Source organism: Priestia sp. P5 (assembly GCF_029522155.1).
Lineage (GTDB): Bacteria > Bacillota > Bacilli > Bacillales > Bacillaceae_H > Priestia > Priestia megaterium_E.
Map to the genome: position 1 here is coordinate 173,015 of NZ_JAKWFJ010000002.1, position 115,343 is coordinate 288,357.

A 115,343-nucleotide genomic window follows, 5' to 3' on the forward strand; every position below is an offset into this window, starting at 1 on the left:
AATATGTCAAAACAAAAAGAAGAGTTGAATAGTATCTATGCAGAACTAGTTGGTTTAACCAAACTCTCTTATGCTACATTTCAGAGACTTTGTGATGAAGCAAATACGTTGTTTCAGTTTAATCAAACGATCGATTATGAATATGGCCTCGTTAAAATTTCCGAAAAAGCAAATGTGTATGTTCATAAACTGGATAATTTGGCATGGTGTGAAGTGGATGATGAAGATCACTGGGCAAGAGCAACTACTATTGTTTATCCGATTATTAAAGCTCGAGAAGGTATTCCACATACAGTTAAGAGAAATATACTCCTAAACCCCGGACCGGCAACTACAACAGATACCGTCAAATATGCTCAAATAGTGGAAGACATTTGCCCGAGAGAAAAACAATTTGGAGAGACAATGGAATTTATCTCTGCTGAACTAACAAAATTTGTTGGGAATCCAGAGAAGTATACTACGGTATTATTCGGCGGATCTGGAACGGCTGCAGTGGAATCGATTTTAAGTTCAGTAATTGATAACAGTACGGTTGTTATTATCAATAATGGTCCATACGGTGAAAGAATGTGTAAAATCGCTGAAATTTATGGACTGAATTATTTAGAATATAAAAGCTCCGCCGAGCAGGCTATTGATATGAACGACTTAGAAATTTTTATAAAAAAGATTTCAACGAACGTTTCTTATCTGGCGCTTGTTCACTGTGAAACTTCCACGGGGCTTCTTAATGATATTGAACAAATTGGGGAATTTTGTGCAGTGAAAAATATCGAAATGATTGTGGATGCAATGAGTTCGTATGCAGCTGTTCCAATTGACATGCAAAAAATGAATATAAGCTATCTGGCCGCAAGTGCAAATAAGAACCTTCAAGGAATGGCAGGCGTGTCGTTTGTTATAGCAAATAAAGACCGGTTAGAAAAAACGGAGCAAATAAAGCCTCGTAACCTTTATCTTCATTTATATGATCAGTATCGATATTTCCAAATGAATAAACAAATGCGTTTTACTCCTCCTGTTCAGACTATGTACGCCTTAAAGCAGGCAATTATAGAAACTCAGTGGGAAGGAATTGAGAAACGATATGAACGCTACTCAAAATCATGGACTACTTTAACGGATGGAATTACTCGGCTTGGGTTAACCTATTTGGTTCCTGAAACACATCATTCTAAAATTATTACCTCTATCATCGAGCCTTCCAATAGAAAGTATAATTTTGATATTATGCATGATTTTTTTTATAAACAGGGATTCACCATTTATCCTGGTAAAATTGATAAATTAGAAACGTTTCGAATAGCAAATATTGGTGATATCACATATAGAGATATAGAAAGATTTCTTCACCTTCTTGAACAATATCTTAAAGCTTTAAAAGGAGAGTGAGAAAAAGTTGAATCAAAAATTAGCTGTAGCAGTTATGGTGGTAAATCAAGATCATCACGTGCTTCTAGTCAAGAACCATAGACGGGGATGGGAATTTCCAGGCGGTTTTGTTGAAGCAGGTGAATCAATAAAAGATGCGGGGATACGAGAAGTTAAAGAAGAATCTGGAATTGTTATTGAAGTGACCAACTTTCTAGGAGTAGAACAAGATGTTAAACGATCTACTACTGTTATTTTATTAAAGGGAAAAGCGATTAGCGGAAAAATTTCTGTCTCCAATGAAACACAGGATGTGGGATATTTTACGTTAGAAGAAGCAAAAAATATAATTAAATTAGATAACTTTAAGGATCGAATGGCTAGATGTCTAAAAGAGACTGAAACACCATTTTTCTATGTTTTAAAAGACACGGGCTCCTTTTACGTATAGGCGGAAGGTTTCTATGTTGTGCTAGAAATGAAGCCTGAACGCGATTAAATAAAAAACGCTCATCGTCATGCGTGACGATGAGCGTTTTTTTATCAGTAAAAGTATGGTTGTTTATTCAGCCGTGGCAATTTCTTCTTCTACATCATGGTCTTCTAAATTAGCACTTAAAAATTCACTTGTTTCCGATAAATTGAGATTTAATTTCGTTTTTTTGCAGATTTGAATTGTAACATCCTGAACGGAGACATCTAAAACATGCCCCCCTTCTTTTTTATCTTCATCAATAAAGTGCAGGTGGTAGCCGGGAACACCGATGCCTGAAGAATATTCTGGCGTGTAAAAACCTGCTAGTGTTCCATTTACATCTGAAGATGTAAATGTAGGCTGATCAGCAGCCGCATCTACCATAGAAGGATAGGGCTTTTCTTGCTTTGCAACCGTGCGAGTTTTTACTTCTTTAAACTTGCCGTCAATGCGAACTGCATAGAATAAATTCGGGCTAGGAATAAGCTCATTCATTAAGGTTTCTAGTTGTTCACGATTCATTTCCTTTTTTACACGATAAGAGATATCTTCATAAAAGGTTGTCATAATGGCAAAAGGTGTTTTTGCATCTTCACTAATAGGTGCAGCTTTACCATCAGCAATATGATAAAATTCTCCGTCAAAGGCAATCATTTCACCATCCAATTGATTAAAGGTACCAATGCCGAAATCCCCTTTCTTAGCTAAATCCTTGTATGTGACAACACCGTCAAATACTCCGTCTAATAAAGCGATCATAGTGGAAGTTTGGTGAATCGTTAATTTTTCTTTATTGCTCATTCTTTACTCAGTCCTTTCAGTTAATTTGATCTGGCAGTAGCTGTGTATTTAATTTTTCATTATCTTTATAATCTACAGGAACATCGATGATAACGGGGCCCTGTTCACGAAAAGCGCTTGCTAGAGTGTCCGAAAATTCTTCTGGTGAGTTAACTCTAAATCCTTTGGCACCAAAACTTTCAGCAAGCGTAACAAAGTCTACACTGCCAAACTCTACTGCAGATTTTCGGCCATATTTAATCTGCTGTTGAAAGCCAACCATATCGTAGGTTTGATCGTTCCAGATAATGTGAACAATTGGTAAGTTTAACCGAACGGCTGTCTCGAGCTCCATAGCTGAAAATAAAAACCCGCCGTCTCCAGACATGGACAGAACTTTTTTATGGGGGCGAACGAGTGCAGCTGAAATAGCCCAAGGCAAAGCAACACCTAGTGTCTGCATGCCGTTGCTGAATAGTAAATGCTGAGGTTCATAGGAACGAAAATAACGAGCCATCCATATGTAATGCGAACCAACGTCACATGTGATGGTAGTATCATCTTCAACAAAGTTCTGCAGAGCTTCAATTAATTGTAGGGGATGAAGGTGAGTGTCATTAGAAAACTCGTACTGATCGTCAGGTTGTTCAAGTTTGCTTTTTAGCGTTTTTAAAAAAGAAGCACTTTCTTTTGAACGTATTAAATGTGGGAGTTTATCCGCTAATATGTCAATTGTGCTTGGAATATCCCCTACTAACTCAATTTCCGGCTGATAATGGTGGTCAGCTTGTGCTTGTAAATCATCTAAATGAATAATGCTTCTTTGACTTTCTGAGTTCCAAAGAGAAGGAGGGTATTCAACTGGGTCATATCCGATTGTTAAGACGACGTCAGCATGCTTCAATAACACGTCTCCAGGCTGATTGCGAAAAAGGCCTACTCGCCCAAAAAAGTGAGTTTCAAGCTCTCGTGAAACAGCTCCCGCACCTTGGAACGTTTCCACCACAGGAAGGTCATGTTCTGCTATAAGCTGACGGATTGATTCCACTGCTTTAGATCTACTTGCTCTCATACCTAAAAGCAAGACAGGTAGTTTTGCTGTGCGAATAGTGTGTATAGCTTGGGCAACAGCGTCTAAATTAGCAGTCCCAATCGTAGGAGCTTTTAAAACGGATAGAGTGGAAGCTGGTGTTTCGCTATCCATTACATCCTGCGGCAAGCTGACAAAAGATGCTCCTGAAGGAGAAGAAACAGCTTTGCGAAAGGCGTCTGTTATCACTTCTGGAACGTTTGCAGCGTCTTCTACCTCAACGCTGAATTTGGCGATAGATTTGAATAGTCCTTCATTATCCATTGATTGATGTGTCTTTTTTAATCGATCTGCTCTTGGAACGGCTCCTGCTAGGGCTACCACTGGATCACCTTCAGAAGTAGCAGTGACAAGGCCAGTGGCTAAGTTAGCGGCACCTGGACCCGATGTGACAAGGCAAACGCCCGGCGTACCTGTCAGTCTTCCCATAGCAGCTGCCATAAACGCAGCATTTTGTTCATGGCGGCAAACAATTACTTCTGGTCCTTTTTCTTTCAAAACATCAAATACGCCATCAATTTTGGCTCCTGGAATGCCAAAAATATAAGGCACATTCTGACTTGCCAAACTTTCTACTAGTAAGTCAGCGCCTTTTTTTGTTTCGGTAGTATCAGCATTACTCATCATGCATTCTCTCCTTTATGTTTCTTAGATAGGTTTTAAGGCCTACTGATTGAGTACCCAATTTGTATGACAACTAATCAAAGGAAAGGAGAAGGTTTTAATTTTCTAAATAAAAAACTTCCCTATTAATTAGGGAAGCAGAGATGTACCTATTGCGAATAAAACATATCTGTTTTATTTGTAGGTTTATGGTACTTGAGGGATAGCAAGTGAAAATTCTACGCGGCTCTTATTTGGTATGGTTAAAAAGCTTTTGGTAACTAACAATTTTTTGATCTAGCTTTTGACTTAATTTTAAAATCTCACCCTGAGAATAGCTGCTTGTTTTCTTAGCTAATTGGTAAATATCTGATTGTAAGGCTCGAATTTCTTTTTCTAACTGAGGTTGCTTCATTGAAATCCTCTCCAAGTCAGAATACTTCTATCTTCTATGTTTTATCTTTTATCTAATAGTATGAAATTCCTTCATATTTGTAAAATGTTTTTTGTTTTGAAAAATATGACATAGGTGAAGAGCTGCTGACAAGCTTTGTCGAACACTTTTTTTTACTTGTTTTCAACAAGTATGATATACTGAGACTAGGAAAAATGACAATCTGGAGCGCACGTTCAGTTATTCTTAACAAGCGAATGAATTCTTAGCTTTGACAAGTTTAGCTTGTAAGGTGAAGAAATTCATCACATAATCTTATTAGATCTGAACCTTGTTAGCCCGGATGAGGATTTGTCGAAAACGATTCACTAGAAAAAACCTTCGAGACCGCCAACTCGGAGGTTTTTTTATTTTTGTGTATGGGAAGGGAAAAAAAGACATAGACTAATAAAGAAAAAGGTCCCGCACCCATAATCGGCCGTAGTTGATTACACCTTGTCCATTTCTGCAAGGAAGCTGTCTTTTTACTATAGGGAAGTGCCGCCAAACACCATTCCCTAAAGACAATCAGCACATGAGCCTTATGGATGAAGAACCTTTTAGACGATACTTATCGGTGATTACTTATTTTACTACTGGAAAAATAGCAAAATAAGAGCGACTATGGCTCCTAAAAGCTCGACGTAAGCCGTTAGGAGCTGAACATTCTCAGCATCTAGGAAAAATGACTTGAGGATTCGTCTCAGACTATCCACCACCTTTTTCTTCCTTGCGTGAGTTCCCAAGGGAAAGAAAGGGGACGACAGTGCTTCTTTATTTTAACAAAAGTAGGAAATGATAAGTAGATTTATTTAAAGTGTAAATTAAAAAAGCATGTAGAATACATGCTTTTTTAATTTGGATAAATTTCTTTTATGCGTCCGACTTGTCCATCTGTTAAACGAACTTTGATGCCGTGCGGGTGGAAGCTTGAATTGGTCAGAATGTCTTTGACCGTTCCGTGTGTAAGTTTTCCAGAACGCTGATCTGCTTTTAAAACAATGTCGACTTCAATTCCAGGAGCTACGTCTTTTCTATTTTGTCCGTTCATTATACACCTGTTCTCTTTCGCTGATTATTCGTTTTTTTTGTTTGTTGACTCGTCAGCTTTTTGGTTGCTTGATTCGTGCTGCTATTTTGAGCTTTACTTGAAGATTGATTTTTCTTATTAGCAAGCTGCTGTTTGATAGCATCTTGAAGACTAATTTTCTTTTTAAGTTGTTCTGTCATATGGGTTCCTCCTGAATACGTACATCGTCTGAAAAAACAAAGAAAGTAAGGGAATGAAAAAGCTGACTATCTAGTCAGCTTTTTTTAATTAGAAACAGTGACTTCTTCTACTGGCTGCATAAGTACAGCTTCTTTATCAGGATACGTTTTTTCAATATGATGTTCTCCCCAAGAGCATAATGAATCAAGAATGCTTTTTAAAGACCATCCGTAATCTGTTAAAGAGTATTCCACTCGAGGCGGCATTTCGTTGTACATTTTTCTAACAATGATGCCGTCTGCTTCAAGTTCGCGAAGCTGCTGCGTTAATACTTTTTGTGTAACGCGCGGCATAATTCTTTTTAATTCTCCAGGGCGCTTTGTCCCTTTAATTAAGTGGCAAAGAATAACGACTTTCCACTTGCCTCCAATGACTTCTAGTGCCGCTTCCACTGGAATATTATATTTTTTCACGTTAACAACTCTCCTTGTTCTAGAGATAACGGTCAAATGCATGTTTTCGCACTTTTTCTGATGTTTATCATATCACTATAGAGCAAAATTTTCTAGGTGTAAGCATTTTTTTAGAATACCCAATAGTTCATGACTTTAGTATTTACGCTTATTGTAACCTCCAGGTACCTATATCACTTGAAAGTGCGTACTTTTTCTTTGGTTTTACATCGCTCATAATAACAATTGTTGATGGCGAGTTAGCGAATATATGAAAGGTACCTAAGCTAATCAGCCGTAAGAGAAGTTATTATGAAGAAGTTATTATAACGAACAGGAGGCGTTAAGAAGTGAACACACTTTCACAAACACAACAAAGTAAAAAAAGCGGTGCTTTGCCGCTATTAGCGCTAGCTATTAGCGCCTTTGGAATCGGGACTACAGAGTTTGTTCCAGTAGGTTTATTATCATCGCTTGCAGATGATTTAAATATTTCCATTACACTAGCAGGGTTATTAATTTCAGGATACGCAATGGGAGTTGCATTTGGAGCTCCCGTATTAACAGCTTTAACAAGTAAAATGAGCAGAAAATCACTGTTGATGCTATTAATGGTTATTTTTATCGTAGGAAACTCAGTAGCAGCTTTATCAACAAGCTTTGGGCTGCTGCTTATAGCACGAATTATTACTGCATTTTCACACGGAATTTTCTTTTCCATCGGTGCGACTATCGCTGCTGATTTGGTGCCGGAAGATAAGCGAGCAAGTGCCATTGCCTTAATGTTTACAGGTTTAACAGTTGCAACTGTTACAGGCGTTCCGCTTGGTACATTTATCGGACAAGCTTTCGGCTGGAGAGCAACATTTTGGGGAGTAGCGTTACTTGGGGTTATTGCTATTATTGCAAGTGCTCTTTTAGTGCCTAAAAACTTAAAAGAAGCGCCCCCGGCAAAGTTTAGTGATCAATTGAAAATTTTGAAAAACGGGCCGCTTTTACTATCGTTTGCTATTACTGCCTTAGGATATGGCGGAACGTTTGTAGCTTATACGTATTTAGCACCTATTCTTGAAAAACTAACAGGATATGCACCAAGCGCGGTTAGTATCTTACTGCTGGTATACGGTGTAGCGGTAGCCATCGGAAATACAATCGGAGGAAAAGCTGCGAATAAAAACCCGTTAAAAGCATTATTTTGGATGTTTCTAATTCAAGCAGTTATCCTAGTTATTTTATCGTTTACTGCATCGTTTAAAGTAGCGGGAACGATTACGATTTTTGCCATGGGCTTATTGGCATTTATGAACGTACCTGGACTGCAAGTGCTGGTCGTGAACTTAGCTGAAAAGTATGTTCCTTCAGCAGTGAACGTAGCCTCTGCGCTTAATATTGCTGCATTTAACGTTGGAATTGCTATTGGTTCTTTTGTAGGGGGCCTGATTGTTGATTCAATTGGTCTTGTTCATACTCCTTGGATTGGAGGAGTTATGGTTTTAGGAGCGGTCTTATTAACAGCATGGAGCCGCTCAATAGAAGCAAAAGCAAAATAAAACAAGAGATCATCGCCTTTTGCGATGATCTCTTATCTATAAAAGGAGAGGAAGCAAATGACTACATTTCAACATCATAAGGCGTATCGCCGTATGTACAAGGAGAATGAGTTAACGTTAGGTTTGCATATCCCGCTTGAAAATTATCAGTATGCCACGCCTACGATGGAGAAACAAGTAGAGCTCACGCAGCTTGCAGAACAATATGGATTTACAAGCTTATGGTTCCGCGATGTCCTTCTTCAAGATCCATCATTTGGCGATCCAGCAACGGGTCAAATTTATGATATGCTTATTTATTTGACTTACCTTGCCAGTCAAACAAAAGAAATTGCTCTTAGTACATCTGCTATTGTGCTGCCTTTGCGTCATCCGCTTCGCATAGCTAAAGAAATGGCAACCATTGATCAGCTTTTTCCTGAGCGGTTGATCATGGGCGTATCTTCTGGAGACCGTCAAGCAGATTTTCGAGGACTAGGTATTTCTCATGAAGAAAGAGGAAAGCGATTTGTAGAGGCTTTTCATTATTTAGAAGAAGCGTTAAATCAAGATTTTCCATCTATCCAGTCTACTTTGGGTTCTGTTCAAGGAGCAAATGTCGTTCCTAAGCCAACGAAACGTATTCCGACGATGATTACTGGATACAGTCAGCAAAATATGGAGTGGTTTGCCCAGTATGGAGACGGCTGGATGTATTATCCTCGTCATCCTCATTTTCAAGCAGAGGCCATTAAAGAATGGAGAGAACTGGTTGGCATCTATCATCCAGGCGTTTTTAAACCTTTTACGCAACCTATGCATCTAGATTTGGCAGAAGATCCAAATGAAATGCCAACGCCAATTCGTTTAGGATTTCGAGCAGGGCGCAATGCATTAGTTGAGCTTCTTTCTATTTATAAAGAAATAGGAGTTAATCATCTTTTTTTTGCTCTTTTTGATAGTAAGCGTCCGGCTGAAGAAGTTATACATGAGCTTGGCGAAGAAGTGCTTCCGCATTTTCCGGCTCACCTGTAGCTAAAAGTACTTTAGTTGAAGATCCGAACGGGTTAGATTCTTAATGGAGAATCTAACTCGTTCGGATTTTTTATTGATAGGATGAATGTAGATTTATTTTATGTATGTAGTTGCTTCTAGCGGTTGATTGGAGGATAAGACGAAGACTCCTGTGGGAAAAGCGGAATAGGTGAGACCCCGCAGAAGTTTAGCGACGAGGAGGCTCACCGGACGCTCGCGGAAAGCGAAGTCTTGCACGGAAATCAACCGTGATGGAACAAGCGAGCGATATGAGCTCATGTATCCCATTTTTTCGTCTTTAGATTGAATTCATTTAGTTATATCCCAACCTCTTTTTATATAGATTTCAAGTTATAGGATATATAAGAAATATGTATTAGAGTTATTGATCCTATGTTCTTTATAATAAAATTATCCATTATCTCCTTGGATGATATAAAGTCGAAAGGAGAAACACGATGAGTGTTGCATTTCTATTTCCAGGACAAGGTGCACAATATGCTGGTATGCTTCATGATATAAAAAATAAATGGGGATTAGCGACTACGTTTGAAGAAGCAAGTGAGGCATTAAATCAAGACGTATTCTCGTTAGATTCGTCAGAAAAATTGAAATATAATAAAAATGTTCAGATATGTCTTTTTATTGCAGGAGTAGCTGCGGCTAGGTCGTTTAGAAACAAAGGATACTCGCCAGACGTAGTAGGGGGGCATTCAATAGGGGCGTTTGGAGCAGCAGTTGCATCTGAAGTGTTATCTTTTAAAGAAGCTCTTCTTCTTGTGAAAAAAAGAGGGGAACTGATGGAGAATGCTTATCCTGATGGTTATGGTATGGGGGTTGTAATGGGACTCCGCGAGCATCAGCTTCTCTCTATTGTACATGAACTATCAACTGATTCAGCTCCTGTGTACGTAGCGAATCTAAATGCTCCTGATCAAATAACGATTTCTGGCACCTTAAAAGCAATCGAGAAAGTTCTTGAAAAAGCATCTAAAAAAGGGGCTAGAAAAACTAAAATGCTTCATGTAACGGTGCCTTCTCACTGTCCTCTTATGGAAGAAGTTTCGAATGAATTACGAAAAACAATAACTGAAGTGAAAGGAAAAGACCCAATCGTTCCTTTTATAGGTAATTGTAAAGCTCGGAAATTATGGAAAGCTGCTGATGTTAAGGAAGACTTGGCAGCAAGTGTTGCCCTGCCCGTTCGTTGGCATGATACGACGGAAGTTATGTATGAAATGGGCACAAGATTATATATTGAAATGGCTCCAGGAAGAGTACTAACCGATTTGGCTGCTAAGAGCTTCCCTGAAGCAAGGGCTATTTCGGCAGGCGAATCTACGATAAAAACTTTGCTGATTTTAATGGAAAAAGAAAAAATGTAAGCGCATCAATTTAGAAATGTCAGAAAGGAGCTAGAACATGAGTGGCACAAAAAAAACTTCAAAATCATGGACAACTCGCCGAGATCAAAAAGCAGCTCGCCTTGCGAAAATAGACCATCTTCTTAAAGGAAAGTTATTGGGTAATGAACACATTATTGAAGCGTTAGAATTGCTTATATCACCCGGAGATAAAGTAGTGCTTGAAGGAGACAATCAAAAGCAAGCATCTTTTTTATCAAAGGCGCTGAATGAAGTAAGCGCTGATAAAGTAAACGGCCTTCATATGATTATGTCTAGTATTTCACGTCCGGAACACCTCGACATATTTGAAAAAGGAATTGCTGAAAAAATTGATTTTTCGTACGCCGGTGCTCAAAGCCTTCGCGTGTCTCAAATGATTGAAGATGAGACGTTGAAAATGGGAGAAATTCATACATATCTAGAGCTTTACGGACGCCTTTTCATTGATTTAATTCCGAACATTGCCTTAGTAGCTGCTGACAAAGCGGACGCACAAGGTAATTTATATACAGGAGCAAATACGGAAGAAACACCCACCATTATCGAAGCAACGGCGTTTAAGGATGGAATTGTTATTGTGCAGGTAAATGAACTTGTTGAAGAACTTCCGCGAGTTGATATTCCGGCTTCTTGGATTGATTGTATCGTCGTGGCGGATCAGCCTTATCAATTGGAAGCTTTATTTACGCGAGATCCTCGTCATATTACAGAGCTTCAGATTTTAATGGGTATGATGACAATTCGGGGAATCTATGAACGCCACAGCGTACAATCATTAAATCATGGCATTGGCTTTAATACCGCTGCAATTGAGCTTTTGCTGCCTACTTATGGAGAAAAGTTAGGACTGAAAGGTAAAATATGCAAGCATTGGGCTCTAAATCCTCACCCTACGTTAATTCCGGCTATTGAAAGCGGATGGATCGAGAGCGTGCACTGCTTTGGGGGAGAAGTAGGAATGGAACAATACACAGCAGCGCGTCCAGATGTGTTTTTTACAGGACGCGACGGCAGTCTGCGCTCAAACCGTGCGATGTGTCAAGTGGCTGGTCAATATGCGGTAGATGCTTTTGTAGGATCAACTTTGCAAATAGATGGAGAAGGAAATTCTTCTACCGTCACATCTGGACGTTTGTCAGGGTTTGGCGGAGCGCCTAATATGGGGCATGACCCTAGAGGCCGCCGACATTCTACCCCTGCTTGGCTGGATATGATAAACGAGCAGCACGAACTAGCAAGAGGCAAAAAGCTAGTTGTTCAAATGGTTGAAACCTTTCAATCAGGAAATGAGCCTGTTTTTGTGGAGTCTTTGGATGCGATAAAGGTAGCGAAACAAGCAGGCTTAGCCACTGCTCCTGTCATGATTTACGGGGATGATGTGACACATGTCGTGACTGAAGAAGGAATTGCTTATTTATATAAAGCACAAAGCTTGGAAGAAAGAAAAGCAGCGCTTGAAGCAGTAGCGGGTGTAACGCCTATAGGGTTACTGCACAACCAAAATAAAGTGGAAAGAATGCGAAGAGATGGCTTAGTGGCTTTTCCGGAAGATTTACAGATTCGCCGTACGGAAGCAAAGCGTTCGCTGTTAGCGGCGAAAAGTGTAGAAGATTTAGTAGAATGGTCAGATGGTTTATATAATCCGCCTGCTAAATTTAGGAGCTGGTAAAAAATATGCGTATTCAAGAAGAGCCAAAAACAACTGTGTTTTCTTCATGCCTGATAGCTAAAATGGCAGTTACCGCTTTGGTTGATGAAGCGGTACTTACACCTAAGCCGGGGCTTGTAGATGCAGCAACAACTGGATCTCATCAAGATATGAATATTGAGACGCTGTTAACTTCTGCTTATGCTTTACAACCGACCTTTTTACAGATTGCATTATACAGTCAAGGAAAGCAGCCAAGTCAGATGCTAAGGGAAGAAATTGCTCAAATTGGACGCGAGGGCGAACAAATTATGTACGCGGCTACGAATGGTGTTAATACACACAAAGGAGCCATTTGGGCATTAGGTCTACTTGCTTCTGCAACAGCAGTTTGCGGCGTTCAAGCATCACCTGCATCCATCACAGAAGCTGCAGGACAAATTGCTCGTTATGCAGATCGTTTTTGTCCTCTGCATTCATCTAATGGACTTCGTGTAAAGAAACAGTATGGCGCAAAAGGAGCACCTGGAGAGGCGAAGCAAGGGTTTCCCCACGTGATTCATATAGGCTTGCCTGCTTTACAGAAAGCTCGCAAGCTAGGCATACATGAAACATCAGCAAGGATTGATACTTTAGTAACATTAATTGCCAACCTTGATGATACGTGTATTTTGCATCGTGCTGGTCCGGTTGTGTTAGAGGAGGTTAAAATGGCGGCATCCAATGTGTTAGAAGCTGGAGGGGTATCTACATCAATGGGAAAACAGCGGCTAGAAGCGTTAGATCATATACTTCTATCATCTAACGCTTCTCCAGGCGGAAGTGCAGATTTGCTGGCTGCTGTATTATTTTTAGATCGAATATCTCTTTTTAAAGAATCGTAAACGTCTGCAGGGAGGAGTGGCTAATGGAAACGTTATTGTTTAAATATAAAGCCGATCGAAAGTTAACTCAGCGCGCACATGTAGGTGTTGTTGGTTCAGGGGATTTAGAAATTTTATTGGTTCCTTCGGATGAAGAACATGCTCACGTATCAGTACGAACAGGAAGTGACGGGTTTAGTGAAACCTGGAAAGCCGTATTAGACAGGTTCTTTAGCGTTCATACCATTCAAGCGAAAATTGTAATTAATGATTTCGGTGCTACACCTGGTGTAGTCGCCTTGCGTCTTGCACAAGCTTTGGAGGTGAGTGAAAATGGGAGTGAATAATCAAAGCTTTATTGAGTTAAATGGAAGAGAACGAGCGCAGGCAATCTTAGATCAAGGAACATTCTATGAGATGCTTGGCCCTTTTGACGGAATCGAATCGCCTCATTTACCTAAGCAAAATATTGTTCCTCAAAGCGACGACGGTGTCATTATAGCAGGTGGGCTGATAGCAGGAGAGCCAGCCGTTGTCATTTCAATAGAAGGAAGATTTCAAGGGGGAGGCATTGGTGAAGTATCGGGAGCTAAAATTGCAGGAGCTTTAGAACTAGCCCTTAATAATCACAAAAAAGGTGTTCCTGTTAGACCTGTTTTTCTATTCGATACAGGAGGAGTAAGGCTCCAAGAAGCGAATTATGGACTTTTGTCGATATCTGAAATTGGCTCAGCTGTGGTTGCTTTGCGCGAGCATACACCTGTTGTCGGAGTTATTTCAGGAAATGTAGGCTGCTTTGGAGGAATGTCCATCACTGCTTCACTCTTTAGTTATCTCATTATGACAAAAGAAGCAAGGTTTGGCCTTAACGGCCCTGAAGTGATCGAACAAGAAGCAGGGGTTGAAGAGTTTGACGCAAGAGACCGAAGCTTAATCTGGAAAACGATTGGCGGTATTCAACGCTACGAAACCGGGTTTGCAGATGCCTTAGCACAGGATGATGTCACTGCTATTCAACGAGCGGTTCAAGAGACGTTTCAGAAGAAAGAAAAAGTAACTAGTAAAACAAAACAAGTAGATTTTTACAGACATTTGCTTAGTAAGGTTGATCCTTCAGAAAAACTGGCTTCTGATCAGTTTCAAGAATTGTATAAAGCAACAAAAAATGAACCTATCCCTTCAACAGTCTCTTACTCACTGAATGAAGTTCCAGGTAACATGCCCAACAGCCGCGGTCGCGTGTGGATCAACGCCTTAATAAATGATGAAGAAGCAGATTTTGAAATTCCTTCCGTTCTTTATAAAGACGCATTGCTAGGAAGAGAAAAGGTCCGATATATATCGGTTGTACCTAATCCTTATAATCGTTTCTTACGTGCACGAAAAGGGGAAGTAGGACTAGATGAAGGCTGGGCAATTGCCAAGCACGTTCGTGAAGTAATAAAAGAAGATCGAAATCAATCTCCGCGCCCTATAATCGCCATTGTGGACGTACCGAGTCAAGCGTATGGCTATCATGAAGAACTTCTAGGTATTCACTATGCTTGCGGTGCTGCTGCTGATGCTTATGCAGCAGCGCGCTTAGCAGGTCATCCGGTTATTACGCTAATTGTCGGAAAAGCAATTTCAGGAGCATTTCTGGCTCATGGATACCAATCAAATCGAATTGTGGCTTTAAAAGACGAAGGAGTGAATGTTCACGCCATGTCCAAACAGTCGGCAGCGCGCATTACTAAAAGAAGTATAAAAGAACTTGAAGAAGCTTCAAAGAAAGTTCCGTCCATGGCTTATGATATTGAATCATTTGCCTCACTTGGCGCTTTATATGAGCTGGTTAGCGGTATTCAAGCAGAGCAGCCCACAGATCGCGACGTTCAAACGATTCAAGATATTTTGACTGGAGCGGTAGAAGATGTACGCCGTGAAGGTGTGTACGATTTAAGCAGCCGGCTATACAGTGAGCAAGCAAGGAAGGAAGGGCGTAAAGCTTCTTTAGTAGTAAGAGGTGAGTTGGAAAGACAATGGAATATATAGCTCATGATTTGCTTCAGTTAAAAGAGGAAGCAAAGCTTATCGGTTATACACCCATCCCCGATTGGGTGGAGCATTCTTTAGCGAAGGCTCCGTTTGTAGTTGTAAGGCGGGCTGTTCACCGAGATAGCCTGATACCTGTTGGAGTAAGAGGAGAAAGAAGAAATCAGCGTTTTGGAGCATTTGTATCTGAGCAGGCCGTTAAACGAAGAATTAGGCCGGAAGATCTCGTTTCTATTTTTCAAAACGGCCACTTTAGAAACATGCCAGCCATAGGTGCTTTAAAAGAAGTCGCTATTATTTTAAAAGATTTTGCGTGGGGACCAACTGGCAGTGTGGGATTCGAATTTGCAAGTGGTGTCGAAGTTGTTACAACAACTAGTGATTTGGATATACTTATCCGACTTTCTTTTTATTTGTCGGTAGAACAAGCGCAACTGATAGTTAATCAGTTAAAAGAGTGTCCAGTTTCTGTAGATGTACAGGTAGAAACAGAAAAAGGAGCATTTTCTCTGGTGGAATATGCAAGGGGAGAAAAGACCCTGCTTCTGCGTACTATATATGGACCTTCCTTAGTAAAACTGAATCAATTAGTATAAAAGACGGAAGAGGTATGTGCACCTTTTCCGTCTTTTCTATCAATACCAGCTTTTTTCCTTGCTTAACAAGCGTTTTGCTTCAAAAAAGAATATTTGAATGAACTTTTTGGTGTTAATGCGAATCGGCAAAATTTTAGAATCTCCCTGCAATTCTTTCATTTTTTTACGAACGGCTGTAAAGTCAAAAAACTTAGAAGCATAATTTTCAAACTTTGGATTTGAAAAATCTGTTAATCCAATAGAAGCAAAGTGGTTTAGTGAGTGAGTAACTGCTCGTCTTATTCGCTGTTCACAAGCTTTGGTTTCACGGTTAATTTCAATAGAAGACGCGTGAGCTCCTAATTTTTTCTCCGCCACATTCACAAAAATATTTTTTAGAGAAGGAAAATGTTTTTCCACACTTTCTCTTTGGTCATAAGTGTATAGAAACTGTAAAATATCCAGTAAATCTTTTGCCCCATTTTCTCCTACAATACCTAATTCGGCTAATAAGAATTTTCCTACATCGTATAGATGGGCTTGTTTCGTTATTGGCTGGCTTGAAGGGGGAGCGTGATGAGCTGTCGCTAAACTATTCAATGAGGTCTTAATATCATCGATTGATTTCTCAAGAGAGATTCGTTCCATTACTTTTCGAATAACCGTTAAAATTTCAATTCGATTGATTGGTTTTGTAATATAGTATTCAATTCCTAATGAATAGGCCTCTCCTATCAATTCTTTGGATTCTACCTGTGAAATCATAATCATTTTTCCGTTAAATGAATCTTTTAAATGACGGATCGTTTCGATTCCGTCCCGTCCTGGCATAAGTAAATCGATAAATAAAATATCAATTTGCTTTAAATTTAACATAGAAGCATCTAGAAAGCTTCCGTCGACGACTTCTTCTACAACTTCTCCTAAATCCTCATCTTCAATCAGCTGACTAAGTGTTGAACGAATAGCTGAATCGTCATCTGTAATACAAAATCGCATAAACTCATCCTTTCTGAATTAGATTACGAAGGGGGATTTGAATGATAAACGTCATTCCGCTGTCTTCTTGTGTAGCTTTAATCGTACCTTCAAGTTCTTGAACAATATCTTTTACATAAGAAAGACCAATGCCAGTAGAGGGGTTTCCAAATTGATCGTATTTTGAGGTGAAACCAGGTTCGAAAATAGCTTTTTCGTACTTCAAAGGCACGCCAGGACCGTTGTCTTGTACATGAAATTCTACATGTTCAGCTTGTCTATGTACCGATAAAACAATCCTTCCTTCATCTTTAATCGCTTCCACTGCGTTGGCTACCAAGTTATTAATGATCGATAAAATGGTATAAACGTGGTAGCTGAAATGTTCCCCGTTTACAGAAGAAAAAAAGGTAATTTGCTTGTGAAGAGAATCGGCATATTTTTTGTTGATGCGTACGATCAGCTCGATTAATTCCTCTGCTTTCATATAATTTTGGAAACTTTCATTTGAAATTGTTTTAGATAAGCCCGCAAAAATACGCTGGTTGTCTTTTTTTACTTCGTGAATATCCCCGGCAATCCGAAGCGCTTTTTTACTGAGCGTTTGGTTTAGCACAGAATGATCTTTTTCCTGCTGATTTAATATACGGTATAAATCGTACGAAGCTTTTGTAATCGCTTCTGTATTATGAAGGGTCTTTTTTAAATGAACGGTTTCTTCATAAAGGCTTGTGATAAGCATTAGCATGTGCTCATTTTGCTTGCGAATTTGACGTTCTCGTGACTGTGATTCATAAATCGTCATCATATTAAAAAAGCTAAGTACAATGAAGCTGTGAGCAAAAGCAATAACGGCCATGTCAGATAATGAATCGACATGGATTGTTGTGTGCAACACTATATACTGCGCAGTTAGTTCCACTACATCAGCAGCAATTTCAATGATGAGTCCAATCAATCCAATTACAATAGCACTATAGTTCATGCGGCTTACCTTAAATACAAAAAATAAAAGTGCATACGTAAAGTAGAAGAAAAACGTAGGGTAATGCGTATGTGCAGAAGCCGCAAATTGAAAATGATCGAGCATAATATAATCGAGAATGATGCGAAAGAGAACAACGCTTAAAGCGGTAAACAAGCCCCCGGCTAAAACGGTTTTCCGTTTTAAAAGCAGCAGAAAAAAGAAAAATGTAGGAGCTCCAAATGTAATTCGAAATGTTTCATTTAACGGATAAAATTTTAACTCTCCCGCCAGCGGGACAGTAATGAGCATGAGCAATAAAATGTACGGATCTTTTCGAATGAAAGATTTAAAATTCAGATAATTTCACCTCCTGAAGTGATTCGTGAATTAGTATACATTGTGACAGCGTTCAGCACAATGGAGAAGAGTGCCAAAGATCAAAATATAATTTTAAAAAGTTTTGTAGGTTTTTGTATGCTCTCGTAGGTTGCATTGTACATTAAAAATGAAAATGAAATCGCACTTTATGAAAGCGCTTTAAAATAAAAAGTTAATTAAGTGATGAGGTGATTTTAATGAAAAGAGAAATTGAACAGGAAATGTCTTACTTACAGCTCACTGCAAAAGACCGGTTACATGAGTGGGTGCAACAAATAAAAGAATTTTCGTCAGAAGGAAAAACGGCTGATTACATTCCGGCGCTGAAAGATATGGACTCGTCTCAATTAGGTATTTGTTTGATTGGTGCTGACGGAACAGTTATCCAATCTGGAGATTATGAAGCGGTATTCACTCTTCAAAGCATTTCTAAAGTTATTAGCTTTATAGCAGCCTGCTTATGCTGCGGCATTCCTTATGTGCTAGAGAGAGTGGATGTAGAGCCAACTGGAGATGCATTTAATTCTATTATAAGACTGGAAATGCATAAACCAGGAAAGCCGTTCAATCCTATGATTAACGCCGGTGCTTTAACGGTTTCATCTCTTTTATCTGGGGAGACGGCAAAAGAAAAATTAAACTATTTGTTTGATGTGATAACGATGCTTACCGGTAAAACACCACTCATTAATGAAACGGTCTTTGAATCAGAATGGCAAACGTCTCATCGAAATCGTGCGCTTGCCTACTATTTAAAAGAAACGAACTACTTGCAAGGAGAAGTAGAAGAAGTTCTAGAGGTTTACTTAACGCAGTGCTCAATTGAAGTAACGACTGAAGATATTGCGCTGATTGGATTAATTCTGTCATTAGACGGATACCATCCAGTGTTTCAAAAACAAGTAATTCCAAAAGAAGTAGCTAAATTAACAAAAGCACTCATGCTTACATGCGGTATGTATAATGCTTCAGGAAAGTTTGCCGCATTTGTTGGTATGCCAGCTAAAAGCGGTGTATCGGGAGGAATCATGTCATTGGTGCCACCTAATACGAAAAAACAGTCTCCATTTCCAGGCGGATGCGGTATCGGAATATACAGTCCAGCTATTGATGAGTACGGGAATAGCGTAAAAGGCGTTACGCTGCTAAAAAAAATCGCAAAAGAATGGGATTTGAGTATTTTTTAGTCTATTTACGTACTCTTCATTCGCTTCAATAATATAAACACCAAGAGAAAAAACTTTCATGTTTTGCATTTGTTCTACCAAATTTTTTAATGAGGTGATAGGCATGCAACAAGCAGTCGAAAGTGTGATTAGCGTCGTCAATGATTTTTTTTGGTCGAATTTATTGATTATTTTACTTGTATCAATTGGTCTTTATTTTACGGTTCGCTCTCGTTTTTTGCAGTTTCGCATGTTGAAAGAAATGGTACTTGTTTTGAAAGAAGGAAGAGCGGCTAAAGATGGGGGGATCTCCCCGTTTCAAGCTTTTTGCATAAGCATGGCAGCTCGGGTAGGAACGGGAAATATTACCGGGATAGCGATTGCTATTGCACTTGGTGGCCCGGGTGCTGTATTTTGGATGTGGATTATTGCCATTATCGGTTCAGTATCAAGTTTTGTAGAAAGTACACTCGCTCAAATTTATAAAGTAAAAGGATCAAACGGGTTTCGAGGAGGACCCGCTTATTATATGGAAAAAGGGTTAAATAAAAGGTGGATGGGTGGTCTATTTGCTGTACTCATTACACTATCATTTGGCCTGGTGTTTAACGCTGTGCAGTCTAACACGATTACGCTCGCATTTGAGAACTCTTTTGGAACGAGCCGCTTGTTGGTTGGAATTATTATGACGGTTATATTTGCGGTAATTATTTTTGGCGGGATCAAACGCATCGCCAAGATATCGGAATACATCGTGGTCGTATTAGCCGTTTTATACATTGGAATGGCTCTGTTCATTATCTTTAAAAATATTGATCAAATGCCTGCGGTTCTATCTCTAATTGTGAAAAATGCATTTGGGTTTGAACAGGCGCTTGGGGGATCAATTGGTGCAACGTTAATCAACGGAGTAAAGCGCGGACTGTTTTCAAATGAAGCAGGAATGGGAAGTGCTCCCAACGCCGCGGCAACTGCGGTAACGAGTCATCCAGTTAAACAAGGTCTTATCCAAGCATTTGGTGTCTTGACAGATACACTCGTAATTTGTACAAGCACAGCATTTATCGTTCTCTTATCCCCCGCCTATAAGCAGGGACTAAGCGGCATTGAATTAACGCAGGCTTCTCTTAGTACCCATATCGGCTCTTGGGCATCAGGGTTTTTAGCTATCATGGTATTTCTATTTGCTTTTAGTACGTTAATTGGGAATTATTATTATGGAGAAACGAATATTGAATTTTTAAATTCAAATAAGGTGTGGCTTTGGTCTTATCGTGTAGGTGTTTTAGCGATGGTTATTTTTGGATCAGTCGCTCAGCTTCAGCTTGTATGGAATTTGGCAGACCTATTTATGGGGATGATGGTAGTCGTGAACTTGATTGCTATTTTTTTATTATCGAAAGTGGCATTTTCCGCCTTGCATGACTATACTGAGCAGAAAAAGGAAGGGAAAAATCCAGTCTTTTATAGAGATGCGTTAGAGAACAATCAAAATATCGAATGTTGGGAAAGAGAATCTACTCCACCCCCTTCTGAAAAAGAGAATATTATCTAAAAAAAGTTCAGCCAATTGGCTGAACTTTTTTTATGCGTTTTTCTTTAATTCAGTTTGCGGAGTGCCTTTAGAAAACAATGTTTCTTTCACGCCGTTAGCTGCTGCTTTCGTTTTTGCCGAAAAGATTGGATTTAAAATAACAACTACCAGTAAGTTAGATAACAATCCCCAGAACCCTTCATAAAGACCAAATGAATTTCCTGTGGCATGGACGGTAAACGTTACAACCAGCCCTACTATTAATCCAGCAATCGTACTTTCTTTCGATTGATTTCTCCAAAACAGGCTGATAACGATAGCCGGGAAGATTTGTACCATACCGGATACCCCTAGTAACTGTAGGGAAACAAGTGCTTGAGGGAATAATAAACCGAATAAAAGTGCCAGTCCAATAACAACGAAAACCATAGAACGAGTAACCATTGTTAATGTTTTACCCTGTACATTTGGATTAATTAAATCTCTGAATATATTATTTGCAAATAAGTTAGACGCTCCGATAGCCATGATAGAACATGGAATTAATGAAGCAAGAGCAATCGTTGCATAAGCTAACCCTTGGCCAATGCCGCCATATGAATATTGAATTAAGGTTAATAATGCTAATCTAGGATCCGTTGTATCTTGAGGCAATACTTGATAAGCAATAAATCCTAAGAAGATGACTAGAATTAAAACAATATTGTAAAGCGGTAAGAAAATAGCATTTTTACGAAGCGAATCTGCACTTTTAGCAGTGAAAACACCTGTAGCGGCGTGGGCCCACATGAATAAAGCTAAAGCAGATACGAGTGATGCTGTAATAAACCATGGAATGCCTTTAGGTCCTTGTGTTGGGACCGTTAATAGCTGAGGCGCATCCTTTGCAACATTGTCGATCATGTTGCCCCAGCTTCCAAAATGCATAATTGGCAGAGAAACAACCATAAATAACATAATCGCCCATACTAAAATATCTTTAATAATTGCCGTATATGTGGGACCTTTAATTCCGCTGAAAAAGGTATAAAGAGCCACAAGAAAGAATGAAAGAATAACGACAGCTTTTACGTTAATGTAGCCAGTTCCTGCAACGCGAAGAGTATCTTGAATACCGCTAAGCTGAAGATCAATATATGGAATGAGCATCAATACACCTACTATAGCAATTAAAGAGGAGAGAAATTTACTGCTAAAACGTTCTCTGGCATAATCAGCAAGCGTAGTAAGTTTATGCTTTTTAGCAACAGTCCAAAGCTTTGGAAGAAAAAAGTATGAAATTAAAAAGGCCAAAACAGAGTAAGGAATGGCAAAAAATGCGATGCTTCCTCCCTGATAAGCTGTACTTGTAAGACCTAGAAAAGTATAAGCAGTATATAAATCTGCTCCTACCAAAAGCCAGACGAGCAGGCTTCCAAAACGTCTTCCACCTACAGCCCACTCTTCAACTGAGCTTCTAGATGATTTGTCACGTCCCGCTATAAAGCCAATTGCGATAACAACAAGAACAATTGCTGATGTGATTAAAAGTGCCGTTAAATTTCCTTGCATTATTCAATGTCCCCCCAAGATTTTTGTAAACGATAAATGATAAATGTACACACAGGCGTTAAGAAGACCCATAAAAATAACCATAAATGCAAAAGAGGTAATCCAAAAATAATTGGATGAATGTTATTTACAAAAGGTAAAAAAGCGAATTGAGCAATAAATGGAATGATGAATAAAATAAAAATTATGAATTTTCTGTTCAATTTTACTCCTCCTACTAAAAATTTATCTAACAATGTTCACTATGATAGCAAGTCTGACATGGTAAAGCAATAAGTTTTTTGAAAATTTCGTTATAATCTATGGAAATTTTTTTAGAAAAACAAAAAAGAGCTTATGATGAGAGTATATTTGAAATAATTATGAAAGAAAAAAAGGGGAATAATCTAAGCGAAGTTGCTCTTGAAGCAAAAAGAGAACGGAAAAGAAGAAATTTAGTTTTGACCGGGAAGTTTTTGTTATTTCGCTGAGATAAAGTATATTGCTATTGCATCATAAGAAAAGAATTTATATGTTCAAATAGAGATTCATGGAAAGAATAAAACAGAGCAAATAAAAAAACTAGACAATAAGTGCTTGTCTAGTTCCACCACTCTGTCAATGGTCCTTTGTCGCCATAAACAGGATCTGTTGTAGGAATAGGTACTTGTGCAATTTCATCAAATACGTGAGGGCGATCAGTTTGTTTTCCTGTTCGTAAATTGTAATCCATGCCCTCTGGATAAGCTCCAACCACTTTAAAATCAGCAGTTGACTGCAGACGCATATGCCCTGTTCCTGCAGGAAGTACGAGCACATCGCCAGCATGCACCACGATATTTTCCCCCATATGTCCACCTAGTTTTAAACGTGCAGATCCGCTAATTACACCTAGTGCTTCATGGGAATTGCTGTGGTAATGGTGAAAATCATGTATGCCGCCTACCCAGCTGTTTTTCCAGTTGTGAGAATTAAAAATGCTCTCCACTTTCTCTTTCTTACTAATAAATACGTGTTCATACAACAAAACTGGAAGACGAGGGTGATTTGGAATGGTTCCGTCGTCATCAAAATAAAGAACTTTTACATTTGCATAATTCATAAGCATCCCTCTAACAATCTTTTTTCGTAATTTTCCCTGTTTTTTGCTTGCGTAAACAGAGAAGTTTGCTCGAAGTACTTCATTTGTTGCGAAGTGCATGATATGTAGGTTTTAACGTTTTCCTAAAAGAAGTCTCCCACTTCAAGCGTAGCTAAGAGGTGGGCAATTCACTTTAGTATCTTTTCTTCATATTGTATATAAGTAAAGGGTCCAGTGCAAGAATTCTATGGATATATAGATGTTAATTCTTATTCTGTAAATGAATATTATATATTAGTATAACTTTTAGAAGGTAATCTGCTCGTGAAGTAAAAGAATCAAACAACAAGAAAGGTTAGGATTTTAGTTCTTTTTGTAATTAAAAAGAGATTTTTATAAGGTTTATTCTGAATTTTACGAATAATTTATTATCTTTATAAAAGTAATGTAAACGTTTTTGTGTATTGAGTAATAGAAATGAATGTTATATACTGATAAAAAATATATTCCTATATGTGACTGGCGCAACATGGATGACCATGGGGGAGCATATAGCGTATAAGCCGCGCGCCTGGGCAAACACTTGAGAAAATTTCGCAAGTGTTTTTTTTATTTTCCTAGGGAAGAGGAGTAGATTTGGATGAGCAATATGCAAAGGAAGATGGGAACATTTGCTTTAACCATGACAGGCATAGGTTCGATTATCGGTTCAGGATGGCTGTTTGGAGCATGGAAAGCAGCTCAAATTGCAGGACCCGCGGCTATTTTTTCATGGGTGATTGGAATGGTAGTTATTTTGACCATTGCCCTATCGTACGCTGAACTGGGTGCGATGTTTCCACAAGCAGGGGGGATGGTTAAATATCCTCAGTATTCACACGGATCATTTATTGGATTTTTGGCTGCTTGGGCTAACTGGATTTCAATCGCTTCAACGATAACAGTGGAGGCTATTGCATCTGTACAATATATGAGTACTTGGCCATGGAAATGGGCTCGCTGGACTCATGAATTAGTAGACAATGGCATTTTAACGTCCAAGGGGTTGGCAGTTGCGTCTCTGTTATTATTCATTTACTTTTTTGTGAACTATTGGACGGTAAATCTCTTTGCTAAAGCAAACTCATTTATTACGATTGTTAAATTAATTATTCCTGGTTTAACGGCAGGGGCTTTATTTTTTGCTGGTTTTCATAGTGGAAACTTTTCAAGTGAGCATGGGGTAGCACCTTACGGATGGGCCAGTGTTTTAACGGCAGTGGCAACATCAGGTATTGTGTTTGCATTTAATGGGTTTCAAAGTCCTGTAAATATGGCAGGAGAAGCAAAATCACCTAATAAATCGATTCCAATAGCTGTAATTGGTTCAATTTTTATTGCAGGAATTGTATACATTATATTGCAAATTGTTTTTATCGGAGCAGTAAGTCCGTCATCAATTGCTGATGGATGGAATCATTTGAATTTTAATTCTCCTTTTGCTGATTTAGCGATTGCGCTTGGAATTAACTGGCTAACAATTGTGTTATACGCAGATGCATTTGTTTCTCCTTCCGGCACAGGTGCTACATATACGGCAACTACTTCTAGAATGTTATACGGGATGCAGCAAAATGGATATTTGCCAAAGATCTTTGGTACGCTTCATCCACTTTACAATGTCCCGCGCCCAGCTATGTGGCTAAATTTAGCAGCTTGCTTTTTGTTTCTCTTTTTATTTAGAGGATGGGGTGTCTTAGCAGAAGTGATCTCAGTAGCGACGCTTATCTCTTATATTATGGGCCCTGTAGCACTGATAACATTAAGAAAAACGGGTTCACATTTTTACCGTCCATTTTATTTAAAAGGGGCATCAATTATTGCGCCATGCGGCTTCGTTTTTGCTTCCTTGACGCTTTACTGGGCAAGGTGGCCACTTACAGGTGAAGTGATCTTTATTATGGCAATTGGCCTGCCTGTTTATTTTTATTACCAAGCGAAAAATAAATGGGTGGGCTTTAAAAAAGAATTTTTAACCGGGGCTTGGATGCTTATCTATTTAGCGTGCATGATTTTTATTTCCTACATAGGAAGCGAAAAATTCGGAGGCAAAAATATTTTGCCTTTCGGATGGGATATGCTAGTGATTGCTTGCGTATCATTAGCTTTTTATTACTGGGGAATTAAAAGTGGCAAATCTAATCGATATATGAAAGAAGCTGAACAAATCAATCAAGAAAATTTTAAATCTAAATAAAAAAACACGAGCTGATGCTCGTGTTTTTTTATTTAGGTCAGTAGAGAATTTAGACTTAGTTTTTATCAAAATATTGTAAAAAATATAGATTTTAAGGTTTAAGTATTTATACAGAGGGAACCTTTATTTGGGATAAAGTTCTAAAAAAACAAAATAAAGGGGATTAGGCAGCTGTGAAAAAAATGAATGTTTTGGCTTTAGCTTTTGTACTTATGCTAGTATTAGCGGCTTGCAACAGTTCTAAGGAAACGGGAGGATCCACTTCGGCTAAAAATAAGACGATTGAAGCATCCATTGACAGCGCTTCTTATATTTTAGTAGATAGCGATGAAGGAGCTGCAAGTGAAGAAAAAGGGCTGTTGAAAGTTGATTTGAAAGTGAAAAATGTATCCAAAAACAGTATATCTTTATCGGATTATGACGGTGTGTATTTATACGAAGGAGATGAGCAATTGTCTCCAAAAACGGGAGTGAACAGTCGTGAGCTCGGACTAGAAAGCAGTGCATCTGACAAGATTGGCGCTGGAAAGCAAAAAAATTTAACGTTTGTCTTTGAAGTCAAAAAAGATAAAAAGTACAAAATTGGGCTTCAGCCAACATCATCTGATTATGATGAAGAAATTGACGAAGTGACATTAACACTGGATACGAAGAAATACGCGAAAAGCTATAATAAGCTGCAAGACCCAGAAAAAGCTCTGCAAGTTTATACAGAAGTCCTTTACTTAAATAAAGAAAACGTAGACTATGATAAATATGTAACGGCAGACAAAACAGCTGTCATAGAAGAACAGAAAAAAGCGTTTAATGAGGAATTAAAAGGTGCTTTTTCTAACAGTTTAACCGACAAAGCAAAAAAAGATTTTTTTAACATGTATAAAGATGTTTTGAAAGAAAAAGCAAGCGTGAAAACAAATGTGATTGCGAATGCAAATAATAAAGCCGTAGTAGAAGTGGAGTACACGACTCTTAATTTATCAGACTTATATTCATACGTATCGCAGCTTAAGAGAGCATATACAAATGAAACGAAAGATTACGATACAGAACACTCTGAAGAGTTTGCGGCTTCTAAATTCAAAGATATTGTAAATGAGTTAGAAACGAAAGAAGGAAGTCGTCCCCTACGAATTTTTATGGTGAAAGAAGATGGGAAATGGACTGTAAAGTCAAGTGACCTATACAGTGATTCTTTAGGTAAAACGTTTGGATCAAGCTATATTCGATAGACAAAAAAGAGAAGAATTTTTCTTCTCTTTTTTGTTTTCTGTAAATAAATCAACGAGTTTTTTGTAAAGCTAAATTCATCAAAATATGCTAGTATAGGTTCATTCATTCTTTTATTCTTATTATGATAGGCATCAATGGAGGTTCTTACTAATGAAAGCAAATTACTGTAAAGATACAAAGGCCGTTCGAACGAGCCGCATTTTTCCTAATGATATTAATAATCACAATACGTTATTTGGCGGAAAGTTAATGAGTGATATTGATATGATTGCGTCCATTTCAGCTTATCGTCACAGTCGTACAGAGTGTGTGACAGCTTCAGCAGACTCTATTCATTTTCTGCACCCTATTACGCCTCAGGATTCTGTATGTTTGGAGTCATACGTATCATGGACAGGTCGTTCATCCATGGAAGTATTTGTGAAAGTGATTAAAGAAAATTTAAAAACCGGGGAGCGTCAAATTGCAGCTACATCATTTTTAACTTTTGTGGCAATGGATGATGATGGAAAGCCCCGCGCAGTACCGGAGCTTATTCCAGAAACAGAAGAAGAAAAATACCTGTTTCAAACGGGGGCAGATCGCGCTGCCACGCGTAAACAAGTACGTAAAAAAAGCAATGAACTAGCCTCGGTATTGGATTTAGGACAACCTTGGTAACATAAAAGAGAGGCTGAAAAGTATTTTAGCTCAAATGAAAAACGAACCATTGATCAACATGTTTGATTAGTGGTTCGTTTTTTCTGGTTATGGTGAACGTAGGTTTCATCTGTTTCGTTCCTTCTAGCAGTTGATTGGAGGGCAAGACGAACACTACAGGGGGAAAAGCGGAAGCGACGAGGAGGCTCATCGGCCGCCCGCGGAAAGCGAAGTCTTGCACAGTAATCAACTGCGGTGTCACAAGCGGTCCGGCTTATGTATCCCATTTGTTTGTCTTTAGATTGGATTCATTTAGTCATGTCTTAACCTCTTTTTTATATTTGATGAATCTTCTCTCCTGAACGAGAGGAGGAAATAAAATTATATGAAATTTATTTTCGTTCATGGTAATATGAATTTAATATAATTTTCTAAAAAGTTTAAAAAGTACAACATTTATAAAGAAAGGTGTCGTGTCTAATGGTAACAGTAGAAGCAGCAGAAAGACAAAACAGCAGCACTGCCCTGCGCCGTGATGTGAAATTTCTCGGTCAATTGTTAGGGAAAGTTCTGGTTCACCAAGGTGGAGAAGAACTGCTCAACAAAGTAGAAAAAATACGCGAAGTGGCAAAATCACTTAGAGAAAACAAAGATGAAGTTATCTATAAAGAAATAAAAAATGAAATCGTTACTCTTGAACAGCCGATGCGCGAGCAGGTTATTCGGGCGTTTGCAGTTTATTTTCATTTAGTTAATATTGCAGAGCAAAATCATCGAATTCGTCGCAGACGGGAATATCAGCAGCAAGAAGATTCTATTATGCAGCCGGGCTCATTGGAAAGTGCCGTTGTTTCCCTTAAAAATAACGGCGTGGCGCCAGACCTAATTGCTAACTTGCTTCAAACTTTATCTCTAGAGCTCATCATCACTGCTCATCCAACAGAAGCCACTAGACGAAGTGTTCTTGATATTCATAAACGAATGGCTGAGCTTCTGAAAAACTTGGATAATCCAACGATAACAAAACGTGAACGTACGGAAATTGAAGAAAGACTGTTTAGCGAAGTATTAACTTTATGGCAAACAAATGAATTGCGAGATCGCAAGCCAACCGTAATGGATGAAGTATCGAATGGATTATATTATTTTGATGAAACGTTATTTGAAGTGCTTCCTCAACTTCATCAGGAGTTGGAAAATTCCTTGCAGGAGAATTACCCAGAAGAAAATTGGAAGGTGCCTAATATTCTTCGATTTGGTTCATGGATTGGCGGAGACCGAGATGGAAATCCAAACGTAACTCCCAAAGTAACGTGGCAAACGCTTGTCAAACAAAGGAAGTTAGCTATTCGTAAATATAAAGAGTCGCTTACTCAATTGAGACAAAGGTTAAGTCAGTCTACAAAAAGAGTTGCAGTTTCAGATAACCTTCTTGATTCTATTAATCAAGAAATATCGCTGCTCCCTGAGAAAAAGCGATGGAGAATCAAACACGAAGTATACCGCTGCAAGCTTACGATTATGCTTCATAAATTAAATTTAGTTGGAGAGTCAGAAGCAGGTTATCAAAGGTCGGAAGAACTTCTACATGATTTATTTCTAATCAAAGATAGCTTGCAAAAGCACCAGCCTCAGGATTATCAGTTAAAAAGCTTATGCAAATTAATTCGCCAAGTTGAGCTGTTTGGTTTTCATTTAGCAACGCTTGATATCCGTAATCACAGCGGAGAACATGAAGCGGCGATCAAAGAAATTTTCCATGCTGTTTCTTTAGCTGAAGATTATTCAGCGTTAACAGAAGAGAAAAAAGTTGAGCTGCTAGGGAAAGTTCTTCAAGATCCAAGACCTGTGATATCGTTTGTAGAGAATTACTCTAGAGAAACGCAGCAAGTAATTGAAGTATTTAACATGATTCATCGAGCACATAAAGAATTTGGAGAAAGATCTATTGAAGTCTACTTAATCAGCATGACCCAGTCTGCAAGTGACTTGTTAGAAGTCATGGTACTCGCCAAAGAAGCGGGCATTTACCGCCTTCATGCAGATGGCCGCATTGAAAGTAAGTTAAATATAGCTCCGCTGCTTGAAACGATTGATGATCTCACAGCGGGTCCTAAAATCATGGAACAGCTATTTCAATTAGATTTTTATCGTGAGCACTTAAGGAAACAGCAGGATTTGCAGGAAATTATGCTTGGCTACTCAGATGGAAGCAAAGATGGAGGAACGCTTACTGCTAATTGGAAGCTCTACAAAGCGCAGCAGGAAATTCATGATATGGCGAGGAAGTATCAAGTTCGTCTGAAGTTTTTCCATGGCCGAGGCGGCTCACTAGGCCGAGGCGGTGGACCGTTAAACCGAAGCATTTTATCTCAGCCTGTTGAGACGCTAGGAGACGGTGTGAAAATTACAGAGCAAGGAGAAGTTCTTTCTTCTAGATACTCTTTATATGACATTGCCTACCGAAGCCTTGAACAAGCGGTCTCAGCTCTTCTTACAGCGGCAGCAAATGTTTCTCAAGAAGCTGAACAATGTGATATTCGTACACATGAATGGGAAGAAACAATGGACGAGATTTCAACTGCTTCTTTACGTAAGTATCAAGAGCTTGTTTTCAAAGATCCAGACTTTTTAACGTACTTTAAACAAGCTACACCTCTTCCTGAGCTGGGGGCTTTAAATATTGGGTCACGTCCAATGAGTCGAAAAGGAAGTGATCGTTTTGAAGACTTGCGAGCAATTCCGTGGGTATTTGCATGGACGCAAAGTAGACAGCTGCTTCCAGCCTGGTACGCTGCAGGTACGGGCTTACAGCATTTAGTAGAGAAATCCGGAGATATACAGCTTCTTCAGCAAATGTATAAAGAATGGCCATTTTTCCGCTCGACCGTCGATAATCTGCAAATGGCCTTAACAAAAGCAGATTTAATGGCAGCAAAAGAATACACGGAAATGGTACAAGATCCGGTTATTTCAGAGCGGATTTTTACCGCCATTAAAAAAGAGTATAATCTCACAAAAGAAATGATTCTTCAAATCACAGGTCAAAAAGAATTAATGGATCATCTTCCTACAATTAAAGAATCTATTAAGTTACGAAATCCGTATGTGGATCCTCTAACATTCTTACAAGTTAAGGTCATTTCCAAGCTGCGTGAAGATGAGGCTGGAACGTTAAATGAAGAACTTTTAAAAGAAGCGTTATTAACGATTAACGGTATTGCAGCAGGGTTGCGTAACACAGGCTGATGATACCAAAAGACACCTCAAGAAAATAAAAGAGGTGTCTTTTGTTTATTATTCTCACATAAAGAACTGCCTTTCAGTTCCCTCTCTTTTAAAGAGAACTTCTGCCTGCGAAATAGGCATTGAGAAAAATCAATGATAGAATAGAGAAGGAATGGAAATATTCTACAAATGGGTGCGGGTGACGGGATAACTAGATTGAATATGGAGGACGAGGACAATGGTAAAGAATTCGCAAATCTTCATTGAAGCTGACTCCGAGAATTCTATATTTATTGGACTGGAATTTTGTGAGTATACACAAAAAATGAATCCTACTTGTTTGTCCAAACAGCATATAAATGTGTTTATTCATCCAGAAGAACTCACTGTGGAATTTAAGAAAACAAAAAGTGATAGAACTATCGACGATTTTCATCTGATGCATATCGTTCCGGTTCATTGCTTTAATTATTTATTATGTTCGATTTCGCAAGGTATTGTTACAGATGTTCAGCTGAAAGCGGTCGGTCATCAAGGAGAAACGTTGTTTGAAGAAAATCTTACATTGAAGTTTCATGAAAAAGCGACGGATTATGAAGAAACCCTCTCATTTTTCAAACATTTAAATCAAGAAATACAAAAGCATACGAAAAAATATACAGCCAGTTATATGAGCTCATAATAAAGCAAGCTGCGGTTTTTAAAACCGCAGCTTTTATTCGTTTAACCAAAAAAATTATGTTAGAGATGCTTACAAAGCAAGAGATTTTTCAATGGGAAATTGATAAAGTAAAAATAAGAGAAATCAGTGGACAGAAAAGCTTTTAGCGGCTGGCCGCTCTTTATTCAATATATAAGGGTTAGGTTTTAAGGTTAAAAAAATAGCGATGAATACGTATTGTCATTGTAGATGAAGTGCTAAGGTCGCTCTATCTGCAATCATGTAGAATCTTCGCGCGCTTATAGTCTGTTTTACGGAACGAAAAAGCTGCGGAATTAGAAGAACTCCTTCTATTTCTGCGGTTTTTTTTATAAACAAGAAACAAATTCACTTATCGTACGGAGGCGATGCAGATGATTAAAGATTTAGTATTGGCTAAGGAATGGCTGCCTGCAGCTTATTCCCATGATTTAACGGATCAGCCCTTGCAAGTAACGATTTTAGAAGAGCGGGTTGCGCTTTTTCGCACAACTAATGCCATTAAAGCGTTTAAAGATTTGTGCATCCATCGCGGTGCAGCGTTATCTCTTGGAAAAGTGGTAGATGATTGCATTGTGTGCCCTTATCACGGATGGAAATACGATGAAGCCGGGGCTTGTGTGAAAATTCCACAACAGCCGCCGGGAAGAGCTATTCCTTCAAAAGCAAAAGCACAGGTATATGATTGCGTTGAAAAGTACGGGATTATATGGGTGAAGATGAACAGCGAGGCAAGTGATACTCCTTTTCCTCAGTATGACGAATACCTTAACCCCGGATTTAAAACGGTTTTCGCCAACCCTCATACTCTGCAGGCAGCAGCTCCTCGTGTAGTAGAAAACTTTTTAGATGTAAGCCATTTGGCTTTTGTTCACGAAGGAAGCCTTGGACACTCGGACTACGCCGAAATTCCTGATTATAAGGTACATTGGAAAGATAACCGATACGTTTCTGATGAAATCGCTGTGTACGCAGATGCAGATGGTACGGGTAACTTTGCAACTATTTATTATACTTTTGAAATTCTTCGTCCTACCGTTGCAAGGTTGAAAAAAGTGAACTACGAAACGGGTGAAATCTTTTCGATGCTGTTTGCGGTTTTACCTGAAGAGGAAAGAAAGTCGACCGTGTTTGCATTGGTTTCTAGAAACTATTCGTTTGATGCACCTGATCAATATTTCCGTGATTTTCAGCAGCTTATTATTGAACAAGATACTAGCATTGTAGAAAGTCAAAAACCGGAAGAGCTGCCGCTTGACTTACAAGCAGAGCTTCATTTGAATCCGGACCGACTGAGTATTGCCTATAGAAGATGGCTCGGTGATTTAGGAGTGACCTTTGGAAGTGACATAGGAACAAGGTTAAAAAAAGCTGCTCAATAAAAAGAAGAAAGGAGTCTCCTTTCTTCTTTTTTATGTATGTTCACGGATAAGCTGCTGATAGCTATTAAAAAGGGTAGGGTATGTTAAGCGGCTTAATATGACGCAGGAAAGCGTAGCAGACGCTAGAATAGTAAAAACGATAAGCAGCTGGAATTTGACAGCTTGTATCGGATCTGCCCCTCCAATAATCTGGCCTGTCATCATACCCGGAAGTTGAACGAGTCCAATTGTTTTTTGACTTTCTACAGTAGGAATCATGCTAGCTTTGATTGCGGCATTTAAAATACTATGAATAGCTTGTTTAGGAGTGCCGCCAAGCGCCAGAATCAATTGAATTTCGTCTCGTCTTCTATTTACTTCAGCATCTAACCGATTTAAAAATAAATTGGCCAAAATCATCGAATTTCCAATAATCATACCGCTGACAGGAATGACATATCGCGGAGTAGCAGGGATGATATGTAGTCCGAGCATAACGCTTTGGGTCAGGATTTCTACAATAAAAAGAGTGACAAATACACGAAAAAAAGATTTAAATCCCTGCTTTTTTTTCTTTACAACATTTTGGGAAGCGACCGTCAGCATAAGGAATAGAATGAAAATCATAAAAGCAGGGTGATTCGCGTCAAAAATAAAGGATAAAACATATCCTATCACTAACAGCTGAACGGCTGCTCGAATACTGGCAATGATAATATCTTTTTCGAGCCCTATACGAAAAGATTTTGATAAAAAAAGAGCAATAAAAACAAAAACAATGGTAAAAATCAGTGAAAGTGAACTCATAGAAAGGCTCCTTCAATAAATTGTTTTGTTTCAGCTTTTACAGGAGCATGAAAAAAGGTCTCCGTCTTGGCTTTTTCTACAATCACTCCGTTCATTAAAAGCCAGACTTCCTCTCCTAAACGTTTCGCTTGATCTAAATTATGGGTAACCCAAATAATCGTTTTATTCTGCTCTTTATGTAAATGAGAAATAAGCTGCTCAATTTCATGAGCAGAAGTAGCATCCAAAGCGGAAGTGATTTCGTCTAAAAGTAAAAGGTCAGATCCGTTCGACAGCGTGCGCGCTAATGATAACCTTTGTCTTTGACCACCGGATAAATCTCTTGCATCCTGCTCTAACAAGTCAGGGGAAAGGCCGGTTAAGGCACAGAGTTCTTCAGGCATAATATTCTGTTTGCCATGCAGTTTTTGAACAAGCATCATATTATCTCGCACTGTTCCATCAATAACAGGAGCCGATTGAAAAGCGATGCCCACTTTTTTTCGTAAATCAGAAATATTCCATTTGCTAATGTCTTTACCGTATACTTCAATACTTCCTTCGTCAGGTGCAGAAAGTAAATTGCACATGGAAAGAAGGGTACTTTTTCCGGATCCTGATGGTCCTACCATCATGACAAGCGAGCCTTGGGCCACTGTACCCGATATGCCTTTTAAAACACTATGTTCTTTATCTTTAAATGTTTTATGAACGTCGGTAAATGTAATGGCAGGTATTGAATTGAACGTGTTCATAGTAACTCCTTTTTTATTCGTTTTGTTTATTGTAGCATAAGCGAAAGTATAAAAAGTTATTGGATGATATAAAAAAAGCTGTGAAAAATCACAGCTTTTAAACAGTTGTATTCACTTTTTGGCTGGCTTTTAAGGCATAATCTAAATCTTCAAGAAGATCGTCGATTGCTTCTGTTCCAACCGATAGACGAATGAGTTCTGGCGTCACGCCGGAAGCTTTTTGTTCATCTTCAGATAACTGTTGATGAGTGGTGCTTGCCGGGTGAATAATGAGTGACTTAGAGTCGCCGATATTGGCTAAATGAGAAAATAACTGAACCGAATCAATTAACTTAGCCGCAGCGTTTTTTCCTCCTCTTACGCCGAAGGTTAAAATTGCTCCTTGCCCTTTAGGCAAGTATTTTTGTGCCAAAGAATAGGAAGGGTGGGAAGGAAGCCCCGCATAATTTACCCAGTCTACTAATTCATGCTGCTCTAAAAATTTCGCTACCTTTAATGCGTTTTCGCTGTGACGCTCTAATCGCAGATGGAGTGTTTCTACCCCTTGAAGGAGTAAAAAGGAATTAAAAGGTGATAAAGCAGCTCCAATATCTCGTAAAAGCTGAACGCGCGCTTTTGTAATATAAGCAGCTTCACCGGCAGCTTCTGTGTATACGAGGCCATGGTAACTTGGATCTGGAGTTGTTAAGTCTGGAAATTTTCCGCTCGCTTCCCAATCAAATTTTCCACTGTCTACGATAACACCCCCAATTGCTGTTCCATGCCCTCCAAGAAACTTAGTAGCAGAATGAACGACAATATCTGCTCCGAAATCAATGGGACGAAGAAGGTAAGGGCTTGGAACCGTATTATCAATAATAAGAGGAATTCCATGTTCATGGGCAATGTCTGCAACTGCCTCAATGTCTAGCACGTTTCCCTGCGGGTTTCCAACGGATTCAGCATAAATTGCTTTTGTTTTGGAAGTGATTGCACTTCTGAAATTTTCTGGATTATCCGCGTTTACAAATTTGACGGTAATGCCCAGTTTGGGAAGCGTAGACGAAAAGAGGTTATATGTTCCCCCATATAAACTGCTTGCTGATACAATTTCATCTCCTGCAGAAGCGATATTTAAAATGGAAAAGGTAGTAGCTGATTGACCCGAAGCTACTCCAAGAGCACCTACTCCGCCTTCTAACTCAGCAATTCGCTGTTCAAAAACGTCCGTAGTAGGATTTACAATTCGAGTGTAGATATAGCCTTGTTCACTTAAATTAAATAAGGACGCAGCGTGTTCGGTATCTTTAAATCCAAATGAGCTTGTTTGATAAATAGGTACGGCACGCGAAAAAGTAGCGGGGTCAAGCTGTTGGCCAGAATGAATGGCTTGTGTTTCAGGGCGAAATGGTTTCTTAGCAGACATTGAAACTCCTCCTTAGATATAAAACTTATAAAAAACATAGGAATAATAAACTTTAATCATAATATACGAATTCTATTGAATGATGTCAAATAATAATTAGAATATTTAGAAATTATAAGTAAGATTAATACTGTAATTCAGCGTCAATATATCTCTTTAATTGTTAAAAATACCATAAAAAATATAAAATGTAAGAAAAATGTCAATTAATTTGTATAATTATGTTAGAATATTAGGTGTTTGAGAGTTTCTTAGAGAGAGACGATTTTGCTAGAAAACTTTAAAAAACAGCAAAAGACGGGTCTTAAGAGCTAATAACGAAACAAAATAAAAGGAGTTTGATTATGAGCACAGAAGTTAATGTATCTTCGGAAGTCCAAGAGAAAGGAAAGCCCTCTATTTTTGGTTTTATTACGAGTCCAGTTGGACAGTTTGAGAAAATGAAAAGCAACCCGGTCATTTTGGGACCTCTTTTACTTATCCTCATCTTAACAGCTGCAACAACGATTCTAGCCGTCTATACCCCTCAGGCACAAGAGGCATTACAGCAGCAAAAAGAAGCTGGGATTGAAGTGAATCCTATATTCAGCATGATCAGCGGAACGGTTGGAGGAGTAATTGCAATAGTTGCTACACTGGCATTCACGAGTTTAATTTTGTTTTTAGTTGCAAAGTTAGGGACTGGGAAAACAACATACCACCAAATGTTTAGTTTGAATTTGTTTGTTACGTTCATCACTGTAATCGGTCAGCTAATTAATACGGGCGTCGCTGCATTAGCGCACACTTCAGCGAATGTGACTTCGTTAAATGGACTAGTTGGTGCGAAAGGTGCTATGGGAGGAGTATTTACTTCCATTGAAATCTTTTCTATCTGGGGACTTATTCTGACAGCAGTAGGACTACAAAAAGTGGCAAATGTATCAAAAGCTGCTTCTATTATTACCGTAATTGTTTTATTCATCTTAGGAGCCGCTATTTCAGGAGTTGTAGGAGCTGCTTCAGAAGCGCTTAAAGGAGCAGGGTTGTAAATGAAAAAAGGAATAATTATTACAGCAGTAACAGTGGTTATTGTTGCGGTTATTGGAATTAATGTATATCGTGCACAAAGTGTAAGTGGTAAAGCAGTCAATGTTCAAATGACAAATCTAAAAGAAAAAAAGTTAAGAAATACAGTTATGGTTCCCGGTACGTTAAAGCTTGCTGATGAGCAGTACGTCTATTTCGACGCTGAAAAAGGCGAGGTTGAACGATTTCACGTAACAGAAGGATCTCGTGTACAGCAGGGAACCTCTCTTGTAACATACGAAAGCGATACGCTTGATTTAGAGCAAGAACAAAACAAGCTAGAAAAAAAATCCAGTCAGCTGCAAATTGACTCAGTAAGCAAACAGCTTTCTAATTTAAATAAAAAACAAAAAGAATTGGAAAAAGAAATGAGTAAGCAAGAAGCGAGAGATCAAATCGATACAGAGCGTACGCAGCTCAACCTCGATTTAGAAACGGCTAAAATTGATTTAGAACGAAACAAACTAGAAACCAAATCAAATGCTAAAAAAGAACGTAATTTAGAGGTAACGAGTGATATTAATGGGACGGTGCTAGAAGTAGATAAAGAAGCGGTTAATAACACAAGTGACGTTCAAAAACCGCTTATACATATTGGTAATACCGATGAATACTTAGCTACTGGCGTGCTGTCTGAGTATGATGCATTAAAAATTAAAACCGGTCAAGCTGTCAAAATTACATCAGATGTTTTGCCTGATAAAGAATGGGCAGGGAGCGTCAAACAAATTGACTATCTACCTCAGCAGCAGGCATCAGCAGAAGCCGGCAATGATGCGGCTAATCAATATCCAGTTGAAGTAAAAGTAGATGACCAGGATATCACGATGATTAAGCCGGGATTTAAGCTGCTGCTTGAAATTGAAACAAGCAGTAAAAAAGCTTCATCACTGCCGATAAAAGCAGTTGTAAATGAAGACGGAGAAAAATATGTATACGTAGTGAAAGATAAGAAGGCGGTTCGTAAGGAAGTAAAGATTGGAGAAACAACAAATAAATTTATTGAAATCAAAAGTGGCGTAACTTCTAAAGACAAAGTCATTACAAATCCTTCAAAGGACTTAACTGACGGTGCGGAAGTGACTGTTCAATGATTGAACTTGTAAATATTCATAAAAGTTATCATCTGGGCAAAGAGGAAGTGCCGATTTTAAAAGATATTAATTTGAAGATTTATGACGGTGAATTTGTTGCGATTATGGGACCTTCTGGCTCAGGTAAATCAACGCTAATGAACATTATCGGTTGTTTAGACCGCGCTTCTTCAGGCTCCTATTTATTAAATGAACAAGAAATCTCCACTTACAGTGATGAGCAGCTGGCAAAAGTAAGAAATATTCATATCGGTTTTGTTTTTCAGCAATTTCAGCTGTTGCCGCGTTTAACAGCGGTAGAAAACGTAGAGCTTCCAATGGTATACGCCGGCGTAACGCGTAAGGAAAGAAGAGCCAGAGCAGAAGCTGCGCTTGAAAAAGTAGGGCTGAGTGAACGGATGAAACATTTACCGAGCGAGCTATCAGGAGGGCAAAAGCAGCGCGTTGCTATTGCTCGTTCTATTGTTAACAATCCGACGCTTATTTTAGCAGATGAACCAACAGGAGCTCTAGATACAAAAACAAGTGCTGATATTATGGAGCAATTTTCTCAGCTTAATGCAGATGGTACAACGGTTGTAGTCATTACCCATGAACCTGAAGTGGCAGAATACACATCGCGTACAGTTATCGTTCGTGACGGTAAAGTGTTAAGTCATAGCGATAAGGAGAACGATAGCTTATGAGTTTAATAGAAAATATGCGTATGGCTCTCTCTTCGGTTCTTGCTCATAAAATGCGCTCTATTTTGACGATGCTTGGTATTATCATTGGCGTAGCGGCTGTTATTATCGTTGTAGCCATTGGTCAAGGCGGAGAACAAATGATTAAGTCGGAAATAACAGGAGCAAGCAATACAGTTGATGTATATTATCAGCCTCCTGAAGACGAGATGCAAGCTGATGACCTTTCAATGACGGGTGAGCCTATCTTTACAGAGGATGATATTAAAGCTCTTTCGACTATTCCCGGAGTGAAGAATGTGGTGGCTTCTAGCTCAATGGGAATGGGGGTAAGATATAGAGACAAGGAATCTGATACGACTGTTAATGCTATTAACGAAGGATATATTGAAGTTAATCAGCTGGAAGTTTCAAAAGGAAGAATGTTAGACAGCTCTGACTTTTTATCAGGTAATCGAGTAGGTGTTATCACAAGCGATATGAAAAAAGAGTTATTTGATAAAAAAGAAGCCCTTGGACAAGTAGTATGGGTTCAAGGACAGCCTATCAAAATTGTTGGTGTGACAAAAAAGCCAACGGGGTTTTTGGCATTTGAAATACCAACTATTTATATTCCAGATAATACGTATAAATCAAGCTTCGGTAAGCTTGACTACACAAACCTTAGCGTTCAAGCAAAAAGCTCTGATCAGCTAAAAAAAGTAGGCAATGACGCAACGGATTTGTTAAATAACTTGCATGATGCGGAAGATGCTTACCAAGTGCAGAACTTAGAAGAAATAGCAGATAGTATTGGAAATGTAACGCGCATTATGACCACAATTATTGGTTCAATTGCAGGAATTTCACTGCTTGTTGGAGGAATTGGCGTTATGAACATTATGCTGGTTTCTGTAACGGAACGCACAAGGGAAATTGGGATTCGTAAAGCACTAGGCGCATCCAAAAGACAAATTTTAACTCAGTTTTTGATTGAATCCATTACGCTCACGCTTATTGGTGGTTTGCTTGGCATTGGCCTCGGTGCAGGCGGGGCAGCTCTTGTTTCATTATTTGCTGGATGGCCATCATTAATTTCGTGGCAAGTAGTGCTCGGAGGAGTATTGTTCTCCATGACGATTGGTATTGTATTCGGTATGCTTCCTGCAAATAAAGCGGCGAAGCTAGATCCAATTGAAGCATTAAGGTATGAATAGAGACATTCATTTGCATGTTTTTATTTCAAACTGACGAAAAGCTTTCCAATCATTTTTGAAAAAGCGGACCATTATATGATCCGCTTTTTCTTATTTGTCACTTACTAATATTGATGCGGGCTACGTTGATAATATCGTGTATTTTTTCCACTAGATTAAGCATGAGAAATCCATTTCCTTCGGAGCTTTTTCGATATCCAAGAGGAAGCGTCCTTCTTACAAGTTGAGCATAGATTTCAGCTTCAATTAAAGAGCGTCCAAATTCTTTCTCACATAAATTAATTAATAGTGCTACAGCTCCTGCAACGTGGGGAGTTGCCATAGAAGTTCCTGAAAGCGTAGCGTACTTACCTTCTAAATAAGTAGAGATAATGTCAACACCAGGTGCGACCAAGTCTACTTCTTCATTAACATTGGTAAAAGGAGCTAAGTCTAGGTTGCTGTCTACGGCTCCTACTTGAATTACTTCGTTGTAACTTCCTGGGTACGAATATTCAAGTGTTTCTTCGCGGTCATCGCCTTCGTTTCCAGCTGCAACAACGACAGAAACATCTTTATTAACAGCATCTTGAACAGCTTTGTGCAGTTCTGGAACGTCTTGTGGTCCCCCGAGTGACATGGAAATAACTCGTGCTCGCTCATTGTTAGGACCGCGCCATTCGACGGCGTAGTTAATAGCGTCAATAATCCATTCGTAATTTCCCGATCCTTCACCGGTAAGTACTTTTAAGCTGAGAATTTTTGCTTTGGGTGCCACTCCTACTACCCCTTCATTGTTGAGCGCAGCAGCAATGGTACCAGATACGTGAGTACCATGCCCATTATTGTCTTCAAATATAGAAGAATCTCCATTATGATCGGAAGTGAAATTTCTTCCTCCGATAATACAATCTTTTAAGTCAGGATGATTTGTGTCAACACCAGTGTCGATAACTGCAATTACAATGCCTTCCCCTTGATTGCTTTGTTCCCAAATAGACGGCGCTTGAATTAAGGTTACTCCTTTAGGCGTTTCGTTTGTTGAGTCGATAATCGACTCAATTGTATAAGGAATTAATTTGACTTGTAACGGTTGTTGAGTCATAGTCATCCTCCTTAAAATGAATTCCATAAAAATGGAAGTTGTTTAATTATAAATTCCCAACTATTGCTATAAATTAAACGCTTTTTATGGGATTCCTTTCTTTTTGAATAAAAAGACTCATAAAAGATGTGAGAAGAGGAAAAAAGACCCTAAAGACAAGCCCTACAAAGATTTTTAATGTTATCTGTGTATTCGCTTTTAATGTTTATCTCACACTATAGAAGAAAGAAACTCCAAGAAAAATAACATAGGACCGGTGACTTTTGATATAATTACGAACGGTATGACATTCTCAAAATACATGATATTTATAAATATACATTAATTTGCAAATTACGAAGGGGCTGAGGATAGTGTCAACTTTAACGTCTCGATCCGTCATCAAATGCGGAAAGTATGAACTGAATTATGCGGACCGTACGCTTATTATGGGGATTTTAAACGTAAACCCGGATTCATTTTCAGATGGCGGAAAATACTACGATGTAGATAAAGCAGTTGCTCATGCTGAGGAAATGGTGAAGCACGGAGCAGACATCATTGATATCGGAGGAGAATCAACTCGTCCTGGTTATACAAGAATTAGCGATGAAGAAGAGATTAAACGGATTGTGCCCGTTATTTCTGAAGTGGCTAAGCGCGTAGAGGTGCCGATTTCTGTAGATACATACAAGTCGGAAGTGGCCAAGCATGCGCTAGAAGCAGGAGCACATATTATTAACGATATATGGGGCGCAAAGGCTGATCCCAAAATGGCTCAAGTTGCAGCTGACTATAATGTTCCTATTATTTTAATGCATAATCGCCATGAGCCCAATTATACAAATCTGATTACAGATATGATAAGTGATTTGGAAGAAAGCATATCAATTGCAAAAGCTGCAGGAGTTCGAGATGATCAGATTATTTTAGATCCAGGCGTTGGCTTTGGAAAAACGGCTGCGCATAATGTAGAAGCGATTCAGCATCTAGATCAGCTGACGAATATGGGCTATCCCGTGCTGCTTGCTACTTCTCGTAAAGGATTTATTGGACAAATAGTCGATGCTCCTCCTACGGAAAGAATGGAAGGAACTGCAGCTACTGTATATGCAGGGATTGCACAAGGAGTTCAAATGGTTCGAGTTCATGACGTATTAGAAATCAAACGTTTTGTAAAGATGGCAGATGTACTGGTAGGAAAACATACATTTCAGTTTTAATAATCATTTAAGCAGACGCGTAAGCGCTGCTTTTTTATTTTCCTTGATTTCTCCGGATAGAATACATGCTTTTAGATAAATTTAAGTAATATGAAGGTTGTAAAAATGGAGGTTGAAAATGAGGGCGGTAACGTATCAAGGACCTAATCAGGTAAAAGTAGCAGAAGTAGAAGATGCGAAGTTAGAGAAAAAAGATGACATTGTCATTAAAATAACGTCAACCGCTATTTGTGGTTCTGATTTGCACTTATATCAAGGAAACATGCCATTGCCTCACGGTTATATTATTGGTCATGAACCAATGGGAATTGTGGAAGAAGTAGGACCGGATGTTACAAAAGTAAAAAAAGGAGATCGCGTTATTATTCCATTTAACGTAGCGTGCGGACAGTGTGCGTACTGCAAGGATGATTTAACGAGCCAATGTGATAATTCTAATCCACATTATGATTCTGGCGGCTATTTTGGATATACTGAAAAGTTTGGAAATCATCCAGGAGGTCAAGCTGAATATTTAAAAGTGCCGTTTGGGAATTTCACACCGTTTGTGATTCCAGAATCGTGCGAATTAGAAGATGAATCGCTTCTTTTTTTATCAGATGTGCTTCCAACTGCTTATTGGAGTGTAGAGCATGCGGATGTTAAAAAAGGAGATACCGTTATCGTACTCGGCTGCGGGCCAGTGGGATTAATGGCTCAAAAATTTGCTTGGATGAAAGGTGCCAAACGGGTTATCGCAGTAGATCATGTTCCATACCGAATGCAGCATGCAAAGAAAATGAATGCCGTAGAAACCTTTGATTTTACAGAATACCCAGATATGGGGGAGCATTTAAAAGAAACCACAAAAGGCGGAGCTGATGTGGTGATTGACTGTGTAGGTATGGATGGCAAAAAGTCGCCTCTTGAATACATTGAACAAAAATTGAAACTTCAAGGTGGAACGCTCGGGCCTATTCAAATTGCGACAAAAGCCGTTCGTAAATGCGGAACCGTCCAAATCACCGGGGTATACGGAAGCAACTATAACAGTTTTCCGTTAGGAGCATTTTTTGCTCGAAATATAACTCTCAAAATGGGGCAAGCTCCTGTCATTCCAGTTATGCCGAAATTATATGATCAAATTGTAAAAGAAGAATTCGATCCAAAAGAAATCATTACTCATAAAGTCGCTTTAGAAGACGCAGCTAATGCTTACAAAATCTTTAATGGTCATCAAGATAACTGCATTAAAGTCATTTTAAAACCTTAAAATGCCATTTCTATTAGGTGAAGATTCCTGAGCAGTGAAGCTCGGGAATTTTTTATGTATATAAAGTGGCGGAGGAAAATAATGCACGATTGGATGGTTGATTTTACATAATTTAGCTTTATGATAGAAAGAGAAGATATAACGCTTTCATATTCTGATTAAATCGTGCTGCTTAAAATGAAATAAATAACGTCTTGGTATTCAGTTTTATTCAATCACCGAAATATGGAGGAGAGAATGAATGAAATTAGCATTACTTCTTGTCATTATTATCGGCGTTGCTGCCCTTGCAGGGACGATCAGTGCTGCAAAGAAAGTAGATGAAGATTACGGGAAATCTAAAAAGAAAAGTATAGTGAATTTATCTATTATTTACGGAGTCGTATTCATAGGATCAATCGTAGGAGTAGCATGGTATATTGCAGTGAGACCATAAATAAAGAGGTTGAGACATGACTAAATGAACCGAACCTAAAGACGAACAAATGAGATACATGAGTTGGACTGCTTATTACACCGCAGTTGATTTCCGTGCAAGGCTTCGCTTTCCGCGGGCGGCCGCTGAGCCTCCTCATCGCTTACGCTCCTTCGGGGTCTCACCTGTTCCGCTTTTCCCGCAGGAGTCTTCGCCTTGCCCTCCAATCAACTGCTAGAAAAAACGAAACAGATAAAACGATGTTCACCACAACAAAAAACGAACTATTAATCAAACATGTTGATTAATGGTTCGTTTTGCAATTGGGTTAAAATACTTTTGTCCCAGCCTCTTTATTTTGATTCCAAGGTTAATTCTCCGCTTGAAACAGCTATATCGATAGGGTATTTTCCATTTCCGTATTTTCCTTTTAATACATTCTCTGTTATCGTTGCATTGTTTAACTTGAAATTGTTGTTAATCTCACCGCTGCTTACTTTTCCATTCACTTTAAAACCAGCGCTTTTCGGAAGAACCAACACGGCATCTCCAGATCCTACATCTACAGAAACGGCCTCTTCTAGCTTTTTAAAATCCATATAGAGATCACCAGATCCAATGCGCGCCTGAAGTTTTCCTTTATAGTTTGTTCCTTTAATTTCCCCAGATCCTACAGCAAATTTAGCCGTTTGGCTTTCAACATTACTCAGCTGTAAATCTCCAGAATTGACATCCGTACGAAGAGAGGTGCTGCTCAAGTTTGAAATATTTGCATTTCCAGAGCCTACTTTAATCGAAACATCTTTCAGCTGAAGCGCTTGCTCAGGCTGTATAGCAATTTGAAGGTCCCCCGAACCTACGTTAAGCGCAAGGTTATGGTGATAATCTTTAGGAATGTAGATTGTTACTTTTGTGTTTGAAAAAATAGAAAGCCATTGAAAGGGACTTTTTTGATACGCGACAACTAGGGTGTCTCCATTTTGCTTTACATCTACTTTTCCTTTACCTTCTACTTTTGTTTTAATATCTTGACGATCTTGCGGAACGACCGTTGTACTAATGCTTGGAGAGTCGATTTGAATACGCTGAATATCACTTGATAATGCCGCTTCAGACTTGGACGTCTTGAATGAACTTAACGACCAGGAGGAAGGCGCAAACGCAGTAGAAAAGAGGACTGCCGTACCACCTATCACTAAAATAAAAGCCAATATTTTTTTCACGTTATAACCCGCTTTCTACATATAATTAAATTTGTTTTCTTCTACCATAAAGTGTAAATTGAAAACCGGTTAACTTCAACGAACAACAGGATTATTTTTTTCTACGTCTTAAGTCGTAAAAACGAAACATTTTTTGTGAGGAGTTAAATGAAAAGCGAAGTAGAGATTTAAACATACTCATTAAAGAATCAATTTCTTTGTTTCAAAAATAGGAAAATAATTGAGTTAAAAGGACGATTAAATTCAATTATTTTGTGTAATTTTCCGGTGGATAGTTCAAAAGAAGTGGTAAATAAATAGAATTTTCATACCAATTTTATTATTCCGAAAAACTTTTAAAGTGTTGATTATTAAAAAAATAAAGGGTAGAATTTGTTCATATCAATTGAATACAGCTAAGATTACGATCTTGTATATTATCAGTAATATGGTCTGATAGTCTCTACCTAGTAACCGTAAAAAACTAGACTACAAGAAAGTTTGGATATAAGCAGCAAAAAGAAGGGCGTATTATCATAGATACAGCCTTCTTTCAAAGCTCTTACTTTTCATACTTTCTGTTATTGTCAGAATTTATGAAAAGTAAGAGCTTTTTTTGTTTTTCAAATACACACCTGGGAGTGGCTTGCATGTACTTTTTATTAAATTTATTAGGCGTTTTTGTAGTAATGGGCGTCGTCTTCTTATGTTCTCCTAAAAAGAAAGAAATAAAGTGGCGTCCGATTGCTTCACTATTAGTCGTTGAAGTCCTCATTACTTGGTTTATGTTAGGAACTTCAATCGGAACATGGATCATTAATAAGATTGCTTCGTTCTTTACTTGGCTGATTTCCTGTGCCAACGATGGAATTGCCTTTGCGTTTCCATCCGTAATGGGAAATCAAACGGTTGACTTTTTCTTCAGTGCATTACTGCCTATCATCTTTGTCGTGACGTTCTTTGATATTTTATCTTACTTTGGTATTTTAACGTGGATTATTGATAAAGTAGGGTGGGTCATTTCGAAAGTTTCTCGCTTGCCTAAATTAGAAAGCTTTTTCGCTATCCAAATGATGTTCTTAGGAAATACGGAAGCATTAGCAGTTATTCGTAATCAGCTTTCTGTGTTAAAGGACAACCGTTTGCTTACGTTTGGAATTATGAGTATGAGCAGTATTAGCGGATCTATTATCGGTGCTTATTTAACGATGGTTCCCGCTACGTACGTGTTTACCGCAATTCCACTGAACTGTTTAAACGCGCTTATTTTAGTGAGCTTATTGAATCCAGTTCATGTTACAAAAGAAGAAGATATGATTTACGTACCGCCAAAGTCAGAGAAAAAAGACTTTTTCTCTACCATTTCAAACAGTATGTTAGTCGGAATGAACATGGTAATTGTTATTTTAGCGATGGTTATTGGATATGTAGCTCTTACATCTGCGCTTAACGGTATTTTAGGCGTTATTGTAGACGGCTTGACTGTACAAAAGATTTTCTCTTACATCTTTAGTCCATTTGCATTCTTACTAGGGCTAACGGGACATGATGCCATGTACGTAGCTCAGCTGATGGGTATCAAGCTAGCAACAAATGAATTCGTGGCGATGATGGATTTGAAGAAAAATCTAGATACACTTCCACCGCATACGATTGCAGTTGCTACGACATTCTTAACATCTTTTGCTAACTTCAGTACGGTGGGTATGATTTATGGTACGTATAATTCTACGTTATCAGAAGGTAAATCAACGATTATTGGAAAAAACGTATGGAAACTGCTTGTGAGCGGTATCGCTGTTTCTTTATTAAGTGCTATGATTGTTGGATTGTTTGTTTGGTAAAAAGTGAAAAAGCTGTGCTTTCGTCTTCGAAAGCACAGCTTTTTTCTTGTTGTATCATCTATTCATTTGAAGAAAAACGCTTATGAATATCAACAGTAAAAGGAAATCACACTATTCAAGAAAAATTCATTTTACTTTTGCAGAAAAACATTTTAAATCTAGTGAGCATTATGTTAAGATTACAAAAGGCTGTTTCATTTAAATTGAGAACGCCGCATAAATATGTAAGTAAATATGCATAGAAAACAAAGGTTTATTAATTTTTTTCTAGGTAATATCTCGTAATAAATAGGTTGAAAGGAAATGTCGTTAATATGATAGAAGGACAACAGCAAACAAATGAATTAAAAAAGACGATGAAAAGCAGACATTTGTTTATGATTTCGCTCGGCGGGGTTATCGGTACAGGTTTCTTTTTAGGAACAGGATACACGATTAGCCAAGCAGGAGCGATTGGAGCTATCCTTTCGTTTATCGTAGGTGGCTTCATTATGTACTTAACAATGCTTTGCTTAGGGGAACTTGCAGTAGCAATGCCAGTTTCTGGTTCGTTTCAGACATATACAACAAAATTTATTGGCCCTGGCGTTGGTTTTGCTTTTGGATGGTTATATTGGTTGGGCTGGGCTGTAACGGTTGCATTAGAATTTTTGTCAGCAGGTCAGCTTATGCAAAGATGGTTTCCTGATTCTCCTGTATGGATCTGGTGTGCTATATTTGCGCTTTTATTATTTTCATTAAATGCACTGTCAGCTAAAGCGTTTGGTGAAGCGGAGTTTTGGTTCGCCAGCATTAAAGTGTTAGCTATTATTTTATTTATCGTACTTGGTGGAGCTGCTATGTTTGGTTTTCTTCCATTAAGCAATGGAGACAGCGCGCCGCTTTTCTCTAACTATACGGCTCACGGCGTGTTCCCTCACGGAATTAGTGCCGTGTTGATTACGATGATTACAGTTAACTTCTCATTTCAAGGTACGGAGCTTATCGGTGTAGCTGCTGGGGAAAGTGAAAACCCAGACAAGACTGTACCAAGAGCAATTAAACAAACGGTATGGAGAACGCTTGTATTTTTTGTACTAGCTGTAGCTGTCTTAGCGGGGATGATTCCGCTTGAAAAAGCAGGCGTAGTTGAAAGTCCATTTGTTGTTGTATTCGACCAAATTGGTATTCCATATGCAGCAGATATTATGAACTTTGTTATCCTAACGGCACTGTTATCTGTAGCTAACTCAGGTCTTTATGCAGCAACGCGTATGCTGTATTCATTGTCAAAAGATAACATGGCAAGTTCAGCTTTCATGAAAGTAAATAAACGCGGTGTGCCGATGAACGCCTTGCTTTTAACATTAGGCATTGCGCTTTTATCTCTACTTTCAGGATTCTTTGCTCAAGAAACAGTATTTGTATGGCTTATTTCTGCAGCGGGTTTAGGTGCACAAATTGGCTGGATTACGATTGCTGCATCACTGCTTGCATTTAGAAAAAGATATATAAATCAAGGAGGGCAAATCGAGGATTTAAAATTCAAAGTCCCTCTTTACCCGGTATTACCTTTAATCGCATTAGTATTAAATACGATTGTACTTGGAAGCATGGCATTTGATGCAGAGCAGCGAATGGCACTGTACGTCGGTATTCCACTAGCGCTGCTGTTTTATGCTTATTATCATGCACGTGTAAAAAAGAAAGTTGATTTATCTATCAGCCGTCAAGAAGTGCAGCTTAAAGACGACAAAAAGGTAATTTTATAAAAATCAAAAAGACGCAAAAGCCCAGGTTTTTGCGTCTTTTTTTATATTTTATTTGTAAACTTAAATTAAAATTAAGTTGACAAATAAAAAGAGATTATTGCAAACTTAAAGCAGCGAACAGAGAAAGGAGGGTGAACATGAAAACGAGAACAATGGCGTATGTTTCTTTATTTGCTGCTTTAACGGCGATTGGTGCATTTATAAAAATTCCTATTCCCTACATACCGTTTACTCTTCAAATTGTTCCTGTCTATTTAGCCGGGGCGCTGTTAGGACCGCGTTTAGGTTTGTATAGTCAGCTATGCTACATAGGTATTGGGTTAATCGGTGTTCCGGTTTTTGCAGAAGGAGGAGGTTTAGGGTATATCTTCAAACCAACGTTTGGCTATTTAATTGGCTATGCTGCAGGGTCATTTATGAACGGCTACCTTATTCAAAAATATGACTTAAAGAAACCTTTTTCTATCTTTTTAGCCAACTTATCTACATTGGTTATTGTGTACGTATTCGGGTGCGTTTGGCTTTACGGAGCAATGAAATGGATAATTGAAAAGCCACTTTCACTGAGTGATACACTTCTTTTTGGAGCTGTTTTGCCAATGCCTGGAGATCTTTTATTGTGCATTTTATGTTCAGTGCTGATTCATCGAATGAAGCCTCAATTTAGCCGTTTATCATCAAAGCGGGCTAAAGCGGGGTAATGAAGACATAGAAAAAAGAGGAGGAAAGAAAGTGGGCAAAGCGTATTTTATTACGGGAACTGGAACAGATATTGGTAAAACGCTGGTGACAAGCATTTTGTATAAAGTACTTAGCCGTCTAGGAATAAAAACGACAATTTGTAAACCGTTTCAAACCGGCTACCAAGATGAAATCGGAGGTTATCCAGATATTCACTGGTTTGAAACAAGGCTCGGAGTAGCAAATACAGGTATTTATCAGTTAAAGCCAGAGACGTCTCCTCACTTGGCTATTAAACTGAGCAATAGGCAAGTAGAGCCTTCAATCGTCTTAAAGCGCATTAATGAATTAAAAAAGGCATTTGACGTAGTACTCGTGGAAGGAGCGGGAGGACTTGCCGTACCTTTAATTGAAGAGGAAACAACGTTTTATATGACAAAAGATTTGATCATAGATGCACAAATGCCGGTTATTGCTGTTGGAACAACGGAATTAGGAGCTATTCACGATGCGCTTTCTACCTTTTCATATGCAAGTGAGCATCATCTTAAAATCAACGGACTCATTTTTAATCGTTTTAATCACAGCAGTATCATTCATAAAGACAATGTTCGAACGATTGAAAAGCTGCTTCAAGTCTCTTCTTTAATGACTGTACCTGTATTTACTCATATCGATGAAGAGTTAGAAGCATATATTGAGAAATTGGTGAGGCAAAAAAGTGTGATTCAACATATTCAGGAGGTGTTTGACTGTGTCGTATCAAAAAGCTGAGCTGGAAAAATGGGATAAAGAATATGTATGGCATCCCTTTACACAAATGAAAGCTTACCGTGAATCGAATCCCCTTATCATTGAAAGAGGAGAGGGAAGCTATTTGTATGACGTAGCGGGAAACAAATATTTAGATGGATACGCTTCTCTATGGGTGAACGTGCATGGACATAATGATCCGGAATTAAATACAGCTTTACATATACAAGTGGAGAAATTAGCGCATTCTACGCTGCTTGGATCGGCAAACGTTCCATCCATTTTGTTAGCTAAAAAGCTAGCGGAAATTACTCCTGGCAGCTTATCGAAAGTATTCTATTCTGATACAGGCTCTGCCGCTGTTGAAATTGCGTTGAAAATTGCCTATCAATATTGGCAAAATCTCGACTCTGCAAAGTACAAAAACAAAAGTAAATTTATCTCATTGAATGAGGCATATCACGGAGATACAATCGGGGCAGTCAGTGTAGGAGGCATGGATTTATTTCATCGCATCTTTAAGCCTTTACTGTTTGAACGCATTCCCACACCTTCTCCTTACATCTACCGTATGGACGGGTTCGAAACCGAAGAGCAAGCTTCAGCTTACTGTATTCACCAGCTGGAGAAGCTCTTGCAGAACAACGGAGAAGAAGTAGCCGGCTTGATTATTGAACCGCTTGTGCAAGGAGCAGCGGGTATTATTACTCATCCTCCCGGTTTTTTAAAACAAGTAGAGCGTCTGTGCAAAGCGTACGGGGTATTGCTCATTTGTGATGAAGTAGCTGTCGGATTCGGGCGAACAGGAACGATGTTTGCATGTGAACAAGAAGACGTAGTACCAGACATTATGTGTGTAGGAAAAGGGATCACAGGAGGATATATGCCGCTTGCTGCTACGTTAACAAGCGAACAGATATTTAATGCTTTTTTAGCTCATCCAGATGAAAATAAAACGTTCTTTCATGGACATACGTATACGGGAAATCAATTGGCCTGTACAGTAGCGCTTAGAAATATTGAACTGATAGAAGAAAGAGAGTTAATCCGTAGTGTAAAAGAAAGGTCGAAAGTTTTTAAACGTTATCTATTAAAGCTTTATGAACTGCCTAACGTGGGAGACATTAGACAAAGAGGATTAATGGCAGGAATCGAGGTTGTCAAAGACCGCCAAACAAAGTCTATTTTTGAAGATAAAAAAGTGATGGGAGATATTATTTTAGCGGTTCGCCAAAAAGGTTTAATTATCAGAGAGCTAGGTCCTGTAATTACGATGATGCCTATTCTTTCAATGACGGACGAAGAATTAAAAACAATGGTTGAAATTGTATATGAATCAATTAAAGAAGTAATCGCACGCTATACAGTGAGTTAAATAAAAAGAGACTAAGACAAAAATATTTTATTTAATTGAAAAAAGATCCGAACGATTCATCGTTCGGATCTTTTTTCAATCAATAAATGTTTTTAATACTTGATAGTCGAAGTGATCGCACATGCTGATTTTCATCTTTTAATAGAAGAGTTTGTTCGAGCAAGTTTAAGTTTTGAATATAACCTTTGACCGTTTGAACAAAACCGTTGTTTTGATAGTTAATAGTTAGTAATTTATTCGTTTTTAATGCTTTTAAAATCATACCTGTTTTCTCCCTTCTTATATCGCAGTTGACGAAAAACTACAAAATAATGAAGAAGCATTGGAGGCTTGTATTATTTATAAAAATTACTCTATTTTTTATAAATGCTCTCCTGCTACTAATAGTAGAGAATGATGGTGAAAAACAGATGAAAGATAAAGAATAAGGTTTGATTTATTGTAATGAACTGACTTTTCCTTTACAAATACCTATTTCAAATTTCTTTTTAGTGATAAAATACTGTTAGTGAAATAACTACTTCTTTTCATTAAAGGGTAAGAACGGGTTATATTGATAGAGTTTTAGTTCTCTATTTCTAGTAATGAAATAAGAGATAGAGAAATAGACTAATAAAAATCAATCAAGGAGTTTTTGTATGGATCAGAGTTTTATTTTAAATCTTTTAGAAATTTTACTCATTAACATTGTACTGAGTGGCGATAACGCAGTCGTGATTGCTTTAGCTTGTCGGAATCTTCCGGACGAGCATCGAAACAAAGCGGTTGTTTTCGGTACATTAGGAGCGGTTGTATTACGTGTAGGGCTAACGTTTGTCGCTGTATATTTATTAACAATCCCATTTTTAAATTTCATCGGAGGCCTGCTGCTTCTATGGATTGCGATTAGTCTTTTAAAAGGGGAAGATGACGGAGATATTAAAGCAAATTCAACTCTAGCAGGTGCTATTAAAACAATTATTATAGCGGATCTTGTTATGAGTTTAGATAACGTAGTAGCGGTTGCGGGTGCGGCTAACGGCAATATTCTACTCATTATCCTTGGTCTTGTTATCAGCATTCCGTTAATCATTTGGGGAAGTCAGCTTTTAATGAAAATCATGGAAAAATTCCCGATTATCATCATTGCCGGAGCAGCGCTTCTTGGCTATACTGCTGGTGAAATGATCTTTAAAGACAAAGCGGTAGGACATGTATTAGAAGGATTAAATCCGCATTTGCATACGATTGTTCCTATTTTGTTAGCTATTTTAGTTGTTGTTGTTGGGAAACTTAGCGGACGTTCTAAAAAAGAAACGCATTAATTCTAAAAAAGAGGTTGGGACAAAAGTATTTAAGAAGAAGTGAAAAACGAACCACTAATCAACATGTTTGATTAGTGGTTCGTTTTTTTTTTGTTGTGGTGAACGTAGGCTTAATTTGTTTAGATCCTTCTAACAGTTGATTGGAGGACAAGGCGAAGACTCCTGCGGGAAAAGCGGAAGGGATGAGACCCCGCAGGAGCGCAACCGACGAGGAGGCTCAGCGGCCGCCCGCGGAAAGCGAAGCCTTGCATGGAAATCAACTGCGGTGTCACAAGCGGTTCAGCTCATGTATTCCATTTATTCGTCTTTAGATTGGATTCATTTCGCTATGTCTCAACCTCTTTTTTTTATTACTTAGCTAATGGAGGTGCGGAATTAACGTCTTGTATCGTCTCTACAGGAGGATGAAATTCATTTTCCATTTTTGATACAACTACAGTTGCTACACCATTTCCAATTAAGTTTGTAATGGCACGAGCTTCCGACATGAAGCGGTCTACCCCAATTAACAGCGCGATTCCTTCAACTGGAATCATCGGGAATGCAGCAAGCGTAGCGGCTAGTGTAATAAATCCAGAGCCAGTAACTCCGGCAGCTCCTTTAGACGTTAGCATTAAAATACCAAGTAGCGTAATCTCTTGCATTAACGACAGGTCGACTCCATACGCTTGAGCGATAAAGATAGCAGCCATGGATAAGTAGATTGCTGTTCCATCTAGGTTAAATGAGTAACCAGTTGGAATGACAAGTCCTACTACAGATTTTGAACATCCGTACTTCTCCATTTTGTCCATCATTTTTGGCAGTGCAGATTCCGAAGAAGACGTACCTAATACAAGTAGAATTTCTTCTTTAATAAAAGCAATGAATTTAAAAATATTAAATCCATAAATCTTAGCGATGGTTCCAAGTACAAATACAATAAATAAGAACATAGTAATGTAAACAGATCCCATTAAGAAACCGAGTTTTTGAAGAGAGCCTATTCCAAAGTTACCGATCGTATAAGCCATCGCTCCGAACGCCGCAATAGGTGAAAGTTTCATAATCATATTAACAATTCCAAAGAAAATATCTGTACAGCGTTCAAAGAATGTAATGACAGGAGCCGCTTTTTCGCCGAGTGTAGCTGTAGCCATTCCAAATAGTACGGCAAAGAATAAGATTGGCAATAATTCACCATTTGCCATTGCGCCAAATACGCTGTCTGGAATAATTCCCATGATAAACTCCATAAAGCCATGCTCCGCTTCAGCTGCTTGCTGCGTATATTGAGTAACATCAGCTCCGCTTGCGCCATTGATATTAAAGCCAGCCCCAGGCTTGATAAAGTTTACAACGATAATTCCAATTGCTAAGGCGAAAGTAGTGACAATCTCAAAGTATAAAAGAGCTTTACCTCCAATTCGTCCCACTTTCTTTAAATCTCCCATGCTTCCGATACCGATGACCACTGTTAAGAAAATAATTGGGGCAATCACCATCTTAATTAATTTAATGAAGATATCAGCCAATACTTTTAATTTAGCTCCAAATTCAGGAAACATAAAGCCAATTGCAATACCAAGAAGGATACCAATGACAACTTGAACAGTTAGGTTTTTAAAACTTAATTTCATATGTAATGCTCCTTTCGAGAATGTTTTTGTTAACGCTTACATTATTCTTATCCTTATATTAACTGATAATTTTAACTATTTATATTTCTGGTGATAATGTTCTTTTTGGTCATTTTGGTCAAAAAAAGTGATGAACATATAGTCATCACTTTTTGCTTTCGATATTTTTTATTTGCTGAATGATATCAAGCGTTTGTTTTGTTGCATTGGCTTCAAACGATTGATAAAGAGAGTTAAACTGCTTTTTCCATTCGGCTTTCTGTGTATCATTTAAGTAATAAACGCGCATGCCAGATTTATTTTTTATTTGCTGCAGCTGTTCATCGTTCATCATTTTTGATTGAGTCCAAATCCAGTTCGTTGTTTCTACCATGGCATCACTTAATAGTTGTTTTACATCTTCAGGGAGGCTGTCCCAATATTTTTGATCCATTAAAACAGCATAGCCCAAATATCCATGGTTGCTGATGGTCATATATTTTTGCAGCTCGTACAAACGTTTTGAATAAATATTAGAAATCGTATTTTCCTGTCCATCAAATTCCTGTCGTTCAAGGGATTGATATACTTTATTAAACGAGACAGCCTGAGGCTTAGCGCCAAGAAGTTCGAATTGTTTTTTGATTACTTCACTTGGCATAATGCGAAATGTTTGATCTTGAAAATCTGCTGGATGGAGCAAAGGTTTTGTATTGCTGGTCATTTGTTTAAAGCCGTTGCTCCATAAAGCAAGCCCTTTAATGTTTTTCTCTTGCAGCGTACTCAACAAATCCTGTCCGATTTTCCCGGTAAACACTTGTTTTGCCTCGCTGTAATCATCGAAAATGAAGGGGAGATCAAAAAGTTGCCACGTAGGGGACAGGTCGGTTAGCTTTGAAATAGAAGGCGCAATCATTTGTACATCGTTTCGGCGCAGAGCGGCAAGTTCTTCGTCGTCTGAATACAACACACCGTTTGAATATACTTCAATTTTAACTTTACCATCCGATTTTTGATTAACGATTTCAGCGAATTTTTGAGCGGCTAAGCCTTTTGGAGTGTTCTCAGCTACAACGTGGCTAAAATTAATCACAATTTGCTTATTTAATCCTTTTTGCTCATCGTCATGATACACATTATCCTGATTTATAACCGTATACTGCAAAAAAACATAAATCATCAAGAAAACGCTAACAATGATACTTGCCCCTATAAACATCTTCAAAATGTCCAACCCCGCGATTCAATAATTTTTCTCTACAAATATTCTAACACGCAATTTCTCAACGTGGTAAAATTAAAATAAACTTCAATCAGCAGTAGGTGTTCCGCTATGATGCGCTTATCGATGCAAACGAAAATGACGGGGTTAATCTTTTTTATCGTGGTCTTTTCGTTGTTTTTAGCAAGTATTGTCGTGATTAATAATTTTGTGCAGTCAAAAGAAAATGATTTAGAGCAAAGGGCTTTGATCACTTCGAGAACAGTTGCTGAAATGCCTGAAATTCGAGAAAAAATTGAAAAAGATAGCAAGAACATTAATCAAATTGTAGAGCCGATTCGCATTATTCACGGTGCTTATTATGTAGTGGTGATGAATATGAATCACGAACGTTTGTCTCATCCTTTGCAAAGCATGATTGGGAAAATTTCTAAAGGAGAGGACGAGGGCCAGGCGTTTGCAGAACATACTTATACTGATAAAGCAAAAGGAGAAGGCGGGATGGTCATTCGTTCTTTTGTTCCCGTTGTAAACGATCAGCATGAACAAGTAGGAGTCGTTGTCTCAGGGTACCTTCTTCCGAAATTTACAGAGGTTATTTTAAGTTTGAAAAAAGAAATTTTTCTCATCTCAGGTCTCGCTCTTTTTTTTGGAGGATGGGGAGCGTGGGCGCTTGCATCTCGTATTAAAAAAGAGATGTTTGAGCTTGAGCCTCATGAAATTGCTCGTTTGTTTGTAGAACGAACGGAGACTTTTAATGCCATGCATGAAGGAGTCATTGCCATTGATAAAGAGGAGAACATCACTATTTTTAATCATAAAGCGAAAATTATGATGGATGTACCCGATGAGGTAATTGGAAAAAAGATCTATGATGTGATTCCAGATACAAGACTGCCAGAAATTCTGCAGCTTAATCAGCCTGTTTATAATCGAGAGCTTCAAGTTCGCAATTTAAATATTTTAAGCAATCGTGTGCCGATTAAGGTTAATAATCACACAGTCGGTGCGGTCGCTATTTTTCAAGACAGAACAGAAGTTAAAAAATTAGCTGAAGAGTTAACAGGGGTTAAATCATTTGTAAGCGCTCTTAGAGTTCAAAACCATGAATACATGAATAAACTTCATACCATTGCAGGGCTTATCCAACTTGGAAATAAAGACAAGGCTCTTCAGTACGTTTTTCAAGTGTCTGAACAGCAAGAAGAGCTCACCCAATTTCTTCATAAACATATTAAAGATGAAAGTATATCGGGATTGCTGTTAAGCAAAGTCAGCCGTGCCAAAGAACTTGGAATTGAGTTAGCTATCGATCGCCACAGCGAGCTTCACTCATTTCCTCCTTACTTAGATCATCATGATTTTGTAATTATTATTGGTAACTTAATTGAGAATGCTTTTGATTCGTATCAGCATATGGAGCGTCGTGAACAGAAGATCTATATAAGTATGGAACAAAGTGACGGCATTCTTTCTATATTAGTTGAAGATAACGGATGCGGCATGAATAAGAATCAAATAGAGAGAATCTTTGATGAAGGTTTTTCAACTAAAGCAAAGGAAAATAGAGGAATTGGTTTGCATTTAGTAAAACAAATTGTTGAAAAAGGAAACGGTCAGATCGAAGTAGAGTCAGAATTAGATGTTGGAACCACTTTTATCATTACATTCTTTTTATAGGGGGAGTGGGAAATGAATAAAAAAGAATGGACAGTGCTTCTCATAGAAGACGATCCTATGGTACAAGAAGTGAACCGCCAATTTATTGAACAAGTTGAAGGGTTCATCGTTATCGCGGCAGCTTCGAATGGTTTAGAGGGTATACAGCTCATTAAACAGCATCAGCCTGATTTAACAATCATTGATATGTATATGCCTAGTCAAGATGGCTTAACCACCTTACAGCAAATTCGAGCAAATGGCTATAAAACAGACGTGATAGCAGTTACGGCTGCAAGTGATATTGAAACGGTACGGAAAGTTCTTCAATACGGCGCGGTGGATTATATTATGAAGCCGTTCAAGTTTGAGCGAATGAAGCAAGCGCTTGAACAGTATCGTTCTTTTCAAGTTAAAATAAGAAAAAAAGAACATATTACTCAGTCTGAATTAGATTCTATGCTGTTTCAACAATTCGAAGAAAAACCCGATTTGCTTCCAAAAGGGCTAAATGCGGTTACGTTAAGGAGGATACAACAATATCTTTCCGAACAAAATCATCCGATTTCTGCTGAAGAAGTGGCGGACGGCGTAGGAATTGCGCGTGTTACAGCAAGAAGGTATTTAGAGTTTTTAGAACAGGAAAACGAGCTGAAATTATCAGTTGAATACGGCAGAGTGGGGAGACCTATTAATCGCTATATGTTAAAAATAAATTAAATCATACAGAACAGCTTTTATTTGGAAAAGCTGTTTTTTTGCGTTAGAAAGTATATCTTTTTCTCTCCTAGAACAAATTAAGGTATACAGTTTTCGCTATCCAAAGAATATTTCGTGCGGTCATTAATTCATAAAATGTCCCTGAAAAAGGATTAATGGCGGAAAAATTGGGGAATATGCACTTTGACATTTAATTTTAGCACAGGAAGGTTTTGAAACATGGACATATTTTTAGCCGTCTTACCAGCCATATTTTGGGGAAGCATTGTGCTTTTCAATGTGAAATTAGGCGGAGGACCTTATAGTCAAACGCTTGGAACCACATTGGGAGCTTTGATTTTCTCCATCGGTATTTATATTTTTGTACACCCTACGCTTACACCTTTAATCTTTGGTGTTGGAGTTGTATCCGGGTTATTTTGGGCAGTTGGACAAAGTAATCAGCTGAAAAGTATTGATTTAATTGGAGTTTCTAAAACGATGCCTATTTCAACGGGGCTTCAGTTAGTTTCCACTTCATTATTTGGAGTAATTGTGTTTCACGAGTGGTCTACAAAAACTTCAATCATTCTTGGTGTGCTCGCTCTTATCTTTATTATTGTAGGGATTGTTTTAGCATCACTTCAAAGCAAAGAAGAGAAAGAGGCTGAAGAAGGAAAAGGAAACTTCAAAAAAGGAATTGTTATTTTATTAATTTCAACCGTTGGTTATTTAGTTTATGTTGTAGTAGCCCGTCTATTTAATGTAGACGGATGGTCGGCTTTATTACCTCAAGCAATTGGTATGGTTATTGGCGGAGTATTGCTGACGTTTAAGCATAAGCCATTTAATAAATATGCAATTCGCAACATTATCCCAGGTCTTATTTGGGCCGCTGGTAATATGTTTTTATTCATCTCACAACCTAAAGTAGGCGTAGCGACAAGCTTTTCGCTTTCCCAAATGGGAATCGTCATTTCAACATTAGGCGGGATCATTATTTTAGGTGAGAAGAAAACGAAGCGTCAGCTGATTGGGATTATTATTGGAATTATACTGATCATCATAGCAGGAGTCATGTTAGGGCTCGCCAAAAGCTAACTAGGAGGGTATTAACAATGTATAAAGATTTAGAAGGAAAAGTAGTGGTCATAACAGGTTCATCTACAGGTTTGGGAAAATCAATGGCGATTCGTTTTGCGACAGAAAAAGCTAAAGTAGTTGTGAATTATCGTTCTAAGGAAGACGAAGCTAACAGCGTTTTAGAAGAAATTAAAAAAGTTGGCGGAGAGGCTATTGCCGTTAAAGGTGACGTAACAGTTGAGTCTGATGTAATCAATTTAGTTCAATCTGCAATTAAAGAATTTGGAAAGTTAGACGTTATGATTAATAACGCAGGACTAGAAAATCCGGTTTCATCTCATGAAATGTCTTTAAGCGATTGGAATAAAGTAATTGATACGAACTTAACGGGAGCTTTCTTAGGCAGCCGTGAAGCGATTAAATATTTTGTTGAAAATGATATTAAGGGAACAGTTATTAACATGTCGAGTGTTCACGAGAAAATTCCTTGGCCATTATTTGTTCATTATGCAGCAAGTAAAGGCGGTATGAAGCTTATGACTGAAACACTGGCATTAGAATACGCTCCAAAAGGTATTCGTGTAAATAACATTGGACCGGGAGCGATTAATACACCGATTAACGCTGAGAAATTTGCTGATCCTGAGCAGCGTGCAGATGTAGAAAGCATGATTCCAATGGGATACATCGGAGAGCCGGAAGAAATTGCAGCAGTTGCTGCATGGCTAGCTTCTTCAGAGGCGAGTTATGTAACAGGAATTACGCTCTTTGCTGACGGCGGTATGACACAGTACCCATCATTCCAAGCAGGACGCGGATAAGAAAAAACGCACTCTATGATAGAGTGCGTTTTTTAGTTTTCCTGAGCTTTTTTTTGGTTCTTAGGAGCTGACTGGTGTTGAATGCGTAAGAAAAGCAAGATTAAAACGATAACGCCAGTGATGCTGTACATCCCAAGAATAAGGGGCTGCTGTGTATCTGTTCCAGAAGTAATGCCGTGATACAGTGCAAGCAAATAGCCTGGAAAAGCAAGAAAATGAATGGCTTTCCATGTTTTTCTCCCCAGCTGTTTTATAAAATCGGATGTGATGATCAGTACGAATAAAATGTAGAGTGAAATAGTACCAAGACCTGTGCTAATTGGTTTGTAATCGGAAGTGAACGGAATTAAAATGTCAGAAAGTGAAAAATGAATAGATTGATCAAATGATAAAACAAGTCCGTGAATCATACCAAATAATAACCCGAACCACCCTGATGATTGATGAACCAGCAAAAGCTGTTTTTTTCGTTTTGGTTTAAAAAATGAAAAGCTGTGAGAAATGCCAGCGGCAACCGATACAAACATGAGTAAATAAGAGGTTAAGCCGGCTGCCCGAATGGTATTCCAAACGGGAAAGTGGGCACTAAATTGCGCGAGGAGAGTAGCCATAATGGTATACCTGACCTTTCACATTTTTTTCGATTAACACCTTGCCTTCTTTTGTAACCGCAATGACCTCTAAAGAAGGGTGATGCATTTTAGCTAATCTTAATCCGGCGTCCCATCCGAGAATAAGCATGCATTTTGCATAGACTTCAGAAACGGTCAAGTCTTCTGAAACAACCGTTGCTTGCAGAAGCTCTGATGAACTAGGCTTGCTGATTCTGCCGTCAATAATATGATGGTGAGTGTGTCCGTTTACTTTCCACAATCGCTTGCCTACACTGCTTGTGGCAATGCCACTGTTGCTCTTTACTTTAATACTCATGAGATTTTTTGATAAATCAAATGGATGAGAGAGCGCAATGGACCAGTGCTTGCTAGCAGGCCCCCATGTTACAATATCACCGCCTCCATCGATTGCCCCAAGTGAAGTTCCTTTTTTCTTTAATTGATTAGCCATTTGCTGAATGCTCCAACCTTTTGCGATTCCGCCTAAATCCAGACCGACATTAGAAGCAAGTTGAATACTTCTCATTCCTTTATGAATCATAATAGGGTTAACAGCATCAAAAGCTGCTAGTTTTTGAGGAAGCTGATCGGTAGGCAACTGCTCAAAACTTTGGCCATATCCTAGAGTTTGAATAGAATAATACAGAAATGGGTTGAAAATTCCGTTTGTCTCATTGTAATAGTAAGAGGCTGTTTTTACAGCTTCATACAACATTTTTGACGGTAAAAATAATCTTCCGTTCAGCGAATTAAGCTGTGAAAGTTCGCTTGCTGGAAGAAAGCGGCTTAGGGTTTCTTCTACAAGATAACACCAGCTCTCCACTTTTTTGCTGACAGGCGTTTCAAGCTGATATACGTTAAATTCGGTATTCATTGCTTTAAATGAGTAGCTCATTACATCACATCCTTAAGAAGGTCTTGATTGCATAGAAGAATCATCGTTATTACCCCAATTATCCTGACTATTTCCGGAATCATCATTTGACCACTGACCTTGCTGATTACTCGAATCATCGTCTGACCACTGATCATCTTGACTGCTTGAATTATCGTCTGACCATTGATCACTTTGCCCACTAGAACTGTCATTTGACCATTGATCTTGCCCGTTAGTTCCATTGTCCGTATTGGAGCCGGATCCTGAATCTGGAAATAGGTCCGTCTCATCTTCCGTTTGAGTTTGAGATGAATTATCGGCTGATGTATCGTTATTTAGTGCTGTTGTTGTTGAATTTGTTTGATCATATTTTTGAGAAAGTCCTATAAAAGTGGTAAATGCAGCAACGCTCGATAAACCAACCATCCATTTTGTCCATTTATTAGCTGCCATTGATATGCTCCTTTTATCTTTCATATTTTGCAACTGAACACTGAAGAAAAACTGCAGTAGAAGGTAACATACATCGTTCAATTGTTATAGTTCAATATAGACAGAGAAAATGAAAAAATAGTGAAATAGATGTAGGTTGGATTATTTTTGTAGGGAATTCAGTAAATTATTAGATTAAAAAAGGTTGTTCTTTTTAGAACAACCTTTTTTAATCAGCGATAAATCTTACTAATTGATACGTAATAAACCGTTAACTGCACAAGAGAAAGAAGCAAAAGAACGGCAATGGGATAGAAGCTAAAAGAATTAGGTAGCAGCGGATAAAAAGCTATTAATATAGCACCTATAGGAATAGAAAATAGGAGGAAAACAAAGGCTTTTTTACAAGCTTCTGCTGTTATCATCTTTTCACGTTCATCTTCTTCTGCAAATTCAAAAGGGAACAATAAAGGCGACACGTTCTTCGTCTTTTTACGCGCGCGGTAGTAAAAAAATGAGACGATTAAAAGAACAATTAAAGAAGCAAAAGACCCTATAGACATAGTAATTTCCCACGGGGGTTCAGGGGAGGTCATAACTTCACTAAACTGAATATTTAGGCTTAAAAAATCGTATAAAAACCAACCTACGCACAACAGAGACACTACATTCAACAAATAAGATTTAATAACATTACTCAACATTTTTCTCCTCCTTTTGAAGTGTAAAAACATCTTCCATTTTTAATTGAAAGACATCACAAATTGTTAAACCAAGTAGTAGGGAAGGAACGTAATTTCCCTTTTCAATAGCTGCAATGGTTTGGCGAGTGGCTCCAACTTTTTCAGCTAAATCTCCTTGCGTATATCCATGTTTAGCTCTAAGCTCTTTTACGTGATTAATAAGAGTCAATATGATCACCCGCTGCCTTTTTAATAAATTTGTTAAGTTGATTTAACATTATGTAAAGTTAATTTAACATCAATTGGATTATTTTTCAATAAGTAATGGATAAAAAATACAAAAAAGATCCTAGAAGAATTCTTCCGGATCTTTTTTGTTAATAAATTTCTTTAATGCCAGACAAACGAATGGAAAAAATGTTTTGTTTTTCATCTCGTAGGGAGAGGGTTTGGTCGGTTAGGTTTAAATTTTGGATTTTTCCTTTGAAGGTTTGAAGCAGGCCATTTTCGTAATAATTCACGGTTACATGTTTGTTTTTCTTTAACGCTTTTAAAATCATTTATTCATCTCCTTTCATGTGTGCATCTGTTATGAAAAGAAAGCTGTGGCTTAAGCATACGAATTTGGAGAATGCTCAAGGCAGAATTATTATTATACAGCAAGATGAGAATAGTTTGTAGATAAATTGTGAAAAAATGCACAAGTTTGCAGTACGGGTGTTGCAACAGAATACAGTATATGAGGGGAGGAGGGGTTTTATGATAAAAAAGGTGATTTTAGTTTATTTATTTGTGGGTATTAGGTAAACTAGTAGATGAATTTAAAGAATCTATCTATAGTTGTGAAGGCTAGGATTTCATTTAATTTTCATTTTCTATGAGTATAATGATAAAGGTTTTCTATATGTTCTTTGTGAATCTACTCATAAACTAATCGAGAAAGGAAAATCAAAATGAAGCGAATCGTTTCTAAGCCACTGCACTATTTCATATTAGCCGCTGTTTTAATGTGGATAAAGTCGTACGTGGCTTATAAAACTGAATTTAACTTAGGCGTAAGCGGCGTAATGCAGCAAATGCTGCTGTTCATAAACCCTGTAAGTTCAGTGCTGATTTTTTTAGGAATCGGCTTATTTTTTAAAGGAAAGAAAGCAGGAGCTTGGATTCTTGCAGGCAGTTTCATTATGACGCTGCTGTTATACAGCAACATTCTCTATTATCGTTTTTTTAACGATTTTGTAACGCTTCCTACACTATTGCAGACAAGTAATGCAGGAAGTATGGGCGGAAGCATTATGGATTTATTAAAAGCGCATGATGTTTTTTATTTTGTCGATTTTATTATTTATCTTTTCTTCTTTTTTAGTAAAAAAATTGACTGGCATAATGAAAAAGTATCGGTTAAGAATGCTGTAACCATTCTTTCTTTGGGATTCATGGTCTTTTCTGTCAACTTAACATTAGCAGAAATTGATCGCCCGCAGCTTCTATCTCGAACTTTTGACCGCAATTATTTAGTAAAGTATTTAGGCGCCTATAATTATACGATGTATGACGGTGTTCAGACTGCTCAAAACTCTAAACAGCGAGCTTTTGCAAGCAGCAATGATTTAACAAACGTCGTTAATTTTAAAAACAGTCACTATGCGGAGCCTAATGCCGTTTATTTTGGAAAAGCTAAAGGGAAAAACATTATTAAAATTCATTTGGAATCATTTCAGTCTTTTTTAATTGATTACAAATTAAATGGCCAGGAAGTGACACCTTTCTTAAATTCGTTGGCCCATGGAAATGACTTTACGTATTTTGATAACTTCTTTCATCAAACAGGACAAGGAAAAACATCAGATGCCGAGCTGATGATGGACAACTCTCTATACGGCCTTCCTCAAGGTTCTGCCTTTGTACTGAAAGGAAGCAATACGTATCAGGCAGCACCAGCTATTTTAGATCAAAAAGCTGGCTATACGAGCGCTGTGCTGCACGGAGACTATAAGACGTTTTGGAACCGTAACGAAATTTACAAGCAGTTCGGTGTGGATAAGTTCTTTGATGCAAGTTATTACAATATGACGGGTGAAAATAAAATTAATTATGGCTTAAAAGACAAACCGTTCTTTAAAGAATCTGTTCCAATGCTGCAGTCTTTACCACAGCCGTTCTATGCGCATTTAATTACGTTAACAAATCATTTTCCATTTTTACTTGGAAACAATGAGGCAAGCATACAGCCGGCTAACACGGGCGATGCAACAGTTGACCGTTATTTCCAAACGGCTCGTTATTTAGACGAATCATTGCAATCTTTCTTCCAAGAACTGAAAGCTTCTGGGCTTTATGATAATTCTGTAATTATGATTTATGGAGATCACTACGGTATTTCTGAAAATCATAATGCGGCAATGGAAAAAGTAATGGGAAAAGAAATTACGCCTTATGAAAATGCTCAGCTGCAGCGTGTACCTCTATTCATTCACGTTCCTGGAGTGAAAGGCGGAGTTAATCATACGTACGGTGGAGAAATTGACGTTGTGCCAACTCTTCTTCATTTAGTAGGGATTGACAGCAAAGAATTTATCCAATTTGGTACAGATTTATTTTCTAAAAATCATGATGATGTAGTGGCATTCCGTAATGGCAACTACGTATCTCCGAAGTATACATTAGTGGATGGAACGTATTATGATTCTAAGACGGGCCAAGCGCTTAAAGAAAATAATCAAATGAAAGCTTATAAACAGAAGGTAGCGAAAGAACTGGAGTTATCTGATCAAGTGCTTTATGGAGACTTACTTCGTTTCCACAAGCTGAAGGATTTCCAAACAGTCGACCCTTCGAAATATATGTACGGGAAAGAAGAAACAGAAACACCAGCTAAATAAAGCTAAAATCAAAAGAACATGATGACTTCTGCAAAGCAGAATGAACATCATGTTCTTTCTTACTGTAAACTATTCATCAATAAATTTCTTTAATTCCCGATAAGCGAATAGAGAAAGTATTTTGCTGTTCATCTTTTAATGAAAGCGTTTGGTCTGTTAAATCTAGGCGCTGTACTTTTCCTTTAAACGTTTGAAGCAAACCGTTTTTATAATAGTTAATTGTAACGGCCCCGTTTTTTCTTAATGCTTTTAAAATCATTTTTAAAACTCCTTCCATATTTAAAATGTGTATGATTAACGAGCTGTAACATTCATTTTCATTTGCATATTTTTATTATACACAAAAATAGAAAGCGTTTTCACTTAAAGTTTGAACACTTTGTGAAAACTTTAACAGAGAATGTGACAAATACATACAGAAACTGATTTATTTGTCGTATTCATCATAAAACACATTTATGAAAGGAGTGTTAAGAACGTGTTAAAACTTTATGGATGGAAGAATATTATAAAATATTGTTTGAAATGTCATAGTGAATCCATTCATCGTTCGTTACATTTCCGCCCATTTTTCTGTAAAGCGTTTGGGCTCTTGTATTATCACAAGCCGTTTCCCAAGACATAGCTGCATACTGATGTTCTTTTGTATACTGGTGACTAGTAGAAAATAATTTTTTGCCAATTTTTTGTCCTCTTGCTTTTTCTATAACGTACAAGTCATTTAAAATCGCTACAGGCTTTACACGCGTGGTGCTAAATGTAAAATAAAGCGTTGAAAAACCTACTGCCTCGTCATTTTGAGTCGCGATAAACTGAACGCCAGCATCCGGATGGTGAAACAAGTGATTAATCAAATTTCTCAGCTGCTTTTTGGTAGGCTGAGGGCGCTTGTAAAAATCAACAATGTATTCGTTCATTAATAAAATAAGTGCTTCCATGTCAGCAGCATTAGCTTGACGAATTGTAATAGTAGTCATTAAATCTTCTCCTTTTTAATCAGATGATCTACACTTATAGTAAAAGAAATATATCCCCTCTAAAAGAGCCAGATTTGAAAAATAAAGTAGGGACAGATGAAAGGAGCTAGCGTGAAGTTCACACCTTTATTAAACCGCAGAGGTGATATGCCTTTGTATCACCAGCTATATGAATATATAAAAAAAGAAATTGTATCCAGCAGGGTAGAAGTGAATGACAAACTGCCTTCTATCCGGTCTCTTGCTGATTACTTAAACGTAAGTCGAAATACTGTAGATATGGCCTATCAGCAGCTTTTAGCTGAAGGTTATGTAGAAAGCAGGCCCAAAAGTGGACTGTACGTAACGAATACACAGTTTGATTTACTGCAAACAGATAGAAAGCCGACTGTATTTTTACACCCTCACTCAGAAACAAAGTCGTGTACCTATGATTTTCGGTATGGAAAAGTTGATAGCCGTTTGTTTCCCTTGAATGAGTGGAAAAAACGATACAATGAAAGTCTTCAAACTTATAGAGAAGCTCTGTTCACGTACCAAGAAAGTCAAGGAGAAGAATCACTGCGTGAAGAAATTGCGACGTACCTTTATCAGTCAAGAGGAGTGGTTTGTTCAAAACATCAAATTATTATTGGAGCAGGTACTCAGCAATCACTCAGTTTATTAGCGCAGATGTTAAAGCAAAGCATCAGAGATATTGCCTTTGAAAATCCTTGTTATGACGGGGCTAGCTTTGTATTTAAGCAGCATGGATTTTCCTTAAAACCCGTGTCGCTTAATAACAAAGGCATAAACATTCAAGAGCTTTATGATAGCCAAGCACGAGCTGTTTATGTTACACCATCTCATCAGTTTCCATATGGAATGATCATGCCTGTTTCAAGAAGAATAGAGCTTCTTAAATGGGCGAATGGCTGCAATGGATTTGTTATTGAAGATGATTATGATGGAGAATTTCGTTATAAAGGCTCTCCCATCCCTTCATTGCAAAGCTTAGACACTAAGGGGCGCGTCATTTATACAGGTACATTTTCAAAATCTTTTATGCCTTCTTTAAGAATCAGCTATCTTGTATTACCTGAAGTTCTTCTAAAGGAATATCATGAACGTTTCTCTTTATACGAGCAAGCTGTTCCAACTCTCCATCAACAGACGCTCGGGCTGATAATGAAAAATGGAGAGTGGAATAAGCATTTAAGAAGAGTGAGAACTGCTTATCAACTGAAACACGGTACTCTTTTAGCAGCTTTACAGAAAGAGTTTAACGAAAACATTACGATATCAGGTGAATATGCAGGGTTACATATACTTGTACGCGTGCACAACGATATGAACGAACAGCAATTAATTAACGCAGCTCGAAAGCAAGATGTCTCCGTCTACGGTACCTCTCGTTATTGGCTTACGGAAGTACCTAAACAAAAGCCTCATATTTTGTTAGGCTTCGGAAGTTTGGGGAAAGAAGAAATAGAAGAAGGAATAAGGCGGTTAAGAAAAGCTTGGTTATAAATCCATGCTCGTTTTTTCGGTTTCTTGACAAAAGTTGCCTAGTCCTTTAGACTTTTTTGCATATATTTTAAATTATCTGAAAGGAGGATGGGGTAATCGAAGCTAACTGCTAGTGGACAACCCTAGATTAAACAATGAATCCTATCCAACAAATTTTACATACATTCCCTGTGATTGTACTAGATGGTGCAATGGCAACTGAACTTGAAAGATATGGCTGTGATTTAAATGACAGCTTATGGTCTGCAAAAGTGTTGATGGAGCAGCCGGAACTGATTAAGAGAGTGCACCAAGACTACTTTGCAGCCGGAGCTGACTGTGCAATTACAGCAAGTTATCAAAGCACATTTGAAGGTTTTGCTAAACGTGGCTTGAGTGAAGCAGAGGCTCGCGAGCTAATTCAAGCATCTGTAAAAATTGCGGCTGAAGCAAGAGATGAATTTTGGCACCAAGAAGAAAATCGTCTTAATCGTCCAAAACCAATTGTTGCCGCTTCGGTAGGGCCTTACGGAGCATTTTTAGCAAACGGATCGGAATATACTGGACAGTATGACGTAACAGAAGAAGAGTTAATGGAATTTCATCGTCCTCGTATGAAAGCACTAATTGAAGCAGGAGCAGACGTGTTAGCTTGTGAAACCATTCCTAATGTAACGGAAGCAAGAGCCATTGCGAGGCTGCTAGAAGAATTTGAAGGAGCGTACGCATGGATTACGTTCAGCGCAAAAGATGACCTGCATATTAGCAGCGGAACATTAATCTCGGATTGTGCACGTTATCTGGATTCTTATGAGCAAGTAGCGGCTCTTGGAGTTAACTGTACGCCGCCTCAATATATTTCTTCACTTATTAAAGAAATTAAATCTCAAACGGATAAGCCAGTCATTGTGTATCCAAATTCAGGGGAGCATTATGATGCTGAATCTAAAACATGGAACGGGACATCTGCAGGCGAAACCTATGGCTGCAGCGCTCACAGCTGGTATGAAGCAGGTGCTCAGTTAATCGGAGGGTGCTGTCGCACAACTCCAGATGATATCAAAGGCATTACAAAATGGGCTAGAAAATAACGGATTGAAAGAAAGAGAATGTGAGAAAAGTTGTTTCGCTAACGTTAAACACGAACGATCTATCAAAAATAGAGAGTTCGTGTTTTTTTATGGTCATGGTAAACGTAGGCTTCGTGTGTGCAGGTCCTTCTAGCTGTTGCACGGAAATCAGCAGAGGTGTCACAAGCAGTTCAGCTCATTTATCCCCATTTTCCGTCTCTAGATTAGATTCATTTTATTATGTCCCAGTCTTTTTTTCTTGTAAAATAAAAGAATACAAGTTAAAAAATCTTTATTTGAACGAAAGAAGGGATGATGAAAGTGAAAGATATTAAAAATATTTATTGTGTAGGGCGAAACTACGCACTGCATGCAAAAGAATTACATAATGATATTCCAACGTCACCTTTTTTATTTTCCAAACCTACTCACGCTCTTGTTGAAGCAGCTGGACAATCAATCACTCTTCCTAGCGACCAAGGGGAGGTGCACTTTGAAACTGAACTGATTCTTCGTATTGGACAATCTTACAAAGAAGGCATAACAGTGGATGAACTTGTTGACGAGATGACGATTGGATTAGACTTGACGCTTCGAGACGTGCAGAGCGAATTAAAACAAAAAAAGCACCCTTGGCTGCTTGCAAAAGGATTCAAACATTCAGCGGTTGTGGGAGACTTTATTCCATTTGAAGGAGTGGAAGCATCTAAGAAGAAAGACTTTTCGCTAGTGAAAAACAATGAACGCGTGCAGTTGGGGAATATTAAAGATTTGATTTTTGACTTACAAACGATTATTGATTTTACAGGAAAACATTTTGGTCTTGATAAAGGAGATCTTATTTTTACAGGTACCCCTGAGGGAGTAGGCCCGCTTTCACATCACGATCATCTTTCACTTAAATGGGGACAGCAAGAGCTTGGTTCTTGCATCATTTCCTTTCGTTAACAAAAAGAGGCTGGGGCAAAAGTGTTGAAGGAAGATCCGAACGATGAATCGAGATTCTTGATAGAGAATCCAACTCGTTCGGATTTTTTATTGTGATGGTGAACATAGATTATATATTTGCTTCTAGCTGTAGATTAGAGGGCAAAGCGAAGACTCCTGCGGGAAAAGCGGAACAGGTGAGACCCCGCAGGAGCGGAAGCGACGAGGAGGCTCACCGGCCGCCCGCGGAAAGCGAAGTCTTGCACGGAAATCAACACAGGTGTAACAGGCGGTTCACCTTATTTATCTCATTTGTTCGTATTTAGATTGGCATGATTTCGTTATGCCTCAATCTCTTTTTTTACGAAGTCTTAATTTTTTAGCCTTCAGAATGAATTTAATAACCAATGGGAAAGCTGTTTTTATCTCCTATAGGAAACGAGGTCCTCATTATGGTGCTCTTAATCCTTACAACGGTAATTTCTATTTTGAGTGTACTAGTTATGCCAAAGCGCATCAGCTGGATAGAAATATACACAACGTCTTTGTTTGTCATGTTTTTAGGATCGGTAGCAGATATATATCTTGATGTTAAATATGATCTTTATGGATTCTTTACAAAAGGAGTAGATTTTGAATATCTTTTAATTTTTATTTTTATTTATCCTGCGACAAATAGTGTATTTTTGAATTTTTATCCACAAGGCAAGAGTCTGTTTAGAAAAGCTTTATATATTACAGTGTGGGTAATTCTTACGACATTATTTGAGTACATTTCTACCCAAACGGAAGTGTTTTATTATAATGGATGGAAGATTCTATACTCGTTTTTTTGCTATCCGTTTCTTTATATAGCAATGGTTTTAAATTTAAAAATGATACGAAGGCTCCAGGTTATCGATAAGCAAAAATAGAAATAAAAAAAAGTAATGATAAATCATAAAAAAATGATATTTTATTAATGGCTACATATGTAATATAGTAAAAATAGAAAATAAATGAAGCAGCATATAAGCAGGGTTAAAAAACATCAAAACGGGAATCTTGACATTAACTTCATGTTTTTAACCATGTATTGTGAATGAATATACTTATTGCTAAATAATATGTTGTAGAAGGAATTTAGTAAAGGAGGCAAGAAGATGTTTAAGCGTAGTGAAAAAATCCAAATTCATGGCGTAACGTTCCATGGAGTCATGAGTGCGAAGCAAAAAGCCGCCCTGCAGGAAATTGCTAATGTAACAGACGAAAAAGACTGGGATGGGCTAAAAGGTGTGTATTGCTTAGGCAGTGTAAAGGTGCAAGGAAAAGATGTGCTAGGCGTGTACTATGGCCAATTTAATGATAACCTTCCAAAAGAGAAGCGCAAACTTCAGTTTGAAATTGACTATATTAAGTATACAGTAACGGAATGTCCGATTGTCTTTATCGATACAACAAAAAATAAAAAGCCTCATCAATTTGCTTTTATCATTCTGCATGAATTAGGCCATCATGTGGATCGTATGACAAATGGAACACTTTTAAAAGAAGGAAATAGAACGCAAGAAATGTTTGCTAATACGTATGCTTTAGAGAAATATTCAAAAATAGAAAAGTTCCAAACAAAGAAGTTGAAAAACATTCCATTTTTAGAGGAATCTCTTACTCAATGGAATAAAACTCCTCATCCTGGAGCTTATTCTCTTAGAGTTCAAATTGAATAATTCATGAGAATAGTTCCTCTCTCTCCGTTTTTTATTTTCCTATCTTTTTTCCTCTTCCTTTCTTTTATCCTTCCAATGAACAAAAAGGATTTAATTACCCATAAAGTTTTAAAAGTTTTTATAGTACGAATTATTTACACTATACCCTCCTGTAAATTATGATTATTTTAAGAAAAAACAGAAAATTTTAAAGTTTTAAGGTACAACTTAATAGTGAACAAGCGATGTTGTAATCGTATAGACAAACTGGCATACATATGCGGGTCATACATACAAACGAATCGCTTCCACTGTTATGAAAGCGGATTCAAAAATAGGAGGGGTAATAATGTTAGCTATTCTTGGGTTTTTGATGGTTTGTACATTTATGTTTCTGATTATGACAAAACGATTAACGCCGCTTATTGCTTTAATGGTTATTCCAGTATTGTTTGCAATCATAGGGGGATTCACAAGTGATATTGGAGAAATGGCTTTAAATGGTGTAAAAGAATTAGCGCCTACAGGCGTTATGTTAATGTTTGCTATTTTATATTTTGGAATTATGATTGATGCTGGTTTGTTTGATCCAGTTGTAGGAAGAATTTTGAAAATTGTAAAAGGTGATCCACTAAAGATCACAATTGGTACAGCTATTTTAGTTCTTATTATTTCATTAGACGGAGACGGAACAACAACATATATGATCACGCTCTCAGCGATGCTTCCGCTTTATAAAAAGCTAAATATGAAGCCGATGATTTTAGCCTGTATCGCGATTATGGGTAGCGGGGTTATGAACTTAACACCTTGGGGAGGACCAACTGCTCGTGTGATGAGTGCATTGAAGTTAGATGCTTCACAGGTGTTTACACCACTGATTCCAGCCATGATTGGTGGAGCTGTTTGGTTATTATTTACGGCTTACTACTTTGGAAAAAAAGAGCGCCAGCGCTTAGGTGTTATTGATATTCAAGACGTTACAAATGCTCAAGTAGCTTTTGCAGAAGCAGCAGCCGCTGAAGGAATCGAGTACAAGCGTCCGAAGCTTTTATGGGTAAACTTTGCTTTAACAGCTTTATTATTAGTAGGACTTATCACAGCAGTTATGCCGCTTCAAATTCTATTTATGATTGGATTTGCAATCGCTATCATGATTAACTATCCAAATTTAGAAGTTCAAAAAGAGCGTATCACAGCACATGCTGGTAATGTACTTGCTGTTGTATCTCTTGTATTCGCAGCAGGCGTATTCACAGGCATTTTATCAGGTACAAAAATGGTAGATGCAATGGGTAATAGTTTAGTAGGATTAATTCCAGATGCGTTAGGGCCTTACATGTCTGTGATTACAGCCATCACAAGTATGCCATTTACGTTCTTTATGTCAAATGATGCTTACTACTATGGGATTTTACCAATTATTGCTCAAGCAGCTTCAGCATACGGTATTGATGCTGCAGAAATTGGCCGTGCTTCATTGATTGGTCAACCTGTTCACTTACTAAGTCCTTTAGTTGCTTCTACGTATCTATTGGTCGGTATGGCAAAAGTCGAGCTTGGTGAATTCCAGCGCTTTACTTTAAAGTGGACGATTGGAACAGCGATGGTGATGCTTTTAGTAGCTATTATTACAGGAGTTATTACGCTGTAAAGATCATGAACCTAAAAACTTATCAATTCCGCTTTGGGGATTGATAAGTTTTTTTGTCTAAAAAGCTTTTGGAATAAGGAGCGGATATACAAAAAATTTTGATAAAATAAAAGAAGAATAGAACTATAAGGTAAAGGCTAAAGGTGCGATGAAATGAAAAAATGGTTTCAAGTATCGCTGCAAACAAAAATCGTAGGTTTATCCGCAGCATTAATCATAACTGTTATTGTTCTTTTAGCGAGTATTTTCTCTTACATGCAGTTTGTAGAATCTAAAAGGCAAGCCGAGCAGCTGGCTCTTCAAGCAGCCAAATCAATATCATTTATGCCGGAAGTCAAAGCTGCTTTTCAAAAAAAACAGCCGAGTCGCTATATTCAGCCGCTTGCCGAGCAAGTGAGGGAACAAATCGGAGCAGCAAGTATTGTGGTTCAAAACCGTGAGCAAATCATCTATTCTCATTCTAATCAAAAATGGATAGGAAAGAAAAACAAAGAGGCGGTTAACGATAGAGCACTATTATTCGGCGGATATTATACGCTTGACGGAGAGGGAACCACAGGTCCTGCAATTATGGGCAAAGCGCCTATTGTCATCAGTCACGGAAAGTATACGGAGGTCGTGGGAGTGGTGACGGTTGAGTTTTTAAAGTCTCATGTTCATGCTCAGCTCATTACGCGTATTCAGCAAATTATCCTATTTTCACTAGCTGTTTTATTGCTTGGTATGATTGGGGGTATTTTTTTAGCTAAAAGTATTAAAAAAGATACTCTTGGTCTTGAGCCTCATGAAATCGCTTCATTATACCGTGAACGAAATGCGATTTTACTTTCGATAAAAGAAGGAATTATTGCTATTGATCATCAAGGCTTTATTACGATGATGAATACATCAGCTAAAAATATGCTAGGACTACAGACGGAATATTTACATAATCATATCATTGAAGTATTTCCTTATACGAATATGATTGAAGTGCTAGATACCGGAATAGCCCGAAGCGACCAAGAGATTTTTTTGAATGAAAAAACGTTTATCTTAAACTTAACACCCATTATTGAACATCAGCGAATTGTAGGAGTGGTCGCTAGTTTTCGTGATAAGACAGAATTAAAAAGCTTAATCAATACGATTTCAGAAGTACGAAAATATTCAGAGGATTTACGAGCTCAAACGCATGAGTTTACGAATAAGCTGTATGTTTTGTCGGGTTTGCTACAGTTAGGGCAGTACAAAGATGCATTTGAGTTTATTCAAAAAGAATCAGCCGTACACCAAACACAAAACCGTATTCTATTTGATCAGATATTAGATTCCAAAGTCCAAGCAATATTGCTTGGGAAGATTGGAAAAGCATCTGAAAAGAAAATTCATTTTTCGGTTGATTCGGAGAGTACACTCGATACGCTCCCAGAACATATTGAAATTTCTCATCTCATTATCATTATTGGGAACTTAATTGATAATGCATTTGAAGCAGTGAGTCAGCAGTCTGAAAAAGAAGTGTCGTTTTTTATTACCGATATTGGTCATGATTTAATTATCGAAGTGATGGATAACGGACCTGGTATATCAGAAGAAGTACTAAATCAAATTTTTACAAAAGGTTTTTCAACCAAAGGTACAGACAGAGGATACGGACTGGCAAATATAAAGAAAATGGTAGATGAACTTGGAGGATCTATTGAAGTGTATAATCAGCCGGAAGGAGGAGCCATTTTTTCAGTTTACCTTCCAAAAAACTGAATCATGAGAAGTAAGGGGAGAGTCGAAATGTTACGAGTCGCAATTGCAGAAGACGATTTTCGAATTGCTCAAGTTCAAGAGCGATTTTTATTAGAAGTAGATGGTGTAGAAGTTGTAGGTAAAGCGTTGAATGCAAAAGAGACGCTTGAAATGCTAAAGAAGAAGGAAGTTGATTTACTTCTTTTAGACATCTATATGCCAGATGAAATGGGAACGGATTTACTGCCGAAAATCAGAGCGCAGTTTCCACAAGTTGACGTTATCGTGGTAACGGCTGCAACAGAAAAAAACATTGTAGAAATCTGTTTGAGAAACGGCGTCGTTAATTATTTGATTAAGCCGGTTATGATGGAATCCTTCATTAATGCTATTAAACAGTATCAAGAGAAAAAGGAGCTGTTTAGTACGCATGAAGAAGTTGATCAATCATTTATTGATGCGTACTTTGGACATGTCAGAACAAAGCCAAAAGCGGATAAATCTCTTCCTTCAGGTATTGATGGTATCACATTACAAAAGTCAAAAGATATTTTAAAAAGCATCAAAGGAATTACGATCGAAGAGATGGGGCAGCACATGGGAGTATCTAGAACGACAGCTAGACGATATTTAGAGTATCTAGTATCAACTGGTGAATGTCACGTTGAATATGATTATGGGATTATTGGACGGCCGGAGCGCAAGTACTATTTAGCGTAGCATTAGCCTTGAAGGATGATATATATGATTAAAAAGCTCATGATAGTGTTTATAAGTGTATTGCTTGTTAGCTGTTCTTCACCCTCTAAAAAAGATCGTATTGATATGGGAGAAATTGAAATTGTGGCAGCCGGTGCAAAAGGCGGAGGAGCAGATGCAACAGTAAGAGCCATTCAACAAGTGCTAACGGAAAAGAAGATTGTGAAGGTACCCGTTTCTGTTAGTAATAAAATAGGCGGGCAAGGTGAAGAAGGATGGAAATATATTAAACAGAGAAAAGAAGGGAATATTGTTTCCGGAAATTCCAGCTTGCTGATTACAAATAATTTGCTGGGGCAAAGTCAATTAACCTATAAAGACTTTACTCCGCTCGCTATTTTAACATCTGAATGGGAGGTCATCGTAGTTCCTTCTAACTCTCCTATATATAATTTAAAACAGCTCATACGCACGTTAAATCAAAGTGAATCCAGCATGAAAGTGGGAATATCACCTCGCTTAGGAAACGACGATCATTTATCGTTCATGCAGCTGAATAAAAAAGCAGGCGTAGACTCTTCCAAGCTTGAGTTCTTCGTTTACAACAGCAGTCATAAAGTGATCGATGCGCTCGTTCATCAGCAGCTAGATGTAGCACCTATGTCATTATCAGAAGTAAAAAAGCAGTATGAACAAGGGCAGGTAAGAATACTCGCCGTTTCTTCTCCCAGAAGGTTAGAAGAGTTAAAAGAGATCCCAACGTGGAAAGAAGCGGGAATTGACGTAACATTTAGCCATTGGAGAGGTCTAATGGGACCGCCTAATATGACCAAAGAGCAGGTAGCATATTGGAATAAGACAGTGTATGAAATGGTTCATACAAAAGAATGGGAACAGCTGCTTAAAGATAACGATTTAACCTCTTTTTATAAAAATAGCAGCGGTGCTAAAGTCTTTCTTGAACAGCAAAGCAAGCTGTATTCTGACTTAATGGGCGGAACAAATGATGAATAAATACAATAGAAAGAGGTTGGGATAAAAGGATTTTAGACGAAATGAAAAACGAACCATTGATCAAGACTTTTGATTACTGGTTCGTTTTTTTGTTTTGGTGAGCATAGTTTCATCTGTTTCGTTCCTTCTAGTAGCTGATTGGAGGGCAGACGAAGACTCCTGCGGGAAAAGCGGAACAGGTGAGACCCCACAGGAGCGTGAGCGACGAGGAGGCTCACCGGCCGCCCGCGGAAAGGAAGTCTTGCACGGAAATCAACTGCGGTGTTAAAAGCAGTTCAGCTCATATATCCCATTTGTTCGTCTTTAGAATTAGATTCATTTCGGTATGTCTAAACCTCTTTCTATCAGTGTACATCTTTTAAATCTAAGTTTTGAATAAACTCAATAAAAGCTTTTACGATGTTAATTTTTAAGGAATCTTCATGATAAAACATCCATGTGCTGCGCGTTAAAGGCTGCTGGTCTTTTGTTTTTAACGTGTATCTGTAAATCTCTGCTGCGTCATCAAGCAGCATACTCGGCAAAATCGCATAACCGAGTCCGTTTACAACCATCTTTTTGCATGTTTCTGCTTTATCTACTTCAATGCTGACAAGGGGAGGCTGAGAGTAATTTTCAGCCCACCAGTTATCAACGGATGTTTTTAAAAAACGATCTTGATGATAATCAATTCGAGGTAGATTGGGAAGATTGTTTATGTCGACAGGCTGTGCAGACGCAATGCAAATTGTTTCTTTAAAAAGCAGCTCTTTCTGATCTTGCCAGTTATAATCCCCTTTTACAAACGCAATATGAACATCGTGCTTATAAAGTAAGTGGGCCATGTCGCTGCTCCATCCGGTCGTGACTTTGAATTCAACGTCAGGAAATCGCTCTTTAAATAAGCGTAATAGTCCAGGGAGTTTGTAGTCAGTAAAAAAGTTAGACACTCCTAGACGTAAAGTACCGGTTAATTGATCATCCATGTTTAACACATTTTCTTTTATTTTTTGAACCGTAAGCAGCATTTCTTCTGCGCACTTCACTAAATATTCTCCCTGCGGTGTAAATTGAACTCCGCGGCGTCCTCTGTTCACGATCTGAACATGAAATTCCTTTTCCATCTGCTGCAGTCTATGCGTAAGCGCAGGCTGAGAGATAAACAGCTCCTTGGCTGCTTTTGTAATGTTTTTTTCTCGATACAACACTTGTAGAACAAGCCAATCTCGATCGTCCATACTATCCCTCCAGGAATAAAAAAAATGAATGGTTTATAATAAAATTTCGATATTTTAATTATCTCTAAAATTATACTATAGTTAAGAAGAAGAATGTTCGGTGTAAGAAAGAAAAGCCTTGTAGAAGGAAGGAAGTAGATATGAACGCAAGAATTATTTTTTTACAATCTATACTTTTTATTTCATTAACAAGCGTGGGAGGATTTCTTTTATCGTTAACAGGCTTATCCATTGGCTGGATGCTTGGGACCCTCATTTTAGCTGCTATTCTAGCTTTTCGAAAGCCGCGTTTTTTATCTCAAACAAGCAAAAAAGGTATTCCAAAATATTGGCTGTACGCTGGACAATGTATTTTAGGGATTGAATTAGGTCAAAAGATTAACTTGTCTGTGTTGACTACGTTTCAATCTCACTGGTCCACCATTACGATCATGCTTTTGCTGTCTGTTGTATTTTCTCTTTTATCCGGTTATTTGCTATGGAAGTTCAGTTCCACAGACTTATTAACAAGCTTTTTCGGTACGACTCCGGGTGGAATGAGCGCAATGCCAGGTATGGCTGAAGAGGTAGGAGCCAATACGGCAGTTGTAAGCATTATTCAAACGATGCGCGTGTTTTTAGTTGTGCTTGCTGTTCCTTTATTTGTGGTCTATTGGGGAAGTAATACAGGACGGCATGCAGTGTCAGTTACTCCAAGTGTTTTTCAATGGGGATCACTGTTATGGACAGGCGTTTTAATCGTTACAGCAGTAGTAGGGTATTATATAGGAAAAAAACTAAAATTTCCTGCTCCTTGGTTAGTAGGAGGAATGCTTACTGTTGCGATTGTTCAAACAGCTGCTTCATCGTACGTGGGCTATAATCTTCAAGCATACTGGCCTCATTCTGTGATGATTTTATCGCAAATTTTTATTGCTTCAAGCATTGGTTCTCGCTTTCATAAAGAAATGTTTATTGGCGTAAAAAAAATTATGGTTGTCGGGCTTATTAATACAATCGGCTTAATCGCCGCTATGTTCGTATGTGCATTAGTAGTCTCCAAAATAACTGGAATCGGGCTTATCACGTCTATTTTAGCGTTTGCTCCTGGAGGCATTGCAGAAATGGCGACTACATCCATTGTACTGCAGGCTGATTCGACGTTAGTAGTAGCGGTCCAAGTGCTTCGAATTTTAACCATTTGGCTTCTTCTTCCCCCGCTGTTTCGCATGTTTCATCAGTGGGGAGAAAGAAAAAGAATACATTCACACGTTTCATAATAAATATGTGAATGCACTAGGCAAAGTAAGGGTGAGTTTTAAAGAGAGAAATGGGGGAGAATAGATGAGTAATAAAGAAATGGTGGTCAGTCAGTTCGGGGGGAATGCTGGAAAGTACGTCAAAAGTAAAGGTCATGCAAAAGGCAAAGATTTAGCTGTTTTAGCGGAAATTGCTGAAGAAAATAGAGGGGGAAAGCTGCTTGATGTAGCAACAGGAGGAGGACACGTGGCAAATAAGCTAGCACCTGTCTTTCAAGAAGTAACGGCTTTTGACTTAACTCCTCAAATGTTGCAAAGTGCTGAAGGCTTCATTAAAGAAAATGGTCATGAAAATGTATCGTTTGTTCAAGGAGATGCTGAGGATATGCCGTTTCAAGATGACGAGTTTGATACGGTAACGTGCAGAATTGCACCGCACCATTTTCCTAATATTAAACAGTTCATCAAAGAGGTATACCGAGTGTTAAAGCCAGGCGGACAGTTCTTGCTCATTGATAATGTAGCACCGGAAGTGAATGCTTATGACGAGTTTTATAATCGAGTTGAAAAGACAAGAGATCCAAGCCATTATCGTGCTTATAAAAAAACAGAGTGGCTTTCTATGCTTGAAATGCAAGGATTCCGTACAGAAGTGCTGACAACTTTTCCAAAGCGCTTTTTATTTGATGACTGGTGCGGGATGATGAATGTTCCGGAAGAGACAAAGCGTGAGCTTACTCAATATATGCTGAATATACCAAGCGGATTTAAACAGTTTTTCGACATCAAAACGAATCAACAGGGAATTGAATCGTTTCAAGGAGAAGCAATCTTTGTAGCGTGTTACAAAAATAAATAAAAAGAAGCCAACTCACCGGAGTTGGCTTCTTTTTTTACTTATGCTCGTTGGTTTGAACGATTTCCAAAATATTGCGTAATACGGTCTAAAATAATCGCTAAAATAACGATTGAAATCCCAGCTTCAAAGCCCGTGCCGACTTCAAGTCGAGAAACTGCACGATATACCTCCGCACCAAGTCCCGGAGCACCTACAAGAGAGGCAATAACAACCATTGAAAGAGATAGCATGATGCTTTGGTTAATTCCGGCCATGATTGTTTTTGTAGCTAATGGAAGCTGTACTTTAAATAATTTTTGTTTTGTTGTTGAACCGTAGGCATTTGCTGCTTCTACTAAGTCAGCGGGTACTTCACGAATACCTAGGTTCGTTAAGCGAATCGTCGGAGGCATTGCAAAGATCACAGATGAGATAACACCTGGTACCACACCAATTCCAAAGAAGAAAAGTGCTGGAATCAAATAAACAAATGCAGGCATCGTTTGCATAAAGTCTAAGATTGGCGTAATAATCCGAGCTGTCTTTTCGCTTTGAGATGCCCAAATGCCAAGCGGAATTCCTACTATAATTGAAATTAATACGCTTGTTAAAACGAGGGCTAGTGTGTCCATTGTTTCTTGCCAGTAGCCAAGATTAAGAATAAATAATAGACCAATCATCGATAAAATAGTAAATGACCATTTTTTACTTGAAAACCAAGCAATGATTCCGACAATTAAGATTAAAATTAATGCTGGTGGAAAGGTTAGCACTAGTACAATAAAACTTACAATACCATCGACAATAGCTGAAATAACATCAAAAAAACCTTTGATATTATCATTTAAAAACGTGACAAAATGGTCAATCCAATTGCCAACGGGAATTTTAGGAATACTATTCATTTACGTTCACCTCATTACTATCAGTACCGGCGAGTGCTTCAATCACTCGTTCTTTTTTAATGATGCCGCGCAGACGATGGTTTTCATCTACAACCGGTAGCGGAAAACGGCTGATAACCATTTTGTCGTACAAGTTTTCTAGTAGCGTATCTGTTGTAACAGTTGGAATATCCGTATCTAATACGTCTGCTGTCAGTTTATCTTGTTTAATCGCACGGCTAATATCATCTGCCGTTACAACTCCTAGAAGAGTTTTTTTCTTGTCTACGACGTAGATGCTTGAATAACCAGCTTCTTGCATAATTTTAAGAGCTACACGCGGACCTCGGTCTACGGTAATGGATTCGGCACGATTCATCACGCTTTCAGCTGTGTATACTTTAGCTACATTAACGTCTTCCACAAAGCGCTCGACATAATCATTGGCAGGGTTTGTCATAATCTCTTCGGGTGTTCCTACTTGAACAACACTGCCGTCTTTCATTAATACGATGCGATCTCCAATTCGAAGAGCTTCATCAAGATCATGGGTAATAAAAATGATTGTACGCTCCATTTTTTCTTGAAGCTCCAGTAAAAAATCTTGCATGTCTTTACGAATAAGGGGATCTAGTGCACTGAATGCTTCATCCATTAATAAAATGTCAGGGTCATTGGCAAGTGCTCTGGCCAGTCCGACACGCTGCTGCATACCGCCGCTCAGTTCACCGGGATATTGATTTTCGTATCCTTTTAAACCTACTAATTCAAGCGCTTCTTTTGCTTTCTTTTCACGTTCGGCTTTTGGTGTACCTTGAACTTCTAATCCGTATTCTGTGTTATCAAGAACCGTACGGTGAGGGAATAAGGCAAAGTTTTGGAAAACCATGCTCATTTTTTTTCGGCGCATGTCGCGAAGTTCCTCTTTGTTCATTTTTACTACATCGTCACCGTCTAAAATAAGAGATCCAGACGTTGGTTCAACAAGGCGGTTAAACATGCGAACTAAAGTGGATTTACCGCTTCCGGACAGGCCCATAATGACGAAGATTTCACCGGACTTGATTTCGAAGTTTGCTTGATTAACTCCAATTGTCATTCCTGTTTCTTCTAAAATTTCTTTTTTTGTTTTTCCTTTTTGAAGTAAATCAATCGCTTTTGACGGATTCTTACCAAACACTTTGGTTATATTTTGTACTTTTAATTTTACGTGTTCCATATGTCCACCTCAATTGTTGTTTTCTTTTACGTTCATTACTCTTTCGTCCAACTGTCGATTAACTTTTTATGTTTTTTTACCCATTTCTGTGCTGCTTCTTCAGGGTTTGAAGATTTTTCAACTTGTGACAGAAGAGGACTGATTAATTTATCGTTCATCTGTGCATTATTCATCCATTTTATGACTTGAGGATTTGTCTTTTTAAATTCCTTGCTTGTCATTGTGTAAATGTTGTCAGGGTCTCCAAACGAATTTTTAGGATCTTTTAAGTATTTGATGTCAAAGTCTGCAAAAGCCCAGTGAGGATTCCACATAGTAACAACAATTGGTTTTTTGGCATCATAGGCTTTGCGCAGTTCACTGAGCATAGCTGCCTCAGACGATTTTACAAGCGTATAGCTTTTAAGGTTATAATCTTTTAACGCCTGTTCGGCTAATCCGTTAATGCTGGAGCCTGGGTCAATTCCAATAACTTTGTTATCGACATCAGAAGCAACCTTAGCAAGGTCTTCCGTTGTGTTCACATCTTTCATGTAGGCGGGAACTGCAAATCCTAAGCGTGCGTTTTTAAGCCAAGGGTCTTCGATATTCACTTGATCTTTATACTTTTTGTAAAAAGGCGCATCTGTTGTAGGAAGCCATGGTGCAAACGAAATGTCAATGTCGTCATTAGCTGTTCCTACCCAAACACCGGCTTTCTCTAAGAAAACAGTTCTAACCTTATAACCTTGATCTTCTAAAATCTGTTTCCATACGTACGTGTAGGCAATGTTTTCAGTATAGTTATTCATGCCGATGGTAATGGTTTTTTTATCTTTAAAGGCGCCATTACCGTTGCCGCAAGCTGAAGTAATAACTAGAAGAAAACAAATCATGCTGATTAAAAATAGTTTCTTCATGCAATGTAACTCCTTTATAAAGTTTTAAATCAATATGACTGATATGTAGAACGGATGCTAAACACAACGAAGTGTATACCCGGTTTTTTTAGGTGATAAACATAGAAAATATAAAATGTGAAATAGAGTGGGTGATTTTTCGGCGTTGCAAAGTTATTTTTAGCTAAAAATGTACATCGTAGTTAAGAGAAATTATGGGAAATAAATGGATAAAATAAGTGACTGTAGAATCAGTCTTACATGTTATCACTCTTTTTTTTACTCCGTCAACTTCAAGTCAAGAGTAATCAGGCAATTAAGCCGTATAAATATATACGAAAAAGTATCTTTTTAATAAAGTTATTTTTCAGGAAAAATAGTTGATTAAAGAGCTTTGCATCAGCTTTTACCTTGAATTGTAAAAGGAAGAAAAATAACAGTGAGACATATAAAAAGAGCGAGGGTAAAATGATAAAATAAAAAAATATTTTTGAAGCCGGCATGCGATCGATTTTTTAATTAAATTTAAAGATTCAGAAAATTTTATCTTGCATAATTCGCGTTGCTTATAGTAAAATGAATGAAAGTCATTCATTTTATAGGTGGAGGGAAAGAGTTGGTTACAAGCACAAGTGAAAAATACGATAAAATCTTACAGGCAGCGATTGAAGTTATATCTGAAAAGGGGCTTGATAAAACGTCAATTTCAGACATTGTAAAGCGTGCAGGCGTAGCTCAAGGAACTTTTTATCTTTATTTCAGATCCAAAAATGCCCTTGTTCCTGCTATTGCAGAAAACTTACTTTCTTTGTCGCTTGAAAAAATTAAAGAAAGAGCTAAAACAGCAACAAATTTTTTAAGTACATTAGAGGTAATGATTGACGAAACGTATAAAACAACAGATGAATATAGAGATGTTCTTGTTTTATGCTATTCGGGGCTCGCTTTTGACTATTCATTAGAAACATGGGAAGCTATTTATTTACCTTATTACAACTGGTTTGAAGAGGTATTAAATGAGGCTGTGAAAAAAGAAGAAGTCATCAAACAGCTTAACGTTAAATGGACAGCTAAAACGATGATCAATTTAATTGAAAACGCTGCTGAACTTTTTTATATCGGGCGAGAGCAAGATGTCACACTTGAACAATCGAAGGAAGAACTTTTTCAATTCTTAAAGCGTTCTCTTGTGCCATCCGTGTAATATTAGCGCTGCTGATATTACACCTATCAAAATGACTGACATTCATTCAAAATATATAATGAGTTATCAGAAATATAAGTTTTTTCTTTTAAAATGACTGACAATCAGTCGTTATTTAATAAGGAGGTATCTTATGGATCGTACAGCCGTTAAAACGTTAACTTTAAATATGTACATAAACGGAGAGTGGAGAAAAGCAGAGAAGCAGCGCTCTACTGTTAACCCAGCGACAGGTGAAGTAATTGGATATGCTGCAGAAGGCAGCGCAGAAGATATGAAAGCAGCAATTGAAGCAGCACGGGAAGCCTTTGACAGCGGAATTTGGTCTGAGACTTCTGCATCTGAAAGAGCAGCCATCTTATTCAAAATTGCCGATAAGCTTGAGGAAGCGAAAGAGGAATTAGCAGCGCTAGAAATAATGGATAACGGAAAGCCCTATCGTGAAGCTGAGGCTGATGTGGAAGATGCAGCTGCTTGTTTTAGGTATTACGCTGGGTTGATTACAAAACCAGACGGTCAAACGTACAGTGTTCCTGCACCTATGCAAGCAATGGTTATAAAAGAACCAATCGGGGTGTGCGGGCTGATTGTACCTTGGAATTATCCGCTGTTGATGAGCGTGTGGAAAATTGCACCTGCTTTAGCTGCAGGAAATACGATTGTATTTAAACCTTCTGAAGTGACACCAGTTACTCCTACAAAACTTTTTGAGATTTTAGAAAGCGTAGGATTGCCAAAAGGAGTAGCAAACCTTGTTATGGGAGCCGGAGATACTGTGGGAAATACGCTTATTCAAGATAAGCGTGTTGATAAGATTTCCTTTACAGGCGGAACGGTAACAGGAAAACACATTATGCGTCAAGCAGCAGAGAATGTAACGAAAGTCTCTTTAGAACTTGGAGGAAAGTCACCGAACATTATATTTGCTGACGCTGATTTTGAAACAGCTGTAGATTATGCCTTATTTGGAATTTTTGCAGGTAGCGGCCAAATTTGCGCTGCAGGTTCTCGTATTTTAGTAGAAGAAAGCATTGCTGAGAGATTTATCGAACGTTTTGCAGAGCGTGCTCAAAAAATTAAAGTAGGAAATGGAATGGATCAAGAGATTGAAATGGGCCCTCTTGTAAGTGAAGAACATATGAAAAAAGTATTAAAGTACATCGAAATTGGAAAGCAAGAAGGCGCTCGCCTTATATGCGGAGGCAATCGAATCACCAGCAGTGGATTGGAAAAAGGATTCTTTGTAGAACCTACGGTTTTTAGTAACGTTACGTCACATATGAAAATTGTGCAAGATGAAATCTTTGGGCCTGTTGTCGTTATTCAAACGTTTAAAGACGAAAAAGAAGCTATTAAGCTTGCAAATGATACGGAATACGGTTTAGCAGGCAGTGTGTTTACAACCGACGGTGCAAAAGCTCTTCGAGTGATTAAAAAGCTTCGTGCGGGCATCACTTGGGTGAACACGTATCATTTTACATTTAACGAAGCGCCTTGGGGCGGATATAAGCAGAGCGGAATTGGTCGAGGACTGGGCACGTTTGGATTGGAAGAATTTCAAGAAGTAAAACAAATTAATATTAATTTACAAGTAGAGCCAATCGGCTGGTTTAAAAATTAAAAGTAGAGAAGGAGCGATATTAAAATGAATACAGTGACGAAAAATCAAGAGGTAAACAAAGCATATGGTGAAGTAAACGAATATATCAACAAAGTATTGGGGCTTATTGAAAAAAGCGAAGTGTCAGCTGAAGAAGCACAGTGGATTACGAAAGAAACAGTAGACGGATTTCGTGAGCATGTCAACCCGGGCTTTTTGGAATATCGCAAAACAGTAACGGTGGATACGCAGTTTGCAGCTGTTGAATGGTCAGATGAAGGCTCTTGTTTTACGGATGTAAACGGTAAAAAATACATTGATTGTCTGGGCGGATTTGGAATTTATAATGTAGGGCACCGTCATCCTAAAGTAGTCAAAGCTGTTCAAGATCAGCTTCAGCGTCAAGCGCTCCATAGCCAAGACTTATTAGATCCACTTCGTGCGATGCTTGCGAAAATTTTAGCAGATATTACACCGGGGGATTTGAAGTATTCCTTTTTCACAAACAGCGGAACAGAAAGTGTAGAAGCCGCTTTAAAATTAGCGAAAATGTATAGTGATCGAACAACGTTTATTTCCACAACACGTTCTTTTCATGGGAAAAGTCTAGGTTCTTTATCAGGTACGGCAAAAGGCATGTTCCGTAAACCATTTCTGCCGTTAATTCCAGGTTTCCGTCACGTACCGTTTGGTGATATTGACATGATGCGCAAAACATTTGAAACGTGCGCGCTTGTAGGGGAAGATGTGGCAGCTGTTTTATTAGAACCAATTCAAGGAGAAGGCGGCATTATTCTTCCTCCTGAAAATTATTTAAAAGAAGTGCGTGCACTATGTGATGAGTACGACGCTATCTTAATTTTTGATGAAGTTCAAACAGGTATGGGACGTACCGGTGAAATGTTTGCATCAGAACTATATGATGTTGTACCCGATATTTTATGTCTTGCTAAAGCGTTTGGAGGAGGAGTTATGCCTGCTGGCGCGGTTGTAGCAAAAGAAAAAGTGTTTTCAAGCTTCTTTGATAATCCGTTTATGCACACAACAACGTTTGGAGGCAACCCGCTTGCCTGCGCAGCGGCTATTGCAACTATTAACGTGTTGATTGAAGAACAGCTGCCAAACCGCGCGAAAGAGCTAGGGGAATACTTCCTTGCTGGTTTAAAGAAAGCTGCTGAAAAACATGGAGATAAAGTACTTGAAATCAGAGGGCAAGGTTTAATGATTGGAATTGAATTTCACCAAGATGAAATTGGCTACGCGCTTTCTAAAGGTATGTTTGATGAAGGAATTCTAGTAGCCGGGACGCTTGTAAACTCTAAAACAATTCGTATTGAGCCACCGTTGACTATTTCAGCGGAAGAAGTAGATCAAGTCATTTCTACATTTGAAAAAGTATTAAATGAGCTAAGCAACCAATAAATGTAACAAGGAGCAATGAATATGAATCGTCAAACGTTTCTTATTCCCGTATTGCTTTCGATGATTTTAGTAGTACAAATGCCTAGCGACTAACTGAAATTATCGAAACGGAGGAGTAAATCATGAAATATCCATTGTCCCCAGATGTCAAACCAGAATTTTGTACAACGGGCTCATTTATGAGGCTTCCAGCGGAAAGAGGAAATGCAAAAGTAGGGCTAGTAGGAATGCCGTTTGATACGGCGGCATCTTTCAGAGTAGGTGCGCGTTTTGCACCTCAAGCCATTCGGCAAGCTTCCATGACGCTGTTTCCTTATCACCCGGTACACGACGTATACCCATTTGATGATACAAATGCCATTGATATTGGTGATGTGCCGGTTATTCCGCATAATATTCACAGAAGCTATGAATTGATGGAAGAAGCGGTAGGAGCTCTTATGGATAGAGGAATCGTTCCAATTGGAATTGGAGGAGATCATTCCGTTACTTTAGCAAGCCTTCGTGCTGCTGCTAAAAGATATGGCCCAGTGGCTATGATTCATTTTGATTCTCATACAGATACGTGGGATACGTATTACGATGAAAAATATTGGCACGGATCTCCTTTTATACGCGCATATGAAGAAGGGCTAGTAGACCCGAAGAAAGTTTTTCAAATTGGTATTCGCGGGACATTAAATCATCCGGGAGATGTTCAAGAAAGCAAAGACCTCGGTTACCATGTAGTAACGGCAGGAGAGCTTGAACGTCAGGGATTTTCAATGATTTTGGAGCAAATGAAGACAGCGATTGGAGATACGCCGTGCTTTTTAACATTTGATATTGATTTTGTTGATCCTTCTTGTGCACCAGGCACGGGAACGCTTGAAGTAGGCGGATTCAGCAGCAGAGAAACGCTGCAAATGATCCGTTCTCTAACGGGATTTAACTATGTTGGATTTGACTTAGTAGAAGTGTTACCTTCTTATGATCCAACTCAGATAACCTCTTTGCTTGCAGCTACAATTATTCATGATTTTGCTAGTTTAGTTGCAGTGAAAACGAAAAGATAGTCATTGGATACGATGATTGAATAACGGCTTGTAAGCAGAAATCCCTCTTATTCAGAGGGTATTTCTGCGTTGATATAGCAGGAGATTAGGAACATATAGCTATTTAAAATAAAGCGCTTTCATAATATGATAAAAGAAAAAGATAGTTTGTTAGCAACCCTTACCAACTTAAAGAAATAAATCATATATTTGCTATAGTAAACGTAACAACTCTTTATATAAAAATGAATGAAAGTCATTCATTTTTATATAAAGAAATTAAATACAGGCATTTATGGATTTAATTGTCAGAATGTTCTTAATAAATAGAAGGGGGAAGATAAATGAAACATGAAACAGTAACATTAAAAAGATCGTTGAAATTATGGCAGATTGTATTAATGGGGATCGGATATATGACTCCGATGGTAGTGTTTGATACGTTTGGGATTGCGTCTGATATGACGAATGGACACGTTCCCACGTCTTATATCATAGCCCTTGTCGGGATGCTTCTCACGGCAGTAAGCTACAAAAAGATGATTCAAGTGTTTCCAAATGCAGGGTCAGCTTATACATATACGCAAAAGACAATCAATCCACATTTGGGGTTCTTAGTTGGCTGGTCTGCACTAATGGATTATCTCTTTTTACCGATGGTTAACGCACTTATTTTTCAAATTTATTTATCATCTATTTTCCCTTCGGTACCATCGTGGATTTGGGTTGTCAGCTTCGTCATTATCGTTACGCTGCTAAATTTACGAAGCGTTAATTTCACCGCCAATTTCAATACGTTTCTTGTTGTATTTCAAATGACGATTTTAGTATTGTTTGTTGCTGTTTCGATCAAAGCCTTGCTAGGCGGAATGGGGGAAGGTACTCTTTTTTCTATGAAGCCTTTCTTTAATCAGAACATGACGTCATCAGGACTAATAGCGGGAGCCACACTTATGTGTTTTTCCTATTTAGGATTTGATGCAGTGGCTATGTTATCAGAAGAAACGCCTAATCCTAAAAAAACGATTCCGCAAGCTATTTTTTTAGTTGCGTTAATCGGAGGAGTCATGTTTACTGTGACATCTTATTTTATTCAAGCGGTTTTTCCAACGTTAGAAGGATTCAAGCATCCAGACGCTGCGGCTCCTGAAATCGCTATGTATGTGAGCGGTACGCTGTTTCAAATTGTCTTTTTAGCTGGAGGAATTGCAGGAACATTATCATCAGGCATGTCATCGCATGCAAGCGTTTCGCGTTTATTATACGTAATGGGACGCGATCGAATTTTACCTCAGTCATTTTTTGGCTATGTTCATCCTAAGCTGCGCACTCCCTCGCGAAATATTGTATTAGTCGGAGTTGTATCAGCAAGTGCCATTTTCTTCAGTCTGGCAACAGCTACGTCATTTATTAATTTTGGAGCACTCATTGCGTTTTCTTTTGTTAATATTTCGGTTATTGCGCACTATGCTGTTCATCAAAAGCAGCACCGGTCGGCTAAGGGTTTTTGGTCATACATTATTATGCCACTATTGGGAGCAGCAGCGATTGGCGTTTTATGGCTTAACTTGGAGCGCAACTCCTTTTTACTTGGTATTGGCTGGGCGATTGCTGGTTTAGTTTATTTAGTGTATGCAACGAAAGGTTTTAGAAGGCAGCTGTCTTCCATTGAGTTTAAGGAAACAGAAGAAATGTCACCTTTGATGAAAGTCGGAGAAAAGTAAGGATAGAAACTACCTGTTTAAGTCTATCTTATTAAGGAAGCCACATTTATGGATTACGTATTTTGAACGTGTTACTATGTAAGAATGATAAGATAGAAAAAGGTAGGTAAATTATGATTAAAGCAGTTGTGTTTGATTTTGATGGATTAATTATTGATACAGAATCAGTGTGGTATGAGGTATATCGCGAAATGTTAGAAGACAGGGGAGTAGATCTACCGATTGCAACGTTTGCTTCTTATGTGGGAACGGATGCTACGGCACTTTACGATTACTTGCTTCAGCAGTTTAACAATGAGTTCACAAAAGAGGAACTAGCTCAAGAATCGTTAAGACGTCATCAAGAAAAAATGAAATCATTAGTAGCCCGAGAAGGTGTAGCGGAGTACTTGGCAGAAGCAAAAGAACTTGGATTAAAAATTGGTTTAGCAAGCAGCTCATATCGAGACTGGGTAACAGCATTTTTAAAAGAGCTAGATTTGCTGCACTATTTTGAAGTCATTCAAACGCGCGATGATGTAGAAAAAGTGAAGCCAGATCCGGCTCTTTACCGAAATGCAATTGAAAAGCTAGGAGTAGAGCCCTCTGAAGCTTTAGCATTCGAAGATTCTTCTAATGGAGCAAAAGCTGCTATGGCAGCAGGCTTGCGCTGTGTGATTGTACCAAATCCGTTAACTAAACATCTGTCATTCGAAAGATATCACTTACACATCGAATCGATGAAAGAGAAAAGTTTAAAAGAAGTGATTCAGTATCTTTGTATTGAAGATTAAAAAGAAAGGACGCTCCTACTGCGTCCTTTCTTTTTTTATGGAATAGATATAATTTTTTTAATTAAAAATAACGAATCAGCTTGTTTAAATAGATAAAACTGATATAATGATAACGATTATCAGTTTCAAGAGTCAATTATCTACATAAAGATACAAGCAGGAGGAATGACATTTGAATAAGAAAAAAATAGGACTGCTGGCTTTTATTACAATGCTGGCAATCGGAATGCTTATCGGCTGCAGTAGCACGAATAAGGAAAATTCAGCTGATGAAAAAAGTGAAAAAACAAGAGTGGTCAAACATGAGCTTGGAGAGACAAAGGTAAAAGAGAATCCAAAGCGAGTAGTCGTATTAGAGTTAGGTTTTATTGATGCATTGCTAGATGCTGGTATTAAACCTGTAGGAGTAGCTGATGATGATAAAGCAGAACAGCTTATTGATAAAGATGTGCTAAAAGAAATCAAAGGATACAAATCAGTTGGCACGCGAGCACAGCCAAGCTTGGAATCGATTAAACTGCTGAAGCCAGATTTGATTATCGCTGATTCAGAACGTCATAAAAATGTATACAAAGAATTATCAAAAATTGCACCAACGATTGAGTTAAAAAACTTAAATGCTAATTATGATGATTTACTAAATACAGAGTTAAAAGTAGGAGAAGCGGTTGGCAAGAAAGCAAAAGTTGAAAAAGTGGTAGAAGAGCATAAGCAAAAAATGAAGGATTTAAAAGAAAAAGCACCAAAAAATCCGGGCAATGTACTTGTTATCGCTGATGCAAATGGTAATATTAATGCTAGAACTTCAAATTTCTTTACAACGGGTGTTCTTGAGCAATTAGGCTTCAAAAATGCATTAACAGATCCTACAAAAGAGTACAGTGTAAAAATGACAATGGAACAGCTCGTAAAAGCAGATCCGGACAAACTCATTGTTATGCGAAATGAAAAAGGTCATACGCCTTTAGCAAAACAGCCATTATGGAAAGAGCTAAAAGCGGTTAAAAATAATCAAGTGTATGAAGTTGATGTATTTAAATGGTCTCTTCGCCGAAGTGTACAAGGTGCAAATGGTATTGCAGATGAAGCAGAAAAGTTATTATTTGAAGGCAAATAATAACGAAGAAAAGAACAATCCAGCGGGGTTGTTTTTTTCTTTTTATTGAACTTTCAAATGGAAGGAGGCGCAGTCTACTATGAAAGCTGTTCACGGCTTATCCAAAAGAAACAAATCTCCGCTTCGTATAATAGCTATCTTTCTTGCGGTTATTATTCTTTTACTGATTTCAATGTTTTTATCTATTTCCATCGGTTCTATACATATTTCTTTTGAAACGATTAAGCAAGCTATACTAAATTTTGACGGATCAAAAGAACAGTCTATTATTCAAACTGTCCGTCTGCCTCGCTTACTGGTAACGGCATTTGTGGGCGCTAATTTGGCTGTCGCTGGAGCGCTGATGCAAGCATTAACTAGAAATCCATTAGCTTCTCCTGGTATTTTTGGTATTAACGCCGGCGCATCAGCGGCAATGGTATTTTTAACGGTTTTAGTGCCTAGTGTAAGCATGATTGGCGGGGTATTTGGTGCATTTTTAGGAGGCGCATTTGCTGCTGTTATTGTTTATGTCATGAGTTCGTTGATTAAAGGAGGCGACAGTGATGTAAAGCTTGCTTTAACAGGTGTTGCTATACAAGGTATGCTTATGTCTCTCACGCAAACGCTGCTGATTTTTAATGAAAGCAAAACAGAAGGCGTTATGTTCTGGCTCACCGGTTCAGTTATTGGACGAGATTGGGGACATGTTCATGTATTGGTTCCTTTTAGCATCGTCGGTCTGCTTATTGCTTTTGGTCTGGGAAGAGCGTCTTCTTTATTGTCTTTAGGCGATGACGTAGCTAGAGGACTCGGACAGCGCGTCTTTGCCATTAGAGCGTTCACGGCAGTTGTTGTGATTGTATTAGCAGGTGTTTCAGTGGCTATTGCGGGTCCTATTGGCTTTGTAGGGCTTGTTGTTCCTCATATGGTACGCTATTTAATAGGTGTAGATTACCGGGTCGTTTTGCCAATGAGCGCGCTGCTTGGTGCATCTTTATTGCTGTTAGCAGACGTATTGTCACGATTTATTACATACCCGTATGAGACTCCTGTAGGTGCAGTAACAGCGTTGCTCGGAACGCCGTACTTTATTTACTTAGCGAGACGTAAAAAAACAGAAAGGAAGGCATGAGTTATATGCAGACTGTCAATAAAACAAAAAAGCAGCCATCTCGATTCAAGTCTGTCGGCCTGTTTATCATTCTTTCTGTCTTAATTATAGCGCTGAGTGTGATAAGCCTCAGCTTAGGAGACATTAACATACCTCCTCTAGACATTATTACGTCTTTTATTGGTATTGGCGATCCTGACTTGACGTCTATTTTAGTAGAATTTCGTCTGCCTCGTATTTTGCTGGCTATGTTAACGGGAGTCGGCCTAGCTGTGTCCGGAGTCGTCGTACAGTCCATTATGAGAAATCCGCTCGCTAGCCCAGATACATTAGGTCTATCAAGCGGATCAGGATTAGCAGCTGTTGCAGTCACTATTTTACTGCCTTTAGCAAGCCCATCTGTTTTATCCGCCGCTGCGTTTGCAGGAGGCTCGCTTGTCTTTGTCATCGTCTATTTGCTTGCTTATAAAAAAGGAGTAGAACCTATTCGGTTTGCATTAATAGGTGTAGCAGTCAGCGCTTTTTGTTCATCCGGTATTCACTTGTTAATTTCAAAAGCAAATCCAAACGTAAATGCGGCACTGATTTGGCTGAGCGGCAGCTTATGGGGAAGGACATGGGATCAATTAATTGGTTTACTTCCCTGGGTCGTTATATTAGTACCGCTGATTTGGCTGTTAGCTGCCCGATTAGATTTAATTCATTTAGGTGATGAAGTGGCTCGAGGACTAGGGGCTAGAGTAGAGTTAATTCGTCTAGTATTGCTAGCAAGCGCAGTGGCAATGACGGCTGCGGTTGTATCGGTTGTTGGCACCATTGGTTTTGTAGGGCTTATTATTCCTCATGTGGCCAAACGGTTAGTGGGACCGAGACACAAAAAATTGATTCCTACAGCCGCTTTGCTTGGCGCTTTATTTGTACTAGCGGCAGATTTAATTGGGAGAGGAATTGCTCCTCCAATTGAAATTCCAGCTGGGCTAATCATCGGCATTATCGGTGCTCCATATTTTCTTTATTTATTGTGGAGAGAATCTAAGAAATAAGCTCGCGCTTTAGCGCGAGCTTATTTTTATTCCAAGTGAATTTTGGGAAATGGAATATGCGGAGGCTCTTCTAGCCATCCTTGTTCAATACTTATTCTTGATACTTCTTTGGCATATTCCAAAATTTCAGTCGTGAAGTTTGTATAGTTTAAAGCGAGATCTAAACGGGGGCTTGTTGACATCGCAAGCCCGTAGCCACGTACATTTTCAGTAATCATCGCAGCTAGGTGAAACATCATGAGTTTTTCTGAAAATGGAGGAACAGAAGACTTTTCTACTCCGTAATCCCACTTCATTGTGACCGGTATGTTTTCTACCATTAGCGGTTGTGACAGGGATTCAATGTGCTGCTGTACCTGCTCTCTACCCTTTAACAAAAAAGCTTGAATTTCCTGAGAAGGAGCTGTTTGAGCAAACCCTAAAATTAAATCCTTTGCAATTAAGTTCGTCTGTATGCTTGACACGATATGGGAAATTTCAATGACCGTTAACGGCCGCTTTTCATCAAAATAGCTTCCTAAGAAGAGTTCTTTATCGTTCATATCAGACGCATCTGCAATAGGAATAGGCGGAAGCTCTATAAAAATTTGTTTTTCTAACAACAAATCTGTAATCGTTTGATTAAGCTTTTCTGCTTTTAACAGCAAGCTGCGAAAAAAAGATCGTACATCATTTCTTGCGGCAACATCGACGCCCGTAGTTGCTGATAGCAGAAGGATATTTGAAATATGCTTTAAATAAAGCAAATAAAAAGAATCCGAAAATAATTTTGGAGCTTCAGTATCAAGGTCTTCTTCTCCGAAACCCAGCGGGATTGGCATATTTTCTTTTAAAAAGATAGCAGTGAGCGTATCACTGTTTTTTGTTGTGATGTGCAGTGTACCTTGAATCGCTTTTTGAATCTCTAAATCGTCTACATGACACAGAAATTGTTTGAGCATACAAGAAATCGCTTTATCGTTCATATATTGCTTCCAAATAACAGCCATCTCAGCGGCTGATAGTGGAGAAAATGATTGATTATTCATAATAAACTCCTCATGCTAAGTAATTAACAAGTTTCTAAAAGGTTACCAACTAGTATAAGTCAAAGGAAGTAAGATAAACACTATAGAAAGTAAAAAAGGTATCAACATTTTACTATAAGAGTAAACGTCATGCATAATTTAAAGGTTCTTTTAGCAAAAGAAGGGCGCAACCGCTTCTTTCTTGCAAAGCAGAAATAAAACCGAAATAATAAATGAAGAAAGTTAGGCAAGAAAGGAGTTTCATTATATGCCAGAAGGTCCAGAAATTAGACGAGCAGCCGACGAAGTGGAAAAAGCAATTATCGGTCTTCCCGTTCGCGAGATATGGTTTGCTTTTCCATCTTTACAGCATTACGAAGAAGTATTAACGGGTGCTCGTATTAAAAGGGTAGATACAAAAGGGAAGGCTATGCTTATTCGTTTTGACAACGGCTATACCATTTATTCACATAATCAGCTTTATGGAAAATGGTATGTACGTTCATCTTACAATTATCCATCTACAAACAGACAGCTGCGTCTTGCTATTCATAATGAAAAGAAATCAGCGCTGCTCTATAGCGCTTCTGATATTGAAGTATTGCGTGATGAAGAAGTTTCTGCTCATCCTTTTGTATCAAGAGTAGGTCCGGATATTTTAAGTGAAGAAGTAACGGCAGATGAGCTTTTAGATCGCTTTTACTCTAAGCCATTTTACCGCAGAAAATGGGCGTCGCTGCTGCTAGACCAAAGCTTTATAGCGGGGATTGGAAATTATTTGCGCAGTGAAATCCTATTTGTAGCGGGAATTAATCCTGCAGCTCGTCCGGTAGACTGCACGGAAGAACAGCTTGAAAAGGCAGCTGAAGCAACCATTTCTCTTGTAAAACAGTCTTATAAAACAGGTGGCATTACAAATGATGTAAAGCTTGCTGAAGCGTTAAAAAAGAAAGGGCAAAAGCGCTCTGCATACCGCCACTGGGTTTTTAACCGTGAAGGAGAAGCTTGTCGAATTGACGGCACGCCTATTCTAAAAGTCCAAGCTGCTTCTAGAAGGCTTTATTACTGTCCTACTTGTCAGAAATAGCGGGATTATTCTGCTATTTTTTTGATGTGGAAATGAATGACTGTTCATTTTTGTGATATAGTTAAAAAGTAAAGTCATAATCTTAAGGGGAGGGATAAGATGGAATGTAAAGCAGGAGATACATTTACGTGGCAAAGAACGTTTCAAGAGGAAGAAATCATGCAGTTTGCGGAGATGACTGGAGACCGGGGCAAACATCATATAGAACGTGACGAAAAAGGGCGGCTAATGGTACATGGACTTATGACTGCTAGTATTGGGACAAAGATAGGGGGAGACTTAAACTACATTGCAAGAGAAATGGTGAGTGAATTTCTTCGTCCAGTTTTTGCAGGAGATACAGTTACCTGTGAATGCATATTAACTGAAGTAGAAAAAGCAGATGGTTTTCAAAAAGTGAAAATCAAATCAGTGTATCGAAATCAACAAGGTAAAGAAGTACTGATAGGGACAAGTAATGGAATTATAAGAGATTGAAATGAAAGCGCTAACGAAAAATAAGTTATGAATGTTGTTAGAAAAGTCACGGATTCGTGACTTTTTTTATTGTGCAATTTCCTTCTTTTGTTGGTTACCATTTAAATGTAAATATGGTAATTTAGTAAAGTTGAGTTTCATAAATGGTAAAAATGTGTATTTACTAAGTACATAGATTCTTATTTTTGGAAAAATATTTAAAAAGGAGTTTCTTAGATGAAAAAAATAATGAATACCGGCTTAGCACTATCATTCGCTCTATTGCTTTCGGCATGTGGGATGCCGTCTTCAGAGGAATTAACGGGTGACGTGAAAGAAGCACAAGAAAAGGTGAAAAATGTTCAAGTGAAAGTCAATGGGAAAGAAGAAGGATCGTCTGATTACAAAGTCAACGGAGTACAAGAGTTTGATTTTAAAAGTAAAGCAGGTTACATTAACACAAAAATGAACGGTGAAGAATTGAAGATGTATCATGACGGTGATGAAACGTTAGCTGTGGCTGGAGAAGAAAGCACAAAAGTACAGGGAGAAGAAAAAAAGTACGTTAAGGCTTTAATTAATAACTCTATGGAGCTTCAACAAAATCCAATACGCTACTACCAAAAATATGATAAAAATCTTCCAAATGAATTTGACGTCACCGAAAAAGACAAAGAGTATGTATTAACATTTAACGGAGACAAAGACAAAAAGCAAAAAATTGTAGCAGATGATGCTAAAGCTTATTATAAAATAACAAATCAAGGCAGCGATACTGCTGTAGACCTTGACCAAATTAAAGGAAAAGATTTTTCGCTTATTGTGACAATTGATAAAGAAACGAAGCAAGTAAAGAAAGTAGTAAAAAATCAGTCGTATTCAGTTAAAGTAGACGGAAAAACAGAAAACTCAAAGTCTAAGCAAACGTATACGTATACATATAACCAATTAGACAATGTAACAAAACCAAAAGTGGAAGCAAAATCTGCTGCTGCTTCTAAAGATAGCAGCACGGAAACGCCAAGTAAAGAAAAGCAGGCTGCCTATGCCAAGGAAGCGGGACAATACGTTGATGCTTTAATTCAAGCCACTGTTTATCAAAATACAGATCAATTTGTTGCCAAACATCCGAATCAGCACGATAAGAAACAGGTAAAAGAAAAAGGGGAGTTCCAAAAGAGTTCGTTTGTAGAGTTTTTTGAAACGAATTTTAAAGGTGCTTTATCATCATTGAGCTCAAATATAACCGATGAGCAGTTAAACCAAGTAAGCAGCGCTTTTCTAAAAGCTCTTTCATCTACAAAATATAACATTAAAGATGCAGCGTATAGTGCTGAAGATGATGCGTACGTTGTACAAGTCGAAATTCAAGGATTTAACGATGCAAGTGTATTAGCGGAAGTCATGACACCACTTGCAGAAAAATATCAGGCGGGTGAGCTGAGTAACGAGCAGTTAGTAAACGAACTTATTAACGGAGTAGCAAAACGCTATCGTGAGCCAGTTGAATTACTTCCGGCAAAAACAGTCCCTGTACACGTTATAAGAAATGGTGAAAAAGATTACGAAGTTTTAATGCAAGATGAGTATCTGTTAACATTTGCTCAACAATCATAAATAGACATAGAAAAAGATTTCAGCTATATGCCTGAAGTCTTTTTCTATGTTCGTTTAAAATATAATTTTAAAAATAAAATAAATTATTGAAATTATATTTTAAAGGAATTATAATAACCATAACTTCACTACATGATGAAAAAGTAGCTAAAAAAATGAATGAACAGCTTACATTATTAACACAGAGTCCCAAAATGAGCAGACCATGAAGATAGATACGGCTAGTACAAAAGAAATTTCGCACGTAATGAATAAAGAAGATCAAAAAGTGGCGCTGGCTGTGCAAGAAGTACTTCCAAACGTAGAGGTAGCAGTTGAGTTTGTAAGTGAATTATTTCAAAAGGAAGGCCGGCTTATTTATGTTGGTCCGGGAACAAGCGGACGACTGGGAGTATTGGATGCTGTTGAATGTCCCCCTACTTTCAGTACCAATCCCAATCAGGTACAGGGACTGATGGCTGGAGGAGAAAAAGCATTTGTGAAAGCAGTTGAAGGTGCAGAAGATAAAGAAGAATTGGGAGCAGCAGATTTACAAAAAATTCATTTGAATGAACGAGACACAGTCATTGGAATTGCTGCAAGCGGACGCACTCCTTATGTGATTGGTGCATTAAGATATGCAAAATCTGTAAAAGCTAAAACGGTGGCCCTGTCTTGCAATGGTAATTCTCTTATTGGAAAAGAAGCGGACCATAGTATTGAGGTGGTAGTAGGTCCAGAAGTGCTAACAGGTTCCACAAGGTTAAAAGCAGCAAGCGCTCATAAAATGATTCTCAACATGATTTCTACCGCGGCTATGATCAAAGTAGGAAAAGCGTATGAAAACTTAATGATAGATGTTCATGTGAGTAATGAAAAGCTTAAAGAACGAGCGATAGGTATTATTTGTAAAATTACAGGTGTTTCTTATGAGCAAGCAAGTCAAACGCTTGAAGAAGCAAATAATGAGGTAAAAACAGCAGTGGTTATGATCAAAACAAATGAAAATTACGATACCGCAAAGACGTTACTGAATAATGCGGGGGGTTATGTGAGAAAAGCGATTGAACATTACGTATAAAGGAGAGAAACGATGTCAACAGGCGGATTAACAATGATTAAAAACACGGTGGCTAAGCTTCCGGATTCGGAGAGGAAAATTGCTGAATATATTTTAAACAACCCGCATACTGTGGTAAACAGTACGGCTGGGGAACTAGGAAGACTAGCGAATGCGAGCAGTGCCGCTGTTATTCGTTTGTGTAAATCTATCGGGGTTAGCGGCTTTCAAGAATTAAAGGTAAGAGTAGCCGGTGATTTAGCTAAAGATACAGAACAAGGATACCGCGATATTGAAACAAACGAAACGATTCAAACTATTGTCAAAAAAACAGTAAGCAACAGCATTCAAAGTTTAAGTGATACGGCCGAGCTTGTGAATTATAAAGAAGCAGAGCGGGCTGTTTTGACATTGATTGAAGCCAAAAACATTCATTTTTTTGGAATCGGTGCTTCACATATTATTGCTATGGATGCGCAGCAAAAATTTCTTCGAATTAATAAAAATGCGACGGCTTTTGCAGATAGCCATCTAGCAGCTACACTCATCGCAAATGCAAGTAAAGACGATGTAGTTGTGGGCATCTCTTTTTCAGGGGAGACCCCTGAAGTAAGCAACGTCTTATCTTTAGCTAAAAATCGCGGAGTAAAGACGATTAGCTTAACTAAGTACGGACAGTCTACCGTTTCGTCTTTAGCAGATATTTGTTTGTATACGTCTTATTCTCAAGAAGCGCCGTTTCGAAGCGCAGCTACATCGTCTCGTTTAGCCCAGCTTTATGTGATTGATGTTTTATTTTTAAGTATTGCAGCGCAGCAGTACGACCAGACGATTGAGTATATTGACAAAACAAGAGATGCCATTCAGTTTTTGAAAGATAAAAAATAAAAAAAGAAAGCGATTACAAAAAGGGGATTTTGTGGTCTGTTTCCTCAGTGGCGTATCCATCTAAGAGGAAAATACAAAGGGGGATTAACATGTCTTTAGATAATCATCAATTAGCAAAGGCTGTTTTGGAGATGCTTGGGGGAGCATCCAATATTGAAGCGTATACGCATTGTATGACGCGGCTGCGCGTGACTGTAAAAGATGATTCAATCGTTAAAAAAGCAGATATACGAAAACTTGAAGGCGTGCTCGGGTTAGTGGAAGAAGAAACGCTGCAAATCATTATTGGTCCTGGCAAAGTGAACAAAGTAACAGAGGAGTTTGGAAAGTTAATTGATGAATCCGGCGGTATTAACTTAGAAAATCGTGCAGCACAGCGGAAATCGGAGCTAAAAGAAAAAAATGCAACTCCGTTTAAGCTCTTGCTTCGCCGAATTGCAAGTATTTTTATTCCGTTGATACCTGCTCTTGTAGCATCTGGACTTATTACTGGAGTGACAAAAGCAGCTGTGCAAGCGAAGTGGCTTCCGGCGGATTCACAGATTGCTATTCTTTTAACCGTTATCGGGAGCGGTTTATTTGCTTATCTTGGTATTTTAGTAGGTATTAATGCCGCAAAAGAGTTTGGAGGTTCGCCAGCTCTAGGAGGCTTAGCCGGTATTTTAGTCATTAATCCTGCCGTAGCTGATATTAAACTTTTTGGGGAAGCACTTCTGCCGGGGCGGGGTGGCTTAATAGGCGTGTTGCTTGCAGCAATCTTTATGGCCGTGTTAGAAAAACGAGTACGTAAATTTGTCCCTCAGTCACTGGATATTATTATTACACCAACCGTTACGGTGTTAATTACAGGAATTATTACGTATGTGGTATTCATGCCAATCGGCGGCTTGATTTCAGACGGAATCACAAAAGGTCTTTTAGGAGTTTTAGAGGTTGGAGGAGTTGTAGCAGGCTTTGTGTTAGGAGCAACGTTCTTGCCGCTCGTCATTACAGGACTGCATCAAGGTCTTACTCCTGTTCATTTAGAGCTTATCAATTCGATTGGAGATGATCCGCTTCTTCCTATCCTAGCAATGGGCGGAGCGGGTCAGGTAGGTGCCGCTTTTGCTATTTATATCAAAACAAAGAAAAAACGCTTAAAGCGAGCAATTGGAGGCGCACTTCCTTCAGGGCTGCTTGGAATCGGAGAGCCGCTTATTTTTGGAGTCACACTTCCTTTAGGGCGTCCATTTTTAACCGCTTGTCTTGGAGCTGGAATCGGCGGAGCGTTTCAGGCGCACTTCCATATTGCAACTGTAGCAGTGGGAGTATCGGGTTTGCCGCTTACGTTTTTAGTTCAGGCGCATCAAATTCTTCTTTATTTACTTGGGTTAGTTATTGCTTACGCAGCAGGCTTTATTTGTACCTATTTCTTTGGGTTTAACGATGAAATGGCGAGGGAGTTTGAATGATTGGCATCTCGTTTTATTTAAATGATAGTGATGCTAAAAAAAGATTAATAGAAGCAAGCGAGTGCGGCGTCACACGCGCATTCACTTCGCTTCACATTCCAGAGGAAAAAGGAGCTTTGGTTGAAAGGGCAAAAGAATTGCTTCATGTGGCTAGAGATTGTGGAATAAGCGTGTATGCGGACGTATCCAAATACACTCCTGTTCATTTAGGTATCGAAAGCCTTATGACTCTGTCTTCACTTGGCGTATCAGGAATTAGACTAGACGATGGCTTTAGCACAGAAGAAACTCTTTCACTTGCGAATGAATTTTATATTGCTGTTAATGCAAGTACGTTATCCAAACAAGAAATTGAAGCACTCTTATGTGCAGGTCTTCATCATCATCAGCTGCTTGCGTGGCATAATTTTTATCCGCGGCCTGAAACAGGGCTTGAAGAAACGTTTTTTCAACAGCAGACAGATTTATTTAATGAACTTCGTATTCCAGTCTGCGCTTATATTCCTGGAGAAGGCGAAAAGAGAGGCCCTATCTATCAAGGCCTTCCTACTAGAGAAAAGGACCGTAATAGATGTCCTTTTACCTCTGCAGTAGATTTGTACGGGTGCGGAGTAGCGGAGATTTATATTGGAGATCCATCCGCCGATTTAAATCTATTAAAGCATTTAGTTCAATATCAGGAAAGCCACACTCTTCCGCTGCGCATTCGTTCACCTCATATACAGGGAACATACAGCGTGCGTCCGGATGTATCAAGAGACGTTCTGCGCTTAGTTGATACACGATCTGTAAAACCAGTGCCGCCATTTCATACAGTAGAACGCAGGATCGGAGCAATTACAATGGACAATGATGGCTACGGACGTTACAGAGGAGAGGTTCAAATAGCTAAAACCCAATTGCCTGCAAATGCGAATGTGAACGTGATTGGGTATGTGATAGAAGAAGATCATGAGCTGCTTTCATTAGTGAGGCCGGGGCAAAAACTTGAGCTTATTCCTGTCTGAATGGAAAGACGGAGTATTTTTAAAGAAGCCGATAGCTAACTAGTAATCTTACAAAAACAAAGAGCACACTGCTTGAAGAAGGTGTGTGCTTTTTATTTTACTAAAAAGGAAACTATTTTCATTACCATATCATGAACCTTTCTATTGAATAAAACGCTTTACTATGATAAAACTATTACAGGTAAACATATGATAATAGATTAACTTCATAGAGATACAACACCACTAGGGGTGCTTTCGAAGCTGAGAGAGACGAGAAGTCTTAACCCTTATAACCTGAACTAGGTAATACTAGCGTAGGAAAGAGGTATTGTAATGCATGTTTTGTATGGGATTTCCTTACGAACTCGTTATAATAATTTTGTGTACATAAACAAAAACACTTCTTTCCTGCGAAAGAAGTGTTTTTTTATGCGTAAAGGAAGGTGTCATACATGGAAGAAACAATTGATTTGCTTGTTAAACAGGTAGAGGAGCGAAAAGGGGAGCTAATTCAGTTATTAAAAACGCTTGTTTCATATAAAACGCCGGCGCCTCCTGCACGAAATTCTCATGAAGCGCAGCGCTACGTAGCGGATTTCCTTAAAAACTGCGGTTTTTCCATCGATATGTGGGATTTATATTGCAACGATCCTATTGTAGTGGGCACGTTAAAAGGAAAAAGATCAGCTGACTATCAAAGCTTGATTATTAACGGGCATATGGATGTAGCTGAGGTACAAGAAAATGAAAAGTGGGAGACAAATCCGTTTGAAGCTGTCGTGAAAGACAATAAAATCATCGGACGCGGAGTTGCTGATATGAAAGGCGGCCTGGCAGGAGCATTGTTTGCAGTTCAGCTTTTAACGGAAGCAGGAATCGAGCTGCCGGGAGACTTGATTTTTGAATCCGTTGTAGGAGAAGAAGTAGGAGAGGCAGGTACGCTGCAATGCTGTCAGAAAGGGTATACAGCTGACTTTGCGCTTGTAGCGGATACAAGTGATTTACATATTCAAGGTCAAGGCGGAGTGATCACGGGATGGATTACGATAAAAAGCAGTAAAACCTATCATGACGGTACACGCCGAAGTATGATTCATGCTGGAGGAGGGCTTTTAGCCGCAAGCGCTATTGAAAAGATGGCAAAAGTAATCGGAGGGCTGCAAGAATTGGAGCGTCACTGGGCTGTTACAAAGAGCTATCCAGGATTTTTGCCAGGGACAAATACGATTAATCCAGCAGTAATCGAAGGCGGAAGACATGCTGCTTTTATTGCAGATGAATGCAGGCTGTGGATCACCGTTCACTATTATCCCAATGAATCGTACGACCAAGTATCAAAAGAAGTGGAAGAATACATTTTAGCTATTGCAAAAGCGGATCCATGGTTAAAAGATAATCTGCCAACCTTTGAATGGGGAGGCACATCAATGATTGAAGACAGAGGAGAAATCTTCCCGTCATTAGAAATTGACGAAAATCATGCTGGAGTACAGCTGCTTGCAAATACTCATGAACAAATTGAAGGGAAAAAGCCTCCAATCGATGTGTCAACTAGTGTAACAGATGGCGGTTGGCTAGCTGATGCGAGTATTCCGGCAGCTATTTACGGTCCGGGGAATTTAGCAAATGCACATGCTGTGAACGAACAATTAGATATGAATCAGCTTGTTCAATATACAAAAGTGATGGTGCAGTTCATTTATACGTGGCTGCATACGCATAAGGAGTGATCATCATGAAATTTAGTGAACGATTATACGAAAAGCTGCAGCCTATTTGGCGTCAAAATCATAATCATCCCTTTGTACAGGGAATGGGAGACGGAACGCTTGAAAAGGAGAAGTTTCGCTTTTATATGATTCAAGATTATCTTTACCTAATTGATTATGCCAAATTATTTGCGATTGGAGCGATGAAAGCTACCGATGTTCAAACGATGGGGAAATTTGCTGCACTTTTAGATTCTACATTAAACGAAGAAATGAGTCTGCACCGTGAGTATGCCAAGAAATTTGAAATCAGCGAAAAAGAATTAGAAAAAGCGCAGCCATCTCCTACAACGCTTGCATACACGCACTATATGCTGCACGTTGGTCAAAGCGGAACATTAGCTGAATTAGTGGCGGCTCTTTTGCCTTGTATGTGGAGCTACTGGGAAATAGGAAAAGAACTCAGTGAAAAGCCTGGAGCTAACAATGAGTTTTATCGTGAGTGGATTGAAATGTACAGCTCAGAAGAATTTGGAGAACTGGCGACATGGTGTATCAATTTATTTGACTCACTTACTGAAGACAAATCAGAAGCGGAACTAGAAAAGCTTGAAGAAATTTTCTTAAATACGACGCGTTTTGAGTATATGTTCTGGGATATGGCTTATAACGAAGCGATGTGGCCAATTCATGAATAAATCTGTGTTATCTTTTCAAAACGTCAGTTTTACGTACAAAAACGGTGATCAAGCGATTTTAAAATCATTAAGCTTAGACGTAAAAGAAGGCGAGTTTGTCAGTATCGTTGGAGCGAGCGGATCTGGAAAAAGTACGTTGTTTCGTCTTATCACAGGTCTTGAACAGCAGAGTGAAGGCGATATCGTGATTAACGGACAGTCTTACGAAAAGCGTCTTGGAAAAGTAGGCTACATGCCGCAGCAAGATTTGCTGCTTCCGTGGCGTACGATTCTAGACAATGCAGCACTGCCTCTTGAGCTTCACAATGTGTCAAAAGCAAGTGCTCATAAGCAAGTGTCTCAGCTGCTTGAAGAGTTTGGCTTGAAAGGGTACGAAAACCGTTTTCCAAGTGATTTATCCGGAGGGATGAAGCAGCGCGTTTCTTTTCTCCGAACGGTATTAAGCGGTTCTAACGTGCTGCTTTTAGATGAGCCTTTTAGTGCGCTTGATGCCATTACGCGTTTATCGATGCAGGAATGGCTGCTTGAACAATGGCAAAAGCGTAAGCACACCATCTTATTTATCACTCATGACGTAAACGAAGCGCTGTTTTTATCAGATCGTATTTTTATCTTTTCAGACAAGCCGGTAAGTTATCTTGAAGAGATTAAAGTGCCGCTTAGCAGGCCTCGAACGCAAAAAGATTTGAATCAACAGCGTGTGCTTGACGTGAAAGATTATTTAATTGAACAGCTAAGATCGAAGGTGAACACATGAAAAAATACGGGGCTTCAGTGATTTTAGTCGTCATTTTGCTGGCTGCTTGGGAAATTGGAGCACGCATTGTAAACTATCCGTTTATTTTACCAACACCCACAGGTATTTTAACGAAGCTTTGGGAGCTGCGAATGGATTTATTGTTTAAACATTTGCCAGCTACGCTATCTATTATTGTAATTGGGCTGATTATATCCGTGGTGCTGGGAGTTATGCTGGCTGTATGGATGAATTGGAGTCCGCTTATTGAGCGTGCTTTCTATCCGCTTATTATTGCGTCGCAAATGATTCCGACCATTGCCATAGCTCCTGTATTTGTTCTGTGGTTTGGCTACTCCATTTGGAGCAAAGTGATTGTGACCGTATTAATTACTTTTTTTCCTATTACGGTTAGCACATTTGATGGGCTTCGCTCGACCAACAAAGAGTTAAAAGAACTCATGTTAACGATGGGAGCAACAAAAAAAGATATTTTCTTTAAGTTGAACATTCCTTCTGCACTGCCTCATTTTTATTCAGGGCTCAAAGTAGCGGTTACCTTTAGTATAATAGGTGCTGCCATTGGGGAATGGTTAGGTGCACAAGCAGGTTTAGGGTATTTCAGCCGGCGCATGATGACACAGTTTGATGCAGCTGGTGTATTTGCACCAATTGTGATTTTATCTGCGCTTGGTATTTTATTCTTTATTATTGTAGTAGGTTTCGAAAAACGTTCATTAAAGTGGAGGAAAACAGAATGAAAAAATGGTTTGCGATTGGGTTAAGCCTGATGCTTGTTTTGATGCTCGCTGCTTGCGGCCAGGACAAGGAAAATAAAGCTGGTGACAGTAAAAAATTAAAAGACGTTACAATTATGCTTGATTGGTACCCAAATGCAGTGCACAGCTTCATTTACGCTGCACAAGAAAAAGGATATTTCAAAAAAGAAGGGCTGAATGTAAAAGTACAGTTTCCTGCTAATCCAACAGACTCGCTTAATTTAGCAGCTGCAGGGAAAGTTACGCTCGGCCTTTATTATCAGCCTGATGTAGCAATGGCACGAGCAAATGAAGATGTGCCGGTAAAGTCGGTAGGAGCGATTGTAAGGTCTCCGTTGAACCGAGTTGTGGCGCTCAAAGATAGCGGCATTAAGCGTCCTAAAGATTTAGAAGGAAAAGTAGTAGGATACAGCGGAACACCATTAAGTGAATCTGTTCTAAAGAAAATGGTGAAAAGCGATGGAGGAGATCCGAATAAGGTAAAGCTAGTAGACGTAGGGTTTGAGTTAAATTCATCGCTGATTAGCAAAAAAGTAGATGCTGTAATAGGTGCATATATTAATCATGAAGTACCATTACTTCATAAAAAAGGATATAAAACGGTTGACATTGATCCTTCAGATTACGGCGTGCCATCTTATTACGAGCTAGTGGCAGTTACTGGGGATCAAACGTGGGCAAAAGATTCTGATACGATTAAAGCGTTTTGGCGTGCCGCGACAAAAGGGTATGAGTACACAGAGAAACATCCAAAAGAATCACTTCAAATCCTATTAGATAACCAAGATAAATCAAACTTTCCTCTTGAAAAAGACGTGGAAACAAAAAGTTTAAATATTTTACTTCCGAAAATGAAGTCTGAACAAGGATTTGGCAGTCAAACGAAAGAATCATGGCAGTCAAATGTGGACTGGTTAAAAGAGTCAGGATTAATTAAGAAAAAGCCAAATGTAGATGAAATGTTTGAGAATATCGGAGAATCCAAGTAAATAATTTAAGACAAATTTAAAAAAACCTTCTTATACTGAACGTAACTTTCTGAACGAGAAAGTGAAAAGGTAAAGGAGGTTTTTTTATGGCTTTTACAATGGTAGATAAGGAAACATGTATTGCTTGCGGAGCATGTGGAGGGAGTGCACCAGATCTTTATGATTACGATTCAGAAGGTCTTGCTTATGCAGTGCTAGATAACAACGAAGGAACAAAAGAGGTTCCTGAACATCAGCAAGATGAGATGATGGAAGCGTATGAAAAATGCCCAACAGAATCCATTAAAGTCGCAGAGCAGCCGTTTTATGGAGATGCAACAAAATTCGAATAGGGGTTTTGAAAAAAGTTAACGATAAAGTACATTTAGTTATCACATAAGTGAATATTTAGTTATATAGAAAATTCCAAAACAAGAAGAGGGTTGAGATATAACCAAATGAATTTAACCTAAAGACAAACAGATGGGATAAATGAGCTGAACGGCTTATTATACCGCAGTTGATTTCCGTGCAAGGCTTCGCTTTCCGCGGGCGGCCGCTGAGCCTCCTCGTCGCTTGCGCTCCTGCGGGGTCTCATCTGTTCCGCTTTTCCCGCAGGAGTCTTCACCTTGCCCTCCAATCAACTGCTAGAAGAAACGAAATAGATGAAACTATATTCAACATAACAAAAAAAACGAACCACGAATCAAACATTTTGATTAATGGTTCGTTTTTTCACTTGAGCTAAAAACCTTTTTTTAGCCTCTTTTTTATTCTAAATTTGCATGCTTTCCGTACATTGTATGGGTATCAAGTTCTTTCTTCTCCATGAAGCGAAGAATCAGCGCATCGTAAAAGAGAAGAAGCGTTTGTTCAAACAGTGACGCCATAGGCTGCACTGTTTGATAACTGCTTTGTTCTTGATCCTTCGGAGCACCGGGCAGCTTCACGATAAAGTCAGCCAGCTTGCCAAGCGTGGAATCGGGAGAAATTGTGACTACTCCAACTTTTCCTCCAAGTTCTTTTGCTTTTTGAGCGATAGGAATCAAGCTCTTCGTCTCGCCAGAACCTGATCCGATGATTAATAAATCATCCTGCGTGAAAGTGGAAGTTACGGTTTCTCCAATGACATACGCATCAATGCCCATATGCATCATACGCATAGCAAATGACTTGCCCATAAGACCTGAACGGCCTGCTCCTGTGACAAACACTTTTTTAGATGAGATGATGCCATTTACAAGCTGTTCAGCTTCATCGTCAGCGATTAGAGCTGTTGTTTGTAAAAGCTCATTCATAACCGTTTTTAAATGTTCGCTCGTCTGCATAGAAAGCTCCTTAATTTGTAATAAGCTCTTTCATTTGAGAGGCAACTGATTTTTTATCGTCTTGGCTCGTGATGCCTCCGCCAACGATAACAAGATCAGGCTGTGCTTTTACTACTTCAGGTAAAGATTCTAATTTAATGCCGCCAGCAACGGCTGTTTTTGCATTTTTTACAACGCTTTTGATTGTTACTAAATCTTCAAAAGAGTTTTGGCCAACTGCTTGAAGATCGTATCCTGTGTGTACACAGATATAGTCAACGCCAAATTCGTCTAGCTCTTTTGCGCGTCCTTTAATATCTTTTACACCAATCATATCGACAAGAATTTTTTTACCTTGTTTTTTTGCTTCTTCTACAGCACCTTTGATTGACATATCTTCAGCAACACCTAAGATGGTAATGATGTCTGCTCCGGCTTGAGAAGCTTGCTGTACTTCATAGCCAGCTGCATCCATAATTTTTAGGTCAGCTAATACTTTCAAGTTAGGAAATGCTTCTTTAATTTCTTTAACGGCGCGAAGCCCTTCATTGATTACAACGGGCGTACCGATTTCCACGATATCAATATGTTCTTCAACTTCTTTTACTACCTCTTTTGCTTGAGCGATATTAACAAGATCTAATGCTAATTGTAATTCCATTCTACTCCACTCCTTACAGAAATCTATAGATACCTTTTGTGCTTTTTTACGTAAAAAGCAGCTGGTGTAGTTATTGTACCCGCAGTTTGAGGTTCTTAAAAGTACGCACTTTTCCCGCAAATAGTGTGGAGAATGATAGTATACAGAAGTATACTAATGGACATATCAGTCTTGTAACCGCTTAAATTTTATTAAAAATGCGGATGATGTTGAGTAACATCATCCGCATAAAAAAATAAAAACTATGGAATAGAAGGAGTAATTTCTATCATTTAATTAACGTTTCCGCCTTTTGTTCTTGATTAGCGAGCACTCTATCACGGTAATTTTTACCCCAATCGTACATAGCTGTCAAAATAGGCATTAAACTTTCTCCTTCTTTCGTAAGTGAGTATTCGACTTTAGGTGGTACGACAGGATAGACTTTACGATTAACAATCAGATCTTCTTCCAGTTCCCGCAGCTGATTAACCAGCATGCGCGGCGTAATATCAGGAATAAGCGATTTTAATTCCCCGAACCGTTTTGTTCCTTCGCGTCCTAAGTGCCATAGTATCAGCATCTTCCATTTTCCACCGATAATAGCAAGCGTTAATTCTTTTTCACAGTTAAATTCCTTATTAAGCTGGCTCAATTGCTTCACCCCTATGACCAATAGTATAAGATTTCTTTTAAAGTACTTCTTATTATACCGGTGCTGACAATCCTTTTACAAAAATCCGGCTTGCGCTTTTCCGTTAAAAAAGGGAGCTTTTTTATTACATAGTTATTCTTGACTAGTGGGAGCTAAAAGGTGGCCTTTAGTCATGTTTTTGGTGTTCAATTGTTTAAAGATAAAAAAAGGTGGGAAATCACTCAATAACAATGCTAAAGGAGGCAGTAAAAATGGAAAGAAACCGATCTGAATTACAAAACCCTGCTGTAAGCAACAGCGCAGGCATTAACAACGATATAGGAATCAATAACAATCCACAGACAGCTAATAGCCCTACTGCTGTTAGCGCTGGAAAAAGCTACAGCAGCAAGCTGGTAAAAGGTGTTGTTGTCGGAGCAGTTGTGGGTGGGTGTATAACACTACTCGATAGCAAAACTCGTTCGTCTGTTAAAAGAAGAGCCGTTACGTTAAAGGACTCTTCTACAAACATGATTAATCAAGTAAAAGAAAATCCTCAAGAAACAAAAGAAAAAATGGTGCAGCAAATGAAAAACGCATCAAATTTGCTAAAAGACGCAATTAATGATGCTAAACATTTGTACGAGCGTGTAAACGAAGATTTCTTTAAGCAAGCAGAAGATGTAAAAAGCGTTACGCATGATGCAAAATCGACGGTAGAAGATGCTAAAAGTGATTTACAGCAAATTGGTGAAAAAGTGAAAGATGCAACTTCTGAAATAAGTAAGGAAAAGATGACGCCAGACGAAAAACCAGAAGCTGAGCGTGAAAGAACATACCAATCTATTCACTAAAAAGGAGATGTTAACTGTGAGTCAAATGAGTGAAGGAACTACAAAAGACATGAATAAAATTGAAGAAACGGCAGATAATTTGGGGACGGAGAAAAAAGAAGCAATTTTGCAGAATTTTGATACGTTTACTGATTATTTAAGTCAAAAAGTTCATGTCGGTAAAAAGCTCGGGTTAAGCGAGGAACAATTAACGGCCGCTACAAAAAAAGTGGCTAGCTATTTAGCCAAAAATGAGGAACCTCGAAACAGAGAAGAAAAAGTCCTTCATGAGTTATGGAAAGTCAGCAGTGAAGAGGAAAAGGAAGTTCTTTCTCATCTCATTTTAAAACTAGTTGCGTAACATTAAAAAAGCATCCCATCTATCAGGATGCTTTTTTAATGTATTAAGATGATTGATTTTGAGCCTCTTGAATTGTTTTATCCCAATCAATACCGCAATCATCCGTTGTACAAGAAGATTGCTGTCCGCAGCTTGCGCATTTTCCCTGAGTGCTCTTGCGGAAGAATTTTGTCATATGATAAAGGGCATACCCAAATATTAAAACCCCAATTAAAATATTAATAATCAATGTTAGTCACTCCTTTTAAGAAAACCCAAGTATTTTTCCAGCCGTGTGTACAAGCAAAGCTACGAGATAAGCGACAACCAAAGGGTAGGCTACAGCAAATGCTGTCCATTTCAATGAGCCGGTTTCTCGTCGAATAACAGCGACGGTTGCTAGACACGGAACATAAAGAAGAACAAACACCATAAACGTATAGGCTGTTAGCGGTGTAAAGAATGTCTTCATTGTGTCGCCAAGCTGTCCTTCTTGTACTTTATAAATGATGCTCATAGTTGAAACAACCACTTCTTTTGCTAGAAAGCCTGTAATCAGTGATGCTACAGCTTGCCATGTCGCAAAACCTAAAGGGATAAATAGAGGAGCGATAGCACCTCCAATAATAGCCATAAAGCTATTTTCCATATCTACTCCAAAACCGCCAGGGCCAGCGTAAGATGATAGCCAGATAAATACAGAGCCAGCTAAAATAACCGTACCTGCTTTTCGGACGAAATTTCGGCCTTTTTCCCACGTGCTTCTCCAAAGAGTTTTGGCTTGAGGTACGCGGTAAGGAGGAAGTTCAACAATAAAAGTTGATTGTTCGTCTTTAAGAAGGGTTACTGATAAAATTTTCGTTACAACAAGTGCTAAAATAATGCCAAGCAAGTACATAGAAAACACCACAGCTGCTCCGTTTTGCACAAAAAACGCACCTACAAACAAAGCGTATACAGGAAGACGTGCTGAGCAGCTCATAAATGGATTGACTAAAATGGTCATAAGGCGCTCTTTTCGCTGTTCAATTGTACGCGCGGCCATGATCCCCGGTACGTTACATCCAAAGCTAATAATCATCGGAATAAATGCTTTTCCGTTCAAACCGAAAAATTCCATGATACGATCCATTACTACAGCAATTCGAGCCATGTATCCTGAATCTTCAAGCAGTGAAATGAAAAAGAACAGGACAAAAATTTGTGGTACAAATACTAGTACGCCGCCTACGCCTGCAATAATGCCATCCACAATTAAATCGTGAATAAATGGAGCGGCACCAGCTGCATTTAAAAGAGAATCAGCGCCTTCACTGAGCGTTCCGCCAAAAAAACCGTCCAGTTTATCAGAAAGAGGAACGCCAATCCAAGTAAACGTAATATTAAAAATCAAATACATTAAGCCAAGAAAAATAGGGAGACCAAGCCACTTATGCGTCACAATTCGATCGATTCGATCTGTGAAGGTTAGAGGTGTTTCGCTGCCCTTTACGATACACTCTTTGGAAATGCGCTCAATAAATGCTGTACGCACGTCGAAGAAATGCTCGCTAAGCGGCTTGGTTAATTTTTGTGCAGCCGCTTTTCGAAGCTCAAGCAGCTCTAAGTAACTCGTTTTTTCTTTTAATGTTGATTCGATTACGCTATTTTCTGCTAAAAATTGAATGGCAATCCATCTGCTGACATCCGCTTTTGTTTGAATCATATGAATTGCCTGTTCAGCGGTTTCCCCGTAATTTAATTGAAATGAAGGAGCTTTTAAATCTTGCTTCAAAGTGGAGAGAAGCTCATTAATTCCTTTTCCATTGCGGGCAATAATTGCAGAAACCGGAATATGTAATGATTTGCTAAGCTTCTCCAAATGAAAAGTCAATCCGCGTTTTTCAGCTACATCAATCATATTTAAGCCGATTACTAATGGCTTTCCATATTCCAATGCTTGAATAGTGAGATGCATGCTTCTTTCAAACTGAGAAGCGTCTACAATATTCAGCATACTGTTAAATTCTCCGGTTAACAAAAAGTTAGTTACCACTGCTTCATCTGAAGAAAGAGGAGTAAAATCATACACACCCGGCAAATCAACCAGCTGGCTGTTTTGCTTTTTAATAGACCCAACTTTCTTTTCAACGGTTACACCGCTCCAGTTTCCTACGTATTCATAGGAATCTGTTAATATATTGAATAAAGAAGTTTTTCCTGTGTTTGGATTTCCTAAAAGTGCAATTGTACTCATGCTGTCTCAACCTCAATTTTAGCCGCATCGCGTTTTCGGATGCTAATCATTTGACCTTGACATTCAATAATACAAGGTCCTCCTAAGATGGTTTTTTGCTTCATGCATAGTTCGCAGCCTTTTTTTACTCCAAAAGAAAGAAGGCGGCGTTCTAATGATCTATCTAAAAATTCAATGTTTTTAACTTTTACTTTGTCGCCAATACTCACGGTATTTAAATTCATCATTCAGCACTCCTGTTAATGATAATCATTTTCAATTTGTATCTATCTCGATTATACATAAGGTTCTAAAATCAATCAATGCTTCTAGAGCGTTACAATTAAAAATATATATTTATAACTATATTTTTCAGATGAAATTATGTAAGATTTTAGCATTGAATTGTCAGGAGGGGTGTGAGTGGAGGTAATCATTCGCAAAATGAGAAAAGAAGATATTACGTCTGTTCAATACGTCGCAAAGATGAGCTGGTATGAGACATATGAAGGAATTATTCCTAGAAGCATTCAGAATCGGTTTCTTTCAGAAGCATACTCCAATAAAAGGCTGCTGTGGCGCTTGCGTAATTCGTTCATTTATGTAGCAACTATTGATGAGAAAATCGTAGGATACGCTAACTTTTTCCGACTACAAAACAGAGGGGAAATAGAACTAGGATCTATCTATATACTGCCTGCCTATCAAGGAAAAGGAATCGGTTCGCAATTGTTAGAAAAAGGAATGAAGCGCTCGAAGGAATTAAAAATCGTTTACATTAATGTAGAAAGGGAAAACGGAATAGGCCGTGCTTTTTATCAATCAAAAGGTTTCCAGCTCGTGGATGAATTTGATGATGAATTTGAAGGGCATTTGTTAAAAACGATACGGATGAAGTTAATGATTTAAGCCTATAGCATGAACGTTATCTTAAAAAAGCTGATTTTAAACTTTCTGTTAAAATCAGCTTTTAATTACAGAATAACGATTGACCTTATTCTTGTGAATATGGTAACATTAATCAGAACTTAATGACCGAAAATGTTTTTCGGTCAAACGGTCAGGCGGAAGTAAGGATTATTGGAGGCTAAAAAACATGAATATGATTAAAGGAGAATGGAAAAAAATCTTTTCCAAACCAATGACTATTGTTGTGATTTGCGGATTGTTATTTGTTCCATTACTTTATAATGTCATCTTTTTATCTGCTTACTGGGATCCATATGGAAAAACAGATCAAATTCCAGTTGCAGTGGTAAATGAAGATAAAGGTGCTACGTTAGATGGAAAGAAATTGAATGTCGGTCGTGATTTTGTTGATGATTTAAAGAAAAATGATAAATTTGACTGGAAATTTACGAACAAGGAAAAAGCGTTAGAAGGCTTAAAAAATGAGGACTATTATTTAGTGTTAGAAATTCCAAAGAATTTCTCCAAAAATGCAACAACATTAATGGATGAGAATCCTAAAAAAATGAAATTTATCTATCATACAAATGCCGGAAAGAACTATTCAGGCGCTCAAATTAGCTCAAATGCAGTGGCTAAAATCAATGATCAGATTAAAGAAGCAGTCACAAAGCAGTATGCTGAAACGGTATTTGACAGCTTTAAGCAAGTAGCGGACGGTCTTCAAAAAGCAAGTGACGGTGCAGGAGAGCTCGAAAACGGCTCGAAAACGCTGCGAGATAACATGAAGAAACTAGCAGACAGCACGGTTACATTCGAAGACGGTACAGCTAAATTGGCAAACGGATTAACGGATGCACGAAAAGGAGCAACAGATTTAAATGCAGGTGCTGCTAAGCTCCTAAACGGTGCGGACACAATTAATGAAAACTTAGGCAGCCTAAACAGCGGTTTAGAGAAGCTAGAAAGTGGGAGCGGGCAGCTTTATGCGGCTTCTAAAGAACTTGAAACAGGTGCAGGAAAGCTCAGCAATGGATTAGGACAACTACAAGACGGAACTGCAAAACTGCAAGGTGCGACACAACAGCTCAATGAAGGAACAAAGACACTTCAAGGGAAATTACCGCAGTTTACAAGCGGCTTAAATCAAGTAGACGCTGAAGTGAGCAGCGTTACGCAGCAAATTAATCAAGCGGAACAGGAAATTACGCAGATTAAACAGCAGGTCGATTCAAAAAAAGCAGAGTTTGAACAGCAGCAGCAAGCTCTCATTGACAGCATTAACAGTAACGAGTCCATTCCGGATGAGCAAAAACAAACGCTAATTGCAGGAATTAAAAAACTTACGTCTCAGCAGTTTATGGATGAACAGCAGCAAAAAGCAGAGCAGTTAAAAACAAAAGTAGATAAAGTGAAAGAGTTATCTGCGGCTCTTCAAAAGCTGTCTAAAGGCGGAGAAGATATTCAAAGCGCTATTAATAAAATTGCTGATGGACAAAGTCAGCTGTACAATGGCCAAACAAAATTATACAATGCCCAAACTCAATTATACAACGGTGCTGTTAA

Annotated in this window: 115 protein-coding genes and 3 riboswitches (2 of these 118 running past the window's edge); of the genes, 76 read left to right on the plus strand and 39 right to left on the minus strand. The window is 38.5% G+C overall.

Features of this window, described 5'->3' with window-relative positions; genetic code table 11:
* Window positions 1–1,395, plus strand: the 3' portion of a protein-coding gene (locus tag MMB69_RS17765; RefSeq protein WP_221785476.1) for a 2-aminoethylphosphonate aminotransferase. The gene continues 447 nt to the left of window position 1, outside the view; the window shows 1,395 of its 1,842 coding nt (coding positions 448–1,842); the start codon falls outside the window, past its left edge; it ends in the stop codon at window positions 1,393–1,395.
* Window positions 1,396–1,402: 7 nt separating this feature from the next.
* Window positions 1,403–1,825, plus strand: a complete 423-nt coding sequence (locus MMB69_RS17770; protein ID WP_264408893.1) for an NUDIX hydrolase — start codon at window positions 1,403–1,405, stop codon at window positions 1,823–1,825.
* Between the two features lie 111 nt (window positions 1,826–1,936).
* On the opposite strand, the gene budA is transcribed toward MMB69_RS17770, so the two are convergent.
* The 6 genes from budA to MMB69_RS17800 all read right to left on the minus strand — a co-directional run bounded on the left by budA (window position 1,937) and on the right by MMB69_RS17800 (window position 6,438).
* A complete protein-coding gene (gene budA / locus MMB69_RS17775; protein ID WP_221786098.1) occupies window positions 1,937–2,650 on the minus strand; it encodes an acetolactate decarboxylase in 714 nt (237 codons plus the stop codon).
* Between the two features lie 16 nt (window positions 2,651–2,666).
* Complete coding sequence (alsS, locus tag MMB69_RS17780; protein WP_416234866.1) at window positions 2,667–4,346, minus strand: acetolactate synthase AlsS; 1,680 nt, start codon at window positions 4,344–4,346, stop codon at window positions 2,667–2,669.
* A gap of 226 nt (window positions 4,347–4,572) precedes the next feature.
* A complete protein-coding gene (locus tag MMB69_RS17785; RefSeq protein WP_081731992.1) occupies window positions 4,573–4,737 on the minus strand; it encodes an aspartyl-phosphate phosphatase Spo0E family protein in 165 nt (54 codons plus the stop codon).
* A gap of 871 nt (window positions 4,738–5,608) precedes the next feature.
* Complete coding sequence (locus MMB69_RS17790; protein ID WP_013055498.1) at window positions 5,609–5,806, minus strand: YwbE family protein; 198 nt, start codon at window positions 5,804–5,806, stop codon at window positions 5,609–5,611.
* A complete protein-coding gene (locus MMB69_RS17795) occupies window positions 5,806–5,985 on the minus strand; it encodes a hypothetical protein (protein WP_013055499.1) in 180 nt (59 codons plus the stop codon). The genes MMB69_RS17790 and MMB69_RS17795 overlap by 1 nt, the downstream gene beginning before the upstream one ends.
* 84 nt (window positions 5,986–6,069) lie before the next feature.
* Complete coding sequence (locus MMB69_RS17800; protein WP_013055500.1) at window positions 6,070–6,438, minus strand: winged helix-turn-helix transcriptional regulator; 369 nt, start codon at window positions 6,436–6,438, stop codon at window positions 6,070–6,072.
* Window positions 6,439–6,767: 329 nt separating this feature from the next.
* Here MMB69_RS17800 and MMB69_RS17805 point away from each other — a divergent pair, with 329 nt between their 5' ends.
* The 8 genes from MMB69_RS17805 (at window position 6,768) to MMB69_RS17840 (ending at window position 15,528) form a co-directional block, all read left to right on the plus strand.
* On the plus strand, window positions 6,768–7,967 hold the full coding sequence (locus MMB69_RS17805) for an MFS transporter (protein WP_014461498.1): 1,200 nt from the start codon (window positions 6,768–6,770) through the stop codon (window positions 7,965–7,967).
* 57 nt (window positions 7,968–8,024) lie between these two features.
* Window positions 8,025–8,981: an LLM class oxidoreductase gene (locus MMB69_RS17810; RefSeq protein WP_221786096.1), complete on the plus strand. Its 957-nt coding sequence runs from the start codon at window positions 8,025–8,027 to the stop codon at window positions 8,979–8,981.
* A 458-nt stretch (window positions 8,982–9,439) separates the two neighbouring features.
* Window positions 9,440–10,366, plus strand: coding sequence for a malonate decarboxylase subunit epsilon (mdcH, locus tag MMB69_RS17815; protein WP_221786095.1), 927 nt, complete (start codon window positions 9,440–9,442; stop codon window positions 10,364–10,366).
* 37 nt (window positions 10,367–10,403) lie between these two features.
* Window positions 10,404–12,056 (plus strand): malonate decarboxylase subunit alpha, encoded by a 1,653-nt coding sequence (gene mdcA, locus MMB69_RS17820; protein ID WP_269870468.1) that lies wholly within the window; start codon window positions 10,404–10,406, stop codon window positions 12,054–12,056.
* A gap of 5 nt (window positions 12,057–12,061) precedes the next feature.
* Complete coding sequence (locus MMB69_RS17825; RefSeq protein WP_269870469.1) at window positions 12,062–12,919, plus strand: triphosphoribosyl-dephospho-CoA synthase; 858 nt, start codon at window positions 12,062–12,064, stop codon at window positions 12,917–12,919.
* A 23-nt stretch (window positions 12,920–12,942) separates the two neighbouring features.
* A complete protein-coding gene (locus tag MMB69_RS17830; RefSeq protein WP_269870470.1) occupies window positions 12,943–13,245 on the plus strand; it encodes a malonate decarboxylase subunit delta in 303 nt (100 codons plus the stop codon).
* Window positions 13,232–14,932 carry a biotin-independent malonate decarboxylase subunit beta gene (gene mdcD / locus MMB69_RS17835; protein ID WP_269870471.1) on the plus strand — a complete coding sequence of 567 codons (1,701 nt, stop codon included), beginning with the start codon at window positions 13,232–13,234 and terminating at the stop codon, window positions 14,930–14,932. The genes MMB69_RS17830 and mdcD overlap by 14 nt, the downstream gene beginning before the upstream one ends.
* A complete protein-coding gene (locus MMB69_RS17840; protein WP_269870472.1) occupies window positions 14,920–15,528 on the plus strand; it encodes a malonate decarboxylase holo-ACP synthase in 609 nt (202 codons plus the stop codon). Before mdcD ends, MMB69_RS17840 begins: the two co-directional genes overlap by 13 nt.
* A gap of 39 nt (window positions 15,529–15,567) precedes the next feature.
* On the opposite strand, the gene MMB69_RS17845 is transcribed toward MMB69_RS17840, so the two are convergent.
* A complete protein-coding gene (locus MMB69_RS17845) occupies window positions 15,568–16,506 on the minus strand; it encodes a response regulator (RefSeq protein WP_164797132.1) in 939 nt (312 codons plus the stop codon).
* A 4-nt stretch (window positions 16,507–16,510) separates the two neighbouring features.
* Complete coding sequence (locus tag MMB69_RS17850) at window positions 16,511–17,761, minus strand: ATP-binding protein (protein WP_269870626.1); 1,251 nt, start codon at window positions 17,759–17,761, stop codon at window positions 16,511–16,513.
* A gap of 266 nt (window positions 17,762–18,027) precedes the next feature.
* Between MMB69_RS17850 and MMB69_RS17855 the strand changes: the two genes are divergently transcribed.
* Together MMB69_RS17855 and MMB69_RS17860 are read left to right on the plus strand one after the other, a co-directional pair.
* Window positions 18,028–19,017 (plus strand): glutaminase, encoded by a 990-nt coding sequence (locus MMB69_RS17855; RefSeq protein WP_221786088.1) that lies wholly within the window; start codon window positions 18,028–18,030, stop codon window positions 19,015–19,017.
* Between the two features lie 103 nt (window positions 19,018–19,120).
* Window positions 19,121–20,551 (plus strand): alanine/glycine:cation symporter family protein, encoded by a 1,431-nt coding sequence (locus MMB69_RS17860; protein WP_277448117.1) that lies wholly within the window; start codon window positions 19,121–19,123, stop codon window positions 20,549–20,551.
* Window positions 20,552–20,581: 30 nt separating this feature from the next.
* On the opposite strand, the gene MMB69_RS17865 is transcribed toward MMB69_RS17860, so the two are convergent.
* The 3 genes from MMB69_RS17865 to MMB69_RS17875 all read right to left on the minus strand — a co-directional run bounded on the left by MMB69_RS17865 (window position 20,582) and on the right by MMB69_RS17875 (window position 23,261).
* Window positions 20,582–22,081: a sodium:solute symporter family protein gene (locus MMB69_RS17865; protein ID WP_221786086.1), complete on the minus strand. Its 1,500-nt coding sequence runs from the start codon at window positions 22,079–22,081 to the stop codon at window positions 20,582–20,584.
* On the minus strand, window positions 22,081–22,284 hold the full coding sequence (locus MMB69_RS17870) for a DUF3311 domain-containing protein (protein WP_013055514.1): 204 nt from the start codon (window positions 22,282–22,284) through the stop codon (window positions 22,081–22,083). Before MMB69_RS17870 ends, MMB69_RS17865 begins: the two co-directional genes overlap by 1 nt.
* A gap of 377 nt (window positions 22,285–22,661) precedes the next feature.
* Entirely contained in the window at window positions 22,662–23,261 is a 600-nt protein-coding gene (locus MMB69_RS17875; RefSeq protein ID WP_081085187.1) for a cupin domain-containing protein, read from the minus strand.
* A 385-nt stretch (window positions 23,262–23,646) separates the two neighbouring features.
* Window positions 23,647–23,725: riboswitch (ZMP/ZTP riboswitch) on the plus strand.
* A 56-nt stretch (window positions 23,726–23,781) separates the two neighbouring features.
* On the opposite strand from MMB69_RS17875, the gene MMB69_RS17880 reads away from it, so the two are divergent.
* The 6 genes from MMB69_RS17880 to MMB69_RS17905 all read left to right on the plus strand — a co-directional run bounded on the left by MMB69_RS17880 (window position 23,782) and on the right by MMB69_RS17905 (window position 32,556).
* The gene (locus MMB69_RS17880) at window positions 23,782–25,377 is read left to right on the plus strand and encodes an APC family permease (protein ID WP_221813061.1); all 1,596 of its coding nucleotides are present in this window, start codon (window positions 23,782–23,784) and stop codon (window positions 25,375–25,377) included.
* 182 nt (window positions 25,378–25,559) lie between these two features.
* Window positions 25,560–26,606: a DUF5105 domain-containing protein gene (locus tag MMB69_RS17885; RefSeq protein ID WP_277448413.1), complete on the plus strand. Its 1,047-nt coding sequence runs from the start codon at window positions 25,560–25,562 to the stop codon at window positions 26,604–26,606.
* 151 nt (window positions 26,607–26,757) lie between these two features.
* Entirely contained in the window at window positions 26,758–27,267 is a 510-nt protein-coding gene (locus MMB69_RS17890; RefSeq protein ID WP_013055518.1) for an acyl-CoA thioesterase, read from the plus strand.
* Window positions 27,268–27,726: 459 nt separating this feature from the next.
* On the plus strand, window positions 27,727–30,495 hold the full coding sequence (ppc, locus tag MMB69_RS17895; protein WP_221786083.1) for a phosphoenolpyruvate carboxylase: 2,769 nt from the start codon (window positions 27,727–27,729) through the stop codon (window positions 30,493–30,495).
* Window positions 30,496–30,712: 217 nt separating this feature from the next.
* Window positions 30,713–31,156: a hypothetical protein gene (locus MMB69_RS17900; RefSeq protein ID WP_221786082.1), complete on the plus strand. Its 444-nt coding sequence runs from the start codon at window positions 30,713–30,715 to the stop codon at window positions 31,154–31,156.
* Window positions 31,157–31,548: 392 nt separating this feature from the next.
* Window positions 31,549–32,556: an aromatic ring-hydroxylating dioxygenase subunit alpha gene (locus MMB69_RS17905; protein WP_221786081.1), complete on the plus strand. Its 1,008-nt coding sequence runs from the start codon at window positions 31,549–31,551 to the stop codon at window positions 32,554–32,556.
* Between the two features lie 30 nt (window positions 32,557–32,586).
* Here MMB69_RS17905 and MMB69_RS17910 read toward each other — a convergent pair whose 3' ends face one another.
* The 3 genes from MMB69_RS17910 to MMB69_RS17920 form a co-directional block, all read right to left on the minus strand.
* Complete coding sequence (locus tag MMB69_RS17910) at window positions 32,587–33,342, minus strand: ABC transporter permease (RefSeq protein ID WP_221786080.1); 756 nt, start codon at window positions 33,340–33,342, stop codon at window positions 32,587–32,589.
* A complete protein-coding gene (locus tag MMB69_RS17915; protein WP_221786079.1) occupies window positions 33,339–34,076 on the minus strand; it encodes an ABC transporter ATP-binding protein in 738 nt (245 codons plus the stop codon). The genes MMB69_RS17910 and MMB69_RS17915 overlap by 4 nt, the downstream gene beginning before the upstream one ends.
* A gap of 97 nt (window positions 34,077–34,173) precedes the next feature.
* A complete protein-coding gene (locus tag MMB69_RS17920; protein ID WP_221786078.1) occupies window positions 34,174–35,481 on the minus strand; it encodes a homocysteine synthase in 1,308 nt (435 codons plus the stop codon).
* Window positions 35,482–35,825: 344 nt separating this feature from the next.
* Here MMB69_RS17920 and yknW point away from each other — a divergent pair, with 344 nt between their 5' ends.
* The 4 genes from yknW to MMB69_RS17940 are packed head-to-tail and all read left to right on the plus strand — an operon-like array spanning window position 35,826 to window position 39,522.
* Window positions 35,826–36,512 (plus strand): YknW family membrane protein, encoded by a 687-nt coding sequence (gene yknW, locus MMB69_RS17925; protein ID WP_277448120.1) that lies wholly within the window; start codon window positions 35,826–35,828, stop codon window positions 36,510–36,512.
* Window positions 36,513–37,643 carry an efflux RND transporter periplasmic adaptor subunit gene (locus MMB69_RS17930; protein ID WP_221813054.1) on the plus strand — a complete coding sequence of 377 codons (1,131 nt, stop codon included), beginning with the start codon at window positions 36,513–36,515 and terminating at the stop codon, window positions 37,641–37,643.
* On the plus strand, window positions 37,640–38,329 hold the full coding sequence (locus MMB69_RS17935) for an ABC transporter ATP-binding protein (protein ID WP_057241411.1): 690 nt from the start codon (window positions 37,640–37,642) through the stop codon (window positions 38,327–38,329). The genes MMB69_RS17930 and MMB69_RS17935 overlap by 4 nt, the downstream gene beginning before the upstream one ends.
* Window positions 38,326–39,522, plus strand: a complete 1,197-nt coding sequence (locus tag MMB69_RS17940; protein WP_277448122.1) for an ABC transporter permease — start codon at window positions 38,326–38,328, stop codon at window positions 39,520–39,522. Before MMB69_RS17935 ends, MMB69_RS17940 begins: the two co-directional genes overlap by 4 nt.
* 97 nt (window positions 39,523–39,619) lie before the next feature.
* Here the strand turns inward: MMB69_RS17940 and MMB69_RS17945 are convergent, their stop codons facing one another.
* Entirely contained in the window at window positions 39,620–40,606 is a 987-nt protein-coding gene (locus tag MMB69_RS17945) for a S8 family peptidase (protein ID WP_277448123.1), read from the minus strand.
* 353 nt (window positions 40,607–40,959) lie between these two features.
* Here MMB69_RS17945 and folP point away from each other — a divergent pair, with 353 nt between their 5' ends.
* From folP to MMB69_RS17965, 4 genes are all read left to right on the plus strand, one after another.
* Window positions 40,960–41,808 (plus strand): dihydropteroate synthase, encoded by an 849-nt coding sequence (gene folP, locus MMB69_RS17950; protein ID WP_277448124.1) that lies wholly within the window; start codon window positions 40,960–40,962, stop codon window positions 41,806–41,808.
* 118 nt (window positions 41,809–41,926) lie between these two features.
* Window positions 41,927–43,060, plus strand: coding sequence for a zinc-dependent alcohol dehydrogenase (locus tag MMB69_RS17955; RefSeq protein WP_269870478.1), 1,134 nt, complete (start codon window positions 41,927–41,929; stop codon window positions 43,058–43,060).
* 241 nt (window positions 43,061–43,301) lie between these two features.
* The gene (locus MMB69_RS17960) at window positions 43,302–43,496 is read left to right on the plus strand and encodes a hypothetical protein (RefSeq protein ID WP_013055532.1); all 195 of its coding nucleotides are present in this window, start codon (window positions 43,302–43,304) and stop codon (window positions 43,494–43,496) included.
* A 58-nt stretch (window positions 43,497–43,554) separates the two neighbouring features.
* Complete coding sequence (locus MMB69_RS17965) at window positions 43,555–43,713, plus strand: hypothetical protein (protein WP_277448125.1); 159 nt, start codon at window positions 43,555–43,557, stop codon at window positions 43,711–43,713.
* Window positions 43,714–43,828: 115 nt separating this feature from the next.
* On the opposite strand, the gene liaG is transcribed toward MMB69_RS17965, so the two are convergent.
* Entirely contained in the window at window positions 43,829–44,698 is an 870-nt protein-coding gene (liaG, locus tag MMB69_RS17970; RefSeq protein ID WP_269870479.1) for a LiaG family protein, read from the minus strand.
* Window positions 44,699–45,087: 389 nt separating this feature from the next.
* A riboswitch (purine riboswitch) is annotated at window positions 45,088–45,189 on the plus strand.
* 138 nt (window positions 45,190–45,327) lie between these two features.
* Here liaG and MMB69_RS17975 point away from each other — a divergent pair.
* The 5 genes from MMB69_RS17975 to bioA all read left to right on the plus strand — a co-directional run bounded on the left by MMB69_RS17975 (window position 45,328) and on the right by bioA (window position 51,081).
* A complete protein-coding gene (locus MMB69_RS17975; protein WP_028412102.1) occupies window positions 45,328–46,521 on the plus strand; it encodes a NupC/NupG family nucleoside CNT transporter in 1,194 nt (397 codons plus the stop codon).
* Window positions 46,522–46,835: 314 nt separating this feature from the next.
* Window positions 46,836–48,272, plus strand: a complete 1,437-nt coding sequence (locus tag MMB69_RS17980; RefSeq protein WP_013055535.1) for an amino acid permease — start codon at window positions 46,836–46,838, stop codon at window positions 48,270–48,272.
* 137 nt (window positions 48,273–48,409) lie between these two features.
* Window positions 48,410–48,973 (plus strand): biotin transporter BioY, encoded by a 564-nt coding sequence (locus tag MMB69_RS17985; protein ID WP_033578115.1) that lies wholly within the window; start codon window positions 48,410–48,412, stop codon window positions 48,971–48,973.
* A 31-nt stretch (window positions 48,974–49,004) separates the two neighbouring features.
* A complete protein-coding gene (bioD, locus tag MMB69_RS17990) occupies window positions 49,005–49,727 on the plus strand; it encodes a dethiobiotin synthase (protein ID WP_277448127.1) in 723 nt (240 codons plus the stop codon).
* Window positions 49,708–51,081 carry an adenosylmethionine--8-amino-7-oxononanoate transaminase gene (bioA, locus tag MMB69_RS17995; protein ID WP_277448128.1) on the plus strand — a complete coding sequence of 458 codons (1,374 nt, stop codon included), beginning with the start codon at window positions 49,708–49,710 and terminating at the stop codon, window positions 51,079–51,081. Before bioD ends, bioA begins: the two co-directional genes overlap by 20 nt.
* A 79-nt stretch (window positions 51,082–51,160) precedes the next feature.
* Here bioA and MMB69_RS18000 read toward each other — a convergent pair whose 3' ends face one another.
* On the minus strand, window positions 51,161–51,343 hold the full coding sequence (locus MMB69_RS18000; protein ID WP_013081858.1) for a YolD-like family protein: 183 nt from the start codon (window positions 51,341–51,343) through the stop codon (window positions 51,161–51,163).
* A gap of 376 nt (window positions 51,344–51,719) precedes the next feature.
* On the opposite strand from MMB69_RS18000, the gene MMB69_RS18005 reads away from it, so the two are divergent.
* Together MMB69_RS18005 and MMB69_RS18010 are read left to right on the plus strand one after the other, a co-directional pair.
* Window positions 51,720–52,385, plus strand: coding sequence for a TerC family protein (locus MMB69_RS18005; RefSeq protein ID WP_153252914.1), 666 nt, complete (start codon window positions 51,720–51,722; stop codon window positions 52,383–52,385).
* A 136-nt stretch (window positions 52,386–52,521) separates the two neighbouring features.
* Window positions 52,522–52,743, plus strand: coding sequence for a hypothetical protein (locus MMB69_RS18010; RefSeq protein WP_277448130.1), 222 nt, complete (start codon window positions 52,522–52,524; stop codon window positions 52,741–52,743).
* Here the strand turns inward: MMB69_RS18010 and MMB69_RS18015 are convergent.
* Together MMB69_RS18015 and MMB69_RS18020 are read right to left on the minus strand one after the other, a co-directional pair.
* On the minus strand, window positions 52,736–54,004 hold the full coding sequence (locus MMB69_RS18015) for a dicarboxylate/amino acid:cation symporter (RefSeq protein WP_013055541.1): 1,269 nt from the start codon (window positions 54,002–54,004) through the stop codon (window positions 52,736–52,738). The genes MMB69_RS18010 and MMB69_RS18015 overlap by 8 nt on opposite strands.
* A gap of 145 nt (window positions 54,005–54,149) precedes the next feature.
* Window positions 54,150–55,208, minus strand: coding sequence for a DctP family TRAP transporter solute-binding subunit (locus MMB69_RS18020; RefSeq protein WP_047751604.1), 1,059 nt, complete (start codon window positions 55,206–55,208; stop codon window positions 54,150–54,152).
* Window positions 55,209–55,316: 108 nt separating this feature from the next.
* Between MMB69_RS18020 and MMB69_RS18025 the strand changes: the two genes are divergently transcribed.
* From MMB69_RS18025 to gdh, 4 genes are all read left to right on the plus strand, one after another.
* A complete protein-coding gene (locus MMB69_RS18025) occupies window positions 55,317–56,885 on the plus strand; it encodes an ATP-binding protein (protein ID WP_277448132.1) in 1,569 nt (522 codons plus the stop codon).
* A gap of 12 nt (window positions 56,886–56,897) precedes the next feature.
* A complete protein-coding gene (locus MMB69_RS18030) occupies window positions 56,898–57,584 on the plus strand; it encodes a response regulator (RefSeq protein ID WP_277448133.1) in 687 nt (228 codons plus the stop codon).
* A 219-nt stretch (window positions 57,585–57,803) separates the two neighbouring features.
* Window positions 57,804–58,664: a RhaT/GlcU family sugar-proton symporter gene (locus MMB69_RS18035; RefSeq protein WP_028412111.1), complete on the plus strand. Its 861-nt coding sequence runs from the start codon at window positions 57,804–57,806 to the stop codon at window positions 58,662–58,664.
* Between the two features lie 17 nt (window positions 58,665–58,681).
* On the plus strand, window positions 58,682–59,467 hold the full coding sequence (gdh, locus tag MMB69_RS18040; RefSeq protein ID WP_033578120.1) for a glucose 1-dehydrogenase: 786 nt from the start codon (window positions 58,682–58,684) through the stop codon (window positions 59,465–59,467).
* Between the two features lie 32 nt (window positions 59,468–59,499).
* Here the strand turns inward: gdh and MMB69_RS18045 are convergent, their stop codons facing one another.
* From MMB69_RS18045 to MMB69_RS18070, 6 genes are all read right to left on the minus strand, one after another.
* Window positions 59,500–60,078, minus strand: a complete 579-nt coding sequence (locus MMB69_RS18045) for a ferric reductase-like transmembrane domain-containing protein (RefSeq protein WP_277448134.1) — start codon at window positions 60,076–60,078, stop codon at window positions 59,500–59,502.
* Window positions 60,053–60,976, minus strand: coding sequence for an FAD:protein FMN transferase (locus tag MMB69_RS18050; RefSeq protein ID WP_277448135.1), 924 nt, complete (start codon window positions 60,974–60,976; stop codon window positions 60,053–60,055). The genes MMB69_RS18045 and MMB69_RS18050 overlap by 26 nt, the downstream gene beginning before the upstream one ends.
* 12 nt (window positions 60,977–60,988) lie before the next feature.
* The gene (locus MMB69_RS18055; protein ID WP_221785285.1) at window positions 60,989–61,411 is read right to left on the minus strand and encodes a hypothetical protein; all 423 of its coding nucleotides are present in this window, start codon (window positions 61,409–61,411) and stop codon (window positions 60,989–60,991) included.
* A 212-nt stretch (window positions 61,412–61,623) separates the two neighbouring features.
* A complete protein-coding gene (locus MMB69_RS18060; protein ID WP_221785284.1) occupies window positions 61,624–62,094 on the minus strand; it encodes a DUF2178 domain-containing protein in 471 nt (156 codons plus the stop codon).
* Window positions 62,084–62,302 carry a helix-turn-helix transcriptional regulator gene (locus MMB69_RS18065; RefSeq protein ID WP_013081870.1) on the minus strand — a complete coding sequence of 73 codons (219 nt, stop codon included), beginning with the start codon at window positions 62,300–62,302 and terminating at the stop codon, window positions 62,084–62,086. The genes MMB69_RS18060 and MMB69_RS18065 overlap by 11 nt, the downstream gene beginning before the upstream one ends.
* Window positions 62,303–62,450: 148 nt before the next feature.
* Window positions 62,451–62,633: a YolD-like family protein gene (locus tag MMB69_RS18070; RefSeq protein WP_013081871.1), complete on the minus strand. Its 183-nt coding sequence runs from the start codon at window positions 62,631–62,633 to the stop codon at window positions 62,451–62,453.
* 393 nt (window positions 62,634–63,026) lie between these two features.
* On the opposite strand from MMB69_RS18070, the gene ltaS reads away from it, so the two are divergent.
* Entirely contained in the window at window positions 63,027–64,955 is a 1,929-nt protein-coding gene (gene ltaS, locus MMB69_RS18075) for a lipoteichoic acid synthase (protein ID WP_269870488.1), read from the plus strand.
* A gap of 76 nt (window positions 64,956–65,031) precedes the next feature.
* Here the strand turns inward: ltaS and MMB69_RS18080 are convergent, their stop codons facing one another.
* Together MMB69_RS18080 and MMB69_RS18085 are read right to left on the minus strand one after the other, a co-directional pair.
* A complete protein-coding gene (locus MMB69_RS18080) occupies window positions 65,032–65,232 on the minus strand; it encodes a YolD-like family protein (RefSeq protein ID WP_074893948.1) in 201 nt (66 codons plus the stop codon).
* Between the two features lie 229 nt (window positions 65,233–65,461).
* On the minus strand, window positions 65,462–65,932 hold the full coding sequence (locus MMB69_RS18085; protein ID WP_269870489.1) for a GNAT family N-acetyltransferase: 471 nt from the start codon (window positions 65,930–65,932) through the stop codon (window positions 65,462–65,464).
* Window positions 65,933–66,028: 96 nt separating this feature from the next.
* Here MMB69_RS18085 and pdxR point away from each other — a divergent pair, with 96 nt between their 5' ends.
* The 10 genes from pdxR (at window position 66,029) to MMB69_RS18130 (ending at window position 76,459) form a co-directional block, all read left to right on the plus strand.
* A complete protein-coding gene (gene pdxR, locus MMB69_RS18090) occupies window positions 66,029–67,441 on the plus strand; it encodes a MocR-like pyridoxine biosynthesis transcription factor PdxR (RefSeq protein ID WP_277448138.1) in 1,413 nt (470 codons plus the stop codon).
* Window positions 67,442–67,575: 134 nt separating this feature from the next.
* Entirely contained in the window at window positions 67,576–68,511 is a 936-nt protein-coding gene (gene mmuM / locus MMB69_RS18095) for a homocysteine S-methyltransferase (protein ID WP_269870491.1), read from the plus strand.
* A 294-nt stretch (window positions 68,512–68,805) separates the two neighbouring features.
* Window positions 68,806–69,438 (plus strand): fumarylacetoacetate hydrolase family protein, encoded by a 633-nt coding sequence (locus tag MMB69_RS18100; RefSeq protein ID WP_221785293.1) that lies wholly within the window; start codon window positions 68,806–68,808, stop codon window positions 69,436–69,438.
* A 482-nt stretch (window positions 69,439–69,920) separates the two neighbouring features.
* Window positions 69,921–70,331: a CBO0543 family protein gene (locus tag MMB69_RS27325; RefSeq protein ID WP_371906090.1), complete on the plus strand. Its 411-nt coding sequence runs from the start codon at window positions 69,921–69,923 to the stop codon at window positions 70,329–70,331.
* A 228-nt stretch (window positions 70,332–70,559) separates the two neighbouring features.
* Entirely contained in the window at window positions 70,560–71,123 is a 564-nt protein-coding gene (locus tag MMB69_RS18105; RefSeq protein ID WP_074679049.1) for an ImmA/IrrE family metallo-endopeptidase, read from the plus strand.
* Window positions 71,124–71,451: 328 nt separating this feature from the next.
* Complete coding sequence (locus MMB69_RS18110) at window positions 71,452–72,756, plus strand: CitMHS family transporter (RefSeq protein ID WP_028407583.1); 1,305 nt, start codon at window positions 71,452–71,454, stop codon at window positions 72,754–72,756.
* Between the two features lie 153 nt (window positions 72,757–72,909).
* Window positions 72,910–74,499, plus strand: a complete 1,590-nt coding sequence (locus MMB69_RS18115) for an ATP-binding protein (RefSeq protein ID WP_221785279.1) — start codon at window positions 72,910–72,912, stop codon at window positions 74,497–74,499.
* Window positions 74,500–74,526: 27 nt separating this feature from the next.
* Window positions 74,527–75,198 carry a response regulator gene (locus MMB69_RS18120; RefSeq protein WP_221785278.1) on the plus strand — a complete coding sequence of 224 codons (672 nt, stop codon included), beginning with the start codon at window positions 74,527–74,529 and terminating at the stop codon, window positions 75,196–75,198.
* Between the two features lie 24 nt (window positions 75,199–75,222).
* Window positions 75,223–76,191: a tripartite tricarboxylate transporter substrate binding protein gene (locus MMB69_RS18125; RefSeq protein ID WP_277448139.1), complete on the plus strand. Its 969-nt coding sequence runs from the start codon at window positions 75,223–75,225 to the stop codon at window positions 76,189–76,191.
* 94 nt (window positions 76,192–76,285) lie between these two features.
* Window positions 76,286–76,459, plus strand: coding sequence for a hypothetical protein (locus MMB69_RS18130; protein WP_277448140.1), 174 nt, complete (start codon window positions 76,286–76,288; stop codon window positions 76,457–76,459).
* 76 nt (window positions 76,460–76,535) lie between these two features.
* Here MMB69_RS18130 and MMB69_RS18135 read toward each other — a convergent pair whose 3' ends face one another.
* A complete protein-coding gene (locus tag MMB69_RS18135; RefSeq protein WP_277448141.1) occupies window positions 76,536–77,408 on the minus strand; it encodes a LysR family transcriptional regulator in 873 nt (290 codons plus the stop codon).
* 140 nt (window positions 77,409–77,548) lie between these two features.
* Here MMB69_RS18135 and MMB69_RS18140 point away from each other — a divergent pair, with 140 nt between their 5' ends.
* Entirely contained in the window at window positions 77,549–78,667 is a 1,119-nt protein-coding gene (locus MMB69_RS18140) for an AbrB family transcriptional regulator (RefSeq protein ID WP_277448142.1), read from the plus strand.
* A gap of 64 nt (window positions 78,668–78,731) precedes the next feature.
* Entirely contained in the window at window positions 78,732–79,505 is a 774-nt protein-coding gene (locus tag MMB69_RS18145; protein WP_115653121.1) for a class I SAM-dependent methyltransferase, read from the plus strand.
* A gap of 38 nt (window positions 79,506–79,543) precedes the next feature.
* Here MMB69_RS18145 and MMB69_RS18150 read toward each other — a convergent pair whose 3' ends face one another.
* From MMB69_RS18150 to MMB69_RS18160, 3 genes are read right to left on the minus strand one after another with little or no spacing between them, the layout of a single operon-like run.
* Complete coding sequence (locus MMB69_RS18150) at window positions 79,544–80,389, minus strand: ABC transporter permease (RefSeq protein WP_013081885.1); 846 nt, start codon at window positions 80,387–80,389, stop codon at window positions 79,544–79,546.
* Window positions 80,382–81,587 carry a quaternary amine ABC transporter ATP-binding protein gene (locus MMB69_RS18155; protein ID WP_013081886.1) on the minus strand — a complete coding sequence of 402 codons (1,206 nt, stop codon included), beginning with the start codon at window positions 81,585–81,587 and terminating at the stop codon, window positions 80,382–80,384. The genes MMB69_RS18150 and MMB69_RS18155 overlap by 8 nt, the downstream gene beginning before the upstream one ends.
* A 35-nt stretch (window positions 81,588–81,622) precedes the next feature.
* A complete protein-coding gene (locus tag MMB69_RS18160) occupies window positions 81,623–82,486 on the minus strand; it encodes a glycine betaine ABC transporter substrate-binding protein (RefSeq protein WP_014461435.1) in 864 nt (287 codons plus the stop codon).
* Between the two features lie 595 nt (window positions 82,487–83,081).
* Here MMB69_RS18160 and MMB69_RS18165 point away from each other — a divergent pair.
* The 9 genes from MMB69_RS18165 (at window position 83,082) to MMB69_RS18205 (ending at window position 93,475) form a co-directional block, all read left to right on the plus strand.
* Window positions 83,082–83,669 carry a TetR/AcrR family transcriptional regulator gene (locus MMB69_RS18165; RefSeq protein WP_013081888.1) on the plus strand — a complete coding sequence of 196 codons (588 nt, stop codon included), beginning with the start codon at window positions 83,082–83,084 and terminating at the stop codon, window positions 83,667–83,669.
* 133 nt (window positions 83,670–83,802) lie between these two features.
* Window positions 83,803–85,290, plus strand: coding sequence for an aldehyde dehydrogenase family protein (locus MMB69_RS18170; protein WP_277448144.1), 1,488 nt, complete (start codon window positions 83,803–83,805; stop codon window positions 85,288–85,290).
* Between the two features lie 24 nt (window positions 85,291–85,314).
* A complete protein-coding gene (locus tag MMB69_RS18175; RefSeq protein WP_028412134.1) occupies window positions 85,315–86,691 on the plus strand; it encodes a putrescine aminotransferase in 1,377 nt (458 codons plus the stop codon).
* Window positions 86,692–86,813: 122 nt separating this feature from the next.
* A complete protein-coding gene (gene speB, locus MMB69_RS18180) occupies window positions 86,814–87,746 on the plus strand; it encodes an agmatinase (RefSeq protein ID WP_277448145.1) in 933 nt (310 codons plus the stop codon).
* 323 nt (window positions 87,747–88,069) lie between these two features.
* Complete coding sequence (locus tag MMB69_RS18185) at window positions 88,070–89,449, plus strand: APC family permease (protein WP_221784372.1); 1,380 nt, start codon at window positions 88,070–88,072, stop codon at window positions 89,447–89,449.
* 113 nt (window positions 89,450–89,562) lie between these two features.
* Window positions 89,563–90,222 (plus strand): HAD family hydrolase, encoded by a 660-nt coding sequence (locus MMB69_RS18190; RefSeq protein ID WP_014461428.1) that lies wholly within the window; start codon window positions 89,563–89,565, stop codon window positions 90,220–90,222.
* A gap of 172 nt (window positions 90,223–90,394) precedes the next feature.
* A complete protein-coding gene (locus MMB69_RS18195; protein ID WP_195695267.1) occupies window positions 90,395–91,339 on the plus strand; it encodes an ABC transporter substrate-binding protein in 945 nt (314 codons plus the stop codon).
* Between the two features lie 79 nt (window positions 91,340–91,418).
* Complete coding sequence (locus MMB69_RS18200) at window positions 91,419–92,453, plus strand: FecCD family ABC transporter permease (RefSeq protein ID WP_116515214.1); 1,035 nt, start codon at window positions 91,419–91,421, stop codon at window positions 92,451–92,453.
* A gap of 5 nt (window positions 92,454–92,458) precedes the next feature.
* Window positions 92,459–93,475, plus strand: a complete 1,017-nt coding sequence (locus MMB69_RS18205; RefSeq protein ID WP_277448146.1) for a FecCD family ABC transporter permease — start codon at window positions 92,459–92,461, stop codon at window positions 93,473–93,475.
* Between the two features lie 26 nt (window positions 93,476–93,501).
* Here MMB69_RS18205 and MMB69_RS18210 read toward each other — a convergent pair whose 3' ends face one another.
* Window positions 93,502–94,503 (minus strand): DUF3231 family protein, encoded by a 1,002-nt coding sequence (locus MMB69_RS18210; RefSeq protein WP_277448147.1) that lies wholly within the window; start codon window positions 94,501–94,503, stop codon window positions 93,502–93,504.
* A gap of 247 nt (window positions 94,504–94,750) precedes the next feature.
* Between MMB69_RS18210 and nei the strand changes: the two genes are divergently transcribed.
* The 13 genes from nei to MMB69_RS18275 all read left to right on the plus strand — a co-directional run bounded on the left by nei (window position 94,751) and on the right by MMB69_RS18275 (window position 107,252).
* Window positions 94,751–95,569 (plus strand): endonuclease VIII, encoded by an 819-nt coding sequence (gene nei, locus MMB69_RS18215; RefSeq protein WP_221812594.1) that lies wholly within the window; start codon window positions 94,751–94,753, stop codon window positions 95,567–95,569.
* 99 nt (window positions 95,570–95,668) lie between these two features.
* Entirely contained in the window at window positions 95,669–96,046 is a 378-nt protein-coding gene (locus tag MMB69_RS18220; RefSeq protein ID WP_013055587.1) for an FAS1-like dehydratase domain-containing protein, read from the plus strand.
* A 216-nt stretch (window positions 96,047–96,262) separates the two neighbouring features.
* Entirely contained in the window at window positions 96,263–97,642 is a 1,380-nt protein-coding gene (locus MMB69_RS18225) for a DUF6612 family protein (RefSeq protein ID WP_221812593.1), read from the plus strand.
* Window positions 97,643–97,847: 205 nt separating this feature from the next.
* Window positions 97,848–98,702 carry an N-acetylmuramic acid 6-phosphate etherase gene (murQ, locus tag MMB69_RS18230; RefSeq protein ID WP_221812592.1) on the plus strand — a complete coding sequence of 285 codons (855 nt, stop codon included), beginning with the start codon at window positions 97,848–97,850 and terminating at the stop codon, window positions 98,700–98,702.
* A gap of 12 nt (window positions 98,703–98,714) precedes the next feature.
* The gene (locus MMB69_RS18235) at window positions 98,715–99,569 is read left to right on the plus strand and encodes a MurR/RpiR family transcriptional regulator (RefSeq protein WP_042992307.1); all 855 of its coding nucleotides are present in this window, start codon (window positions 98,715–98,717) and stop codon (window positions 99,567–99,569) included.
* Window positions 99,570–99,658: 89 nt separating this feature from the next.
* The gene (locus MMB69_RS18240; protein ID WP_221812591.1) at window positions 99,659–101,020 is read left to right on the plus strand and encodes a PTS transporter subunit EIIC; all 1,362 of its coding nucleotides are present in this window, start codon (window positions 99,659–99,661) and stop codon (window positions 101,018–101,020) included.
* Entirely contained in the window at window positions 101,017–102,027 is a 1,011-nt protein-coding gene (locus MMB69_RS18245) for a MupG family TIM beta-alpha barrel fold protein (protein WP_221812590.1), read from the plus strand. The genes MMB69_RS18240 and MMB69_RS18245 overlap by 4 nt, the downstream gene beginning before the upstream one ends.
* Before the next feature lie 217 nt (window positions 102,028–102,244).
* Window positions 102,245–102,347: riboswitch (TPP riboswitch) on the plus strand.
* 114 nt (window positions 102,348–102,461) lie between these two features.
* Window positions 102,462–103,739: an acetylornithine deacetylase gene (locus MMB69_RS18250; protein WP_221812589.1), complete on the plus strand. Its 1,278-nt coding sequence runs from the start codon at window positions 102,462–102,464 to the stop codon at window positions 103,737–103,739.
* Window positions 103,740–103,744: 5 nt separating this feature from the next.
* Window positions 103,745–104,416 (plus strand): thiaminase II, encoded by a 672-nt coding sequence (tenA, locus tag MMB69_RS18255; RefSeq protein WP_060744898.1) that lies wholly within the window; start codon window positions 103,745–103,747, stop codon window positions 104,414–104,416.
* Window positions 104,409–105,173 (plus strand): ABC transporter ATP-binding protein, encoded by a 765-nt coding sequence (locus tag MMB69_RS18260; protein WP_221812588.1) that lies wholly within the window; start codon window positions 104,409–104,411, stop codon window positions 105,171–105,173. Before tenA ends, MMB69_RS18260 begins: the two co-directional genes overlap by 8 nt.
* The gene (locus MMB69_RS18265; protein ID WP_277448148.1) at window positions 105,170–105,913 is read left to right on the plus strand and encodes an ABC transporter permease; all 744 of its coding nucleotides are present in this window, start codon (window positions 105,170–105,172) and stop codon (window positions 105,911–105,913) included. Before MMB69_RS18260 ends, MMB69_RS18265 begins: the two co-directional genes overlap by 4 nt.
* Window positions 105,910–106,920 (plus strand): ABC transporter substrate-binding protein, encoded by a 1,011-nt coding sequence (locus tag MMB69_RS18270; protein WP_221812587.1) that lies wholly within the window; start codon window positions 105,910–105,912, stop codon window positions 106,918–106,920. Before MMB69_RS18265 ends, MMB69_RS18270 begins: the two co-directional genes overlap by 4 nt.
* Before the next feature lie 86 nt (window positions 106,921–107,006).
* Window positions 107,007–107,252 carry a ferredoxin gene (locus tag MMB69_RS18275; RefSeq protein ID WP_277448149.1) on the plus strand — a complete coding sequence of 82 codons (246 nt, stop codon included), beginning with the start codon at window positions 107,007–107,009 and terminating at the stop codon, window positions 107,250–107,252.
* 156 nt (window positions 107,253–107,408) lie between these two features.
* Here the strand turns inward: MMB69_RS18275 and MMB69_RS18280 are convergent, their stop codons facing one another.
* The 4 genes from MMB69_RS18280 to hxlR form a co-directional block, all read right to left on the minus strand.
* Window positions 107,409–107,543, minus strand: coding sequence for a hypothetical protein (locus tag MMB69_RS18280; RefSeq protein WP_255219779.1), 135 nt, complete (start codon window positions 107,541–107,543; stop codon window positions 107,409–107,411).
* Between the two features lie 126 nt (window positions 107,544–107,669).
* Complete coding sequence (hxlB, locus tag MMB69_RS18285) at window positions 107,670–108,227, minus strand: 6-phospho-3-hexuloisomerase (protein WP_013055598.1); 558 nt, start codon at window positions 108,225–108,227, stop codon at window positions 107,670–107,672.
* Window positions 108,228–108,237: 10 nt separating this feature from the next.
* On the minus strand, window positions 108,238–108,867 hold the full coding sequence (gene hxlA / locus MMB69_RS18290; protein ID WP_028407617.1) for a 3-hexulose-6-phosphate synthase: 630 nt from the start codon (window positions 108,865–108,867) through the stop codon (window positions 108,238–108,240).
* A 268-nt stretch (window positions 108,868–109,135) separates the two neighbouring features.
* Complete coding sequence (gene hxlR, locus MMB69_RS18295; RefSeq protein WP_277448153.1) at window positions 109,136–109,501, minus strand: transcriptional activator HxlR; 366 nt, start codon at window positions 109,499–109,501, stop codon at window positions 109,136–109,138.
* 251 nt (window positions 109,502–109,752) lie between these two features.
* On the opposite strand from hxlR, the gene MMB69_RS18300 reads away from it, so the two are divergent.
* Both MMB69_RS18300 and MMB69_RS18305 read left to right on the plus strand, forming a co-directional pair.
* Window positions 109,753–110,334: a hypothetical protein gene (locus MMB69_RS18300; protein ID WP_153251840.1), complete on the plus strand. Its 582-nt coding sequence runs from the start codon at window positions 109,753–109,755 to the stop codon at window positions 110,332–110,334.
* A 16-nt stretch (window positions 110,335–110,350) separates the two neighbouring features.
* Window positions 110,351–110,674, plus strand: a complete 324-nt coding sequence (locus MMB69_RS18305) for a DUF3243 domain-containing protein (RefSeq protein ID WP_221784387.1) — start codon at window positions 110,351–110,353, stop codon at window positions 110,672–110,674.
* A 43-nt stretch (window positions 110,675–110,717) separates the two neighbouring features.
* Here the strand turns inward: MMB69_RS18305 and MMB69_RS18310 are convergent, their stop codons facing one another.
* The 3 genes from MMB69_RS18310 to MMB69_RS18320 are packed head-to-tail and all read right to left on the minus strand — an operon-like array spanning window position 110,718 to window position 113,113.
* Entirely contained in the window at window positions 110,718–110,903 is a 186-nt protein-coding gene (locus tag MMB69_RS18310; RefSeq protein ID WP_014461400.1) for a FeoB-associated Cys-rich membrane protein, read from the minus strand.
* Between the two features lie 15 nt (window positions 110,904–110,918).
* A complete protein-coding gene (gene feoB / locus MMB69_RS18315; RefSeq protein ID WP_277448154.1) occupies window positions 110,919–112,889 on the minus strand; it encodes a ferrous iron transport protein B in 1,971 nt (656 codons plus the stop codon).
* The gene (locus MMB69_RS18320; protein ID WP_277448155.1) at window positions 112,886–113,113 is read right to left on the minus strand and encodes a FeoA family protein; all 228 of its coding nucleotides are present in this window, start codon (window positions 113,111–113,113) and stop codon (window positions 112,886–112,888) included. Before MMB69_RS18320 ends, feoB begins: the two co-directional genes overlap by 4 nt.
* A 178-nt stretch (window positions 113,114–113,291) precedes the next feature.
* Between MMB69_RS18320 and MMB69_RS18325 the strand changes: the two genes are divergently transcribed.
* On the plus strand, window positions 113,292–113,777 hold the full coding sequence (locus MMB69_RS18325) for a GNAT family N-acetyltransferase (RefSeq protein ID WP_277448156.1): 486 nt from the start codon (window positions 113,292–113,294) through the stop codon (window positions 113,775–113,777).
* Between the two features lie 187 nt (window positions 113,778–113,964).
* Window positions 113,965–115,343, plus strand: partial view of a YhgE/Pip domain-containing protein gene (locus MMB69_RS18330; protein WP_277448157.1) — the 5' portion only. Its footprint extends 997 nt past the window's final position; only the first 1,379 of its 2,376 coding nucleotides appear in the window; its start codon is at window positions 113,965–113,967; its stop codon lies beyond the right edge, outside the window.

Bases quoted from the DNA above. Each gene is read 5' to 3' on its own strand.
- MMB69_RS18000 (WP_013081858.1), bottom strand. From the start codon at position 51,343: ATGATTTTAAAAGCATTAAAAACGAATAAATTACTAACTATTAACTAT.
- MMB69_RS17890 (WP_013055518.1), top strand. From the start codon at position 26,758: ATGAAAGCAAATTACTGTAAAGATACAAAGGCCGTTCGAACGAGCCGC.
- MMB69_RS18055 (WP_221785285.1), bottom strand. From the start codon at position 61,411: ATGGCAGCTAATAAATGGACAAAATGGATGGTTGGTTTATCGAGCGTT.
- MMB69_RS17795 (WP_013055499.1), bottom strand. From the start codon at position 5,985: ATGACAGAACAACTTAAAAAGAAAATTAGTCTTCAAGATGCTATCAAA.
- MMB69_RS18190 (WP_014461428.1), top strand. From the start codon at position 89,563: ATGATTAAAGCAGTTGTGTTTGATTTTGATGGATTAATTATTGATACA.
- MMB69_RS17900 (WP_221786082.1), top strand. From the start codon at position 30,713: ATGGTAAAGAATTCGCAAATCTTCATTGAAGCTGACTCCGAGAATTCT.
- nei (WP_221812594.1), top strand. From the start codon at position 94,751: ATGCCAGAAGGTCCAGAAATTAGACGAGCAGCCGACGAAGTGGAAAAA.
- MMB69_RS18125 (WP_277448139.1), top strand. From the start codon at position 75,223: ATGATTAAAAAGCTCATGATAGTGTTTATAAGTGTATTGCTTGTTAGC.
- MMB69_RS18100 (WP_221785293.1), top strand. From the start codon at position 68,806: ATGAAAGTGAAAGATATTAAAAATATTTATTGTGTAGGGCGAAACTAC.
- MMB69_RS18105 (WP_074679049.1), top strand. From the start codon at position 70,560: ATGTTTAAGCGTAGTGAAAAAATCCAAATTCATGGCGTAACGTTCCAT.
- MMB69_RS18145 (WP_115653121.1), top strand. From the start codon at position 78,732: ATGAGTAATAAAGAAATGGTGGTCAGTCAGTTCGGGGGGAATGCTGGA.
- mmuM (WP_269870491.1), top strand. From the start codon at position 67,576: ATGAATCCTATCCAACAAATTTTACATACATTCCCTGTGATTGTACTA.
- MMB69_RS17965 (WP_277448125.1), top strand. From the start codon at position 43,555: ATGAGTTGGACTGCTTATTACACCGCAGTTGATTTCCGTGCAAGGCTT.
- alsS (WP_416234866.1), bottom strand. From the start codon at position 4,346: ATGATGAGTAATGCTGATACTACCGAAACAAAAAAAGGCGCTGACTTA.
- MMB69_RS18170 (WP_277448144.1), top strand. From the start codon at position 83,803: ATGGATCGTACAGCCGTTAAAACGTTAACTTTAAATATGTACATAAAC.
- MMB69_RS18030 (WP_277448133.1), top strand. From the start codon at position 56,898: ATGAATAAAAAAGAATGGACAGTGCTTCTCATAGAAGACGATCCTATG.
- MMB69_RS17915 (WP_221786079.1), bottom strand. From the start codon at position 34,076: ATGAACACGTTCAATTCAATACCTGCCATTACATTTACCGACGTTCAT.
- MMB69_RS18225 (WP_221812593.1), top strand. From the start codon at position 96,263: ATGAAAAAAATAATGAATACCGGCTTAGCACTATCATTCGCTCTATTG.
- MMB69_RS17830 (WP_269870470.1), top strand. From the start codon at position 12,943: ATGGAAACGTTATTGTTTAAATATAAAGCCGATCGAAAGTTAACTCAG.
- MMB69_RS18200 (WP_116515214.1), top strand. From the start codon at position 91,419: ATGAAAGCTGTTCACGGCTTATCCAAAAGAAACAAATCTCCGCTTCGT.
- MMB69_RS17855 (WP_221786088.1), top strand. From the start codon at position 18,028: ATGAAAAGAGAAATTGAACAGGAAATGTCTTACTTACAGCTCACTGCA.
- MMB69_RS18045 (WP_277448134.1), bottom strand. From the start codon at position 60,078: ATGGCTACTCTCCTCGCGCAATTTAGTGCCCACTTTCCCGTTTGGAAT.
- murQ (WP_221812592.1), top strand. From the start codon at position 97,848: ATGAAGATAGATACGGCTAGTACAAAAGAAATTTCGCACGTAATGAAT.
- MMB69_RS18175 (WP_028412134.1), top strand. From the start codon at position 85,315: ATGAATACAGTGACGAAAAATCAAGAGGTAAACAAAGCATATGGTGAA.
- MMB69_RS18185 (WP_221784372.1), top strand. From the start codon at position 88,070: ATGAAACATGAAACAGTAACATTAAAAAGATCGTTGAAATTATGGCAG.
- MMB69_RS17845 (WP_164797132.1), bottom strand. From the start codon at position 16,506: ATGCGATTTTGTATTACAGATGACGATTCAGCTATTCGTTCAACACTT.
- hxlA (WP_028407617.1), bottom strand. From the start codon at position 108,867: ATGGAATTACAATTAGCATTAGATCTTGTTAATATCGCTCAAGCAAAA.
- MMB69_RS17920 (WP_221786078.1), bottom strand. From the start codon at position 35,481: ATGTCTGCTAAGAAACCATTTCGCCCTGAAACACAAGCCATTCATTCT.
- MMB69_RS17940 (WP_277448122.1), top strand. From the start codon at position 38,326: ATGAGTTTAATAGAAAATATGCGTATGGCTCTCTCTTCGGTTCTTGCT.
- MMB69_RS18155 (WP_013081886.1), bottom strand. From the start codon at position 81,587: ATGGAACACGTAAAATTAAAAGTACAAAATATAACCAAAGTGTTTGGT.
- MMB69_RS18060 (WP_221785284.1), bottom strand. From the start codon at position 62,094: ATGTTGAGTAATGTTATTAAATCTTATTTGTTGAATGTAGTGTCTCTG.
- MMB69_RS18300 (WP_153251840.1), top strand. From the start codon at position 109,753: ATGGAAAGAAACCGATCTGAATTACAAAACCCTGCTGTAAGCAACAGC.
- MMB69_RS17785 (WP_081731992.1), bottom strand. From the start codon at position 4,737: ATGAAGCAACCTCAGTTAGAAAAAGAAATTCGAGCCTTACAATCAGAT.
- MMB69_RS18250 (WP_221812589.1), top strand. From the start codon at position 102,462: ATGGAAGAAACAATTGATTTGCTTGTTAAACAGGTAGAGGAGCGAAAA.
- MMB69_RS18210 (WP_277448147.1), bottom strand. From the start codon at position 94,503: ATGAATAATCAATCATTTTCTCCACTATCAGCCGCTGAGATGGCTGTT.
- MMB69_RS17885 (WP_277448413.1), top strand. From the start codon at position 25,560: ATGAATGTTTTGGCTTTAGCTTTTGTACTTATGCTAGTATTAGCGGCT.
- MMB69_RS18205 (WP_277448146.1), top strand. From the start codon at position 92,459: ATGCAGACTGTCAATAAAACAAAAAAGCAGCCATCTCGATTCAAGTCT.
- MMB69_RS17880 (WP_221813061.1), top strand. From the start codon at position 23,782: ATGAGCAATATGCAAAGGAAGATGGGAACATTTGCTTTAACCATGACA.
- MMB69_RS17955 (WP_269870478.1), top strand. From the start codon at position 41,927: ATGAGGGCGGTAACGTATCAAGGACCTAATCAGGTAAAAGTAGCAGAA.
- MMB69_RS18150 (WP_013081885.1), bottom strand. From the start codon at position 80,389: ATGAATAGTATTCCTAAAATTCCCGTTGGCAATTGGATTGACCATTTT.
- MMB69_RS18115 (WP_221785279.1), top strand. From the start codon at position 72,910: ATGAAAAAATGGTTTCAAGTATCGCTGCAAACAAAAATCGTAGGTTTA.
- MMB69_RS17980 (WP_013055535.1), top strand. From the start codon at position 46,836: ATGATAGAAGGACAACAGCAAACAAATGAATTAAAAAAGACGATGAAA.
- feoB (WP_277448154.1), bottom strand. From the start codon at position 112,889: ATGAGTACAATTGCACTTTTAGGAAATCCAAACACAGGAAAAACTTCT.
- MMB69_RS17960 (WP_013055532.1), top strand. From the start codon at position 43,302: ATGAAATTAGCATTACTTCTTGTCATTATTATCGGCGTTGCTGCCCTT.
- MMB69_RS18120 (WP_221785278.1), top strand. From the start codon at position 74,527: ATGTTACGAGTCGCAATTGCAGAAGACGATTTTCGAATTGCTCAAGTT.
- MMB69_RS18025 (WP_277448132.1), top strand. From the start codon at position 55,317: ATGATGCGCTTATCGATGCAAACGAAAATGACGGGGTTAATCTTTTTT.
- speB (WP_277448145.1), top strand. From the start codon at position 86,814: ATGAAATATCCATTGTCCCCAGATGTCAAACCAGAATTTTGTACAACG.
- tenA (WP_060744898.1), top strand. From the start codon at position 103,745: ATGAAATTTAGTGAACGATTATACGAAAAGCTGCAGCCTATTTGGCGT.
- MMB69_RS18245 (WP_221812590.1), top strand. From the start codon at position 101,017: ATGATTGGCATCTCGTTTTATTTAAATGATAGTGATGCTAAAAAAAGA.
- mdcH (WP_221786095.1), top strand. From the start codon at position 9,440: ATGAGTGTTGCATTTCTATTTCCAGGACAAGGTGCACAATATGCTGGT.
- mdcA (WP_269870468.1), top strand. From the start codon at position 10,404: ATGAGTGGCACAAAAAAAACTTCAAAATCATGGACAACTCGCCGAGAT.
- MMB69_RS17985 (WP_033578115.1), top strand. From the start codon at position 48,410: ATGAAAACGAGAACAATGGCGTATGTTTCTTTATTTGCTGCTTTAACG.
- MMB69_RS17935 (WP_057241411.1), top strand. From the start codon at position 37,640: ATGATTGAACTTGTAAATATTCATAAAAGTTATCATCTGGGCAAAGAG.
- MMB69_RS18320 (WP_277448155.1), bottom strand. From the start codon at position 113,113: ATGAATTTAAATACCGTGAGTATTGGCGACAAAGTAAAAGTTAAAAAC.
- ltaS (WP_269870488.1), top strand. From the start codon at position 63,027: ATGAAGCGAATCGTTTCTAAGCCACTGCACTATTTCATATTAGCCGCT.
- budA (WP_221786098.1), bottom strand. From the start codon at position 2,650: ATGAGCAATAAAGAAAAATTAACGATTCACCAAACTTCCACTATGATC.
- MMB69_RS18220 (WP_013055587.1), top strand. From the start codon at position 95,669: ATGGAATGTAAAGCAGGAGATACATTTACGTGGCAAAGAACGTTTCAA.
- MMB69_RS18050 (WP_277448135.1), bottom strand. From the start codon at position 60,976: ATGAGCTACTCATTTAAAGCAATGAATACCGAATTTAACGTATATCAG.
- MMB69_RS18240 (WP_221812591.1), top strand. From the start codon at position 99,659: ATGTCTTTAGATAATCATCAATTAGCAAAGGCTGTTTTGGAGATGCTT.
- MMB69_RS17865 (WP_221786086.1), bottom strand. From the start codon at position 22,081: ATGCAAGGAAATTTAACGGCACTTTTAATCACATCAGCAATTGTTCTT.
- ppc (WP_221786083.1), top strand. From the start codon at position 27,727: ATGGTAACAGTAGAAGCAGCAGAAAGACAAAACAGCAGCACTGCCCTG.
- MMB69_RS18080 (WP_074893948.1), bottom strand. From the start codon at position 65,232: ATGGAAGGAGTTTTAAAAATGATTTTAAAAGCATTAAGAAAAAACGGG.
- MMB69_RS18160 (WP_014461435.1), bottom strand. From the start codon at position 82,486: ATGAAGAAACTATTTTTAATCAGCATGATTTGTTTTCTTCTAGTTATT.
- MMB69_RS18140 (WP_277448142.1), top strand. From the start codon at position 77,549: ATGAACGCAAGAATTATTTTTTTACAATCTATACTTTTTATTTCATTA.
- MMB69_RS18265 (WP_277448148.1), top strand. From the start codon at position 105,170: ATGAAAAAATACGGGGCTTCAGTGATTTTAGTCGTCATTTTGCTGGCT.
- MMB69_RS17975 (WP_028412102.1), top strand. From the start codon at position 45,328: ATGTACTTTTTATTAAATTTATTAGGCGTTTTTGTAGTAATGGGCGTC.
- hxlB (WP_013055598.1), bottom strand. From the start codon at position 108,227: ATGCAGACGAGCGAACATTTAAAAACGGTTATGAATGAGCTTTTACAA.
- MMB69_RS17810 (WP_221786096.1), top strand. From the start codon at position 8,025: ATGACTACATTTCAACATCATAAGGCGTATCGCCGTATGTACAAGGAG.
- MMB69_RS17910 (WP_221786080.1), bottom strand. From the start codon at position 33,342: ATGAGTTCACTTTCACTGATTTTTACCATTGTTTTTGTTTTTATTGCT.
- MMB69_RS17875 (WP_081085187.1), bottom strand. From the start codon at position 23,261: ATGCACTTCGCAACAAATGAAGTACTTCGAGCAAACTTCTCTGTTTAC.
- MMB69_RS17945 (WP_277448123.1), bottom strand. From the start codon at position 40,606: ATGACTCAACAACCGTTACAAGTCAAATTAATTCCTTATACAATTGAG.
- MMB69_RS17850 (WP_269870626.1), bottom strand. From the start codon at position 17,761: ATGCTCATTACTGTCCCGCTGGCGGGAGAGTTAAAATTTTATCCGTTA.
- MMB69_RS18005 (WP_153252914.1), top strand. From the start codon at position 51,720: ATGGATCAGAGTTTTATTTTAAATCTTTTAGAAATTTTACTCATTAAC.
- MMB69_RS18070 (WP_013081871.1), bottom strand. From the start codon at position 62,633: ATGATTTTAAAAGCGTTAAAGAAAAACAAACATGTAACCGTGAATTAT.
- mdcD (WP_269870471.1), top strand. From the start codon at position 13,232: ATGGGAGTGAATAATCAAAGCTTTATTGAGTTAAATGGAAGAGAACGA.
- gdh (WP_033578120.1), top strand. From the start codon at position 58,682: ATGTATAAAGATTTAGAAGGAAAAGTAGTGGTCATAACAGGTTCATCT.
- MMB69_RS18270 (WP_221812587.1), top strand. From the start codon at position 105,910: ATGAAAAAATGGTTTGCGATTGGGTTAAGCCTGATGCTTGTTTTGATG.
- MMB69_RS17860 (WP_277448117.1), top strand. From the start codon at position 19,121: ATGCAACAAGCAGTCGAAAGTGTGATTAGCGTCGTCAATGATTTTTTT.
- yknW (WP_277448120.1), top strand. From the start codon at position 35,826: ATGAGCACAGAAGTTAATGTATCTTCGGAAGTCCAAGAGAAAGGAAAG.
- MMB69_RS18035 (WP_028412111.1), top strand. From the start codon at position 57,804: ATGGACATATTTTTAGCCGTCTTACCAGCCATATTTTGGGGAAGCATT.
- MMB69_RS18260 (WP_221812588.1), top strand. From the start codon at position 104,409: ATGAATAAATCTGTGTTATCTTTTCAAAACGTCAGTTTTACGTACAAA.
- MMB69_RS17825 (WP_269870469.1), top strand. From the start codon at position 12,062: ATGCGTATTCAAGAAGAGCCAAAAACAACTGTGTTTTCTTCATGCCTG.
- MMB69_RS18015 (WP_013055541.1), bottom strand. From the start codon at position 54,004: ATGAAATTAAGTTTTAAAAACCTAACTGTTCAAGTTGTCATTGGTATC.
- pdxR (WP_277448138.1), top strand. From the start codon at position 66,029: ATGAAAGGAGCTAGCGTGAAGTTCACACCTTTATTAAACCGCAGAGGT.
- MMB69_RS18135 (WP_277448141.1), bottom strand. From the start codon at position 77,408: ATGGACGATCGAGATTGGCTTGTTCTACAAGTGTTGTATCGAGAAAAA.
- MMB69_RS18085 (WP_269870489.1), bottom strand. From the start codon at position 65,932: ATGACTACTATTACAATTCGTCAAGCTAATGCTGCTGACATGGAAGCA.
- MMB69_RS17790 (WP_013055498.1), bottom strand. From the start codon at position 5,806: ATGAACGGACAAAATAGAAAAGACGTAGCTCCTGGAATTGAAGTCGAC.
- MMB69_RS17840 (WP_269870472.1), top strand. From the start codon at position 14,920: ATGGAATATATAGCTCATGATTTGCTTCAGTTAAAAGAGGAAGCAAAG.
- MMB69_RS18235 (WP_042992307.1), top strand. From the start codon at position 98,715: ATGTCAACAGGCGGATTAACAATGATTAAAAACACGGTGGCTAAGCTT.
- MMB69_RS17905 (WP_221786081.1), top strand. From the start codon at position 31,549: ATGATTAAAGATTTAGTATTGGCTAAGGAATGGCTGCCTGCAGCTTAT.
- MMB69_RS18275 (WP_277448149.1), top strand. From the start codon at position 107,007: ATGGCTTTTACAATGGTAGATAAGGAAACATGTATTGCTTGCGGAGCA.
- MMB69_RS17930 (WP_221813054.1), top strand. From the start codon at position 36,513: ATGAAAAAAGGAATAATTATTACAGCAGTAACAGTGGTTATTGTTGCG.
- MMB69_RS18110 (WP_028407583.1), top strand. From the start codon at position 71,452: ATGTTAGCTATTCTTGGGTTTTTGATGGTTTGTACATTTATGTTTCTG.
- MMB69_RS27325 (WP_371906090.1), top strand. From the start codon at position 69,921: ATGCCAAAGCGCATCAGCTGGATAGAAATATACACAACGTCTTTGTTT.